115 protein-coding genes and 1 other RNA gene (2 of these 116 only partly in view) are annotated in these 109,757 nt (G+C 63.4%); 70 read left to right on the top strand and 46 right to left on the bottom strand.

All coding sequences use genetic code 11. From position 1 onward, the window contains the following. Both AC2D9V_RS01990 and AC2D9V_RS01985 read left to right on the top strand, forming a co-directional pair. Nucleotides 1-533, top strand: the final stretch of a protein-coding gene (locus AC2D9V_RS01990; protein ID WP_484712358.1) for a polysaccharide pyruvyl transferase family protein. 652 nt of this gene lie to the left of the window's left edge; the window shows 533 of its 1,185 coding nt (coding positions 653-1,185); its start codon lies beyond the left edge, outside the window; the stop codon is at nt 531-533. Nucleotides 534-559: 26 nt separating this feature from the next. Continuing rightward, nucleotides 560-1,474 (top strand): glycosyltransferase family 2 protein, encoded by a 915-nt coding sequence (locus AC2D9V_RS01985; RefSeq protein WP_484712357.1) that lies wholly within the window; start codon nt 560-562, stop codon nt 1,472-1,474. A gap of 36 nt (nt 1,475-1,510) precedes the next feature. On the opposite strand, the gene AC2D9V_RS01980 is transcribed toward AC2D9V_RS01985, so the two are convergent. The 3 genes from AC2D9V_RS01980 to AC2D9V_RS01970 form a co-directional block, all read right to left on the bottom strand. Next, the gene (locus tag AC2D9V_RS01980) at nt 1,511-2,263 is read right to left on the bottom strand and encodes a glycosyltransferase (RefSeq protein ID WP_484712356.1); all 753 of its coding nucleotides are present in this window, start codon (nt 2,261-2,263) and stop codon (nt 1,511-1,513) included. 318 nt (nt 2,264-2,581) lie between these two features. Continuing rightward, nucleotides 2,582-3,370 (bottom strand): glycosyltransferase family 25 protein, encoded by a 789-nt coding sequence (locus AC2D9V_RS01975; protein WP_484712355.1) that lies wholly within the window; start codon nt 3,368-3,370, stop codon nt 2,582-2,584. A gap of 88 nt (nt 3,371-3,458) precedes the next feature. Continuing rightward, nucleotides 3,459-4,904 carry an O-antigen ligase family protein gene (locus AC2D9V_RS01970; RefSeq protein WP_484712354.1) on the bottom strand — a complete coding sequence of 482 codons (1,446 nt, stop codon included), beginning with the start codon at nt 4,902-4,904 and terminating at the stop codon, nt 3,459-3,461. A 275-nt stretch (nt 4,905-5,179) separates the two neighbouring features. Here AC2D9V_RS01970 and AC2D9V_RS01965 point away from each other — a divergent pair, with 275 nt between their 5' ends. After that, on the top strand, nt 5,180-5,578 hold the full coding sequence (locus tag AC2D9V_RS01965) for a TadE/TadG family type IV pilus assembly protein (protein ID WP_484712353.1): 399 nt from the start codon (nt 5,180-5,182) through the stop codon (nt 5,576-5,578). Next, nucleotides 5,575-7,122, top strand: coding sequence for a pilus assembly protein TadG-related protein (locus AC2D9V_RS01960; RefSeq protein ID WP_484712352.1), 1,548 nt, complete (start codon nt 5,575-5,577; stop codon nt 7,120-7,122). Before AC2D9V_RS01965 ends, AC2D9V_RS01960 begins: the two co-directional genes overlap by 4 nt. 65 nt (nt 7,123-7,187) lie before the next feature. Here the strand turns inward: AC2D9V_RS01960 and AC2D9V_RS01955 are convergent, their stop codons facing one another. Continuing rightward, nucleotides 7,188-7,829 (bottom strand): NYN domain-containing protein, encoded by a 642-nt coding sequence (locus AC2D9V_RS01955; protein WP_484712351.1) that lies wholly within the window; start codon nt 7,827-7,829, stop codon nt 7,188-7,190. 61 nt (nt 7,830-7,890) lie between these two features. Beyond that, nucleotides 7,891-8,208, bottom strand: coding sequence for an antibiotic biosynthesis monooxygenase family protein (locus AC2D9V_RS01950; RefSeq protein WP_484712350.1), 318 nt, complete (start codon nt 8,206-8,208; stop codon nt 7,891-7,893). 50 nt (nt 8,209-8,258) lie between these two features. On the opposite strand from AC2D9V_RS01950, the gene AC2D9V_RS01945 reads away from it, so the two are divergent. Continuing rightward, nucleotides 8,259-8,447 carry a hypothetical protein gene (locus AC2D9V_RS01945; RefSeq protein ID WP_484712349.1) on the top strand — a complete coding sequence of 63 codons (189 nt, stop codon included), beginning with the start codon at nt 8,259-8,261 and terminating at the stop codon, nt 8,445-8,447. A 19-nt stretch (nt 8,448-8,466) separates the two neighbouring features. Here the strand turns inward: AC2D9V_RS01945 and AC2D9V_RS01940 are convergent, their stop codons facing one another. The 6 genes from AC2D9V_RS01940 to AC2D9V_RS01915 all read right to left on the bottom strand — a co-directional run bounded on the left by AC2D9V_RS01940 (nt 8,467) and on the right by AC2D9V_RS01915 (nt 14,936). Then, nucleotides 8,467-9,606, bottom strand: coding sequence for a TFIIB-type zinc ribbon-containing protein (locus AC2D9V_RS01940; protein WP_484712348.1), 1,140 nt, complete (start codon nt 9,604-9,606; stop codon nt 8,467-8,469). 6 nt (nt 9,607-9,612) lie between these two features. Then, nucleotides 9,613-10,713, bottom strand: coding sequence for an SPFH domain-containing protein (locus AC2D9V_RS01935; protein WP_484712347.1), 1,101 nt, complete (start codon nt 10,711-10,713; stop codon nt 9,613-9,615). Nucleotides 10,714-10,735: 22 nt separating this feature from the next. Continuing rightward, on the bottom strand, nt 10,736-11,668 hold the full coding sequence (locus tag AC2D9V_RS01930; RefSeq protein ID WP_484712346.1) for a DUF2927 domain-containing protein: 933 nt from the start codon (nt 11,666-11,668) through the stop codon (nt 10,736-10,738). 17 nt (nt 11,669-11,685) lie between these two features. Further along, the gene (locus tag AC2D9V_RS01925; protein ID WP_484712345.1) at nt 11,686-12,852 is read right to left on the bottom strand and encodes a toxic anion resistance protein; all 1,167 of its coding nucleotides are present in this window, start codon (nt 12,850-12,852) and stop codon (nt 11,686-11,688) included. A 20-nt stretch (nt 12,853-12,872) separates the two neighbouring features. Beyond that, the gene (locus AC2D9V_RS01920) at nt 12,873-13,739 is read right to left on the bottom strand and encodes a 5-bromo-4-chloroindolyl phosphate hydrolysis family protein (RefSeq protein ID WP_484712344.1); all 867 of its coding nucleotides are present in this window, start codon (nt 13,737-13,739) and stop codon (nt 12,873-12,875) included. A 192-nt stretch (nt 13,740-13,931) separates the two neighbouring features. After that, the gene (locus AC2D9V_RS01915) at nt 13,932-14,936 is read right to left on the bottom strand and encodes a pseudouridine synthase (protein WP_484712343.1); all 1,005 of its coding nucleotides are present in this window, start codon (nt 14,934-14,936) and stop codon (nt 13,932-13,934) included. Between the two features lie 55 nt (nt 14,937-14,991). Between AC2D9V_RS01915 and AC2D9V_RS01910 the strand changes: the two genes are divergently transcribed. Further along, nucleotides 14,992-15,453, top strand: a complete 462-nt coding sequence (locus AC2D9V_RS01910) for a nucleoside deaminase (protein WP_484712342.1) — start codon at nt 14,992-14,994, stop codon at nt 15,451-15,453. 189 nt (nt 15,454-15,642) lie between these two features. Here AC2D9V_RS01910 and AC2D9V_RS01905 read toward each other — a convergent pair whose 3' ends face one another. Further along, a complete protein-coding gene (locus AC2D9V_RS01905; RefSeq protein ID WP_484712341.1) occupies nt 15,643-16,338 on the bottom strand; it encodes a metal-dependent hydrolase in 696 nt (231 codons plus the stop codon). A 146-nt stretch (nt 16,339-16,484) separates the two neighbouring features. Here AC2D9V_RS01905 and AC2D9V_RS01900 point away from each other — a divergent pair, with 146 nt between their 5' ends. From AC2D9V_RS01900 to AC2D9V_RS01885, 4 genes are all read left to right on the top strand, one after another. Next, nucleotides 16,485-17,114, top strand: a complete 630-nt coding sequence (locus AC2D9V_RS01900; RefSeq protein WP_484712340.1) for an imm11 family protein — start codon at nt 16,485-16,487, stop codon at nt 17,112-17,114. A 214-nt stretch (nt 17,115-17,328) separates the two neighbouring features. Continuing rightward, on the top strand, nt 17,329-17,958 hold the full coding sequence (locus AC2D9V_RS01895) for an imm11 family protein (protein ID WP_484712339.1): 630 nt from the start codon (nt 17,329-17,331) through the stop codon (nt 17,956-17,958). Nucleotides 17,959-18,077: 119 nt separating this feature from the next. Continuing rightward, nucleotides 18,078-18,725, top strand: a complete 648-nt coding sequence (locus AC2D9V_RS01890; RefSeq protein WP_484712338.1) for a ceramidase domain-containing protein — start codon at nt 18,078-18,080, stop codon at nt 18,723-18,725. Between the two features lie 305 nt (nt 18,726-19,030). Then, nucleotides 19,031-19,360, top strand: a complete 330-nt coding sequence (locus AC2D9V_RS01885; RefSeq protein ID WP_484712337.1) for a hypothetical protein — start codon at nt 19,031-19,033, stop codon at nt 19,358-19,360. A gap of 2 nt (nt 19,361-19,362) precedes the next feature. Here AC2D9V_RS01885 and AC2D9V_RS01880 read toward each other — a convergent pair whose 3' ends face one another. Genes AC2D9V_RS01880 through AC2D9V_RS01860 form a run of 5 tightly spaced genes read right to left on the bottom strand, consistent with a single transcriptional unit; the run spans nt 19,363 to nt 26,481 of the window. Next, nucleotides 19,363-22,686, bottom strand: coding sequence for an adenylate/guanylate cyclase domain-containing protein (locus AC2D9V_RS01880; RefSeq protein ID WP_484712336.1), 3,324 nt, complete (start codon nt 22,684-22,686; stop codon nt 19,363-19,365). A 39-nt stretch (nt 22,687-22,725) separates the two neighbouring features. Further along, nucleotides 22,726-23,196: a DUF3237 domain-containing protein gene (locus AC2D9V_RS01875; RefSeq protein WP_484712335.1), complete on the bottom strand. Its 471-nt coding sequence runs from the start codon at nt 23,194-23,196 to the stop codon at nt 22,726-22,728. Nucleotides 23,197-23,222: 26 nt separating this feature from the next. Beyond that, nucleotides 23,223-24,320, bottom strand: coding sequence for a ferritin-like domain-containing protein (locus AC2D9V_RS01870; protein ID WP_484712334.1), 1,098 nt, complete (start codon nt 24,318-24,320; stop codon nt 23,223-23,225). Further along, the gene (locus tag AC2D9V_RS01865; protein ID WP_484712333.1) at nt 24,317-25,915 is read right to left on the bottom strand and encodes a GMC family oxidoreductase; all 1,599 of its coding nucleotides are present in this window, start codon (nt 25,913-25,915) and stop codon (nt 24,317-24,319) included. Before AC2D9V_RS01865 ends, AC2D9V_RS01870 begins: the two co-directional genes overlap by 4 nt. Beyond that, on the bottom strand, nt 25,912-26,481 hold the full coding sequence (locus tag AC2D9V_RS01860; RefSeq protein WP_484712332.1) for a hypothetical protein: 570 nt from the start codon (nt 26,479-26,481) through the stop codon (nt 25,912-25,914). The genes AC2D9V_RS01865 and AC2D9V_RS01860 overlap by 4 nt, the downstream gene beginning before the upstream one ends. 221 nt (nt 26,482-26,702) lie before the next feature. On the opposite strand from AC2D9V_RS01860, the gene AC2D9V_RS01855 reads away from it, so the two are divergent. From AC2D9V_RS01855 to AC2D9V_RS01815, 9 genes are all read left to right on the top strand, one after another. Continuing rightward, entirely contained in the window at nt 26,703-28,712 is a 2,010-nt protein-coding gene (locus tag AC2D9V_RS01855) for a phospholipase D-like domain-containing protein (RefSeq protein ID WP_484712331.1), read from the top strand. A gap of 82 nt (nt 28,713-28,794) precedes the next feature. Then, nucleotides 28,795-29,082: an Asp-tRNA(Asn)/Glu-tRNA(Gln) amidotransferase subunit GatC gene (gene gatC, locus AC2D9V_RS01850; protein ID WP_484712330.1), complete on the top strand. Its 288-nt coding sequence runs from the start codon at nt 28,795-28,797 to the stop codon at nt 29,080-29,082. After that, entirely contained in the window at nt 29,079-30,563 is a 1,485-nt protein-coding gene (gene gatA / locus AC2D9V_RS01845; protein ID WP_484712329.1) for an Asp-tRNA(Asn)/Glu-tRNA(Gln) amidotransferase subunit GatA, read from the top strand. Before gatC ends, gatA begins: the two co-directional genes overlap by 4 nt. Before the next feature lie 30 nt (nt 30,564-30,593). Further along, a complete protein-coding gene (locus tag AC2D9V_RS01840) occupies nt 30,594-31,343 on the top strand; it encodes a hypothetical protein (RefSeq protein ID WP_484712328.1) in 750 nt (249 codons plus the stop codon). Next, a complete protein-coding gene (locus AC2D9V_RS01835) occupies nt 31,340-32,056 on the top strand; it encodes an N-acetylmuramoyl-L-alanine amidase (RefSeq protein WP_484712327.1) in 717 nt (238 codons plus the stop codon). The genes AC2D9V_RS01840 and AC2D9V_RS01835 overlap by 4 nt, the downstream gene beginning before the upstream one ends. Before the next feature lie 11 nt (nt 32,057-32,067). After that, an RNA gene (gene rnpB, locus AC2D9V_RS01830) (RNase P RNA component class A) lies at nt 32,068-32,461 on the top strand. Nucleotides 32,462-32,594: 133 nt separating this feature from the next. Continuing rightward, nucleotides 32,595-33,221 (top strand): EF-hand domain-containing protein, encoded by a 627-nt coding sequence (locus tag AC2D9V_RS01825; protein WP_484712326.1) that lies wholly within the window; start codon nt 32,595-32,597, stop codon nt 33,219-33,221. A gap of 100 nt (nt 33,222-33,321) precedes the next feature. Further along, entirely contained in the window at nt 33,322-33,489 is a 168-nt protein-coding gene (rpmG, locus tag AC2D9V_RS01820) for a 50S ribosomal protein L33 (protein WP_135448918.1), read from the top strand. Nucleotides 33,490-33,572: 83 nt separating this feature from the next. After that, nucleotides 33,573-34,085: a GNAT family N-acetyltransferase gene (locus AC2D9V_RS01815; RefSeq protein WP_484712325.1), complete on the top strand. Its 513-nt coding sequence runs from the start codon at nt 33,573-33,575 to the stop codon at nt 34,083-34,085. A 61-nt stretch (nt 34,086-34,146) separates the two neighbouring features. On the opposite strand, the gene AC2D9V_RS01810 is transcribed toward AC2D9V_RS01815, so the two are convergent. Next, nucleotides 34,147-34,884 carry a Bax inhibitor-1/YccA family protein gene (locus tag AC2D9V_RS01810; protein ID WP_484712324.1) on the bottom strand — a complete coding sequence of 246 codons (738 nt, stop codon included), beginning with the start codon at nt 34,882-34,884 and terminating at the stop codon, nt 34,147-34,149. 131 nt (nt 34,885-35,015) lie between these two features. Next, nucleotides 35,016-35,306 (bottom strand): DUF1127 domain-containing protein, encoded by a 291-nt coding sequence (locus tag AC2D9V_RS01805; protein ID WP_484712323.1) that lies wholly within the window; start codon nt 35,304-35,306, stop codon nt 35,016-35,018. 51 nt (nt 35,307-35,357) lie between these two features. Between AC2D9V_RS01805 and AC2D9V_RS01800 the strand changes: the two genes are divergently transcribed. Next, entirely contained in the window at nt 35,358-36,209 is an 852-nt protein-coding gene (locus tag AC2D9V_RS01800; RefSeq protein WP_484712322.1) for a LysR family transcriptional regulator, read from the top strand. On the opposite strand, the gene AC2D9V_RS01795 is transcribed toward AC2D9V_RS01800, so the two are convergent. Next, complete coding sequence (locus AC2D9V_RS01795; RefSeq protein WP_484713390.1) at nt 36,197-37,180, bottom strand: NADPH:quinone oxidoreductase family protein; 984 nt, start codon at nt 37,178-37,180, stop codon at nt 36,197-36,199. The two genes, AC2D9V_RS01800 and AC2D9V_RS01795, sit on opposite strands and share 13 nt — an antisense overlap. 358 nt (nt 37,181-37,538) lie before the next feature. On the opposite strand from AC2D9V_RS01795, the gene AC2D9V_RS01790 reads away from it, so the two are divergent. The 15 genes from AC2D9V_RS01790 (at nt 37,539) to AC2D9V_RS01720 (ending at nt 49,814) form a co-directional block, all read left to right on the top strand. Continuing rightward, complete coding sequence (locus AC2D9V_RS01790; RefSeq protein WP_484712321.1) at nt 37,539-37,901, top strand: helix-turn-helix domain-containing protein; 363 nt, start codon at nt 37,539-37,541, stop codon at nt 37,899-37,901. A gap of 83 nt (nt 37,902-37,984) precedes the next feature. Next, nucleotides 37,985-38,782 carry a histidinol-phosphatase gene (gene hisN, locus AC2D9V_RS01785; RefSeq protein ID WP_484712320.1) on the top strand — a complete coding sequence of 266 codons (798 nt, stop codon included), beginning with the start codon at nt 37,985-37,987 and terminating at the stop codon, nt 38,780-38,782. Between the two features lie 38 nt (nt 38,783-38,820). Beyond that, entirely contained in the window at nt 38,821-40,167 is a 1,347-nt protein-coding gene (gene aroA / locus AC2D9V_RS01780) for a 3-phosphoshikimate 1-carboxyvinyltransferase (protein ID WP_484712319.1), read from the top strand. A 123-nt stretch (nt 40,168-40,290) separates the two neighbouring features. Then, nucleotides 40,291-40,881 carry a (d)CMP kinase gene (locus AC2D9V_RS01775; RefSeq protein ID WP_484712318.1) on the top strand — a complete coding sequence of 197 codons (591 nt, stop codon included), beginning with the start codon at nt 40,291-40,293 and terminating at the stop codon, nt 40,879-40,881. A gap of 170 nt (nt 40,882-41,051) precedes the next feature. Then, on the top strand, nt 41,052-41,270 hold the full coding sequence (locus AC2D9V_RS01770; protein ID WP_484712317.1) for a hypothetical protein: 219 nt from the start codon (nt 41,052-41,054) through the stop codon (nt 41,268-41,270). An 88-nt stretch (nt 41,271-41,358) separates the two neighbouring features. Next, nucleotides 41,359-42,465, top strand: coding sequence for a DUF6895 family protein (locus tag AC2D9V_RS01765; RefSeq protein WP_484712316.1), 1,107 nt, complete (start codon nt 41,359-41,361; stop codon nt 42,463-42,465). Between the two features lie 93 nt (nt 42,466-42,558). Then, entirely contained in the window at nt 42,559-43,077 is a 519-nt protein-coding gene (locus AC2D9V_RS01760) for a hypothetical protein (protein WP_484712315.1), read from the top strand. 173 nt (nt 43,078-43,250) lie between these two features. Next, the gene (gene rpsA / locus AC2D9V_RS01755; protein WP_484712314.1) at nt 43,251-44,930 is read left to right on the top strand and encodes a 30S ribosomal protein S1; all 1,680 of its coding nucleotides are present in this window, start codon (nt 43,251-43,253) and stop codon (nt 44,928-44,930) included. Nucleotides 44,931-45,102: 172 nt separating this feature from the next. Further along, nucleotides 45,103-45,384 (top strand): integration host factor subunit beta, encoded by a 282-nt coding sequence (ihfB, locus tag AC2D9V_RS01750; RefSeq protein ID WP_484712313.1) that lies wholly within the window; start codon nt 45,103-45,105, stop codon nt 45,382-45,384. A gap of 83 nt (nt 45,385-45,467) precedes the next feature. Further along, the gene (locus AC2D9V_RS01745) at nt 45,468-45,830 is read left to right on the top strand and encodes a LapA family protein (protein ID WP_484712312.1); all 363 of its coding nucleotides are present in this window, start codon (nt 45,468-45,470) and stop codon (nt 45,828-45,830) included. After that, nucleotides 45,830-46,498, top strand: a complete 669-nt coding sequence (locus AC2D9V_RS01740) for a phosphoribosylanthranilate isomerase (RefSeq protein ID WP_484712311.1) — start codon at nt 45,830-45,832, stop codon at nt 46,496-46,498. The genes AC2D9V_RS01745 and AC2D9V_RS01740 overlap by 1 nt, the downstream gene beginning before the upstream one ends. 142 nt (nt 46,499-46,640) lie before the next feature. Further along, complete coding sequence (gene trpB / locus AC2D9V_RS01735; RefSeq protein ID WP_484712310.1) at nt 46,641-47,873, top strand: tryptophan synthase subunit beta; 1,233 nt, start codon at nt 46,641-46,643, stop codon at nt 47,871-47,873. A gap of 265 nt (nt 47,874-48,138) precedes the next feature. Further along, complete coding sequence (locus tag AC2D9V_RS01730; protein WP_484712309.1) at nt 48,139-48,657, top strand: C2 domain-containing protein; 519 nt, start codon at nt 48,139-48,141, stop codon at nt 48,655-48,657. Between the two features lie 89 nt (nt 48,658-48,746). Next, entirely contained in the window at nt 48,747-49,226 is a 480-nt protein-coding gene (locus AC2D9V_RS01725; RefSeq protein WP_484712308.1) for a hypothetical protein, read from the top strand. A gap of 48 nt (nt 49,227-49,274) precedes the next feature. Further along, complete coding sequence (locus AC2D9V_RS01720) at nt 49,275-49,814, top strand: helix-turn-helix transcriptional regulator (RefSeq protein WP_484712307.1); 540 nt, start codon at nt 49,275-49,277, stop codon at nt 49,812-49,814. Between the two features lie 7 nt (nt 49,815-49,821). Here AC2D9V_RS01720 and AC2D9V_RS01715 read toward each other — a convergent pair whose 3' ends face one another. Then, a complete protein-coding gene (locus tag AC2D9V_RS01715; protein WP_484712306.1) occupies nt 49,822-50,193 on the bottom strand; it encodes a DUF2237 family protein in 372 nt (123 codons plus the stop codon). Between the two features lie 72 nt (nt 50,194-50,265). On the opposite strand from AC2D9V_RS01715, the gene AC2D9V_RS01710 reads away from it, so the two are divergent. From AC2D9V_RS01710 to AC2D9V_RS01690, 5 genes are all read left to right on the top strand, one after another. Then, nucleotides 50,266-51,885, top strand: coding sequence for an FAD-dependent oxidoreductase (locus AC2D9V_RS01710; protein WP_484712305.1), 1,620 nt, complete (start codon nt 50,266-50,268; stop codon nt 51,883-51,885). Between the two features lie 196 nt (nt 51,886-52,081). Further along, nucleotides 52,082-55,027, top strand: coding sequence for an isoleucine--tRNA ligase (gene ileS / locus AC2D9V_RS01705; RefSeq protein ID WP_484712304.1), 2,946 nt, complete (start codon nt 52,082-52,084; stop codon nt 55,025-55,027). 1 nt (nt 55,028) lies between these two features. Continuing rightward, entirely contained in the window at nt 55,029-55,484 is a 456-nt protein-coding gene (locus tag AC2D9V_RS01700) for a methylated-DNA--[protein]-cysteine S-methyltransferase (RefSeq protein ID WP_484712303.1), read from the top strand. Further along, nucleotides 55,481-55,708: a DUF3253 domain-containing protein gene (locus AC2D9V_RS01695; RefSeq protein ID WP_484712302.1), complete on the top strand. Its 228-nt coding sequence runs from the start codon at nt 55,481-55,483 to the stop codon at nt 55,706-55,708. The genes AC2D9V_RS01700 and AC2D9V_RS01695 overlap by 4 nt, the downstream gene beginning before the upstream one ends. 133 nt (nt 55,709-55,841) lie before the next feature. Then, nucleotides 55,842-56,678, top strand: coding sequence for an EamA family transporter (locus AC2D9V_RS01690; RefSeq protein ID WP_484712301.1), 837 nt, complete (start codon nt 55,842-55,844; stop codon nt 56,676-56,678). Nucleotides 56,679-56,761: 83 nt separating this feature from the next. Here AC2D9V_RS01690 and AC2D9V_RS01685 read toward each other — a convergent pair whose 3' ends face one another. The 4 genes from AC2D9V_RS01685 to AC2D9V_RS01670 all read right to left on the bottom strand — a co-directional run bounded on the left by AC2D9V_RS01685 (nt 56,762) and on the right by AC2D9V_RS01670 (nt 60,325). Next, the gene (locus AC2D9V_RS01685; protein WP_484712300.1) at nt 56,762-57,466 is read right to left on the bottom strand and encodes a CDP-alcohol phosphatidyltransferase family protein; all 705 of its coding nucleotides are present in this window, start codon (nt 57,464-57,466) and stop codon (nt 56,762-56,764) included. Nucleotides 57,467-57,509: 43 nt separating this feature from the next. Beyond that, a complete protein-coding gene (locus AC2D9V_RS01680; protein WP_484713389.1) occupies nt 57,510-58,433 on the bottom strand; it encodes a tyrosine recombinase XerC in 924 nt (307 codons plus the stop codon). Then, nucleotides 58,430-59,128: a DUF484 family protein gene (locus AC2D9V_RS01675; protein ID WP_484712299.1), complete on the bottom strand. Its 699-nt coding sequence runs from the start codon at nt 59,126-59,128 to the stop codon at nt 58,430-58,432. Before AC2D9V_RS01675 ends, AC2D9V_RS01680 begins: the two co-directional genes overlap by 4 nt. A gap of 132 nt (nt 59,129-59,260) precedes the next feature. Next, the gene (locus tag AC2D9V_RS01670) at nt 59,261-60,325 is read right to left on the bottom strand and encodes a linear amide C-N hydrolase (protein WP_484712298.1); all 1,065 of its coding nucleotides are present in this window, start codon (nt 60,323-60,325) and stop codon (nt 59,261-59,263) included. Nucleotides 60,326-60,426: 101 nt separating this feature from the next. Here AC2D9V_RS01670 and AC2D9V_RS01665 point away from each other — a divergent pair, with 101 nt between their 5' ends. Then, nucleotides 60,427-61,146, top strand: coding sequence for a Crp/Fnr family transcriptional regulator (locus tag AC2D9V_RS01665; protein ID WP_484712297.1), 720 nt, complete (start codon nt 60,427-60,429; stop codon nt 61,144-61,146). A gap of 51 nt (nt 61,147-61,197) precedes the next feature. Here AC2D9V_RS01665 and mdh read toward each other — a convergent pair whose 3' ends face one another. Then, nucleotides 61,198-62,160 (bottom strand): malate dehydrogenase, encoded by a 963-nt coding sequence (gene mdh, locus AC2D9V_RS01660; protein ID WP_484712296.1) that lies wholly within the window; start codon nt 62,158-62,160, stop codon nt 61,198-61,200. Between the two features lie 154 nt (nt 62,161-62,314). Between mdh and AC2D9V_RS01655 the strand changes: the two genes are divergently transcribed. Continuing rightward, nucleotides 62,315-63,064 (top strand): sulfite exporter TauE/SafE family protein, encoded by a 750-nt coding sequence (locus AC2D9V_RS01655; protein ID WP_484712295.1) that lies wholly within the window; start codon nt 62,315-62,317, stop codon nt 63,062-63,064. Nucleotides 63,065-63,188: 124 nt separating this feature from the next. Here the strand turns inward: AC2D9V_RS01655 and AC2D9V_RS01650 are convergent, their stop codons facing one another. The 9 genes from AC2D9V_RS01650 to AC2D9V_RS01610 form a co-directional block, all read right to left on the bottom strand. Then, the gene (locus AC2D9V_RS01650; RefSeq protein ID WP_484712294.1) at nt 63,189-63,497 is read right to left on the bottom strand and encodes a hypothetical protein; all 309 of its coding nucleotides are present in this window, start codon (nt 63,495-63,497) and stop codon (nt 63,189-63,191) included. A gap of 95 nt (nt 63,498-63,592) precedes the next feature. Further along, complete coding sequence (locus AC2D9V_RS01645) at nt 63,593-63,907, bottom strand: ArsR/SmtB family transcription factor (protein ID WP_484712293.1); 315 nt, start codon at nt 63,905-63,907, stop codon at nt 63,593-63,595. A 12-nt stretch (nt 63,908-63,919) separates the two neighbouring features. After that, nucleotides 63,920-64,123: a YgaP family membrane protein gene (locus AC2D9V_RS01640; RefSeq protein WP_484712292.1), complete on the bottom strand. Its 204-nt coding sequence runs from the start codon at nt 64,121-64,123 to the stop codon at nt 63,920-63,922. Between the two features lie 4 nt (nt 64,124-64,127). After that, entirely contained in the window at nt 64,128-65,414 is a 1,287-nt protein-coding gene (locus tag AC2D9V_RS01635; protein ID WP_484712291.1) for an NAD(P)/FAD-dependent oxidoreductase, read from the bottom strand. 18 nt (nt 65,415-65,432) lie between these two features. Next, a complete protein-coding gene (locus AC2D9V_RS01630; RefSeq protein ID WP_484712290.1) occupies nt 65,433-68,648 on the bottom strand; it encodes an efflux RND transporter permease subunit in 3,216 nt (1,071 codons plus the stop codon). Next, entirely contained in the window at nt 68,641-69,642 is a 1,002-nt protein-coding gene (locus AC2D9V_RS01625; protein WP_484712289.1) for an efflux RND transporter periplasmic adaptor subunit, read from the bottom strand. Before AC2D9V_RS01625 ends, AC2D9V_RS01630 begins: the two co-directional genes overlap by 8 nt. A gap of 150 nt (nt 69,643-69,792) precedes the next feature. Further along, complete coding sequence (locus AC2D9V_RS01620) at nt 69,793-70,371, bottom strand: HdeD family acid-resistance protein (protein ID WP_484712288.1); 579 nt, start codon at nt 70,369-70,371, stop codon at nt 69,793-69,795. Nucleotides 70,372-70,413: 42 nt separating this feature from the next. Then, the gene (locus tag AC2D9V_RS01615) at nt 70,414-71,511 is read right to left on the bottom strand and encodes a calcium:cation antiporter (RefSeq protein ID WP_484712287.1); all 1,098 of its coding nucleotides are present in this window, start codon (nt 71,509-71,511) and stop codon (nt 70,414-70,416) included. Between the two features lie 109 nt (nt 71,512-71,620). Next, the gene (locus AC2D9V_RS01610) at nt 71,621-73,084 is read right to left on the bottom strand and encodes a metal-dependent hydrolase family protein (RefSeq protein ID WP_484712286.1); all 1,464 of its coding nucleotides are present in this window, start codon (nt 73,082-73,084) and stop codon (nt 71,621-71,623) included. A gap of 215 nt (nt 73,085-73,299) precedes the next feature. Between AC2D9V_RS01610 and AC2D9V_RS01605 the strand changes: the two genes are divergently transcribed. Beyond that, nucleotides 73,300-74,037: a DUF1194 domain-containing protein gene (locus AC2D9V_RS01605; protein ID WP_484712285.1), complete on the top strand. Its 738-nt coding sequence runs from the start codon at nt 73,300-73,302 to the stop codon at nt 74,035-74,037. A 127-nt stretch (nt 74,038-74,164) separates the two neighbouring features. On the opposite strand, the gene AC2D9V_RS01600 is transcribed toward AC2D9V_RS01605, so the two are convergent. The 3 genes from AC2D9V_RS01600 to AC2D9V_RS01590 all read right to left on the bottom strand — a co-directional run bounded on the left by AC2D9V_RS01600 (nt 74,165) and on the right by AC2D9V_RS01590 (nt 76,808). Next, nucleotides 74,165-75,721 (bottom strand): trimethylamine methyltransferase family protein, encoded by a 1,557-nt coding sequence (locus AC2D9V_RS01600; RefSeq protein ID WP_484712284.1) that lies wholly within the window; start codon nt 75,719-75,721, stop codon nt 74,165-74,167. Nucleotides 75,722-75,826: 105 nt separating this feature from the next. Continuing rightward, entirely contained in the window at nt 75,827-76,519 is a 693-nt protein-coding gene (locus tag AC2D9V_RS01595) for an HAD family hydrolase (RefSeq protein WP_484712283.1), read from the bottom strand. 10 nt (nt 76,520-76,529) lie between these two features. Further along, entirely contained in the window at nt 76,530-76,808 is a 279-nt protein-coding gene (locus tag AC2D9V_RS01590) for a DUF3572 domain-containing protein (RefSeq protein ID WP_484712282.1), read from the bottom strand. A 260-nt stretch (nt 76,809-77,068) separates the two neighbouring features. Between AC2D9V_RS01590 and AC2D9V_RS01585 the strand changes: the two genes are divergently transcribed. Then, the gene (locus AC2D9V_RS01585; RefSeq protein ID WP_484712281.1) at nt 77,069-77,545 is read left to right on the top strand and encodes a hypothetical protein; all 477 of its coding nucleotides are present in this window, start codon (nt 77,069-77,071) and stop codon (nt 77,543-77,545) included. 126 nt (nt 77,546-77,671) lie between these two features. Here AC2D9V_RS01585 and AC2D9V_RS01580 read toward each other — a convergent pair whose 3' ends face one another. Both AC2D9V_RS01580 and AC2D9V_RS01575 read right to left on the bottom strand, forming a co-directional pair. After that, nucleotides 77,672-78,151, bottom strand: coding sequence for a uracil-DNA glycosylase family protein (locus tag AC2D9V_RS01580; RefSeq protein WP_484712280.1), 480 nt, complete (start codon nt 78,149-78,151; stop codon nt 77,672-77,674). A gap of 632 nt (nt 78,152-78,783) precedes the next feature. Next, nucleotides 78,784-79,047 carry a hypothetical protein gene (locus tag AC2D9V_RS01575; protein WP_484712279.1) on the bottom strand — a complete coding sequence of 88 codons (264 nt, stop codon included), beginning with the start codon at nt 79,045-79,047 and terminating at the stop codon, nt 78,784-78,786. 864 nt (nt 79,048-79,911) lie between these two features. On the opposite strand from AC2D9V_RS01575, the gene AC2D9V_RS01570 reads away from it, so the two are divergent. From AC2D9V_RS01570 to AC2D9V_RS01555, 4 genes are all read left to right on the top strand, one after another. Further along, on the top strand, nt 79,912-80,139 hold the full coding sequence (locus AC2D9V_RS01570; protein ID WP_484712278.1) for a hypothetical protein: 228 nt from the start codon (nt 79,912-79,914) through the stop codon (nt 80,137-80,139). 9 nt (nt 80,140-80,148) lie between these two features. Then, on the top strand, nt 80,149-80,754 hold the full coding sequence (locus AC2D9V_RS01565; RefSeq protein WP_484712277.1) for a hypothetical protein: 606 nt from the start codon (nt 80,149-80,151) through the stop codon (nt 80,752-80,754). Then, nucleotides 80,747-82,405: an ATP-binding protein gene (locus AC2D9V_RS01560; protein WP_484712276.1), complete on the top strand. Its 1,659-nt coding sequence runs from the start codon at nt 80,747-80,749 to the stop codon at nt 82,403-82,405. The genes AC2D9V_RS01565 and AC2D9V_RS01560 overlap by 8 nt, the downstream gene beginning before the upstream one ends. 104 nt (nt 82,406-82,509) lie before the next feature. Further along, a complete protein-coding gene (locus tag AC2D9V_RS01555) occupies nt 82,510-84,195 on the top strand; it encodes a sigma factor-like helix-turn-helix DNA-binding protein (protein WP_484712275.1) in 1,686 nt (561 codons plus the stop codon). Between the two features lie 18 nt (nt 84,196-84,213). Here AC2D9V_RS01555 and AC2D9V_RS01550 read toward each other — a convergent pair whose 3' ends face one another. Continuing rightward, nucleotides 84,214-84,516 (bottom strand): hypothetical protein, encoded by a 303-nt coding sequence (locus tag AC2D9V_RS01550; protein WP_484712274.1) that lies wholly within the window; start codon nt 84,514-84,516, stop codon nt 84,214-84,216. A 314-nt stretch (nt 84,517-84,830) separates the two neighbouring features. Here AC2D9V_RS01550 and AC2D9V_RS01545 point away from each other — a divergent pair, with 314 nt between their 5' ends. From AC2D9V_RS01545 to AC2D9V_RS01510, 8 genes are all read left to right on the top strand, one after another. Then, nucleotides 84,831-85,019, top strand: coding sequence for a hypothetical protein (locus AC2D9V_RS01545; protein WP_484712273.1), 189 nt, complete (start codon nt 84,831-84,833; stop codon nt 85,017-85,019). Nucleotides 85,020-85,068: 49 nt separating this feature from the next. Further along, on the top strand, nt 85,069-85,428 hold the full coding sequence (locus AC2D9V_RS01540) for a hypothetical protein (protein ID WP_484712272.1): 360 nt from the start codon (nt 85,069-85,071) through the stop codon (nt 85,426-85,428). An 8-nt stretch (nt 85,429-85,436) separates the two neighbouring features. Continuing rightward, entirely contained in the window at nt 85,437-85,883 is a 447-nt protein-coding gene (locus tag AC2D9V_RS01535) for a hypothetical protein (RefSeq protein ID WP_484712271.1), read from the top strand. A 285-nt stretch (nt 85,884-86,168) separates the two neighbouring features. Next, nucleotides 86,169-88,655, top strand: a complete 2,487-nt coding sequence (locus tag AC2D9V_RS01530) for a hypothetical protein (RefSeq protein WP_484712270.1) — start codon at nt 86,169-86,171, stop codon at nt 88,653-88,655. Nucleotides 88,656-89,588: 933 nt separating this feature from the next. Continuing rightward, entirely contained in the window at nt 89,589-90,314 is a 726-nt protein-coding gene (locus AC2D9V_RS01525; RefSeq protein ID WP_484712269.1) for a hypothetical protein, read from the top strand. 2 nt (nt 90,315-90,316) lie between these two features. Beyond that, nucleotides 90,317-90,613, top strand: coding sequence for a hypothetical protein (locus tag AC2D9V_RS01520; RefSeq protein ID WP_484712268.1), 297 nt, complete (start codon nt 90,317-90,319; stop codon nt 90,611-90,613). Nucleotides 90,614-90,620: 7 nt separating this feature from the next. Next, the gene (locus AC2D9V_RS01515) at nt 90,621-91,247 is read left to right on the top strand and encodes a hypothetical protein (protein WP_484712267.1); all 627 of its coding nucleotides are present in this window, start codon (nt 90,621-90,623) and stop codon (nt 91,245-91,247) included. Beyond that, on the top strand, nt 91,244-91,912 hold the full coding sequence (locus AC2D9V_RS01510; RefSeq protein WP_484712266.1) for a hypothetical protein: 669 nt from the start codon (nt 91,244-91,246) through the stop codon (nt 91,910-91,912). Before AC2D9V_RS01515 ends, AC2D9V_RS01510 begins: the two co-directional genes overlap by 4 nt. Nucleotides 91,913-92,602: 690 nt before the next feature. Here AC2D9V_RS01510 and AC2D9V_RS01505 read toward each other — a convergent pair. Continuing rightward, on the bottom strand, nt 92,603-93,898 hold the full coding sequence (locus tag AC2D9V_RS01505; RefSeq protein WP_484712265.1) for a tyrosine-type recombinase/integrase: 1,296 nt from the start codon (nt 93,896-93,898) through the stop codon (nt 92,603-92,605). Between the two features lie 254 nt (nt 93,899-94,152). Here AC2D9V_RS01505 and AC2D9V_RS01500 point away from each other — a divergent pair, with 254 nt between their 5' ends. The 14 genes from AC2D9V_RS01500 (at nt 94,153) to AC2D9V_RS01435 (ending at nt 105,506) form a co-directional block, all read left to right on the top strand. After that, entirely contained in the window at nt 94,153-95,535 is a 1,383-nt protein-coding gene (locus tag AC2D9V_RS01500) for a diguanylate cyclase (RefSeq protein ID WP_484712264.1), read from the top strand. A 122-nt stretch (nt 95,536-95,657) separates the two neighbouring features. Next, nucleotides 95,658-96,503 carry an HpcH/HpaI aldolase/citrate lyase family protein gene (locus AC2D9V_RS01495; protein ID WP_484712263.1) on the top strand — a complete coding sequence of 282 codons (846 nt, stop codon included), beginning with the start codon at nt 95,658-95,660 and terminating at the stop codon, nt 96,501-96,503. Between the two features lie 36 nt (nt 96,504-96,539). Beyond that, nucleotides 96,540-97,085: an NnrU family protein gene (locus tag AC2D9V_RS01490; RefSeq protein ID WP_484712262.1), complete on the top strand. Its 546-nt coding sequence runs from the start codon at nt 96,540-96,542 to the stop codon at nt 97,083-97,085. 134 nt (nt 97,086-97,219) lie between these two features. Then, nucleotides 97,220-97,423 carry a DUF1737 domain-containing protein gene (locus tag AC2D9V_RS01485; RefSeq protein ID WP_484712261.1) on the top strand — a complete coding sequence of 68 codons (204 nt, stop codon included), beginning with the start codon at nt 97,220-97,222 and terminating at the stop codon, nt 97,421-97,423. Further along, entirely contained in the window at nt 97,420-98,442 is a 1,023-nt protein-coding gene (locus AC2D9V_RS01480; RefSeq protein WP_484712260.1) for a MaoC family dehydratase, read from the top strand. Before AC2D9V_RS01485 ends, AC2D9V_RS01480 begins: the two co-directional genes overlap by 4 nt. A gap of 91 nt (nt 98,443-98,533) precedes the next feature. Then, nucleotides 98,534-99,190: a hypothetical protein gene (locus AC2D9V_RS01475; protein ID WP_484712259.1), complete on the top strand. Its 657-nt coding sequence runs from the start codon at nt 98,534-98,536 to the stop codon at nt 99,188-99,190. A 266-nt stretch (nt 99,191-99,456) separates the two neighbouring features. Further along, nucleotides 99,457-99,843 (top strand): succinate dehydrogenase, cytochrome b556 subunit, encoded by a 387-nt coding sequence (sdhC, locus tag AC2D9V_RS01470; RefSeq protein WP_484712258.1) that lies wholly within the window; start codon nt 99,457-99,459, stop codon nt 99,841-99,843. Nucleotides 99,844-99,850: 7 nt separating this feature from the next. Then, nucleotides 99,851-100,222 (top strand): succinate dehydrogenase, hydrophobic membrane anchor protein, encoded by a 372-nt coding sequence (gene sdhD, locus AC2D9V_RS01465; protein WP_484712257.1) that lies wholly within the window; start codon nt 99,851-99,853, stop codon nt 100,220-100,222. A gap of 10 nt (nt 100,223-100,232) precedes the next feature. Beyond that, complete coding sequence (gene sdhA, locus AC2D9V_RS01460) at nt 100,233-102,035, top strand: succinate dehydrogenase flavoprotein subunit (protein WP_484712256.1); 1,803 nt, start codon at nt 100,233-100,235, stop codon at nt 102,033-102,035. Beyond that, nucleotides 102,035-102,349 carry a hypothetical protein gene (locus AC2D9V_RS01455; RefSeq protein ID WP_484712255.1) on the top strand — a complete coding sequence of 105 codons (315 nt, stop codon included), beginning with the start codon at nt 102,035-102,037 and terminating at the stop codon, nt 102,347-102,349. Before sdhA ends, AC2D9V_RS01455 begins: the two co-directional genes overlap by 1 nt. Before the next feature lie 4 nt (nt 102,350-102,353). Further along, the gene (locus tag AC2D9V_RS01450; protein ID WP_484712254.1) at nt 102,354-102,650 is read left to right on the top strand and encodes a hypothetical protein; all 297 of its coding nucleotides are present in this window, start codon (nt 102,354-102,356) and stop codon (nt 102,648-102,650) included. Beyond that, nucleotides 102,647-103,792 carry a glycosyltransferase 61 family protein gene (locus tag AC2D9V_RS01445; protein ID WP_484712253.1) on the top strand — a complete coding sequence of 382 codons (1,146 nt, stop codon included), beginning with the start codon at nt 102,647-102,649 and terminating at the stop codon, nt 103,790-103,792. The genes AC2D9V_RS01450 and AC2D9V_RS01445 overlap by 4 nt, the downstream gene beginning before the upstream one ends. 12 nt (nt 103,793-103,804) lie before the next feature. Then, the gene (locus AC2D9V_RS01440; RefSeq protein WP_484712252.1) at nt 103,805-104,581 is read left to right on the top strand and encodes a succinate dehydrogenase iron-sulfur subunit; all 777 of its coding nucleotides are present in this window, start codon (nt 103,805-103,807) and stop codon (nt 104,579-104,581) included. A gap of 58 nt (nt 104,582-104,639) precedes the next feature. Beyond that, a complete protein-coding gene (locus AC2D9V_RS01435; RefSeq protein WP_484712251.1) occupies nt 104,640-105,506 on the top strand; it encodes an urea carboxylase-associated family protein in 867 nt (288 codons plus the stop codon). Here AC2D9V_RS01435 and AC2D9V_RS01430 read toward each other — a convergent pair. From AC2D9V_RS01430 to AC2D9V_RS01415, 4 genes are all read right to left on the bottom strand, one after another. Then, nucleotides 105,497-106,480 carry an aldo/keto reductase gene (locus AC2D9V_RS01430; protein WP_484712250.1) on the bottom strand — a complete coding sequence of 328 codons (984 nt, stop codon included), beginning with the start codon at nt 106,478-106,480 and terminating at the stop codon, nt 105,497-105,499. The two genes, AC2D9V_RS01435 and AC2D9V_RS01430, sit on opposite strands and share 10 nt — an antisense overlap. Then, nucleotides 106,477-107,796: an aminotransferase class I/II-fold pyridoxal phosphate-dependent enzyme gene (locus tag AC2D9V_RS01425; protein WP_484712249.1), complete on the bottom strand. Its 1,320-nt coding sequence runs from the start codon at nt 107,794-107,796 to the stop codon at nt 106,477-106,479. The genes AC2D9V_RS01430 and AC2D9V_RS01425 overlap by 4 nt, the downstream gene beginning before the upstream one ends. Beyond that, complete coding sequence (deoD, locus tag AC2D9V_RS01420) at nt 107,793-108,497, bottom strand: purine-nucleoside phosphorylase (RefSeq protein WP_484712248.1); 705 nt, start codon at nt 108,495-108,497, stop codon at nt 107,793-107,795. The genes AC2D9V_RS01425 and deoD overlap by 4 nt, the downstream gene beginning before the upstream one ends. Before the next feature lie 169 nt (nt 108,498-108,666). Then, nucleotides 108,667-109,757, bottom strand: partial view of a protein meaA gene (locus tag AC2D9V_RS01415; RefSeq protein WP_484712247.1) — the 3' portion only. It continues 877 nt past the right edge of the window; 1,091 of the gene's 1,968 nt are visible here — the last part of the coding sequence; its start codon lies beyond the right edge, outside the window; the stop codon is at nt 108,667-108,669.

Here is a 109,757-nt window from a genome sequence, read left to right as displayed (position 1 = left end):
AATTCGGGCTCCAGACGGATTATCCCGCCCTTGTGCGAGATCTCATTCAGCGGTTTCTTGCCCATCCCGCGAACTGCGAAGTGCATCTGGTACCACATGTTATTGTCCATGGTGGTTCACTGGCTGTCGAAGACGATTATCGCGCATCTGCCGCGCTGCAAGCCGAGTTTCCCGCACTGCGACTTGCGCCAGCCTTTGCCTCGCCCTCGGAAGCAAAAAGCTGCATTTCCGGGTTCGACTTCTTCATCGGCGCACGGATGCATGCCTGCATCGCAGCGCTGTCTTCTGGCGTGGCAGTCGTCCCTATGGCCTACAGCCGCAAATTCACCGGTCTGTTCGGCGGACTGGGCTACCCTTACACAGTCGACTGCCAGACCGAAGGCAACGACGTGATTGCCGAAAGGATCATGGCCTCATTCGAAGACCGCGCCCGGCTTTCTGTCGCGGCAAAGGAAGCGACCCGCCGGGGACTGGCAAGACTTGGCATCTATGAAGACGCCCTTAAGCAAGTGATCGCACGGGTACCTCAGTGACCGCGCGGCATGATCTCACCGTGATCATGGTAAGCTACAACACGCGTGACCTCACGCTTGCGGCCCTGCGCACGCTCTATTCCACCACCCGCAAGACCGCGTTCCGGACCGTGGTTCTCGACAATGCGTCGACTGACGGCTCGGCCACGGCAGTCGAAGACGCCTTCCCGCAGGTAGAGCTTATCCGTTCAACAGAGAATCTGGGCTTTGCCCGGGCCAACAATCTTGTGGCACAGTCAGCTTCCACGGAGTGGCTGCTGCTGTTGAACCCAGATACGGAGTGTCACGAGGGTGCGCTCGACAATCTGATGGCGTTTGCCGCATCCCATCCGCAAGCGGGTATCTATGGCGGGCGCACGGTCTTTCCGGATGGAAAGCTGAACATAGCCTCCTGCTGGAACCGGATTTCGCCTTGGAGTGTGTTCTGCAGCGCGTTCGGCCTGACTGCCGCCTTTCCTCGCACGGCTTTGTTCGACCCTGAGGCCATCGGGAGCTGGCAGCGCGATACGGTGCGCGAGGTTGATATCGTTGTGGGGTGCTTCTTCCTTGTCCGCCGCGAAGTCTGGGAACGTCTGGGCGGTTTCGACCTCCGCTACTTCATGTATGGCGAAGAAGCAGACCTCTGCCTGCGCGCGCGCCGTCTGGGGTGCCGCCCGATGATTACGCCCAACGCCCAGATCATGCATCTGGTGGGTGCAGCTTCGACCTCAAGGGCTACAAAAAGGCTACTTGTCACCAAGGCACGCGTCACCCTGATCCGCGACCATTGGACGGCTTGGCAGGTCCCATTCGGGATAGGGATGATGTGGCTTTGGGCAGCGCTGCGTGTGTGCTTTTCGCGGTGTCTCGCCATCCCGGGCGGCAGTAAGGACGTCGAACGTCACGCATACTGGAAGACGATCTGGGACCAGCGCAGGGACTGGCTGGCAGGGTATCAATAGCCGGCAAATACAAGATGCAGCGCAAGCGTCAGCAAGTCATTCAAGCCCCGCAGCGCGCGCCAGTGCCCTCGGATCCGAACCTGGGTCAACAGAACGGGCGAGCCGCGCACCGCTAGAACGCGCAAGCCTGAACTGCACCCTCCACAGCTTCCAGGGCCCCCGCGCCAAAGGAACGATCAACGTCGGCACGGGCAGGATCGAGGCCCATTTCCTGCACATGAAGCGATAGGCTCTGGCATAGGCGCCACCAAGGCCCCTGACCGGCTTGCTGTTGTGAATGACCGGAAGGTCCGCGACATAGGCCCCAAGCCTTGCGGCCCTTGCCGTCAGAACGATATCGCTGCCATAGAGGTGAAATCCGGGCAGGTTCTCGTCGAACCGAAGTCCGCTCGACCGCTTCAGCACGATCAGCAGTTCATCCACGCAGATGACCGGGGCAGGCTCCGCCAGAGGGTCGCCTACCATACGCCCCAACCCGGAAGACCAAGAGCGCCCCACGACGGTGCCATCTGCACCCACACCGATCACGCCAATCACGGCCCAATCCGGATCCTTGCGCTCAAGTGTGTCAATGGCCCGCCAGAATGCGCTTTCCCAATGCTGCGGCAGGTATACGTCCTGATGGGCAAAGACGATGATGTCGGCATCCGTCTCGTCGATGCCGCGGTTGTAGGCCTCGGCTGCCGAGCGACAGCCACGGTACCCGTGGAATGACACGCTGTCGTAGTGCAGGATCGTGGAAGCAAGGAGGTTGCGGGCCAGAGTCGCCTCGTCATTTACGGCGGCCACGACCGCGAGGCTAATTCGGGGCCGGGCGAGGTCTAGTTCCAAGGCACGGCGCCCCGTGATGCCGGGGTCACGTCGACATCCGGAAACGACGGACTTGTGCATCCGGACCGGCGCTGGCCCGCCGTGCGCAGCCCGGTGCAATTGTCGAGGCATGGGTCATCAAACGATATCGCATCGTGGAACATCAAGATCACCTCACTTTTCGACCTTTGTGTTTTCGGAGGAGGGCGAGCGGATGACAAGAGGGTGATCCGCTCAAGTCGCAACTGCACCGTCCGACACAGTTCAACGTCACCATACCAAGCTACGCCGGGTCGGCTAGCCGTGGGGTACATATTGAAAGCGGGTTCCTTGAAAGAGGCCGCGAACCGTCTGCCTGACGGGGAAACGCTTTCGCAACTTGCGTATCCAGGGCTCCTTCGGAACTCCGCTCGCGAAGAACCTTCCGTCGAACCGTTCGGCAAGGGATGTTTCCGCCCAGCCTTTCGACTGATGGGTAGCGCTGTACTGTCCCTGGACGACCGGAGCCGGTACCATCTGATAAACATTCATCCTTTCAAACAAGTCCCGGTAGGTGCTGAACAGGAGGGTGTCGACAGCGTCGGCCGCGTTCTCGGTCTGGCGCAAAAGCCGTTCCGCCGTCGCCCGGCCTACGATGTAGCAGCCGGTCCCCCTATGCGAGGAATGCAATCTGGCTAGCGAACGCTCGCCCGGAGCGGGCAGTTTCTTCATGGAAATGTGGACCAGCATTTCCGCTGTTTCCAGTTTGACGATATCGGCATCGGCCGGAAGCCAATCATCATTCAGGTATGCCGAAATGTTCCGGGCAAGGACGACATCGTCTTCAAAGACCATCCCCCAGCGTTCATCGCTCCTTGCCAGGCGACGCCAGAATTCCCGGTGGCTTTGTAGGCAGCCGTAGGTGCCGGCGCTGATGCGAATGCCCAGTCTTGACATTGGCAACCGCGCCGCCGCCGCTGCAACGTCGGGGTCTTGTCCGTCCACTGCCGGGATGCGTTCAAACGGAATGCCAGCCTTTGCAAACTCTGCCGTCATGTGAGCGAGTCGGTCCGGGCGTCGGTCCAGATTGATGCAATATGCCTTCATGGCCTCTTCAGTCCAAAAACTTCATGAATTTCCCGAGACGATAGCGATAGGACGCGGAGCGGGCAAGGCAGAGCCGCCTGGCACTTGATCACCGATTGCCGTCACGTCCTGTGACATCGCGTCTCGTAGGCCGGACGACAGGCCTTGCCCTTTTTGGCCCCGAGCCTGCAAAGCGAGTATACTGAAGTGCCGCACCGGGCGCCGGCGCCGTGGTCATCTCTGGGCCGCCATCACTCGAAACCGCGTCTGCCGGGATCGAAAGAAGCCAGATTCCGGCCCCAAAAAGAAAGAAGACATACGAAAGCGCGGTCGACCAGACATCGACGGTACAGAGTGTCAGGATCATCCCGACTTGCAGGAACACCCAGGCACGCCGGAATTGCCAGACGATTCCGCCGTCTCCGAAATCGCGCTTCATCGCCGCCCAGACCGCCAGTCCGTATGCAGTTGCAAGCAGCAGGAAACCCGGAATGCCATATCGAACGGTGGTCAGAAGCCAGAAATTGTCCATGCTCGCCGACTTCCAGGACGGGCGCTCCCACTCGTTCATCCCAATTCCGAAGATCGGGTTCTTCCAGACGTTGTTCATGCCCCATTCGAAGATGTGCACCCGCATATAAGCCGTTTCCTTGGACAGGGCGGCATAGCTTAGAAAGACGGTAATCGGTGTGCGGTTGGAAAGCAGGTCGACGATCACGTAGCAGACTGCGATAAGGGCACAGAGTATCACCCAGCGGGCCCGGATCCTTCTAAACCACCATGCCCAGATCATCAGTCCGGCCTGTAGCATCATGGGCAGGATGGCACCGCTGGAGACCGAACAGATCACGCCAACAGCGACCAGGCTACCAAGCAGATAGCGCTGCCAATCCTTTACGATGTCCTTGAATGCCACAATGGCAAGCGAGAAGAGGCTGGCACAGAAAAGCCCGTAATGGATTGGATGCGAGAAGATGACCTGTGACCGTTCAAGTCCAAGGCGGCGGCCCGCCAGAACATTGCTGAAATCGCCCCAGCTGTAGACCACCGGAAGTTTCGCGATCAGCGTTGGGATCATCGCGCGTCCGGTCTGCGTCTCGTAGATCGCGAACGGAAGCGTGAAGATCAGCACGGCAAAAAGGCCGCGACACATTGCGCGGAACTGTTCGGGGGTGCGCACATAGTTTCGGGCCAGGATGTAACTGCCAAAAACCTCCAGCACATAGGATCCGCCAAAGCTGACCGCATACTCTGGAGAATTGATCGACAGCGTCACCACGCTCCAGACCCCGTAAGTCAGCAAGAGGACGTCGGTCGGCAGGATGCGCCCCAGCCGTCCGGTCAGAAGCCGGATGGTCAGAGGGATAATGGTGGCAAGCAACACCACCCGTGTTCCGGTCATGAATACCGGCCCGACATTGAAGTGGATGGGCAGCGCAATCAGCGCAAAAAACAGGGCCACCGCCAGCGACAAACGACCACCACCGAGTCCGGTCGCTGCGGCCCCGGTTGGGGCCGACAATGTCCTGCGGAAGTTTAACTGGGCCGCCGTCATGGGCGCAGTCTACAGGATCGCGGCCGGTCAGGCGAGGGGGCGGCGGGACGAGAGAGCTTTTCGCACGGGGCGTGCACAATGCCTCTTCGGCGATTGCGTGGTCAGGACTTCAGCAGGAAGAACAGGGAAGTCTGACGGTAAACAGTCTTGGTACAAATCCGCCTATTCGGCCTCAATTCCTCCACAATGCCGCCGTCTTGCCTTAGTAGGTCACCCTTGAGGCAGAAGTTGTCATCGTTGCAATGGTGCAACCAGGGGTAGAAGTCGTGTACAGGGTGAGGAAAATCGTCCGCAGCTTCCTTGACGCCGAGGATGGAAACGCCTCGGTCGAGTTCACCGTGCTTCTGCCGGTTTTCATGGGGCTGGTCGTCTTCGCCGCGGACACGGCAACCATCTTCACGCGTCAGTCGAACATGCTGAGCGTTTCCCAGCAGACGGCCCGGATCGTTTCCCGCCACGCGCTTGACGCCGAAGCGGCCGAGGTCTTCGCCTCGGGGCTTCTGCGTCAGGGTGGCTACAGTCCGGACGTGACGGTGGATATCGATTCGGACACGCAGATCGTGACGGTGGTGATCAGCGCGGCCTCTGATGAGATTGCGCCGTTTGGGATCATCAGCCGTGCTCTCGGCAGAGAACTGACGGTCTCCGTATCCCAGGCGCTCGAGCCGACATGAATTCGCCCCGCACGCACGCGATCCGCCGCGCCCTGCGTGACGAGTCCGGCGGAGTCACCCTCCTTGCGCTTTTCTCCCTGCTACTGACGGTGATGTGCGTCGGCTTCGCAATCGATGCTTCGAACCTTTACCGCCACCAGGCCATGCTGCGGGCAGCGTCGGATGCGGCGGCACATGCCGGCGCTACTGCCCTGGCCCGCGGAGCGACGGAACGCGCCGCCAAGGATGCCGCTATGGACGTCCTGGCGCGCAACACTGCGGTCGACCCCGAAAGCCTGCTCGCCAACCCTGAAAAGGATCTGAGCGCGGTCGTGGTGAACCCGGCCGATGGGACCCTGACCAAGCCCGATCCTGACACGCCGGCCAATGCCATTCTGGTCAACGTTCAGCAAAGCGAGGCTGCCCGCAATCCCATCCCCACCCTCTTGCTGGGTCTCTTCGGCTTTGACCACTGGTCCGCAGGTTCGGCCAGCGTTGCAGTCGTCGCCCCGACGCGACGCTGCATGAATGCAAGCGGTCTCTACGCGCAGGGCCCGATCAGGCTTGGCCCGAAAGATGCAGGGGCGCAGCTTGGCGATTCCGTCTGCGTCCACAGCCAGGCGGCGCTTGACCTGCCGGACGCTCGGTCGTCCGATGAGGGAAAACCCTTGGTCAGCCTTCCGTCGCGCGCCGATTGCGCGGGCAAGGCCTGCGCCGCCGCCGCAGAGATGAACCTGATCATGCCCGAGGCTGGAACCCGCATCACCCGGCTGACAGAGGGTTTCACCAAGCCGGACGTAAGGCTAGCCGAAGAACGCGCCTTCTTTGCAAGTCGGCCGATCGCGCGCGATCTCGAACCCTTGCTGGAAGTCGGGGCTGACGCGACCGGCCTTCGCACGGGCAGCGTCGTGCCGCTCTCCCCCTTCCGTTTCCGTCTGTTGCGCGAGGTGCCGTCCGGGCTGGTGTATCAGGTCCTCTGCGGTCAGCCGGATGCCGAGATCGCAGAGGATGGCATAGAAGAGCTCGTGATCGGCGAATGGCCCGAATCCCCGGCGCTGCGCGATGCCGTACTGGTCACGAACTGCCCGATCCGCCTTGCGGATCACGCCCGTATCGAAGGGGCGCTCGTGATCTCGACGGCTGCCGACGGCGGGTTGGCCTATGCAAGCCCCGGCGCCCGGATCGGCGATCCCGCGCGCAACTGCGATGCAAGCCTCCGAAGCGTTATGATGGTCATGGGCGACCTCGAGCTGCCGTTCCATCTCATGGCCTCGAACATCGCTGTGGTGGCGTCAGGCAGCGTCAAGTTGGGAAGGCCTGACGACAGGTTCTCCGGCGTGTCCCGCGGGCTCGCCGTCCATGCCGGTGGAATGATCATCGGCAGCAGCAACACGGTTCTTGCCGCTTGCCCAGGTGCGGAAGATCCGCTCTTGCCGTCGCTGCGCGTCATCAGCCACACGATGCCACCGCTTGACGGCTGGATCACCTCCATCACGCCCGAGGAAGAGGTCGACCTGCCAGGGGTCCGACCCGACCGGCTGTCGATGCAGGACGGACAAAGCTGACATCACCAAGCGAAGCGATTTGTCGAGTTAGCGGGGACAGCACCCGCCAGGCTGTCCCGGCCCGATCACCGATCGGCCACGTCACCGTTTTGGCGCATCCCTTCCAGCCAGACGCCTTCACCTGCAACACTGCCGCGGATCAGAAACCCCGGTTCGGCAACTTCAGGATGCTCTTCAGCCCAGTCCCGGAACCGGTCGTTGGTAACGATCCGCGCGCCGAAGTCGCGCGCCGTGGTCAAAAGCCACGGATCGGGCGGACTGCCCTTCGGGACGACAAGCACCTGGTCGGCGGGAAGTTCAAGGATGCGAGCCAACTCGTCCTTACCCAGGTGCCGCCCGACAAGCTTCCAGCCGACGTTGGCATCAAAGACCACGCCGGGGTCCAGCCCCCTGGCCTTCAGCGCCGCGACGACGCGACGGACCGGCTCGATCTGAGGTGTGTTGTCTTCCCAATGCATCACGTTGGACCCGTCGACCAGGATCCAGTTCCTGTCGCGTTGCGGCTTGAGGCCCTTGTCAGGCGGGTGGCGCTGGTCGGGTGTGTCGACCCTGCGCTCTTGTCCCTGCTTCCGCCACAGGAAGACGAAGACACCCCCGATCAGGATCAGGAAAACAAGCTCGGGAAAACCCACACCTGCCAGTGTCAGCTGCGGCGGGCGAAGCGTCAGCATATCGACGAGCGGCGACGGGGTGACAAGGCCGGACATCCGCAAAGGTTAAGGGGACCGGACCTGCCACGTAAAGTCCCGCTTTTCTGCGCCCGGTCGGTCAGAAGACCGCCGTAACTTCGTACATCACCGGCTCGAAGCCTCGGCACAGGTCGTTTATCGCCCGGTTTCGCGCGCGCATCTCAGGGGTACGGAGCATGGCCTGGTAATCCTCACGCGAACGCCACTGGGAGTAGTTGCAGATCCGCGTACGGGCGTCATTCATGTGCAGCCCTGCGGCCACAAAGCCGGGCTGGTGGCGGATGCAGTCGCGATAGGCGGCTTCCAGCGCCTCGATCAGGTCGAAGGCGGTGGCAGGCGTGGTCTCGAAGGTGGTGATGACGGTTTGCCCTTGGAAATCCTTGACAATCTGCGGCATGTCGGCCTCCCTCTCCTGCACTGATCTTGCCACGGATGGGGAGCAAAGGCATGAAGTTTCTTGACCCGAATGACCCCTTCTTCCGGCATGCCTGGGTGCGCTGGGTCTCGGTTCTCTTGCCGCTCTTCTGGGGAATCATCGAGCTTTTCGTGATGGAGTCGCCCTTTTGGGGCCTTCTCTTCCTCGCGGCGGGCACCTATGCGGGATGGCAGCTCTTCTACGTCCGCGACCGTGACTGAGACCAGCCAAGGCGTGGCCTCAGTCCATCCATGACGGCAGCGCCTCTTCGACGATCTGCGGTTCGGCAAGGTAGACCGCGCCCGTGACCAGTGCCAGCACCAGAAGGACGGCAAAGGCGATCTTCCAGATCGACCAGGGCCGTTCGCCCTGAACCTCTCCGGTCTGGCCATTGACGACGAAACGATAGCTTTTCCCGTTGTACTTGTAGGCCGCCATCCAGACCGGCAGCAGGATGTGCTTGAAGGTCTCGTTCCGCCAATCGGTGTCGATTGCACTGATCCGCTGCTCGTCCCCGCCGATCGCGCGGCGCACGTCGCTGCGGATCACGTCGGCCATCCGCTCCCGCGCCTGGGCGTGGCCGTCGGCAAGCGGCACGGTATATCCTTCGGCCTGAAAGCCGGCCAGGTATTCCGGCGTGTAAGGAACCAGCTTGCCCAGGTCCCAAGGCGTCAACTCGTCTCCCAACCGCCGAGGCAGGCTGTGCGACGCCATGATCAGCACATCGTCGAAATCGCGCGCCACCCGGCCCGACGCGGGATACCAGCGCGTGTGGCGCACCTGTTCCTGCCGCTGTTCGGTCCGGCCATTGACGCGGACGGTCACGGTTCGCGTCTCGTAGTAATACTCGCCGCGCTGGCCGCTGTAGCGGCTGGCGGTGTCGGCATCAAAGGTCCAGAAGGGCGTATAGATCCCGGTCATCGCCCGCCCCTTACGGGCATATTCCAGAAGCGTCCCCGGCGCGAACCAGAGGCTGCCCATCCAGGCGATCATCGCCTTGCGCGCCTCCGCTTCGGTCAGGACAAAGGGCAGCACGGCCTGCGGCTTGATGATGCGATGACTGCCGGTGTCCAGCACCACCGGAGTCGCGCAGAACGGACACTCGGTGGCATGCGTCGCTCCCCGGATCTCGACCTGGGCGCCGCAGTTCGGGCAACTCGTGGTCCGGACCTCCGCCATGTCGCCGGCCGACAGGTCGTCGCGCAGACCGCGGACAAGATCAAGCTCGCGCAACGCCTCCGCACGCGACCACGGGGTATCCGGGACAATGGACTGGACATGCCCGCAATGCGAACAGGTCAGGCTGGTCTGTCCCGGCGCATAGCGCAGCTGCGCGCCGCATTGGGCACAGGGCCAGCGGTGTTCCTGCGGCGCGGACATGGCTCGTCAGGGTCTAGGCGGCGGGGGCGGCACACTGTCCAGCAGGCGGACAAGATCGGTGTCGGCGGCCATCTTCCAGCCGTCCTGACCGGCCGTCCAGACCATGGAGGCCCGGCTCAGCCGCCCTTCGGCCGCCATCCGCGCAAGCTCGGCCTCGCCAAAAGGGCCGGACGTCGCGCCGTTTTCGGCCAGGTGCCACGCCCGCGCGCCGGGGGCCGGAGGAGGGGCCGGGGGCGGCGCTGGCGGAGCCGCAGGTGCAGCCCCCCAGGGTCCGGCGTTCTGCGCCATCGCGGCGCCCATCCCCATCCCCATCCCGGCCCCCATGGCCGCGCCCATCGCCGACCCGGGCTGATCCAGTGCCTCGGCTGCGTTGAACTGCATGTACTTGTTCAGATCGCCCGCCACCCCGATCGAGGTCCGCTTGTCCAGCGCCTTCTCCACTTCCTCTGGCAGGCTGATGTTCTCGATGTAGAACTCGGGGATCGAAAGGCCGTATTCCGCGACCTGCGGCGCAATCGCATTCGCGATGATCTTGCCCAGGTCGCCCAGGTTCGCCGCCATGTCCAGAACCGGGATCCCCGACTTGGCCAGCACCTGCGCGGCCGCCTGCACGATCACGTTGCGGATCTGTCTGCTGATCTCGTCCGAGGTGAACTCGCCGTCCGTCCCGACGATCTCGGTGATGAACTTGCCGGGGTCCGAGACCCGCATCGAATAGGTCCCGAAGGCGCGCAGGCGGACCGGCCCGAATTCCGGGTCGCGCGTCATGATCGGGTTCTGCGTGCCCCATTTCTGGTCGTTGAACCGGGTCGTGTTGACGAAATAGATCTCGGACTTGAACGGCGACTGGAACCCGTGGTCCCAATGCTGCAGCGTGGTCAGGATCGGCAGGTTGTTGGTCTCAAGCATGTAGAGACCGGGGCTGAAGACATCCGCCAGCTGTCCCTCGTGGATGAAGACCGCAGCCTGCCCTTCACGCACCGTAAGCTTGGCGCCATACTTGATCGCCTGACCGCGCCGGTCGAACCGCCACACCATCGTGTCGCGCGTGTCGTCCAGCCAGGAAATGACATCGATGAATTCGCCTTTGAGAAAATCGAAGACCATGGCTACCTCCCTGAGGGTTCGGTCAACTTTCACCGCCCATCAGGCGGCGCGCAAGGGATTCGACGACGGGACGTGCCTCCTCCGGAGACATGCCGGGGCGAAGCTCGGGTGAGTATAGCATCCGCAGCAATAGCTCGTCATGGTCCGTCAGCAACGCGAACTCCTCGTCGTCGTTGAAGATCGATGGCCGCGCCCGTGGCGAATCGTTCGGCAGCCCCAGACCCTGGGTCAGTTCCTCGTGCAGGCAGGACAGACGCAAGAGGTCGGGATGCTCTGACCGGATCACGGCGAAGGCCCGCGTGTAGTCACCCGAGTTGCCGGCAGACAGCGCATAGACCAGGCAATAGGTCGATCTCGGCATGTTGGTGATGCCGGCCACGTCGCTCGGTGACAGGCTCGGCAGGAAGGCCTGGATCTTCGGCCCCAGTGCCTCGCGTTCGTCTTCCGAGACGACATGGATCAGGAAGTTCGGATTGGCATCGTCCAGCCCGATCGGATGACCGGTGATCGCGGACAGTCGCGCCGCAAAGCTGGCGATGCGCGCAAGATCCGTTGCCCGACGATCGGGTGCCACGCTGTCGCCGAAACGTACACCGATCCGAACCGGCCCCTCCCAGCGTCGCAGTCTGCTCGCGGTCTCCTCTCGCACAAAGCCGCCGTCGCCGCGTCGATACTCGTCGAACAGGGCGATTCGCATGAAGTTCTCGGCAAGCATGCGATCGGTGAACGGAATGTTTGTCCCCGGGTCGCTGCGCATCATACCCTGGGAAAGCAGAACCTGCTGGACCTGAGCATAATAGGCCATGGCCGCTGCGCTTTTCGCCGTCGGCGGGGCGGGGGCAACCACTGGCGCAACCACGACGGTCGGTTCGCGCGGGGCAGGAACCTCACAGGCGGCAAGCGCAAGGCAGGCGGCTCCGGCCACCAGCGTCGTCGATTTTCGGGACAGCGCCATTTGGGCAGAGGGTTTCCTCAAGCGCTGGGGGCCGTCTGTCGGGCCTTGGCCGAGGCAAGCGTGTCGCGCAATTCGGCCTCCATCTTCACCAGTTCCGCCTCGGCCGCTGCCCGGCGGGCCTTGCCCTCGTCGGCGATGGCAAGGCTTTCGTTGATCGTGGCGATCAGCGTCTCATTCGCGGATTTCACCGTCTCGATGTCGAAGACGCCCCGCTCCATCTCCTCGCGCACCACCTTGTTTGCCGCCTGCAGATTCTCGGCGTTGGACTTCAGAAGCTCGTTGGTCAGGTCGTTTGCCTCACGCACCGCCGTCGCCGCCTCTTTCGACCGCTGGATGGTCACAGCCTGGGCCAGCTGCGTCTCCCACAGCGGCACCGTGTTGACGAGGGTCGAGTTGATCTTGGTCACAAGGCTCTTGTCGTTCTCCTGCACCAGCCGGATCGAGGGCAGCGACTGCATCGTGACCTGCCGGGTCAAACGCAGATCGTGGATCCTGCGTTCCAGATCGTCCCGCGCCGAGCGCAGGTCGCGCAGTTCCTGCGCTTTCATCACCTGGTCTGCCTCGGGGGCGGCGGCCACTTCGGCCTCCTTGGCGGGGATGGTCGTGCTGTCGGTCTCGGCCAGCTTCGCCTCGCCCGCGGCGATGTAAAGCGCCAGCTCGTTGTAGAAGGTCAGGGTCTTTTCATAAAGGATATCAAGGCTCTTGATGTCCTTCAGCAGCGTATGCTCGTGGCCCAGAAGCTCGCTGGTGATCTTGTCGATCTGGCCCTGCACGTCCTCGTATTTCGCGACGAACTCGGCAAACGGGGCCGCCCGGCCCAGAAGCCGCTCCCACCAGCTCGCCTCGCGGCGCAGGTCCAACTCGTCGGTCGAAAAACCGCGGATCGTGGTGACGATCTTGCGCAGGCTATCGCCTGCCGGGCCCACGTCCTTGTTCTTCACATCCTGCAGCATCGCCTGGCTGATGACCTGCAATTCCGCCTGCGCGCCCGACCCGAACGAGATGATCGACTGTGTGCTGGTCAGGTCCACCTCTGACATCTTCTTGCGGATCGCCTCCGCCTGCGGGGCGGGGGCGGCCTCCAGCGGCACGACCTCGGCCATAGGTTCGGGCAGGATCACGGCGGTGACCTTCTCCACCTCGGTCAGAAGGGCGGCGGCGCTGGACTGGACGGTCTCGGTCATCGGAATTCCCTTTCCTGTGGTCAGGTTTCAAGCTTCAGGCGATCGCGCAGAACCGCAATCTCGACGTCAAGGTCGGTCCGGCTGTTCGTCAGGAACGCGGTCGTCTTCTGGGCGAAGGTCGTCTCAAGGTCGGTCAAGAGCGCCTCATAATCAGCGCGGGCGGCGGCATCGCGGGTCTGGGCATAATGGTCGGCGAACTTTACCGTCGCATCGCGCGCACCCATCAGGTAGACCGAAAGGTACTTGCGCCCGGCTGTCAGGTCGCCCGGGTCGCCCTCGATGGTGCGGAAAAGACCCCGTGCCGTGGCGGCGAACTGGTCCACCCGCCGTTCCAGTCCGCGATCCTTCGCGCGCAGGATGGCGTCCTTCATGGCGGCAAGGTGCTTTTCACCCTCTTCCACCGCCTGCGCCACGCGGTTGACCTGAAAGCTGTCGATGCCTTCCATCCCCTTGTCGGACATGGGGTCCAGCCCGAAGGCGCCCAGATGCAGGGCAGCCCCGAAAACGGCATAAAGTACAGGATAAACAATACCTTGATCGGCGATCACCCCACCGATCGCCAGCGCGGCGCCGGTCAGGACTGCTCCCGCCAGCTTCCGCGGAAAGGCCGGGCGGCGTGCCACCTTGCGGTCATTGTAGGCGGCCTCTGCCTTCAGCCCCTCGCGCGCCAGCCAGGCCGCAAGGATCAGGCATCCCCCGGCCAGAAGACCCAGCAGCATCTCGCGCGGGCCGTCGCCGAAAGCGGGAAACAGGAACAGGAAGGCCGTCAGAAACAGGACCGTCGCACGCCAGCCGCCGCGGGGCTTTGGCTCGGCCAGGATCGGCGGACCCGCCTTCTGCGACCCGCCACCCTGCGGGGAATACTTGCCGCCGAACCTCTCGGCCATCAGGCGCCCCCCGACCAGGCCACATAGGCGACCAGCGCCACTAGCAGGGCAAGCGAAAGGTTCTTCAGTCCCGATCCTGACATGCCCGTTTCCCGTCTTCGGCCAGACGCGCGAACCTTAGCCGATGCCCGCCCGCCATGCCAGCGGAAGCGACGGGGAATCGGCGGCAAATTGGTGTCCGGCGGGTGCCCCTCAACCGCCCCGTGGTCCCTTCGGTCGGGGACCGGGTCTCGGCGCGGACCGGCCCGGGCGGGCAGGGGAGGGGCCCCGGTCGGCCGCAGGTTTGCCTGCCGACCCCCGCGTCGCCTTTTGCCAGGCTTCGGAAAGGCGGCGCTGCCCTTCGCCCGGTTTCAGCGTCACCTTGGGCTTCGCCGCCCCCTCGGCACCGGCCCCCTTCGCCGCGGGTCGCGGCGCGCGGCGCAGGGCTGGCTTCGGGGATGCCTCGTCGCCTTCTCCGCCCAGCCCAAGCTGGTCGCGCAGGATGCGGGGCTTCACTTCCTCGACCTCGCCCGGCTTCAGCTCGTTCAGCCGGAAGGGCCCGTAGGACACCCGGATCAGCCGGTTCACGGTCAGCCCGATATGGGCCATCGCACGGCGGATTTCGCGGTTCTTCCCTTCGCGCAAGCCCACGGTCAGCCAGGCGTTCGCCCCCTGGTGGCGGTCGATCTTCACCTCCATCGGCTGGAACTTCTCGCCATCGATGGTGATGCCTTTCCGCAGGGGCTCGATCTCGGGCTCGGTCGGGTTCCCGTTCACCCGCACCCGGTATTTCCGCAGCCAGCCGGTCGAGGGCAGCTCCAGCCGGCGCTTCAGCTCGCCGTCGTTGGTCAGCAGCAGAAGACCTTCCGAATTCAAGTCCAGCCGCCCCACCGACATCACCCGGGGCATGTCCTCGGGCAGGTGGTCGAAAACCGTGTCCCGGCCCTTCTCGTCCGAGGCCGATGTCACTAGCCCCTCGGGCTTGTAGTAAAGCCAGAGGCGGGGCGGTTCGGGCTGGCCGACCGGCTCTCCCTTGACGGTGATCTTGTCCTTCGGCGTGACATTCAGGGCAGGCGAGGTGATGACCTTCCCGTTGACCGAGACTTCCCCCAGCTCGATCATCCGCTCGGCCTCCCTTCGCGAGGCGACGCCGGCGCGGGAGAGGACCTTGGCGATGCGTTCGCCCTCGGGGGTCTCGGGCTTTTCTTTTCCGGCCATGGGCGTCATCCTTCGGGCCTTGGGTAGGCCGGGCGGGCAGGGTATCGAAGCGGGCATGAAAGAGCAACGCGAAGGGTTCCGGTCCCATATGGCCGCCGCGCTGGAGGAGGCGCGGGCGGCGGCTGCACGGGGGGAGGTGCCGGTGGGCGCGGTGATCGTGCGGGACGGCCTCATCGTCGCGCGGGCGGGGAACCGGACGCGGGAGCTGGCCGACCCCACGGCCCATGCCGAGATGCTGGCGATCCGCGAGGCCTGCCGGCTGGCGGGGTCGGAACGACTGGGGGGCCACGATCTTTACGTCACGCTGGAGCCCTGCCCGATGTGTGCCGCGGCCATTTCGGCGGCGCGGATCGGGCGGCTTTACTATGGGGCCGCGGACCCGAAATCGGGGGGCGTTGCCGTCGGGGCGCGGGTCTTCAGCCACCCCCAGTGCCACCATGTCCCCGAGGTCTACGACGGGATCGGGGCGGGCGAGGCAGAGGCGCTCTTGAAGGCGTTCTTCGCGGACCGGCGGTGAGTGACCACAGTGGTCAAAATTGGAATATCTTTATATATCAATAGTTTGCTTGTGGACGTTTACCATTTGGAAAGGTGTGTCCACAGGCGTTTGCACGCATTTCCCGACGGCTGACCGACCGCCTGCCGCGAACGGGTTTTCTGCGAAAACCCGGAGTTGTCGCAGAAAACTCGTGAGCGGCACGGCAGGTCAGATGCGGATCGGATCCAGCACCTCATGCTCGATCACCTCGATCCCCGGCGGCAGACCCGCACGCAGCACGGATGCATCCTGCGCGAGGATCGGGAAGGTCTTGTAATGGCAGGGGATCACCCAGCGGAAGTTGAACCATTTCCGCGCGGCCCAAGCGGCGCGGTCCATGTCCATCGTGTAATGCCCGCCGCAGGAGAGGATGCCGATGTCGGGCTGGTGATATTCGGCCATCCAAGCCATGTCGGCCATGATGTCGGTGTCGCCCGAGACATAGATCGTGTGGCCTTCGCCCGCGATCATGAAGCCTGCCGCCGAGCCAGCGGGCAAAAGGCCCCTGTCGCCGAAGTCGATGCTGGCGGAATGGACGGCGTTGACCATCGTGACCTTCGCCCCGCCAAGGTTGAGCGTGCCGCCCTTGCCGAAGCCGACCGTCTGGACGCCCTGGCCGTTCAGCCATTCCGAGACCTCGTGGATCGCATGCACCTTGACGCCAAGTTTCCCCGCCAGCCGCGCCGCATCCGAGGCGTGGTCGCCGTGGGCATGGGTCAGAAGGATATGGGTCGCCCCCGCCACCGCCTCATCCTCACGTTCGCCTGGAAACATCGGGTTGCCGGTCAGCCAGGGGTCGACAAGGAGGACGGCGTCCTCGATCTCGATCCGAAAGCCGGAATGGCCAAGCCAGGTGATCTGCATGGGACGCTCCTTCAAACGTGGTCGGGAAGGCGCTACCATCCGGGACTGACGGCAGGATGACAACCCTGCGCTTCCGGATCGGCCGGCGTGGGCGGATGCTCGCCGCCCGGTAGGGTAGGAATGTGGGGTAACAAGAAGGACTGAAGATGGCCGAGGCACTGCCCAAAGTCTGGAACACGAGATTTCCCAGCGATTCAAGAGCATTTGCAGATCTAAACTATCGGCTTTTGAACAACGAGCTTTCAAACCGCGTACTTGTGTCAGACGCATTTCACTATCCCGATGGCAAGCCATTGCCTGCCGGCCTTGTGCCCGTGTGCATCTTTTCGGAGGTATCGGGGGATCCCCTGAAAGCGCGGAATTGGGTGCGGATCACCGACGGATTGTATTTCGTCTCTGAACGGTTCCGTAATGTGCTGGTCAACTTCGATCTTGGCACAACGCAGATCATTGAGGTTCCGCTGGTGGATCGCCAAGGGGCGCAGCAACCGGGGCATTGGTACCTTTTTCACATCAGCGAAACGAAGAGCTGTCTGGTGCCAGAGCAGTCTATTGGCCTGAAGGAAAGGGAGCTTGTTCCCGGCAAGTGGGAAACAGGCTGGTTTGAAGAAGAAGTGCTTGCTGTGCGTGCCGCGTCGTCGAAAGGCGTCGATCTCTGGTTCGACCCTCACCTATCGAAGCGCATCTTCCTGTCTGACCGGCTGAAATCTGCGTTGAAAGCGGCGGGTATCCGTTCATCCGGTATGACAATGCATCGCTGCCGCGTCGTCCCATGAGCCGGCCGCAGCGGGTGCGCCTTTGACCCGAAGTCAGAACGGCCACGCCAGGTGATGTGCATGGGACGCTCCTTCAATCGTGGTCGGGAAGGCGCTACCATCCGGGACTGACGGCCGGATGACAACCCTGCGCTTCCGGATCGGCCGGCGTGGGCGGATGCTCGCCGGTTGGTTGGGCAAGGTGGGGAATGCGGGTTGGCAAGGAGGATTTAAGATGGCCGAGGCACTGCCCAAAGTCTGGAACACAAGATTTCCAAGTGATACAAGAGCGTTTGCCCACCTAGATTATCAGCTCGCAGACAATGTATCACACAACCGGGTGGCTGTGTCTAATGCATTCAACTACCCTGATGGCAAGCGATTGTCAGCCAGTCTTGTGCCCGAGCGCATTTTTTCAAAAGTATCAGGAAATCCCCTGAATAAACGAGATTGGGTATACATTACCGGTGGGCTGTACTTCATTTCTGAACGGTTCCGCAATGTGCTGGTCGACTTCGATCTTGGCACATCCCAGATCATCGAGGTTCCGCTGGTGGATCGTCAAGGCGTGCAGCAACCGGGGCATTGGTACCTTTTTCACATCAGCGAAACGAAGAGCTGTCTGGTGCCAGAGCAGTCAACTGGCATAAAGAAACCTGAATATGGCGGAGCGCAGTGGGTTCCGGACTCGTCGACAGAAGAATTACTTGCTGTAGGTGCAGCATCATCTGATGGGGCAGACCTCTGGATCGACCTGCTAATGGGTAGCCGCATTTTTCTGTCTGATCGGCTGCAATCTGCGCTGAAAGCGGCGGGTATCCGTTCACCCGGAATGACGCTGCATCGCTGCATCGTCGTCCCATGAGCCGGCCGCAGCGGGTGCGACTTTGATCCGAAAGCCGGACTGGCCAAGCCAGGTGATGTGCAGGGGACGCTCCTTCGCACTATCTTCGGAAGGCGTCACCTTTCCCAAGCCAAAGGCGGATGACAATGCTGGACCCGATCGACGCCTATTGTGAGCGGACCTCTGCCGCCTATTGGGCAGAGCCCGTCAATGCGGTGACGAACGCAGCCTTCCTGATCGCCGCGGTCATCATGTGGCGGCGGACGGAAGGGTTGCCGCTGGCCCGGGCGATGTGCGTGGTGCTCGCGGCGATCGGGGTGGGGTCGTATCTTTTCCACACCCATGCCAACGGGTTGACGGCGGCGACGGACGTGGGGCCGATCCTGATCTTCATCCTGCTTTACATCTTCGCGGCCACGCGGGACCTTCTTGGTCTTGGCTGGCGCTGGGCGGCGGGGGCGGTGGTCGCCTTCTTTCCCTATGCCGCGCTGATGGTCCCCGCATTCTCCACCGCGATGCCGTTCCTTGGTTCTTCGGCCGGATATGCGCCGATCCCGGTCCTGATCCTCGGCTATGCCGCGGCCCTCTGGCGGCGGTCACCGGCGACGGCAAAGGGCATGGCGCTGGGGGCGGTGATCCTGATCGTCAGCCTGACCTTCCGGACGCTGGACGAACCCCTGTGCGACCTGACGCCTTTCGGCACGCATTTCCTGTGGCATATCCTGAACGGCCTGATGCTGGGCTGGATGATCGAGGTCTACCGCCGCTATTGCCAAACCGGGACCTGAGGCCATCCGGTTCAGCATGCCGATTAATCCTTTTCGGGCGGAACGGCCTGCCGGCCCGGATGCCGGCACGGTGCCCCTTCAACGCGTTCATCCGGAAGATTGCCGACCGGCTGAGGCGCGGTGAAGGCAGAGAGTCTGGACCCGGTCGGAAGCGGAGAGCAGGCCTCACCTGCGTCCGCAGCTGGTCTGGCGGTATTGATGGCGACGACGGCGCTGCTGTGGCAGAATGGACGGTATCAGACAGCGCGGAATGACGGGTCCGGTTGCAGCGGGCCAATTGCGAAACGGGGAAACGGAGAGGGACCATGATCAAGCCTGGGATCTATCGCTGGAACGGAGCCACGGACGGAATCGACCACCTCTACGAGGTGATCGGCGTGGCACTGGACACCGTTCACAAGGAAGGAGAGGTCCTCGATGCGCAGAAGCATGTGACACAGTTCATGGAAACCGTCGTCTACCGCGCGACCTACAAGATCGACGAACCTTTGCTCATCAGCCAGTTCGGCCCCTTTCCGATGTTCACCCGGACGCTTGAAAGCTTCAACGAGGTGATCGACCTGCCCAACGGCGAGAAGGGTCCGCGGTTCAGCTATGTCGGGCCGGTGCCGGCCGACACCTCCAGTCCGGGCTGAAGTCAGGCGGACGCCAGCTCTTCGGCGAGCCTAGCGCAAAGCGCAAGACCTGCTGCTTCGGCCCTTCGGCCGATCCGTTCCAGTTCGATCTCGGCCGCGGAACTGCGTCCGTTGGCCATGGTGCGGGCAAGGTCAATGTAGAGGGCCGACCAGCCAAGCGGCTCGGGCGCCGTGAAGGCAGTGAGCCGCGCTGCATAGGCCTGAGCCACCGTCCAGTCGCCGGCAAGGAGACTGGCCTCGATCGCATCGCGGTAGAACCACAGGTGATTGTGGCTGACGCAGCCCATTTCCAGAAGCGCCGAACCCCGAGCCAGGGCTTCCTGCCTGACTTCGACGCGCTGCGCAGCAAGGGCCAGCGTGCCAAGCGACCAAGGGCCGGCAAAAGCACGCGCGGCGTCGTTCTCGAGGCTGATCTCGACCGCTTCGCGAGCGAGGCGTTCGGCCTTCTGGGTTTGACCGGCGATGCGGCAGAGCCGGGACTGGAAGCTCAGGCATTCCGGCAGGAAACGCCGGGCCCCCAGCCGCTCAACAAGATGCGAGGCGGCCTCGGCCTCGGCTTCGGCCTCACTCAGTCGCAGCATCTCGATCAGGGCCGGTGCGGCTGCCGTGCGGGCGACCAACTCGGCGCGCGCCTGCCGCGAGACGGTCGAAGCCCGGATCGCCTCGGCGCAGTCGTCTGCAGCGTCCTTGGGCTGGCCGCAGTAGAAGGCGGTGAGGCCACGCAGCGCGAGGTTGGGGTTGGCGAACTGCAGCAGGCTGTTCTGGCGGCACCGGTCGACGCATTCGCTGAAATGGTCATGCGCCGTGGACATGCGACCGCGGGCATACTCGGCGTCACCGAGACCGCTCAGTGCCTTGACCTCAAGCTCGATAGATCCGGCGATTTTCGCCAGCCGCAGCGACTGGCGTTGCTCATCAAGACATGCCTCGACCTGTCCGCGCGGGAAATGCAGGTCGCCGCGCCGTCCGTGGATCTGGGCCAGCGCCTTCATCAGCGCCTGACGCTCGGCGATTGCTTGGGCCAGGTCCAGAAGGGCCATGGCCTGATCGGCCTCGGAGGCGTCCCGCATGCTTTCGACCATTCCGATCAGCGCTTCGCAACGGCCTTCGTCATGCGGGGCGACGTCACGCGCGCGTGCATAGGCCTCGACCGACGCGGCACTCTGGCCGAGCGAGCGCAGGATCTGCCCATGGCAGCTGTGCAGATCGAACAGCATCTGGGCATCCTGCGCTATGCTGATAGCGCGCAGGACATATTCAAGCGCCTGCTGGTTGTGGTGAATTTCCTGCCGGCTGCGGGCAGCTTCGAGATAGACCGCAGGGGCGTCCGGGTCGCCAGCCTTGTCGAGGTGTTCTGCCGCCAGGCCGGTGTCGGTCTTGCGATAGTAGCCGGCGGCGGCCTTGTGCAGCTGCCGCGCGGTCGACCGGACCAGCGAGGAATAGGCCCCGTCCCGGATCAGCGAATGCGAGAAACGGTAGCCGCCACCATCAGGCCGGATCAACTGGCCCTCGATCAACTGGCGCGGGTCGTACTCGGGCATGCCCGAGACATGCCGGAGCGCATCAAGATTGAAGACCTGACCGATTGCAGACGCAGCCTGCAAAGCCGCGCGATCGGGGGCCGAAAGACGATCCATCCGGGAAAGAATCAGACTTTGAATCGTCGCCGGCAGGGCCATGCGGTCCTGTAACTGGATCGAGCGCAGGAGCTGTTCCAGGAACAATGGGTTGCCGTCGGCCCGCGCTACGCATTCCTCGACCATCGGCGAGGGATCGGACATGAGCTGGAGGGCCAGCCGCTGGCTGTCCGAACGGCTGAGCGGTGCGAGGTTGATCTCTACCAGCGGGACACCGTGTAGAAGGCCGCGCCAGGCGCCCTGAATCGGATCATTCTCGATCCGTGTGCTCATCACCATGACGACTGGGGTTTCGGCGATATGCTCCAGGAGGTACAGGAGGTAATCCAGCGTCACCTGGTGAGCCCATTGCAGGTCGTCCACGAAGATCAGCAGCGGCGCACGTCGGCTGGTTCTGACGACAAGGTTTGCGAGCGTTGATTTCTTGCCTTCCCAGCGCGTGCGATAATCCATCGCATCGAAGGCAGCCTTCTGGTCCTCGGGGATCGCTGCACCGACGAATTCATGCAGGAACAGAAGCTGTTCGGGGTCCACAAGGCGATCATCCTGAGCCCGCGTGACCGCCTTGAGACGGTCCTCGCTGCGGCTTTTCTCAGGCAGGCCAAGGAGGCTTCGCACCAGCATGCGTATTGCGTCCTGTCCCTCACCCGCCCCGAAATCGAGAATCTGCGCGCCATGCACCGAAAAACCCTGGCCGGTCGCGACCGCTGCGAATTCCTCGATCAGCCGTGTCTTGCCGACGCCCGCTTCTGCCCGGATCAGAACCGCCTCGCCGCGAAGCTGTTCAACCATCGCCGCGAGGATCGACCGGAACTGCCGGACATGGGAATCGCGGCCGACCATGGGCGTTCGCTGCCATTGCCGCCCAGCAAGATCGCTTTCCGTGACGCGCCAGGCCATAATGGGCTGGCCGTCAGGCTCGTCCGCGGCGACCATGACCTGTTCACAGGCAAGCTTGCCTTCGACCACAATGCGCACTGAATCGGAAATGAGCGTCTGGTTCGCCGGGCAGTTCTCTTGCAGCAGGGCCGCAAGGTTCACCGAGTCTCCGACGACAGTGTACTCTCGGCTGACACCTCCCACTGCACCCGCCAACACCTCGCCCGAGGCGATGCCGACGTGGATCGAGATTGGGGTGCCATCCTTCAGGACGAGTTTCCTTACCGCCGAATGAAGCTCGATGGCCGAACGAACAGCGCGCATCGGATCATCGCCATGTGCAACCGGCGCGCCGAAGAGAGCCATGACAGCATCACCGATATGCTTGTCGACCCGGCCGCCGAAGCTTTCGATCACACTGTCGGCAATCGCGAAATAGTCTTGCAGAAGCGCATGCGCATCCTCGGGGTCCAGCGACTTCGATATCTCGGTGAAGCCACTTATGTCGGCGAACAGGATCGTGACCTGCCGTCGTTCGTTGCGGGCATCCTCGCTGGCGACCGGGGGCAGCGGCGGACGCGAAGGCGCGGCCTCGGTCGCCGGTCGTGGCGGAGGAACTGTCGGCCGCGCCGTCCTGGTTGGATCCGCCGGTTGAACAGCGCCGAGGGCCGCACCGCATCCGCCGCAAAAACGGTCATCGGGATCATTGTTGAACCCGCACTCTCCGCAGGCCACCTCAAGCCCGGCACCGCACGATGCGCAGAACTTGCGCCCCTTGCGGTTCTCGGTCTTGCACTGACCACAGATCATGGTCGCCTCATCCCATGTCCCCCGGCGTTCTTGCCATTGTCAAAGCACCCGATAGACATCGTAGATCGGACCGCTTTTCTCGCGGTGGCACCCGACGCCCACGGCCAGCATGCCGTTAAGCGCGGCATGGCGCGGCGCGTCGGTCTGAAACCTGGGCGTGATCCGGAAATATGCCTCGCCCGGGTCATGGGGCGTGCCGACCGCCCGGGCCGGAGGTGGGGTGCCAGACGGCAAGCGAAGGCTGACCCCGGTGTAGGACATGCGGATCGGGTGGTCGGGATCGTCCTCGGGCAGGATCAGAAGCGTGCAGTCAAGGAGCACCAGCCCTGAAGCCGTTATCGTGCTGAGATCGCCGCCAGCTTGTGAGACCGCGCCCGAAAGGCCGGGCCCCGTCACGGTTCCGCCCGTGATGGGAACGACGACAAGATCGCCGTCGGGCATCTTGGACAGCTTTAGCGGGGGGGTGGTCTCGATGACGATGCGAAACAGGTATTCTGTCGCGAGCGGCATCTGCGGCAGCGGGGGCAAGGCATCCGTCATCGGCTGGCCTCGGGAGGACGGAAGTTCGGGGCATAGGTCCGGCCTGCCGCGTCGCCGGGAATCGGGGTCTGCATCAGCTTGCGCGCCGGTTCCTGCATGGTGAACATCGTTCCGATCGCTGCGACAAGATGCCCCTGATCGCCGGTCGCCCAGAGATCGTGCAACTGCTGAAGAAGCAGGGCGTAGGCGCCGTCGAACTCGGCCAGGAGGGCCGCCACAGCTGGCGGAGCCTTGGCCGGGTCATGGCCGCCGCGAGGAACCTCGGCCACGGGCCAGACCTCGGGCCAGGCGACCGGGTCCCCGGTAAACCCCCAGAGGCCGTTCTCCGGTAGAAGTCCGATCCCCTTGCCCTCATGGATCTCAAGGAAGCGGTAGAAATGCGCCAGTTCCGGCTTGCCGGTGACCTTGTCCATGCCTTGATGCGGGTTCATAGCCGTGCCTTCGCCCTGATGGCGGATCATCGATATCGCGTCCTTGACTTCGGGCAGGCTGCGCACCGCATACCACGACAGTGGCCCAGAGATCTGCCGGTCGGTCGACAGATCGGGCTTCAGCGTCTGAAATGCCGCAAGGATGCAATCATAAAAGGCACCGATCCCTGCCGCGCCATCCTCGGCCGGATCAAGCTCTGCAGCCTGCATCAGTTCGGCGGTTTCCTTTGAGAGGTCGGCCTCGGGCCGCTCGATCGTCATGAAGGCCTTGACCACCTCGCGCGTGAGTCCTGATAGCCCGACCCGAAGCGAGGGGTGGACTCCCCCCGGCAACGGTCCGGGATAGACCGGCGGGAAGTTTGCGCTAAGAAGCGGTGGCGTTCCTCCGATGGCGACCAGCATGTTGCAGGCCAATGCCATGTGCAGCATCTCTTCCTGCACGATGCCGCGGATCGCCAGAGCGACGGGTGTGCTCTGGTCCTTGATCGACCAGAGCGCGGTCAGATAGGGCGGGATAGTCGAGAACTCCAGCTGGATCGCGGTTTCCAGCGCCCGGTGCAGCCAGTCCATCTGCGCCGCGCGGCCAGCCTGCGCGTCGACGGCCCATTCTTCTACCAGGCTCCCGACATGCGGGGTTGACTGATCCATGTGCGTTGCAGTCATGCTACCGTCTCCGCCTTGAGAGACGAGGCGCGTGCCCCGGTGGTCGCCTGCCCGCCGTCAAGATGATCGGCCAGCCGGAAGGCCATGGCGACCAGGGTCAGCGTCGGGTTCACCGCGCCGACCGACGGGAAGACAGCGTTCGAAAGCACGAAGAGATTCTCCATCCCGTGCACGCGCAGATCGCCATCGGTCACACCCTGGTCGGGTGTCGCGGCCATCCGGCAGGTGCCCGATGCGTGATAGCCCGCAGCCCCTTCGATGCTGGTCGTGACCGTGGGGTAGGCGGGCATCGCCGTGAAGAACTTCTTCATCTCATCAAGGCGCTTGTGCGCGTTCTCTTCGAAGCCCCTTGCCCGATTGTAGGTGATCCGCATCGGCGCGCGCATGAAGGCGTCCGGTGCGCCCGGAGCAATCTCTACACGGTTGAAGTAGGATCCGGCTTCTTCGATGAATGCGGACAGGCCCAGCGTTCTTGGTCCCGTGGCCACTGCATCGATCTCAGAGCGGGTCATTCCATTCTGCATCAAACGTTCCCATTTCTGGCCGGGGGTCGTTTCGAATCGGAACATGAAGATCTTGCCCGTCGACTGCCGCGTCTCATCGTCGTATGCGCGTGACATGAGGGTCGGAAAGCCGAACTCGCTGGTCATCTTTTCCGGGTTGGAAAGTGAAACCCCTGTCACCGACAGGAAGGAATGGGAGACGAGATAGCGACCGAGAAGGTCGTAGTTGTTGCCGATGCCGGCAGAATGGCCCGGCCCACGCGAGGCCATCAGGAGCTTGGGCGATTCGTAAGCACCCGCGCAGACAATGACGGTTTCCGCCTCGACCTGACGCAGGGTCATTGTCGTTCGGTCCAGGTATTCAGCACCACTGACCCGTTTTTCGCCGTCCAGCAGAAGGCGCGTGACAGCGGCCCCGGTGCGCAGCTCGAAATTCGGAAACTGGCCCGCCTCGAGCTCCTCGGCGATGTATTGGGCGTTGAACCGGGCGCCGAGCGGGCAGTAGCGACAGGTGCCCGTCGTCATGCACTGGCGGTATCGCGCGAGCGGCATCTTGCCATGCTTCACGCCGAGAGCATCGAATGCGTTGCGGAATTCGACATCGGCCTGCAGGACCGGGTAGGCGGGCATGGGCAGCGGGCGGCTAGGGGGGTGGACCCAAGGGTCATCGCCGCCGACGTACATGAAGTCTTCGGCCTGGCAATAGTAGCTTTCCAGCGTCTCGTAATCGACCAGCCAGTCCCCACCGGTGCCTGTATTCGTCCAAAGGTGGAAGTCCTCGGGTTTCAAGCGAAGGGACCAGCCACCCCAGTGCATCGTCGTGCCACCCAGGGCGGCGATGCGGGTGGCGTGCACCTGCCAGTCCATCGCGGTTGAAGTGGAGCTGGCGGGATCATCGTAAGTGTAGTCGTAAGGCAGCCTGCCCGTGGTGACATAGTCCCACCAAAGCGACCGGTCGCGGGCGGGAATCCGGTCGCCCGCCTCGAGCATGAGGATGTTGGCCGATGGCGTCTTTTCCAAAAGCCGCTTCGCCAAGGCGACAGCCGCCACCCCCGAGCCGACCAGAAGCAGGTCGGTCTGGTCCTTCTTCATGGCGTGCCTCCCGGATGTGGCGGGTCGATGGGACGGGCGATCGCGTTCACCTGGTCATAGCGGGACCCGCCGAGGAAGCCGTTGTAGTTCCAGCCGCCGAATTGCCGGAAGCCCCCGCCGACGATCAGCACGGCGATGAATTCGTCCACGACATAATGCTTGGCATGGAGGAGCGGCGTGTCCAGCTTGGGGGCAGATCCGGGAGCTGCACGGGAAGGCGCAAACAGGAGCTTCTGCAGGGCCGTCGCCGTGTCGGCGGAAGGCTGTGCGGCTTCGAGCTCCTGAACGATGTTCAACGCGTTCTCGTATTCCCCGACATAACTCGTCAGTCCGCTGGCCTTCGTCGGCATTGCCCGCAAGTGAACATGTTCGGCCCAAGTCGAGCGGATATGCGTTGCACTGTGGGCGAACGGGTCATTCGGATCGGCCCGGTCAAGTTGCCAGGTCGTGTAGATGGCGGTTGCGATCTTCCAGAGCCCCTCGAGTTCCGAGGGTTTCAGAAGACGAGGCTGCCAGGCAATCTGGCTGTTGCCGAGGCATGAGCGCTCGTACCAGGGTTTGGTCAAGGCCGTCCTTCCCTTCTCTCTGTGCCACGCGGCACGGGCCCCGGTGAAATCTTTAACTGGGAGGAAGGTAAGGCAATTTCCGGTATTCTGTCGACTCCTGCTTTCCCGGATTGCGCCTTGCCCAATGCCTTTGCCTGCTTTGCGGCAATTGACCAAACAGAAGCATTGACCCTGAGGTTTCCTGCCTGTCATCTTCGGATCATCAATCTGCGCGAGGTCACATGCCTGCCATTGTCAAGGCCACTGCTTTCTCGAACGATCAGGTCGGCTACCTTGCTTGGAAGCTGGATGTCGAGCTTCTGCCCGGCTGCCTTGGCTTTCATATCGTGAGAGAGCTTCTTGATCCGGAGGGCAAGGTCACGAAGGAAGCCCCGCTGACCACCTTCGTCGCCTTCGAAACCCAGAAGAACACGGACTGGCTACCGCAGAATACCAGCGTCTGGCCGGTGCAAAAGCTGAACTGGCGCGACCTTGGCCTGCGGAAGTTCTGCGACGACAACGGTGCCGTACCGATTGGAACGCGGGTGCGCTATCGCATCAGGGCCGTGGGCGACCTTCAGCCCGGCCTTGAACCGGTTCCCGTGGTTATCCAGCAGCATTTCAACCCCAAAAGCAAGGTGCTCGAGGACAATGCCTATCAGGGAACCCCACGCCCGCTGGGCTTTCTGACCGATCCGGCATGGACCAATCCGATCGAGGTCACCGTGCACCACCCGCCCTTCCGGGTTGCGTTCAACAATGGGATCCTCGCTACCCAGTTCATGACCCAGGTCGGCGACGAAGCGAAGGCAGCCGGTGGAAAACTTGATCTGGAGGTTTCGCTACGGGACCCCAACGACAAGTTTCGCCGATACATGGCGGGTAACGTGCTGCACTTGATGCACGATATGTTTGAAACAACCGACAGCGGCCGGTTCAAGATCGCGCTCTATGAGTTGGATGATGACGAATTAGTGCCGCTTCTGGAAAAGCACGCCGCCCGTATTGACCTGATCCTTGCGAATGCCGGCAGCAAGAACAAGAAATCCCCGACGGCTTTCGACGGACGCAACTGCACGGCGCGTGCAAGATTGCAGGCAATTGCGGACTCGTCTGAAAACCAAGCTGCCAAGCCAGACCGCCAGTTTCGGCTTATCAATCGGCTTTTCGATGGTCGCGCGCATATTGGTCATAACAAGTTTGTCGTGCACCTGTCAGACACTGGAGACGCGATGCGTGTCCTGACCGGATCAACCAACTGGACGTGGACTGGCGCCACAGCAGAAACGAACAACTGCATCATTATCGAGGATCCGACCATTGCGAATGGCTTTGCTACCTACTGGCAGTACCTGCTGGAGGATTCGACCTCGCAACCCGTGCAAACCTCTGCCACCTGTGTTCTCGCCAATCAGAAGGATCCCTTGAAGAGGGCGAACCAGAAGCCTGTAAGCAGTACGCTTCCGGACGGGACCACGATCTCGACATGGTTCTCGCCTAACGTGATCGGCAAGAATGCTCCGCCGCCCAAAGCACAGGAGCAAGTCGCGCCTCCCGACATGGCGCAGCTGTTCGAGCTGATTTCGCGGGCGCAGAAGGCGGTGTTCTTCCTCGTCTTTGACCCGTCGAAGGGTGGCGACAATTCGATCGTCACACAGGCGGTCGAGCTTGGTCTGGCCAATCCTGCGTTGACCGTTCTCGGCGCGGTCTCCAGCAGCCAGGCGATGTTCGACAAAAGCGACGACCACCGAAAGGTCAGTGGCGACAAGGCGCAGGACTGGACGCCCTTCATTTTCCAGCAGGACGGCGTCTCGGTCATCTGTGCCACTGCGCTTGCGGACCAGGCGATTGCCGGATCGCTGGGAGATTTCAAGTTCGAAGAGCATCTGACACCCGGTGGCGTGGGAGCCATCATCCATGACAAGGTCATGGTGATTGATCCGATGGACCCGAAAAACTGCGTTGTCGCTTTCGGCAGCCACAACCTTGGCTACAAGGCGTCCTACAGCAACGATGAGAACCTGACGATCGTCACGGGGCATCAGGCGCTTGCCCTGGCCTATACCGCCCATGTCCTCGACGTGTATGACCACTACCGGTTCCGTGCCAAGCAGAACGAGAAGGCACCACCCAAGGGGGAGGTGGGCGGTGCTCCACCGCCGGGCGGGCCGGGTTTCGACGGTTTCCTGAGCCTTTCGCCGGACTGGCAGAAGACGGCGGGCCGACGGCTTTCGGAATACCTGTTGGGCTGATCCCCAGCTGCGGGCGCGCGACGCCCGGCTTGCGGTCGTTGAGGTGCGCAGCTAAACGGGGCGAAACCTGAAAGGGGGGCCCATGGCCATTGACATCGACACCGCGCGCAAGGTGGCAAAGCTTGCGCGGATCCGCGTGGATGAGGCGGATCTGCCGAAGCTGGCCGGGCAGCTTTCGGGCATCCTCGGCTTCATGGAACAGCTGAACGAGGTGGACGTGACCGGGGTAGAGCCGATGGTCAGCGTGACGCCAATGCGGCTGAAGCGGCGGGCGGATGTGGTCACCGACGGGAATATCCAGGGCCAGGTCCTGAAGAACGCGCCCGACGCGCGCGAAGGGTTCTTTGCCGTGCCGAAGGTGGTGGAATGAGCGCGAACCGGTGGACCATCGCGGCGGCGCGGGATGCCCTGCGGAAGGGCGAGATTTCGGCGGTCGACCTGACCATGTCCTGCCTGACGGCGATGGATGCGGGCGATGACCTGAATGCCTTCGTCTGGAAGACGCCGGAGCTTGCCCTTGATCAGGCCCGGGCGGCGGATGCGCGGCTGAAGGCCGGCGATGCCCCGGCGATGTGCGGCATTCCCCTTGGGATCAAGGACCTGTTCTGCACGAAAGGCGTGCCGAGCCAGGCCGCGTCGAACATCCTGAAGGGGTTCCGGCCGGAGTATGAGTCGACCGTCACCGCGCAGCTATTCGATGCGGGCGCGGTCATGCTGGGCAAGCTGAACATGGACGAATTCGCGATGGGTTCGTCGAACGAGACCAGTTGCTACGGCAACGCGGTGAACCCGTGGCGGCGGCAGGGGTCGAACGTGCAGCTGACGCCGGGCGGGTCCTCGGGTGGGTCGGCGGCGGCTGTGGCGGCGGACCTGTGCCTTGCGGCGACGGGGACGGATACCGGCGGGTCGATCCGGCAGCCGGCGGCCTTTACCGGGATCGTCGGGATCAAGCCGACCTATGGCCGCGTCAGCCGCTGGGGGATCGTCGCCTTTGCCTCGAGCCTCGATCAGGCGGGGCCGATGACGAAGACCGTCCGCGATGCGGCGATCATGCTGGGGGCGATGGCGGGGCATGACCCGAAGGATTCCACCTCGGCGGATATCCCGGTGCCGGATTTCGAGGCGGCGCTGACCGGGGACATCCGGGGCAAGGTCATCGGGATCCCGAAGGAATACCGGATGGACGGGATGCCGGGCGAGATCGAGGCGCTCTGGGCGCGCGGGATCGAGATGATGAAGGACGCAGGCGCCGTGGTGCGGGACATCAGCCTGCCCCATACGAAATACGCGCTGCCTGCCTATTACGTCATCGCGCCCGCCGAGGCGTCGTCGAACCTCGCCCGCTATGACGGGGTGCGCTACGGCCACCGGGCGAAGCTCGCCCAGGGCGACGGGATCACCGAGATGTACGAAAAGACCCGCGCCGAAGGCTTTGGGCCCGAGGTGCAGCGCCGGGTGATGGTGGGGACCTATGTGCTGTCCGCCGGGTTCTATGATGCCTATTACAACCGCGCGCGGAAGGTCCGGGCGCTGATCAAGCGCGACTTCGAGACGGTCTTCGATGCCGGGGTCGATGCGATCCTGACGCCGGCGACCCCAAGCGCCGCCTTCGGGCTGGGCGAGATGGCGGATGCCGATCCGGTGCAGATGTATCTCAACGACGTCTTCACGGTGACGGTGAACCTGGCCGGGTTGCCGGGCATCGCGGTCCCCGTCGGTCTTGACGGACAGGGGCTGCCGCTGGGGCTTCAGATGATCGGGCGTCCCTGGGACGAGGCGGGACTTCTGAATCTTGCACAAGTGCTTGAAGCGCGCGCCGGTTTTGTGGCCAAGCCGGAAAAATGGTGGTAAGGGGGCCAAAATCACCCTGTCGAGGCATTGATGAGCCGCTTCTCCCTCTGGTCCGCTGTCGGTGTCGTTTCGGCGGCTTTTGTCGCAGGATGTGCACCGCCGCCGCCGGTTGACACGGGCGCAGGCGTCGGCTTCCAGGACTACAACAGCTATATCCGCGGCAGTGCGCCGCCCCCCCCGCCGACGGGTCCCGTGGTGGTGCCTCCGATCGGTGGCGCCTTCGATCCGGCGGCCGCTGCGGCGGCCATAGACCGCGCCGAAGGTGTGTCGCCGGTGGCCCCCGTGGCTGCGGTCACGCCGGCCCCTCTGCCGCCGACGAGCCTGGACCCGGCCCGTCCGCGTGGAAGCGCCCCGGCCGGAATCCAAGAGGAATCGGGCGAGGTTGCCGGCAATGTCGGTATTTCGGACGAGCAGGATTTCAACGCGGTGGCGGCGCGCGAGACGATCGAAAGCGATGCTGAGCGGATCGCGCGGAACCGGGCCGAATACGTCGTCGTCGAACCGGGTGCCCTGCCGCAGCGGCCGGGCGACACCGGGCCGAATATCGTGGAGTTCGCGCTTGCCACCAACCATGCGCCGGGGGTGCAGCTCTATCGCCGTGGCGGGATCGCGCTGCGGGATCAGGATGCGGCCTGCGCCAAATTTGCCTCTCCGGATCAGGCGCAGCAGGAGTTCCTGGAACGCGGTGGCCCCGAGCGTGACCGTCTGGGTGTCGATCCGGACGGCGACGGCTTTGCCTGTTCCTGGGACCCGCGCCCGTTCCGCACCGCGCTGCAGTGAGCCTGACGCACCCGTCGCCGAACTTCGGGGACCGGCGGGGCAGGCGGGTCGAACTGGTGGTGCTGCATTATACCGTGCTTGATTGCGCCGCGGCGCTCGAGCGGCTGTGTGATCCGGCGGCCGAGGTTTCGGCGCATTACCTGATCGACGAAGACGGAACTCTTCTGACGCTGGTGGACGAAGGCGCGCGGGCCTGGCACGCAGGTGCCGGGTCTTGGGGCGGGAGGGACGACGTCAACTCGCGGTCGATCGGTATCGAACTGGCCAATCCCGGTGACCGGCCCTTTGCCGAACCGCAGATGGCGGCGCTTGAGCAGCTCTTGCGCGGGGTGATGGAGCGTCATGACCTTTCCCCTGCGGCGGTGATCGCGCATAGCGATATGGCCCCGGACCGCAAGGGCGACCCCGGGCCGCGCTTTGACTGGCGGCGGCTGGCCCTGGAGGGGCTGTCGGTCTGGCCCGGGCAGGTGGCGGAGACCCCCCCACCCAATCCCTCCCCCACGCGGGGGGAGGGAAGTGCAGACTCGGATGCGGCGCGTTTCCTGGCCGACCTTGCCGCCTTCGGTTATCCTTCCTGCCCGCCGGAGACGCTTCTGACCGCTTTCCGCCTTCGCTTTCGCCCCTGGGCGTCAGGGCCGCTCGATGCCACCGATTGCCGGCTTGCCGCCGGTTTGCGCCCCTTTGCAGTTGACGGCACGGCCCTCTCCTCCTAACTCGGGGGCGCGCGGAGGGCTGGATGACCGCGGGGCCGCGAGGCTTCGAGGAAAGTCCGGACTCCCGTTGGCAAGGGTGCCGGGTAACGCCCGGCGGGGGCAACCCCAGGGAAAGCGCCACAGAGAAGAGACTTCCTTTGTACGCAAGGGTAAAGGTGAAACGGTGGGGTAAGAGCCCACCGCGGGACGGGCAACCGGACCGGCACGGCAAGCCCCACCCGGAGCAATGCCAAATAGGGGCCTCGCGCGGGGGCCGGTCGGGCAACCGATACCGCCCGCAGGGACGCCAACGCCCGAGAGGCCCGGGTTGGCAGCTTGACCGCCGTGGCAACACGGTTGGCAGAGGAATGGTCATCCATGGGCGAAAGCCCGGGACAGAATCCGGCTTACAGGCTCTCCGCGCATGTTCCCTCGGGGTCGGGCGACCGATCACCTTCCCGTGTTGTTGATCTCCGTCAACGCTGATCCGTCCTGCATGTGCGTTCTTGATCAAGCGGGAAGCGCAGCAAGGCTTTCCGCCTGTACAGGAGGAATGGTCATGAAAGCGTTATCCATCATCGTGCTGCTTGGAATCGGTGCTGCCACGGGCGCGCTCGCCCAGGGACAGCCGGGCTGGGGCGGAGGGCCGGGCCAGGGCTGGTGGCAAGGCTGGGGCTGGGACATGGGTCCGGGCTATGGCATGGGTCAAGGTTACGGCATGGGGCCAGGCTACGGCATGGGTCCGGGCTCGGGCATGATGCAGGGTGGCGGACAAGGCTGGGGCATGGGTCCGGGCGGTGGCGGCCCGGGTGGCGCAGGTCCGGGCGGCATGGGACCTGGGATGATGATGGCCGGCCTTGATGCCGACCAGAGCGGCGATGTTTCGGCCGAAGAGGCCGCCGGCCATGCCGAAGCGATGTTCGCCCTGATGGACGCCAATGCCGACGGCGCCCTGGAAGCGGGTGAATTCGGTGGCGGTCGGATGGGCATGATGAACCCGCGGGGCATGATGCCCGGTATGGAAGACCGCCACGCCGCCCGCTTTGCGGGGAAAGATGGCGATGGTGACGGTAAGGTCACGATGGCCGAATTCCTGGCCGCCGAGAAGGCGCAGTATGAGGCTGCCGACAGCGACCGCGACGGCAAGGTGACGCCTTGGGAAATGCGCGCCGCGATGTGGCAATAAGGCCGCCGATAGCGGTTGACTCTGCCACGAAGACGGATAAAAGGCGGGCTTCAAGAATTCACCGGGGGCCCACGGATTCCCCGATGCAGGAGAGACGACCATGGCGAAGCCCGCCACTATCAAGATCCGCCTGAACTCGACCGCGGGCACCGGCCACTTCTACGTGACCAAGAAGAACGCCCGTACGATGACCGAAAAGATGGTCATCAAGAAGTACGATCCCGTGAAGCGGGAGCATGTCGAATACAAGGAAGGCAAGATCAAGTAACGATCTTCCTTTGTCCGGGTTCGGGGCCGCGCCACAAGCGCGGCCCTTTCCTTTTGCGCCGATCGCCCCAGTTAACGGGGATGATGCCGACACTGTCCTTGCGCAGGGCCTCGCCTGCCGACCTTTCGGCGGTCGATGCGCTGCTGGCGCGCAGCTATCCACGGCTTCTGGCGGCGGACTACCCGCCGTCGACGCTGGTTCTGGCCGTGCCCCGGATCATGCGGGCCCGGCCCGAGCTTCTGGCCTCGGGGACCTATTTCCTTGCGGAGGACCCCGAAGGCAGGGTGCTGGCGGCCGGTGGCTGGACGCGCGGCGGTCCTTCGCCCGGTGCGGCCTTGCCGGATACCGGCCATGTCCGTCACGTCGCGACCGACCCCGATGTTGCGCGGCGCGGGGTGGGTCGGGCGCTGATGACGCGGGTGATCCATGATGCGCGCGGGGCGGGGATGCTGTGGCTGAACTGCCTTTCCACCCGCACGGCGGTGCCGTTCTATACCGCGCTGGGGTTCCGCCCCTTGCACGAGGCCGAGGTCACGCTGGCGCCCGGCATCGTCTTTCCGGTCCTGCGGATGATGGCCGATCTTCGCCTGAGGTAAGGGCGCACCAAAAGAAAAGGGCCGGTCCGAAGACCGGCCCTTTCTGGTTCTGGCTGCCGCCTTATTCCCGGTTGCCCAGGAACTGCAGCAGGAACATGAACATGTTGATGAAGTCGAGATACAGGCTCAGCGCGCCCATGATCGCGGCCTTGCCCAGCCATTCCTGATCCGCCGACATCGCATGCTGGATGTAGGTGTTCTTGATGTTCTGGGTGTCATAGGCGGTCAGACCCGCGAAGATCAGCACGCCAATCACCGAGATCGCGAAGGCGAGCGCGGAGGAGGCGAGGAAGATGTTCACGATCATCGCGACCAGAAGGCCGATCAGACCCATCATCAGGAACGTGCCCATGCCGCTGAGGTCACGCTTGGTGACGTAGCCGTACAGCGACAGGCTGGCGAAGGCGATCGCGGTCACGAAGAAGGTCGTGGCGATCGAAACGCCGGTGAACACCTGGAAGATCCAGGCCATGGAGAGGCCCATCACCGCAGCGAAGGCGTAGAAGAAAAGCTGCGCGGCAGCGGCCGACAGGCGGTTGATCATGGCGCCGAAGGCAAAAGCCATCGCAATGGGGGCGAACATGACGATCCAGCCAAGGATGTTCGGGCTGAGGGTCACGGGGTCGCGGAAGATCGACAGAAGCGCCTCGGAGGTGCCGACCGACCAGGCCACACCACCGGTTACCACCATCGCCACGGACATCAGCCCGTAGACCTTGTTCATATGGGCGCGAAGCCCTTCGTCGATCGCGGCGCGGGCACCAACGCCAACGCTGCGGATCGTATCATATTGAGCCATAGAAGCCTCCGATGTTGTCCCTAAGGGCAACGCCGGGGGGACCGGCGCGACCTCGTGCGTCGAATATTGGGAACCGGACGCCTGAATTCAAGCGCCTTGCCGTCGCAGGCCTGCGCAAAAGTGTAAACCTTTCAATCGCGCCAGTGCAGCGGCGGGTCCCATGGCATGCGGGAGGCCTCGACCTCGGCCTCATGGGGCGTCAGGCCGATGTCGCGCAAGAGGTGCTCATCCAGCCGGCCCAATGCCCGGCGCGACCGGGTGACTTCGGCCATGTCCAGGACATGGCGCAGAAAGCGGGCGGGGCGGATGGCGCCGGACCAAAGCGCCTGAAGGCTGTGGGTGATCATGGCATTTCTCCAATCATCTGGTTTGGTGATGCCGGTCACGTCCAGCATCAGGATGCTTGAAGAATGCCGCATCATGATGCATGATGGAAACGAATGATTGTGACGCCCATCATCAGGATACGTGATATGCCGCGCAACCTTGACCTTGCAGCCCTGCGCTCTTTCGTGACGGTCGCCGAAGTCGGCGGTGTCACGCGGGCGGCGGGCTATCTGAACTTGACGCAGTCGGCGGTGTCGATGCAGATCAAGCGGCTGGAAGAGTCGCTTGGGATGCAGCTTTTCCTTCGGGCCGCGCGCAAGCTTGCGTTGTCGCCAGAGGGCGAGCAGCTTCTGTCCTATGGTCGGCGGATGCTGGCGCTGAACGACGAGGCGCTCTCGCGCTTCTCGGTCGCGGCTTGCTGCGGGCCGATCCGGCTGGGGGTGCCGCATGATGTGGTCTATCCGGCGATCCCGGGACTCCTGCGGCGGATGGCGCAGGCCTACCCGATGGTGCAGGTGAACCTGGTCTCGTCCTTTACCCTGATGCTGAAAGAGGCCTTTGCGCGCGGCGATTTCGACGTGATCCTGACGACCGAGGTCACGCCTGACCCGGGAGCCGAGGTGCTGTCGTCGCGGGCCCTGGTCTGGGTGGGCGCATCCGGCGGCAGCGCCTGGCAGCGGCGGCCCCTGCGGCTGGGGTTCAAGGATACCTGCATTTTCCGGCCCACGGCGCAGGGGGCGCTGGATGTGGCGGGCATCCCCTGGGAGATGGCTACGGGGGGCGAGAGCGAACAGGCGGTCGAAGCGACGGTTGCGGCGGACCTTGCGATCACGGCGCGCATGGCTGGCAGTATCCCTGAAGGAACCGAGGTGATCCAGGGCGACAACCAGTTGCCGGCGCTGGGCGAGATGAAACTGGCATTATACCGCAGCAACCGCCCCTCGGATGAGGCGACCGAACTGCTTCTGTCCGAGCTTCGCTGCGCTTACGGGGCCTGAACCCGGATCACGACCTTGCCGGTCGAGCGGCGGCTGCGCAGGAGCTCCAGCCCTTCGGGCAGGCTTTCGAACGGCAGGACTTGACCGGCGTGGGGCTGCAGCAGGCCGCGCGCCCGCCAGTCCAGAAGCGTCGTCAAGCTGCCCCGGACGCGGGCGGGGGCGAGGCTCTGGTAGGCTCCCAGCCAGAAGCCAATAACCGAAAGGTTGCGAACAAGAAGCTGGTTCGCAGGGATCTGCGGCACCTGCCCGGCGGCAAAGCCGATGGCCAGCAGTCGCCCGTCCGGATTGCAGGCCCGCAACGCCGCGTCAAAGGCCGCGCCGCCGACAACATCGTAGACCACGTCCACCCCGCCTTCAGCCCGCAGCCGGTCCTTCAGCGCGGCGCCTTGCAGCTCCGGGTCCTCGCTGTCGATCAGCACGTCCGCCCCCGCCGCCCTGGCCACCGCCAGACGGTCAGCCCCCCGCGCCGAAGCGATGACCCGGGCGCCAAGGCGCTTTCCGATCTCGACCGCCGTCAGACCGACGCCCCCGGCCGCCCCGGTGACAAACAGCGTTTCGCCGGGTTGCAGGGCCGCCTTCCAGGCCAGCGCCAGATGCGAGGTGGCATAAGCGATCGGAAAGCCTGCGGCCTCCTCGAACGACATCGCATCGGGCAGCGGGGTAAGGTGATGAGCCGGCAGGCACAGCCATTCCGCAAGGGCGCCTGATCCGGGAATGCCAAGAACTCGGGTGCCGGGCGCGGGGCCATTCGTGTCCGGCCCTGAAGACTCGACCGTTCCGGCAAACTCCATCCCCGGAACAAAGGGCAGGGGCGGCTTGACCTGATAGGTGCCGGCCAGCATCAGAAGGTCAGCAAAGTTAAGACCCACCGCGGCAACCCTGACAAGGACCTCGCCTTTTGCGGGAACCGGCCTAGCTTCTTCCGACAGGACCGGCGGGGCCCCCAATGCCGAAATCTTCCACGCACGCATGGTGTTCTCCGCCCCGATGTTTCCGAGTCCTAACATGCGACAGCGCTTCGTCCAGCACTTTGCACGCTCTGGCAACACAAGTTTTATGCAAAACGCTAAGAAACTGAGAAACTCTTTCCAAAATGCAATGCATACTGGAAATCGCCTTTAGGGCGAGTGCCCTGAGTCGAAGTTGCCTGTGAGGCAAAGTAGTTAACAACCGGACCGTGTGTTATACGCTTGTAGAATTGGACCTGTCTTAAAGGTTAGGTTTTCGCACCCCGCAAAACTTTTTTCGTCGAAGCCCCCAGAACGGCAAATCTTGGCACGAAAATTGCTTAGGTATGGGTGTGACGTTCCGTTTCCATTGGAGTGAAGTATGAAGCATCCCGTTGACGCCCATGTCGGCAAGCGCATCCGGCATCGCCGCTGGATGGTGGGCATGACTCAGCAGCAACTGGCCGACAAGGTCGGTATCAAATTCCAGCAGATCCAGAAGTACGAAACGGGCATGAACCGGGTCAGCGCTTCGCGGCTGTGGGATGTGGCCGATGCGCTGGGTGTGTCGATCTCGTTCTTCTTTGAAGGACTTGCCGAGGGCCAGGTTGCCGCGGTCGCTCCGCAGGGCGACATGATGGCTGACAAGGAAGCGCTGGAGCTTGTCCGCTCCTACTATGCGATCCCGGAAGCCCAGCGTCGGCGTCTCTTCGATCTTGCCCGCGTCCTGTCGGACGCTGCCTGATCCCTGCCGCTTGACCTTCGCCCTGCCGGCCATTAGCGCCGGCGGGGCAGGTGACCTTCGCCTGCCTTGCACGAGGTGTGGCGATGCCCGTTTCCCCGACCCTGGCCGATGACCTTGTCGCCACCGCGCATGCGCTGGCTGATGCCGCAAGGGTGGCCACCCTCCAGCATTTTCGCCGAGCCGACCTTGTCGCCGACACCAAGGAGGCCGCGCGCTTTGACCCGGTGACGGCCGCCGACCGGTTGTCCGAGGAACGGATGCGCGCGATCCTGGCCGAGCGCCGGCCAGAGGACGCGATCCTGGGCGAGGAGTTCGGCCCGAAGCCCGGCACCAGCGGCCTGACCTGGGTGCTCGACCCGATCGACGGCACGCGGGGCTATCTTTCCGGCACGCCGACCTGGGGAGTGCTGATCTCGGTCCGCGACGCCGGGGGGCCGATCTATGGCATCATCGACCAGCCGTACATCGGCGAACGGTTCGAAGGGGGCCTTGGCCGCGCGCGGGTCGTGGGACCGATGGGCGAGGCAAGGCTTGCCACCCGCGCAGCGCGTCCCTTGTCCGAGGCGATCCTTTTCTCGACCTTCCCCGAGGTCGGCACGCCAGAGGAAGGTGCCGCCTTCCGCCGGGTCGCCCCCCGAGCAAAGCTCGTCCGCTACGGGACCGACTGCTACGCCTACGCTCTGATTGCGGCGGGGCAGATCGACCTGGTGATCGAGGCTGGCTTGCAGGCCTATGACGTGCAGGCCCCGATCGCCGTGATCGAAGCGGCAGGGGGTGTGGTGACCGACTGGCAGGGCCGCCCGGCCCATGACGGGGGCCGCATCCTTGCTGCCGCGAACCGGGCCATCCATGCCGAGGCGCTGGCGCTTCTCAAGGCGTGACGCTTGCGCTATCAGGCGCGAAACTTGAGGAGACCAAGATGTCCGGCCATGGCGACGCGCAACCGATGAAATCCCGCAAGTCGGGGCCCTTGCGGGGTGTGGCCGAGGTGCCGGGCGACAAGTCGATCAGCCACCGCAGCCTGATCTTCGGCGCGATGGCGGTAGGGGAAACCCGGATATCCGGCCTTCTGGAAGGCCAGGACGTGCTGGACACGGCAAAAGCGATGCGCGCCTTCGGTGCCACAGTGACGCGTCACGGCGAGGGGGCCTGGACCGTGAACGGCGTCGGGGTCGGCGGGTTCCGCGAGCCGGCGGATGTGATCGACTGCGGCAACTCGGGCACCGGGGTGCGGCTGATCATTGGGACGATGGCGACGACCCCGATCACCGCGACTTTCACCGGGGATGCAAGCTTGCGGAAGCGGCCGATGGGGCGGGTGACGGACCCCCTGTCCCTCTTCGGAACCCGCGCCTACGGGCGGCAGGGGGGGCGGCTGCCGATGACGGTGGTTGGGGCCGCGAACCCGGTGCCGGTCAGGTATGCCCTTCCGGTCGCGTCCGCTCAGGTCAAGTCGGCCGTCCTCCTGGCCGGGCTGAACGCGCCGGGCGAGACGGTGGTGATCGAGAAGGAGCCGACGCGCGACCATTCCGAGCGGATGCTGGTGGGCTTCGGGGCGAAACTGCACGTCGAGAAGGGGGCGGAGGGGCATGTCATCACCCTGACCGGCCAGCCGGAGCTGCGGCCGCAGTCGGTCGCCGTGCCGCGCGACCCCTCGAGTGCTGCCTTTCCGGTCTGCGCGGCACTGATCGTCGAGGGGTCGGACATCACCGTTCCTGGCGTCAGCCAGAACCTGACCCGGAACGGGCTGTATCTCACCCTGGTGGAGATGGGGGCCGAGATCGACTTCATGAACCCCCGCGAGGAGGGGGGTGAGCCGGTAGCGGACCTGCGGGTCCGGTTCTCGGGCAACATGAAGGGGATCGAGGTGCCACCCGAGAGGGCACCGTCGATGATCGACGAATACCCCGTCCTGTCGGTGGTCGCGGCCTTCGCGACCGGAAAGACGGTGATGCGGGGGGTGAAGGAGCTGCGGGTCAAGGAAAGCGACCGGATCGACGCGATGGCCCGGGGGCTGGAGGCCTGCGGGGTGAAGGTCGAGGAGGACGAGGATACCCTGATCGTGCACGGGATGGGCGCTGGCGGGGTGCCGGGCGGGGCGACCTGTGCCACCCATATCGACCACCGGATCGCGATGAGCTTTCTTGTCTGCGGGCTGGCTTCGAAAGCCCCCGTTGCGGTCGATGACGGGTCGCCCATCCAGACCTCTTTCCCGGTCTTCGAGGGGCTGATGCGGGGGCTCGGGGCCGAGATCGAGCGGGGGTAGGCGGGAAGTGACCACAGTGGTCAAATTCGGATTACCCAAAGTTATCATATACTTATGCGTGGACGTTAGGGGTTTCTTAACCGGCGGGGAGTCGGGCTGAAGCCCGACCTACGGGGGTTGGACATGATCTTCACGGTGGCGATCGACGGGCCGGCGGCGGCGGGGAAGGGCACCATCGCCCGGGCTGTGGCCGCGCGCTTCGGGTTCCGCCATCTGGATACTGGACTGCTTTACCGCGCGGTGGGGATGAAGGGTGGCGACCCGGTGGCGGCCGCCCGCACCCTTGGCCCCGCTGACCTGGAGCGGGACGGCCTGCGCACGCTGGAGGCGGGGCAGGCGGCAAGCCGGGTTGCGGTGATCCCCGAGGTCCGCGCCGCGCTGGTCGACTTCCAGCGCCGCTTCGCGCGCGCCGAAGGCGGGGCGGTGCTGGACGGGCGCGACATCGGGACGGTGATCTGCCCGGAGGCGGAGGTGAAGCTTTACGTCACCGCCAGCCCCGAGGTCCGCGCGCACCGGCGCTGGCTGGAAGTCGGCGGGGACGAGTCGCGGGTTCTGGCCGAGGTGAAGGAACGCGACGCCCGCGACATGGGGCGGGCAGATGCGCCCTTGCGGGCGGCGGAAGATGCGCTGGTTATCGACACGAGTGAACTCGGGATCGACGAGGCGGTGGCAATGGCCATTGCGGCGGTCACCGGGCGGCTGCCGCGCGGCTGAGTCCCCCCGGCGCGCTTGACGCACCTCTGACGCTTTTTTCGCCCGGCATTGGCGAAACCCTGGCGGGTATTCACGCGGGGAATTGATCGCCTTTTGGTAGAGTGATCAGGTCATCCGGATTTCGGACGACGGATTTCTCAAGCAACCCTTTTCATGACGGAGAGACTGACATGCAACGTGCAAGAGCACTGGGATCGATCCAGGCGGCGGGCATCCTGAACACCAAGCTGACGCTGGCCGAGGTGATGGATGCCGCCTCGAAGATGGAAATCGCCGACGGCATCGGCGCGGGCGAAGAGAACGGCTGGTGGGCCGTTGTCGGGCCGAGCTACGTCGTGGCCGGCGGCGCGGTCGAGCTGGAAGCCCTGTCGAAGGTGCTGCAGCGCTGAACAGCCACGGGACCGGCGCGCGGCTTGCGGCCGGTCCCCTTTCTTTCCCCAGAAAAGCGAGGCGGGGCCACGCGCCCCGGAGAGGCGCATGACATTCACCCTGACCGAGTTCGAACCCCTGCTGGCCGAGTTCGATGGCCATTCCGGCGACCATTCCAAGTGCCTGACCGAACTGGCGATGGCGCTGCATTACCTGCGTCGAGATTATCCCGCGCACCTGTTGGATCAGGATGCGGCGGCGCGGCTGGAGGATGTGATCCATGCCCGGATTCACGAGGAGGGCTGGCTGCGGATGGTGGCCAATGACTTCGTCCTGCACCAATGCGCCACACCTTATGTCTTCCTGCGGCTGGGACCGCGGGCGGCGGAGTTGTATTCGCCGGTGCACGAAGGACTGCTTGACGATCTTGCGGCGGCGGACCGGGTGATGGGCGAACAGACGCCCTACCGGGCGCTGGAGCGGCCCTGGCTTCTGGCGCTGACGGGGCGAGGGAAGCTGCCCGACTGGCGCGGCACGGCGGTGATGCGGGATGCGGTGCGCGCTTATGGGTTCGACCGGGCGATGGCCTATGCTTTCACCCACACGGTCTTTTACGCCAGCGACTTCGGCGCGCGGCCGATGCCCGACCCTGAGGTGCGCGGCGTGGCGCTGATGCTGGCCGCGATGGCGATGGCGCGCAATGACGTCGACCTCTTCTGGGAGTGCTGCATGTGCGCGGTCTGGCAGCCCCTGAACGCATCGGAATGGGCGGGACTGAGCCATTGCATCGCAGAAGTGCGCGACAGGAACCCGGTGCTGTTCGAGGGACGCCTGACCGGCACGGCTTTGCGGCAAGCCTATCACCCGATGCTGGTGCATGACCTTCTGCGCGGGACGGTCCTGGCGCGCTACGGCGTGGATATCCTGACCCATCCCCAAGGAGCGGGTCCGGGCGAGGTGGGGCGGCTGGGCGCCCTCGCCGCGGCGCTGGCTCGGCGGGATGCCGAGGCGATCCGGCGGGCCTATGCGGTCTGCGAGGGCGGCGGCTGGCTGAAGCGCATGGTGGCCGGGCGGCTTGAGACGTTGCAGACGCTGGCGGAACGGAACGTCCTTTTCGCGCGGGAATATGCAGCACTTGGGGTCGGAATGTCGGATGCGGACCTGCATCGTTGCTATGCCCGCCAGATCGGTGAGGTGCGAGCCTCCCTCGCCTGAGCGCATCACTTGCGGGGGTGGCCGGGTTCGGGCAGTCTGGAAACCCTATCCCGGTGGAGTGCGTGGGCCTTGGTTCTGGACGCGATCAGGAAGATGGCTGCAGGGGCCGTGCAGGACCAGATGGCCTCGCTTGGTGCGGCCGTGGCGGCAGGGGTGCTTCTGGCGACGGCCTGGGTGCTGGGGGTGGCGGCGCTGGTGCTGCTGCTGGCTGGTCCGATGGGAATGGTCGGGGCCCTCGCGGTGGTGACGCTGGCGCTTGTGCTCCTTGCGCTGGCCGTCGTCGGGCTGACGCGGCGGCGGAACCGTCTGTCGGCCGAAGCACGGGCCGGGACGCGCGCGCTTTGGACGGCGACGGCGGTGCAGGCGGCGGGAACCTTGCTTCGCCATGGTCCCTTTGGCCGGGGCACTACGCATGCGCCGGCTGAGGTTGCGGGCCTTGGTGGCGCTGCCGGTGAGGGCGGCAAGACGGGGGGTGGTCACCGCTCGGCCCTCCTGATCGGCGGGGGGATCGCGCTGATCCTTCTGGGGATCTTCTACCCCTCCGGCAGCGAGGACAGCGCCGAGGCACATCCGGGGCCAGAGGCTGGACCGGGGCCGGCGGACACCGCCTGACCGCAGGATCGTCTTGCCCTTGCCCCATGACGGCTTTGCCACTATAGAGCGCGCATCCTGAAGCGACATGCCGCCGCCGGTTTTCCGGCCGGTCGGTTTTTTCCATTCGGGGCCAAGACCGGCGGAGCCAACCGCATGGCCAGTGAAAACACGTGAAAAGGAAACTGATCTATATGTGCGCTAAAGCAACCATGGAAGACTTCGAAGCCCTGCTGAAGGAAAGCTTCGAGATCGACACCCCCGAAGAGGGCACTGTCGTAAAGGGCAAGGTCATCGCGATCGAAGCGGGCCAGGCCATCATCGATGTCGGCTACAAGATGGAAGGCCGCATCGACATCAAAGAATTCGCGAACCCCGGCGAGGCCCCGAACATCTCGGTCGGCGATACCGTCGAGGTCTATCTGGACCGCGTGGAAAACGCCCGCGGCGAAGCCCAGATCTCCCGTGAAAAGGCCCGCCGTGAGGAAGCCTGGGACCGTCTGGAAAAAGCCTATGCCGCCGAGCAGCGCGTCGATGGCGCGATCTTCGGTCGGGTCAAGGGCGGCTTCACGGTCGATCTCGGGGGCGCTGTGGCGTTCCTGCCCGGTAGCCAGGTTGACGTCCGCCCGGTGCGTGATGCCGGCCCGCTGATGGGCATGAAGCAGCCGTTCCAGATCCTGAAGATGGACCGTCGCCGCGGCAATATCGTTGTCTCGCGCCGCGCGATCCTGGAAGAAAGCCGTGCGGAACAGCGCGCCGAAGTCATCGGCAACCTGACCGAGGGTCAGACGGTCGACGGCGTGGTCAAGAACATCACCGAATACGGGGCCTTCGTGGACCTGGGCGGTGTGGATGGCCTGCTCCATGTCACCGACATGGCCTGGCGCCGCGTCAACCATCCGTCGGAAATCCTGTCGATCGGCGAGACCGTCAAGGTTCAGGTCATCAAGATCAACAAGGAAACCCACCGCATCTCCTTGGGCATGAAGCAGCTTCAGTCCGACCCGTGGGATGCCGTCGAGAAGATGTATGCGATCGGCACCGTCCACAAGGGCCGCGTCACCAACATCACCGACTACGGCGCCTTCGTGGAGCTGGAAGCGGGCGTCGAGGGCCTGGTTCACGTCAGCGAGATGTCCTGGACCAAGAAGAACGTGCACCCCGGCAAGATCGTGTCGACCAGCCAGGAAGTGGACGTCATGGTGCTGGAAATCGACAGCGCCAAGCGTCGCGTTTCGCTTGGTCTGAAGCAGACCCAGCGCAACCCGTGGGAAGTCTTTGCGGAAACCCACCCGGTCGGTTCGGCCATCGAGGGCGAAGTCAAGAACATCACCGAGTTCGGTCTGTTCGTCGGCCTTGAGAACGACATCGACGGGATGGTCCACCTCTCGGACCTGTCGTGGGACCAGCGTGGCGAGGAAGCGATCCAGAACTACCGCAAGGGCGACACGGTCAAGGCCGCTGTCACCGAGGTGGATGTCGAGAAGGAACGCATCAGCCTGTCGATCAAGGCGCTGGGCGACGACACCTTCACCGATGCGGTGGATGGCGTGAAGCGTGGTGCGGTGATCACCGTGACCGTGACCGCGATCGAAGAGGGCGGGATCGAGGTGGAGTACAACGGCGCCAAGTCGTTCATCCGCCGGTCCGACCTTGCGCGAGACCGTGCCGACCAGCGCCCCGAGCGCTTCCAGGTCGGTGACCACGTCGACGTCCGCGTGACCAACATCGATCCGAAGACCCGCAAGCTGGGCCTGTCGATCAAGGCGCGCGAGATCGCCGAAGAGAAGGAAGCCGTCGAACAGTACGGCTCGTCCGATTCGGGCGCCTCGCTGGGCGACATCCTGGGCGCCGCTCTGAAGGACCGCAGCTGAGTTAGCGTTACCGATGATTGAATGGAAAGGCCCCGCCACACGCGGGGCCTTTTGCATTCAGGCGCCAAGTCCCCGTTTTTGTTTGTCAGCGGCCAAATCCTGTCGTTATAGTCCGGCAGAACAACAGCGTGGCGGTCGCCTGCCAGGGACCGAACCACAGGGGGGACAACGGATGATCCGTTCCGAACTGATCCAGAAAATCGCCGATGAGAATCCGCATCTGACGCAGCGTCATGTCGAGCGGATCGTGAACACGGTCTTCGAGGAAATCGTCGACGCGCTTGCCAAGGGCGACCGGGTGGAGCTGCGCGGCTTTGGGGCGTTCTCGGTGAAATCGCGCGAGGCCCGCGTTGGCCGCAACCCGCGGACGGGCGAGGCGGTGAAGGTCGATGACAAGAAGGTGCCGTTCTTCAAGACCGGCAAGCTTCTGCGCGACCGGCTGAACGGCAAGTGATGGCAGGCACCCGGGGCTGAGCGCGGCTTGCGCCCGCCGGGATTCGCGCCGATATTGAGGGCGACCACTGGGGGCCGACCCGCATGATCCGTTATCTGAGACTGGTGTTCCTGGGCCTGCTTGGTCTGGCGCTTATTGCGGTTGCGGTGGCCAACCGGAATCCTGTGGAAGTGCGGCTGCTGCCGGTCGACCTGGCCGAGCTGACCGGTCTGACCTGGGCGATGGAGCTGCCCCTCTTCCTGGTGATCTTCGCGGCGATCATCGCGGGAATCCTTGTGGGGTTCATCTGGGAATGGTTCCGCGAACACGGCCACCGCGCCACCGCCAGCCAGAAGGCGCGCGAAGTGGCCCGTCTGGAGCGGGAGCTTGCGGTAATGCGGGATGCCAACGCGGTTCCACCGAGGGATGAAGTGCTGGCGCTTCTCGAGCAGCCGAAGGCACGCTGATGCGCGCGGTCCGGGTCAAGATCTGCGGGCTTCGGACCGAAGCCGATGTCGCTGCGGTTGCGGCGGCGGGGGCGGCCTATGCGGGCTTTGTCTTCTTTGCGAAAAGCCCGCGCAACCTTGGGGTGGCCGAGGCGCGGGCGCTGGCGCTGGCGGCGCCCGAGGGCCTGTGCAAGGTGGCGCTGACGGTCGATGCCGATGATGTCACGCTTGACGCCATCGTGGACGCTGTGCCGCTGGACATGCTGCAACTGCACGGCCACGAGACGCCGGACCGCGTGGCCGCGGTCAGGGCGCGCTATGGCCTGCCGGTGATGAAGGCGATGGGCGTGGCGGATGAGGGCGACCTTGCCGGGCTGATCGAGATGAGCCTTGCGGCCGACCAGCTTCTGATCGACGCCAAGCCGCCGAAGGGTGCCGCACTGCCGGGGGGCAATGGGCTGGCCTTCGACTGGCGGCTTCTGGTCGGGCGGAAATGGCTGAAGCCATGGATGCTGGCGGGAGGCTTGACGCCGGAGAACGTGGCCGAGGCGATCCGGCTGACCGGGGCGCGGCAGGTCGACGTCTCGTCTGGCGTCGAAAGCGCGCCGGGGGTGAAGGACGCCGGCCGGATCGCGGCTTTTGTCGAGGCGGCGCAAGGGGTGAAGGCGGGCGTGCCGATCCTGCGGTAAACGAATTTTCTGCGAAAATTCGGGGCTGCCTTTGGCAGCCGGCCTCCGGCGGGGATATTTGAAGACGAAGAATGAAGCTTTGGCTGGGCCTTTTCCCGCCGGGGCAATCGCGTTACATCCGGGGAAACAAGAGGGGTGCACCATGGCCGAGGACGGGTTGAACAGCTTCATGACGGGGCCGGATGAGCAGGGGCGCTTCGGCCTTTTCGGCGGGCGTTTCGTCAGCGAGACGCTGATGCCGCTGATCCTGGAACTGGAAGAGCGCTACAACCACGCCAAGACAGACCCGAGCTTCTGGGCCGAGATGGACGACCTCTGGAAGCATTACGTGGGCCGCCCCTCGCCGCTTTACTTCGCACCGCGGCTGACCGAGCACCTTGGCGGGGCCAAGGTCTATATGAAGCGCGACGAGCTGAACCACACCGGCGCCCACAAGATCAACAACGTGCTGGGCCAGATCATCCTTGCCCGCCGCATGGGCAAGACCCGGATCATCGCCGAGACGGGTGCAGGCCAGCACGGCGTGGCGACGGCCACGGTCTGCGCGAAGTTCGGGTTGAAATGCGTGGTCTACATGGGCGCGCATGACGTGGAGCGGCAGGCGCCGAACGTGTTCCGGATGCGGCTTCTGGGGGCCGAGGTGATCCCGGTCACCTCCGGCCGCGGCACGCTGAAGGACGCGATGAACGATGCGCTGCGGGATTGGGTGACCAACGTGCGCGACACCTTCTACTGCATCGGCACGGTCGCGGGGCCGCACCCTTACCCGGCGATGGTGCGCGACTTCCAGTCGATCATCGGCAAGGAGGTGCGCTGGCAGCTGGCCGAGCAGGAGGGCGAGGGGCGGCTGCCGGACGTCGTGGTCGCGGCGATCGGCGGCGGGTCGAACGCGATGGGCCTCTTCTATCCGTTCCTCGACGACCCTTCGGTGCGGATCATCGGGGTCGAGGCGGGTGGCAAGGGCGTGGACGACCGGATGCAGCATTGCGCATCCCTGACCGGCGGGCGGCCGGGCGTGCTGCACGGGAACCGGACCTACCTGCTGCAGGATGCCGACGGGCAGATCCTCGAGGGCTTCTCGATCTCGGCCGGTCTCGACTATCCGGGAATCGGGCCGGAGCATTCCTGGCTGCATGACGTGGGCCGCGCGGAGTATGTCAGCATCACCGATGCCGAGGCGCTGGAGGCGTTCCAGCTGTGCTGCCGCCTTGAGGGAATCATCCCCGCGCTGGAGCCGAGCCACGCGCTGGCGCATGTGACGAAGATCGCGCCGACATTGCCGAAGGACCAGATCATTGTGATGAACATGTGTGGGCGCGGCGACAAGGACATCTTCACGGTGGCGAGGCACCTTGGCTTCGACATGAAGGTGTGATGATATAAACCATTGATTTGAAATGGTAATGCAGGGCCGGGGCGCAAGCTTCCGGCCCGTTTCACTTCCGCTGCGCGGGCTTTCCGGCGCCCGTAAGCGGGGCATAAACCGCAGTTTAGGCGGATCGCCCTTCGGTTTATCGACGCCGATTAAACCCCGGGCCAATTTCCAACCCAGCCTGACGCCGTGTTTCTGGGGTCATCCCGCAACCGAGATGATGCGCATCCGGACGGGTCGGACAGATGACAGGAACGGAGTACGACAGATGAAACTGAAAACCAGACTGATGATGTTCACCGCCGCCGCAGCCCTTTCCGGGACCATGGCCTTTGCCGCGATCAACCCGCAGACGCTGGCGGACGCCTACATCCGCGAGGGCTACAGCTATGTCGAGGTCAAGGTCGGCCCGACCCAGACGAAGCTTGAGGCCGTGAAGGGTGATCGCAAGGTCGAAGTCATTTATGACAACGCCAGCGGCCAGCCGATCAAGCAGGAATTCGAGGATGCCGATGACGACTACATCGGGCGGACTGGCGTGGAGATCGAGGACTCGCAGCGGGATTTCGTTGGCGGCGATGACGACGACGACGGCGATGACGACGACAGCGATGATGACGACGACGACAGCGATGACGATGATGACGACGACAACTCCGGCAGTGACGACGATGACGACGAAGATGACGACGACGACTCCGGCAATGACGACGATGACGACGATGACAACGACGATAACTCGGGCAGCGACGACGACGACGATGGGGATGACGGCGACGAGGACTGATCGCGCCGCGTAAATGGTTTGGCGGGCCCCGGTATTGCCGGGGCCTGCCGCATGGCACATAGTTGGTGCCGGAAAAGGGGCGGAAGGAAATGAAACGCCGTGACTTCATGTCCGGACTGGTTGCAGCGGCGATCCTGTCCGGGCCCGCGCTGGCCCAGGATTATGTTGCCAGCGTGATTTCACAGCTGGAGCGGATGGGTTTCCGCATTGTCCGCCAGGAACGGACATTGCTTGGCCGTGTCCGTATCGTCGGCATGCGGGGCGACGGTCGGCGCGAGATCATCATCAATCCGAATAGCGGCGAGATTCTCCGCGACCTCTGGTCGCCGACCAGCGGCGGGAGCCGCACCTCCACCATCATCGAGGACAAGTCGGGCAGCAGCAGCTCGGGCTCGGGTAGCGCCGATGATGATGATGACGACGATGACGATGATGGCGATGATGGAGGAAGTGACAACAGCGGAAGCGGTAGCAGCAACAGCGGCGGCGGCGGCGATGATGATGACGACAGCGGCGGCGACGACGACAATGACGGCGGCGGCGACGACGATGACGATGACGATGACTGACGTCGCGCCTCATCACACCGGCTGCGAACCCTGGTGGATGGCCTCACGGTGAGACGCGCCTTCCCGATTGCCCTTGTCCTTCTGGTTCAGGCGCTGTGCGCGACGTTCTTTTCATGGGACATCCTGACCTCGGTCCTCGGCATCGAGACCGAGCCGGTCAGCTGGGAACTGCGCGAGCTGATGGAGATCGGCGCGGCGGTGGGGCTGATGCTGGGCGTGGTCGTCGGGGCCTTCGTGCTGCGCCGGGCGCTTCTTGACCGGAACCGGGCGGAAGAAAAGCTACGCCGCGCGTCGGGGGCGTTCATGGACCTTCTGGAAGAGCGTTTCACCGCCTGGGGCCTGACCCCGTCGGAACGGGACGTGGCCCTCTTTGCGATCAAGGGGATGTCGACGGCCGAGATCGCGACCCTGCGGTCGACCAGCGAAGGCACCGTCAAGGCGCAGACCAACGCGATCTACCGCAAGGCGGGCGTCACCGGGCGGCCCCAGCTTCTGTCCCTGTTCATCGATGACCTGATCGGGGATACCGGCGTGATCCGCCCGCCGATTGACGGGGCGGACGACAAGCCATCGGCCCGGACGGCGTGACGCTGCCCTAGCCGTCCAGCGCCGAGGCCTTCAGGGCGTCGAGGGGCACGACGTCCAGCGTCGCGCGATGCGTGGCGGCAAGGCGTACCTTCGGTGCGGCACCTTCCTGATAGGCCTGAAGGAAGCGGCTGGCGCAGAGGCACCACTGGTCCCCCGGCTTCAGCCCGACAAAGCCGTATTCCGGGCGCGGTGTCGAAAGGTCGTTGCCAAGGTATTTCGACAGGGCCAGGAACTCGGCCGTCATGGTGGCGCAGACCGTGTGCTGCCCGCGGTCCATCGGGCCGGTGTTGCAGCAGCCGTCGCGGAAGAACCCGGTGACCGGATCGTTGGAACAGGGCTCGAGAGGGCCGCCCAGAACGTTGACTGATGGTTCCTTCATCCCTGGCTCCCCTGCTTGCCTTTCGCGGCGGCCTGCCCAACTCTGCACCAAGGATCGCTGAAAGGGCCACCGATGGAAAGCCTTGCCGAAGACCTTGCGACAATGGTGCGCAGGCCGCTGCATGAGGACCATGTCGCCGCCATGCGCCGGATCGGCACCCTGCGCGAGGTGGCGGAGGGCGAGATCTTCCTGCGGACGGGCGACCCGGCCGATATGTTCTTCTTCGTCCTGAAGGGCAGCTTCCAGCTGTGGGACGAGGCGGCGGGCCGTCCCCTGAACGCCAATATCCTGGGCGAGGGCCAGTTCATCGGCGAGATCGCCTTTCTGACCGGGGGGCGGATGCTTTACACGATGCGTGCGGTCAGCCCGGCCGAGGTGCTGGCCGTTCCGCGTGATGCGATGCTGCGGCTGATGGCGGCGGAACCCGAGATGTCGGACATCATCGTCTCGGTCTTTGCCGCCCGGCGGCGCGCGATGCTGGAGCGGACAACGGACGCCATCACCATCGTGGGCCACCCGGACGACCGGCAGGTGCGGCTCGTCGCGGCCTTCTGCGTACGCAACAAGCTGCCGGTGAAGGTGATCGACCCGGCCTCCGAAGCGGCCGGCGACTGGGGCCGGACCTGCAGCTTTGCGCCCGAAGCAGGGCCCAAGGTGATCTTCGGCGCGCGCGAGGTCCTGCGCGACTGCACGCCCCTGGCGATTGCCGAACGGATCGGCATCGCCTTTTCGCCCACCGATGCGACCTTTGACGTGGTGATCGTCGGCGGGGGCCCGGCAGGGGTCTCGGCGGCGGTCTATGCCGGGGCCGAGGGCCTCGGCGCGCTGGTGGTCGAGGATCTGGCGATCGGCGGGCAGGCGGGGGCCTCGAGCCGGATCGAGAATTACATGGGCTTTCCGACCGCGATCACCGGGGCCGACCTCTGTTTCCGGGGCGCGTTGCAGGCGATGAAGTTCGGGACCCGCTTTGCCATTCCCCACCGGGTGAGCGGGATCGACCCCGAGGGCGGCGACTGGTGCCTGACGCTGGACAACGGGGCGCGGGTCCTCGCGCGGTCGGTGATCGTGGCTACCGGGGTGGAATACCGCCGCCTGCCCATCGACCGGCTGGAGCATTTCGAGAAGGCGGGCGTCTACTATGCCGCGACCGAGATCGAGGCGCGCTGGTGCCGCGACGCTGAGGTGGTGGTGATCGGCGGCGGCAACTCGGCCGGGCAGGCGGCGATGTTCCTGTCGCGGAGCACGAAGCATGTGCATGTGCTGGTGCGCGGCAAGGGCCTGGCCGAAAGCATGTCGTCCTACCTGATCGAGCGGCTGGTGCAGACGCCGAACATCACCATCCACTATCGCGCGCAGCTGGTGGCGCTGGAGGGCGAGCGGTCGCTGCAGTCGGTCACCATCCACAGTGCCGAGGACGGGCAGGACTGGGTGATTGACGCCCGCGCCGTGTTCGTGATGGTTGGGGCCGCGCCGAACACCGGCTGGCTGCAGGGGCGGGTGGCGGTGGACGGGCAGGGCTTTGTCCTGACGGGCGAGGCGGCGGGGGCGGGGGCGCGGGGGCGCTATGCGACCTCCTGTCCCGGCATCTATGCGGTGGGCGACGTGCGGGCCGGGTCGGTCAAACGGGTGGCCGCGGGCGTAGGGGAGGGGTCGGTGGTGATTTCCGAGGTGTGGAAGTACCTGAACCCCTGAGCCACTGGCCGTCGGGATGTCCAACGCGCCCCGGGCCATCGGGTTCGGACCCTTTACCGCGCCCGTGCTGCCGCCTATAACGCCCGCCATGGAATACGGGCTGATCTCGCGTCGAATTAGCGGCCCGGCAGGCTGATCCCCAGCCGCCGGGTTCATTGCGCTTGGCCGATCCCCCCCTTTGACCGCGAGTTCTCCCATGCCTTCCGACACGACCGACACGACCGTTCCCGACTACCGCGATACCGTGTTTCTGCCCGAGACCGCCTTTCCGATGCGCGCGGGCCTGCCCCAGCGCGAGCCCGACTGGCTGGCGCGGTGGGAGCGGATCGGCGTCTATGACCGCCTGCGGGAGAATGCCAAGGGGCGGGCGCCCTTCGTGCTGCATGACGGGCCTCCTTACGCCAACGGGCACCTCCACATCGGCCACGCGCTGAACAAGGTGTTGAAGGACATGGTGGTGCGGTCCCAGCAGATGATGGGCCGCGATGCGCGCTATGTGCCGGGGTGGGACTGTCATGGTCTTCCGATCGAGTGGAAGATCGAGGAGCAGTACCGGGCGAAGGGCCTGAACAAGGATGACGTCGATACGGTGGCCTTCCGCCAGGAATGCCGCCGCTTTGCCGAGGGCTGGATCGACGTCCAGCGCGAGGAATTCAAGCGGCTTGGCGTGACGGGGAAGTGGGACCGTCCCTATCTGACGATGGACTACCACGCCGAAGCTGTGATCGCCGACGAGTTCATGACCTTCCTGATGAACGGGACGCTCTACCAGGGCTCCAAACCCGTGATGTGGTCGCCGGTTGAAAAGACCGCGCTGGCGGAAGCCGAGGTGGAGTATCACGACCATACCAGCCACCAGGTCTGGGTGGCGTTTCCGGTGGTCGCTGCGGACAGCTTCGCGGAAACCGGGGCCTGCATCCGGACTGACCTTCTGGCGTCGCGGGTGGTGATCTGGACGACGACACCCTGGACCATCCCGCAGAACCGGGCCGTGGCCTACAATCCCGAGGTGTCCTACGGCCTTTACGAAGTGACGGGCCGCCCGCAGGAAAGCGCGGTGACCATCGGTTTCACTTACCTGATGGCCGACACCCTGGCCGAGCAGGTCTTTGCGGCGGCAAAGCTGGACGGCACAATGTACCGCCGGCTGCGCGGTGTCTCGGCTGACGAATTGCGCGGCCTTGTGCTGGCGCATCCATTCCGCGGTGTGGAAGGTGGCAGTGCGGAGTGGGACTATGACGTTCCGATGCTGCCGGGCGACCATGTGACCGACGATGCCGGGACAGGTTTCGTCCACACCGCCCCCAGCCACGGCGATGACGACTACCAGATGGGCGTGAAGTTCGGCCTGCCGATGACCTGGAACGTCGAGGCGGACGGGTCCTACCGCGCGGACCTTCCCTTGTTCGGCGGGCAGCACATCATCACGCCCGAAGGCAAGGAAGGCCCGGCAAACGTCAGCGTGATCAAGCAGCTGGCCTATTCCGGTGCGCTCTTCGCCAAGGGGAAGTTCAAGCACCAGTATCCGCACTCCTGGCGGTCGAAGGCTCCGGTCATCTTCCGCAACACGCCGCAGTGGTTCGTGGCGATCGACCGGGTGCTGGATGACGGCATGTCGACCTATGGGGACACGATCCGGAGCCGGGCGCTGAACTCGATCAATCAGCTTGTGGAATGGACGCCCGCAACCGGGCGGAACCGTCTTCATTCGATGATCGAGGCGCGGCCGGACTGGGTCCTGTCGCGCCAGCGTGCCTGGGGCGTGCCGCTGACCTGTTTCGTGAAGAAGGGTGCCAGGCCGGATGCGGCAGACTTTCTTCTGAAGAACGCCGAGGTCAACGCAAGGATCAAGGCGGCCTTCGAAGCGGACGGCGCCGATGTATGGTATGTGCAAGGATTCAAGGAAAAGATGCTGTCCGGCATCGTGAATCCGCAGGATTATGAACAGGTCTTCGACGTGCTGGACGTGTGGTTCGATAGTGGCTCCACCCACGCTTTCGTCCTGCGCGACCGCGAGGATGGGTCGGCGGACGGGTTGGCCGACCTTTACCTCGAGGGCACCGACCAGCATCGCGGCTGGTTCCATTCCTCGATGCTGCAGGCCTGCGGCACCAAGGGCCGCGCGCCCTATCGCGGCGTGCTGACCCACGGCTTCACGCTGGACGAGAAGGGCATGAAGATGTCCAAGTCGCTCGGCAATACGGTGGCCCCGCAGGAGGTGATCGGCGAATATGGGGCCGACATCCTGCGGCTTTGGGTGGCGCAGTCGGACTACACGGTCGACCTTCGGATCGGGAAGGAGATCCTGAAAGGCGTCGCCGACAGCTACCGCCGTCTCCGCAACACCATGCGCTACATGCTGGGCGCGCTGGCGGGGTTCTCGGACGCCGAGCGGGTGGAGCCGGCCCGGATGCCGGAGCTTGAACGTTGGGTCCTGCATCGGTTGGCCGAACTCGACGCGGAAGTGCGCGAGGGCTATGCGAAGTATGACTTCCAGGGCGTGTTCCAGAAGCTTTTCACCTTCTGCACCACGGACCTGTCGGCGATCTATTTCGACATCCGAAAGGACGCGCTTTACTGCGATGCGCCCGCGTCCCTGCGCCGCCGCGCCTGCCGGACGGTGATGGACCTTCTGTTCCACCGCCTGACAACTTGGCTTGCACCGGTCCTCGTCTTCACCATGGAGGAAGTCTGGCTGGAGCGGTTCCCGGGCGAGCAGTCGAGCATCCACCTCGTGGACTTCCCGGACACGCCGGAAACCTGGCGCGACGAAGCCTTGGCGGCGAAGTGGAACACGATCCGCGATGCCCGCCGCGTGGTCACCGGCGCGCTCGAGGTGCAGCGGACGGCGAAGGTGATCGGGGCGAGCCTTGAGGCCGCGCCCGAGGTCTTCGTCTCGCCCACCATGGCCGGGCTTCTGGGCAGTGTCGACTTTGCCGAGCTTTGCATCACCTCGGACCTTGCGCTCCGGACCTCGGAGCCGCCAGCGGACGCTTTTGCACTGTCGGATGTTCCGGAGGTGGCGGTTCTGTTCCACCCGGCGCGCGGTCAGAAATGCGAACGCTGCTGGAAGGTCCTGCCGGATGTGGGCACACACAAGCATCCTGGCACCTGTCAACGCTGCAACGACGCGCTGGGGTGACGTGGACCTCACCCTGCACAGACTGAGCGTCACGACGCCCTTCGGGCCCGTGACGCTGGTCGAGGATCAGGGCAGGCTGGTGCGGCTGGAGTGGCGCGAAGACCGCGGTGAGACGTCCCCGCTGCTGACCGAGGCGGCGACGCAGCTCAAGGCCTATTTCGAGCGGCGGCTCACACGCTTTGACCTGCCCTTTGACTGGGGTGAGGGGCTGAACGGCGACGTCCGCCGGGCAATGGCGGCGATCCCCTTTGGCGAGACGCGGACCTACGGCCAGATCGCAAAGGCGGTCGGCGCACCGGCGCAGGCGGTCGGGCAAGCCTGCGGTGCCAACCCGCTGCCGATCCTGATCCCGTGCCACCGGGTTACCGGCACCGACTGGTTCGGTGGCTTTTCCGCGCCGGGCGGGGTGGAGACCAAGGCGGCACTTCTGCGCCACGAAGGGGCGCTGCTGTTGTGAGCGACCGCATCCGGGCTGCGATCCTAGATCTTGCCCTGCGGCGCGGGCGGGGGAAGTCGCTCTGCCCGTCAGAGGTCGCGAAGGTGCTTGCGGACGACTGGCGGCCCTTGATGCCCGAAGTGCGGGCGGTGGCGGCCGCGATGCCGGAGATGATGGCAACACAAGGCGCGGTGGAGGTGGACCCGGTGACCGCACGGGGGCCGATCCGGCTGCGGCTGAGATGAGTTCGCTTGGCATCCGCCCCGGTGGCGACCCGCGCTGATCCTATCGAAACAAGAAGGCTGGACCTATCGCCCGGCTTGCAGGCCTGCGTGCAAAGGCCTAGCCAGTCTGTAACGGTTTCATGACAGGTGCGCTTTGACACTTGGCGTTTTCCTGGCAGTCCTGGGCGCTGCCTTCCTGCATGCGCTGTGGAACGCGCTGATCAAGCTGGGGACGTCGAAGGTCGGCGGGATGGTGATCCTGTCGATCGTCGAGGTGCCGATCGGGCTGGCCGTGGTGCTGCTGACGCCTGCCATCGACCCTGCGGCGATCCCCTGGGTGATCGCGGCGGGCTGCACCCATTTCGCCTACAAGTTCTTCCTGACCTATGCCTATGACCGGGGCGACCTTTCCCGCGTCTACCCGATTGCCCGGGGCGGGGCGCCGATGGTGGTGGCACTGGTCGGCGCGGTGTTCCTGGCTGATGCCGTCAGCGCGCAGGAATACGTGGCAATCGTGGTGCTGGCGGCAGGCATCCTGCTGATGGCACGGGGGGTCTTCACCAGCGGCGAGGACCGGAAGCTTCTGCCCTTTGCGCTGGGCAGCGCGCTCGCGACTGCGACTTATACGCTGATCGACGGGATGGGGGCGCGGGTCTCTGGCTCGCCGGCCGCCTATGTCGCCTGGGTATTTGTGGCCGATGGGACGTTCTTTACCCTCGGGATGCTCGCCCTGAAGGGCCGGGACGTGATCCCGCGGAACTGGCATGCCTGGCGGATGGGGTCGGTCGCCTCGGTCGCAAGCTACGGGGCATATGCAGTATCGATCTGGGCGATGACTCTGGCACCCATCGCGGTGGTGGCGGCACTGCGCGAGACCTCGATCCTGTTTGCCGTGCTGATCGGCTGGCTGGTCTTTGGCGAGAAGATGGGGCGTGACAAGGTGGTGGCGGCGCTGGTGATCGTCGCAGGCGTGATGCTGATGCGGCTTTGACCGGGCGGGCTCGTCGTGCGACTGCGTCTTCTCCTCGCGGGTATTGCCAGCGACGCCTGTCGAAGACGTCGACGAGCGGCACCTCAGCGCACCCGGCGGATGCCTTCTGGGACCATCTGCTGCACGATCCCGGCAAGGCAGAGGTACAGCGAGGCGAGGACCAGAAGCCACTTCGCCACCGGACCTTCGTTGAAGTCCCACCATGCCGCCCAGGCCGCAAGCACGATCCAGGCGACGCAGACCGCCAGCGACAGGGTGTTCCAGCGCTGGGTGCGGGTCGGATGGATGAACTTGAGGTTGGTGAACATGGTGATGGTCAGAAGGGTCACCACAAAAAGGATCACCATCTCGCCCGGCTTCGTCGCGAAGAGGACCAGCACCACCATGTTCCAGCAGGCGGGAAAGCCGGCAAAGCTCTTGTCCTTTGTCTTCATCCGCGTGTCGGCGAAATAGATGACCGAGCCATAGCAGATCACGATGATCGCGAACCAACCGGTCCAGCCGGGCAGAAGGCCGGACTGGAAAAGCGCGAAGGCCGGGATAAAGACATAGGTCAGGTAGTCGACGATCAGGTCCATCAGGACCCCGTCATAGGTGGGCCAGTTCTTGTCGACCTCGTATTTCCGGGCCAGCGGTCCGTCGATCCCGTCGACGATCAGGGCCACGACCAGCCAGAGGAACATCAGGCTCCACTTCTCCTGCACGGCGGCAAGCATGGCAAACATCGCCAGCACCGCGCCGGTGGCGGTGAGGAGGTGGACGGAAAGGGCCTGTAGTCTGGGGCTCATCGGGCCTTGATGGCGGATTACGGGGCGGGGCGCAACAGGTAGGTCAGGCCCGGGGGTGGGCTTTTTCGTAGACCTCCAGCAGGCGGGCCGGGTCGACTGCGGTATAGGCCTGCGTCGTCGAAAGCGAGGCGTGACCGAGAAGTTCCTGGATCGCGCGAAGGTCTCCACCCGCCGAAAGCAGGTGGGTGGCAAAGCTGTGCCGCAAGGCATGGGGTGTTGCGGTCGCCGGAAGTCCCAGCCGAAGGCGGGCGCGTTCCATCGCCGCCTGGATCAGCCGCGGGTTGACCGGCCCGCCGCGCACCCCCCGGAACAGGGGTTCTGCCGGACGCAGGTCATGCGGGCAAAGTGCGACATAGGCCGCGACGGTCTGCGCCGCGACCGGGATGACCGGGACCAGCCGCGTCTTGCCGCCCTTTCCGGTGATCCGCAGGGTTGGGGGCAGGGGATGGTCGGCCCCGGTCAGCGACAGCGCCTCGGAAATGCGAAGACCAAGGCCGTAGAGGAGCGTCAGGATCGCCGTGTCACGGGCGGCGATCCAGTCTTCCCGCGCATCCTCGCCGATCCCGCTCAGGATGGCGGCGGCGCCGACTTCATCAAGGGGGCGGGGCAGCTTGCGGCGGACCTTGGGACCCCGGGTCGCCAGGACCGTGGTCGCATCCGCCCCGCTGCGGTCGGCGGCCCAGGCAGTGAAACCCTTGACGGCCGACAGCGCCCGTGCCAGCGACCGGGCCGAAAGCCCGCGCGCGCGTTCGCTTGCCATCCAGGCGCGAAGGTCGGATTGCGAGGCGGCCGCAACCTGCGCCAGGCCCCCGGTCTCGCCATGGTGGCGGGCCAGAAAGCCAAGGTAGCCCGCCACATCGCGGCGGTAGGCCTCGACCGTATTCGGGGCGGCGCCCTGCAAGGCGGCCAGCTGGGAAAGCCACTCGCGCAGCGCCGCGCCAAGGGCGGGCGCAAGGAAGGGGTTCAGGCCAGCCACCGCCGCATCATCCGCTCGAAGACCCCGGCGAAGAAGGCCAGAAGGTCGGTGCCGTGCAGCGACTTGAACATGTGCGGATCTTCCGAGCCGAAGACGAGCATGGCCGGCATCCGGCCCTTGCCGAAATCAAGCCGCATCACCGCTTCAGACCGGATGTCCCCGGCCCGCGAGCCGTAGACTGTGGCAGCGAGGGCAGTGGTCGCGCGCAGGACGACGGGGCGCGAGGCAACGCTGCGGCCATTGGTCATGTAGCTGGTGACCATGCCCCTCGGCCCGACCTGAAGCACATCGCCCAGGCGGCGGACGGCGGGATCGTTCTCGCCGTCCGCCTGCACCGTCTCCAGAACCAGCCGCACCACGTCGACCCGCAGGGTCCGGGCCACGTCGCTGCCAAGGAGTATCAGGAACTCCTCGAAGCTCGTGGGGTCCAGAAGCTGCAGGATTGCGCGGTGGACCTGGTTCGTCCCGGCAAGGTTCTCATAGGCTGCGGCGATGACCGAGCGGTGGGTATCCTCCAGCCGGTCCAGCCGGTTCTCAAGCCGCTGCATCGCGATGCCGCGCAAATCGACGATGTTCGCCCCCATCGCGCGTTCGTTCGCAGCCACAAGGGCGTTCATGACGTCGCGGTCTTCCAGAAGCCGTTCCGGCTTGGCCAGGATCAGCTCACGCAGTTCTGGTTCGATCATGAAAGCACTCGTCCCACAGTTTTTGGTCGCGATTTCCTGCCACTATAGGACAATGCTCATGCACTTGGCGACAGATTTCGCCCCGATGCCAACGTGCCGGTGCGCCAATGCAACAGGGCGAGCTGACGCACCTTACTCGTGCGGCACGTCGGGGGACATGAACTTGAACAGTTCCATCGGCTGAAAGTTCGCGGTCTGATCGCCGGCAAGGTCGGGGTTGCCGTCCATCGTCAGCCGGCGGGGCCCGGAACCTTCGCTGAAGTCGAGCTTGGCAAAGTTCGCCCAGATGATGCTGGGGCTGTTGGTGTCCTGGTAGTAGTAGACCTTGTTCTTCTGGTCGGCGACCGTCAGCCACAGCGTGTCGGCGATGTTGGGCTGGCCGGGCAGCTTCACCCCGATCGGCACAGAGACGTTCCGCATCACGCTGAAGACGGTGGCCACCGCGCGGCGCGGGTCGGCGGTCTGCGTCGCCTCGTTGATGTAGTAGGAGGCGCGGACAAAGCGGTCGGCGGCGCGGTTGGTGCCGGGCAGCATCAGCGACCCGCCGATGGATTTCCAGTAGGCATTGAGCGCGATCTGTTCCGAGAAGGGCGGGGCGTTGGTCATCACCTGGTATTCGCGTCCATGATGGATGGAAAGCTTGCCGTCGAGATATTCGAAGATCGCGGAATCGCCCGAGGCGTCCGAGATCGAGAGGTGCACGGTCCCGGGCTCTCCGGTCGGGGCCTGGATGGCGACGATGCGGAATTCCTCTTTCCGCAGGTCCTCGACCGCCTCGGCCACGGTGGCGTAGTTGTCGAGGACATATTGCACCCAGGCCGAGTTCGGCAGGGTCGGGCGCGTGTCCCCGGCGGTTTCGGGTGGATAGACGGACTGCGGCAGGTACAGAAGGTTCGCGACCAGCCCGGCCTCGTTCATCCCGTCGGCAGCGGCCCCTTCGTAGATCGTGGTGACGACGCTGCCGTATTTGGAGGTCCAGGACATCGGGGTCTTGGTGTTCGACTCCCGCGTTAGCCCGCGCGGGTAAAGCCACATGTTGGTGTCCATGTCCGAGATGAACCAGTCCATCGTCCGGCCGGTGACGGTCTGGCCTTCAAGGCCGAAGTAGACCGCGCGCGAACAAGCCTCCGCGACGGAGCCGGCGGTTAAAGCCAGGGCGAGGGCAGCGCTTGTGCCAAGGGCAAGGGTCCGTTTCATGGGCATCCTCCGTTTGGTGGTCGTGCACATTCTGGCTTACCCGGCGGGCCGAATGTTGCGGGAAGCACCATTTCCGGGGCGTTTTGGTGTATCAGGGGCGCATGAGCCAACCAAAGCAGCGCCGCCCTCCTCCCACCGATCTGCAGGCCGTCTTCGCGGCCCGTGGCTGGCTGTCCGAACATCCCGCGGCCTTCCAGTCGCTCATGCTCGGCGAAGGGGTGCCGTTCGACGTGGAGGCCGGCACCTACGTGTATCGCCGGGATGACGAGTCGAACGGACTCTATGGCATCGTCTCGGGTGCAATCGGGGTGGAAGGGGGGCACCGGCGGCAGACGCCGCTTCTGGGTCATGTGTTCCGCCGGGGCGAGTGGTTCGGGATCAAGGCCGTGCTGCACGGCGGCCCGCGCGAGCTAAGCTATCGTGCGCTTGAGCCGTCGAGGCTTCTGTTCATCGCCCGGACGCGGATGGTCCCCCTGATGCAGGCCGGTCCCGAGACGGCGGTGCGGGTCGGTCAACTGGCCGAGATCGGCAACCGGCTTGGGTCCTGGATCGCGCGCGATCTTCTGACCCCGGATGCAGGGCGCAGGCTGGCCTCGGTCCTCTACCGGGTCATGGGGGCCGGAGAGGTCACGGCGGAGGAGCCAGAAGGGTTCCGGCTGACGCACCAGCAACTGGGGGAAATGGCAAACCTGTCGCGCCACCATGTCGGGCGAAAGCTCGCGGAATTCGAGGCGGCGGGCTGGATCGCCTGCGGCTACAACAGGATCCGGCTTCTGGACCCCGAAGGGCTGGCCGGGTTCGCCTACGGAGATGAAGGATAGGGCGTAAGGGCGGCCCAGGAATCTTCGTCGAAAATTCCTGGGCTTTCGCGGTCAGGCGAGAGAGGGGTCGATGCCCTTGCAGGCGGCGACGAGGCCTTTCACGGCGTCGATCGACTTCTCCAGCATGGCCTTCTCGGCGGCGTCGAGTTTCACCTCGACCACACGCTCCACCCCGCCCGCGCCGATGATGACCGGGACGCCGACATAGATGCCGTCAAGCCCGTACTGGCCCTTCACATGGGCGGCGCAGGGCAGAAGGCGCTTCTGGTCCTTGAGGTAGGCCTCGGCCATTTCCACCGCCGATGCGGCGGGGGCGTAGAAGGCCGAGCCGGTCTTCAGAAGACCCACGATCTCGGCCCCGCCGTCGCGGGTGCGCTGGACGATGGCGTCAAGCTTTTCCTGCGTGGTCCAGCCCATCGCCACGAGGTCGGGCAGCGGGATGCCACCGACGGTGGAATAACGGACCGAGGGCACCATCGTGTCGCCGTGGCCGCCAAGCACGAAGGCGGTTACGTCCTTCATCGAGACGTTGAATTCGACCGACAGGAAGTGGCGGAAGCGGGCCGAGTCGAGGACGCCGGCCATGCCGACGACCTTGTGGTGCGGCAGGCCCGAGAATTCGCGCAGCGCCCAGACCATCGCGTCCAAGGGGTTGGTGATGCAGATCACGAAGGCGTTCGGGGCATGGGCCTTGATGCCTTCGCCGACCGCCTTCATCACCTTGAGGTTGATCCCCAGAAGGTCATCGCGGCTCATCCCCGGTTTCCGGGGCACACCGGCGGTGACGATGCAGACATCGGCCCCTTCAAGATCGGCATAGCTGTTGGTGCCGGTGAGCGACGCGTCGAAGCCTTCGACCGGGCCGGACTGCGCGATATCCAGCGACTTCCCCTGGGGCGTTCCCTCGGCGATGTCGAACAGGATCACGTCGCCGAGTTCCTTCAGCGCGATCAGATGGGCGAGCGTGCCGCCGATCTGGCCGGCACCGATGAGGGCGATCTTGGGTCGGGCCATGGGACTTCCTCCGAAGGTGATTTCGCGCTTGGGGTAGCGGCTTCGGGCGAGTCTGTCCAGCACCGGAATGCATTTCAGTATACAATTGTATGCGGAATTTTGCCGCTTTCGGGGGGCCGCGAAGCGCGGTAGCGGTAACGGTCTGGAGGACGGGATGGCAGATGTCTGGTTCTGGGTCGCGGCGCTGGTTGCGGCGGGGCTGGTGGGGATGGGAAAGGGCGGTGTTCCGGTCGTCGGCATGCTTGGAGTGCCAGTGATGGCGCTGGTCATAAATCCGGTGATGGCGGCGGGGCTGTTGTTGCCGGTTTATGTGGTGTCAGACGTTTTCGGGCTTTACGCCTATCGCCATGCCTTCGACCGGCGGGTGCTGGCCATTCTTCTGCCCGGCGCGGTGGTCGGGATCGGCGTCGGCTGGGCCACGGCGACGGTGGTGCCCGAGGCGGCGGTGACGCTGCTTGTGGGCCTGATAGGGGTGGTCTTCGCTGCGAACCTGATCCTGCGGAAGCCCGTGGTCGCTGAACCGCAAGAGCCACGCGTGGCACCGGGCCTCTTCTGGGGGGCGATCACGGGGTTCACCAGTTTCGTCAGCCACGCGGGCGCGCCGCCCTATCAGGTCTACACGCTGCCATTGGGGATGCAGAAGGCGGTCTTCGCCGGGACCTCGACCATCGCCTTTGCCGTCATCAACGCGGTGAAGCTAGTGCCCTACTACGCACTAGGGCAGTTGAACCTGGGCAACCTGAAGGTGGCAGCGGTCCTTGCGATCCCGGCGGCGCTGGCGGTCTTTGCCGGGGTGCGGCTGGTTCGCTGGCTGCCCGAGAAGCTCTTTTTCCAGCTGGTGACCTGGGCGCTTCTGGTGATCTCGCTCAAGCTGATCTGGGACGGGGCGCGCGGCCTCGCCTGACCCGGAACCTGCGGGACCTGCTTTTCTGGCGCGCTTACCCCGGAAGGCCTCATCGCTCCCTCCGGTCGGTCTTCGCGGGACGGTCAGCGAAGACCGACCGCAGGGGAGGTATGAGCTTCCCCGGTCAGATCCGGCTTCCTGCTGGAAGCTCTTCAGTCACCGCCTCATAGCCTGCACCAGAGGCCATCAGGCACATGCGACCATCCGGCAAGGTCATGGTGATCGTCCAGGTGCCGGTTGCGTCCGAAGCAAAAAGCTCCATCACCGCGGCCTCACCGGCAAGGCCAAGGGCGCGGCGGGTTTCGCCGTAGCGGTCTGCAAGAAGGGCGGTGACGATCTCGCGGCTGTCGCATTGCGGGTTCGCATGCGCGATCTGGGTGGCAAGGATCACCCCGCCGAAGCCAAGCGAAAGAGCGAAAAGCGAACGATGCATGCGGTGGCCTTTCCATGCGTGGGAACCACGGAAAGGCTGCCGGGAACAGGCTTTGATGCTGTTAATGGTGCGCGCGGAACTGCCGCGCGCCAGACCTAGTGTTTCGGGCAGAAGGTGTCGCGCACGGCCGTGACGATCGCGTCAACCTCGCTCCGGGCAAGCCGGTAGATCACGCTCTTGCCTTCGCGGCGGGTCGCGACGATCCCTTCGGCGCGCAGACGCATCAGCTGCTGCGAGACGTTGACGGGGCTCGTTCCCAGCCCCTCGGCCAGTTGCGTGACGTTCTTCTCGCCGTCCACGAGCAGGCACAGGATTTGCAGCCGCCCCTCATGCGACAAGGATTTCAACAGCGCCACGGCACGCGCGGCCTGTTCCATCGTTCCTCCGAATCCCTGCAGGATCTCTGCCATGTCTTTTCCATCCTATTCGAAGGCACAGCCCTTCTTCACGCCCATCGCCCGGAACACCATCGCCGCCGGGCAGACGCCGGTGAAGGACGACTGGATCAGGTTCAGGCCGATGAAGACGGTGAACCAGACGAACAAGGGGGATACATAGGCCGTCAGCACGACGCTGAGAAGGACCATGGCCCCGGCGAACCGCAGAACTGCTGCATCAAGTGACATTTCTTCAACCTTTCGTGGTTTCCTTGAGTTTGTCGATGCCCAGCACCTTGAGTGCGAGGCTTTCGTAGAAGGGCTCGGACGTTCCCTTCCGCAGCTTGCGGATGAAGTATTTCTCGAACCCGGCTTTCGCGAGGTGGACCCATTTGCCGCTGGACGACCAGTTGACGTTCCGTGGCGGGATCTGGGGTTGGGCGACAAAGGCGATGCCCCCGTCGCCGAAGTCGGCAAGGCAGACCGCGTTCCAGGTGCCGATCTGGTCCGGCGCTTTTCCGCGGACAAGGTTGCCGATGTTGTGGGCGGTGGCGGTGACCATGCTTTCGATCATGAAGCCGGTCTTCGGCACCCCGCAGGGAACGGGCGTCGGCCCCATGGGCGGGATCGCCACGCAGACGCCGACCGCGAAGATATTGGGGTATTTCGGGCTTTGCTGGTGCTTGTCGACGATGGTGAAGCCGCGTGGATTGCTCAGTCCCTCGATACCGGCGACCGGTTTGATGCCGCGGAAGGCGGGCAGCATCATCGAAAAGGCGAAGGGCAGGTCCCTTTCCGCCTTCACGGACCCATCGTCGGCGATTTCCTCGACGAACATGTGGCCATCTTCCACCTTCTTGATGCGGGTCGAGGTCATCCACTTGATATGCTTGTCGCGCATCTGGCTTTCGAGAAGCCCCTTGGTGTCGCCGACCCCGTCCAGGCCAAGGTGGCCGATATAGGGTTCGGGCGTGACGAAGGTCATCGGCACCCGGTCGCGCACCTTGGCGCGACGGAGGGCGGTTTCGAGGATGAACAGGAACTCATAGGCCGGGCCAAAGCAGCTCGCCCCCTGCGCGGCCCCGATGATCACCGGCCCGGGGTTCGCGACCAGCTTTTCGAATACCCCTTTCGCCGCTTCGGCATGGTCGATATGGCAGATCGACTGGGTGAACCCGCCATGCGGCCCCAGCCCCTCGATCTCGTCGAAGGCCAGCTCCGGCCCCGTGGCGATGACCAGGTAGTCATAGCTGACCGACTGCCCGTCGACGAGTTCGATCCGGTTTTCCGCCGGGTGCAGGCGCTCGGCCGCGACCGGGATGAAGCCGATCTTCTTCTTCGCCATTGTCGGCGCAAGGTCCACCGTGATGTCCTCACGGTCCCTCCAGCCGACGGCGATCCAGGGGTTCGAGGGCACGAAGTGATACTTCGGGTCCTTGGTGACGACGGTCACCTTGTCTTCGGGACGCAACTGGTCCTTCAATTCGTAGGCCATGATGGCGCCGCCAAGTCCGGCCCCGAGTACGACGACATGCGCCATTTCAGTCTCCTCTTCTGATCAGGCTGTGGGTTCCGCCCCGGTGCGGAAGACGCGGTAGATCGCCGGGATGACAAGGACGGTCAGCAGGGTCGACGTGAGCAGACCGAACAGCAGGGAAATCGCGAGGCCCTGGAAGATCGGGTCGGCCAGGATGACCACCGCGCCGATCATGGCGGCGATGGCAGTCAGGAGGATCGGCTTGAACCGGATCGCCCCGGCCTCGATCAGGAGGTCCACCGTCACCGGCCCCTGCCCGTGGCGGATGAAGTCGACGAGCAGGATCGAGTTGCGTACGATGATCCCCGCAAGCGCGATGAAGCCGATCATCGAGGTCGCGCTGAACGGCGCCCCGAACAGCCAATGCCCGAACATGATCCCCAGGAAGGTCAGTGGGATCGGCGTCAGGATCACCAGCGGCAGCTTGAATGACCCGAACTGCGCCACGACCAGGATGTAGATACCCAGAAGTGCGATCCCGAATGCCGCCCCCATGTCGCGGAAGGTGATGAAGGTCACTTCCCACTCGCCGTCCCAGAGAAGGGTGACCTTCCCCTCGTCCTCGGGTTGCCCATGCAGCGCGATCTCGGGCTTCATCCCTTCGGGCCAGTCCATCGCCTCGATCCGCTCGGCCACGGCCAGCATCCCGTAGAGGGGCGCCTCGAAATCGCCGGCAAGCTCGGCCGAGACCATCTCGGCGTCGCGGCCGTTGCGGCGGAAGATCGGGAAACTCGAGGTCTCCTCGCTTACCCGGACCACGTCGCCCAGTTCCACCACCCCCCGCGCGCCGGGAAGCGCGTTCGCCGGAATGGGCGTCGTCAGGAAGCGTTCGTCCATCACCCGGTCGGCTTTGTCGCGTTCCACCACCAACGGGATCGGCAAACGCCCCTCGCCCCGGTGCGAATAGCCCACGGTCTGTCCGCCGTTCAGAAGGGCCAGCGTGTCAAACACGTCCTGCTCCTGCACCGCGTAGAACTCGAGATCGTCGGTCGAGATCGTCGCCCGCAGCCGCCGAGCTTCCTGTCCAAAGCTGTCATCCACGTCGACGATGAAGGGCACCGCCTCGAAGGCCTCGCGGATCAGCCGGGCCACCTCGCGCCGGGTCTCGGCATCCGGCCCGTAGACCTCGGCCAGAAGGGTGGCGATCACCGGCGGCCCGGGCGGGGGTTCCACGACCTTCAGGCTTGTCCCTTCCGGCACGTTCAGCGCCTTCAGCCGTTCGCGCAGGTCCAGCGCGATGTCATGGCTTGCCCGGTCGCGGTCGGTCTTGGGCGTCAGGTTGACCGCCACCTCGCCCAGCTGCGGCTCGGACCGCAGATAGTAGTGGCGCACGAGGCCGTTGAAGTTGAAGGGCGCGGGCGTGCCGGCATGGGTCTGGACGCTGGTCACCTCGGGCAGGCCAAGGGCCACGTCGGCCACATCGCGCGCCACGCGGTCCGTCGCCTCGACGGATGCGCCTTCCGGCAGGTCGATGACGACCGAAAGCTCGGACTTGTTGTCGAAGGGCAGAAGCTTGACCGTCACGTCCTTGGTGTAAAGTGCTGCCAGCGACCCGAAGGACAGCGCCGCCGTCACCAGAAGAAAGCCCAGGCTGCGGGCGCGGGTCTTCAGGATCGGCCGCGCGGCGGCCGTATAGGTCCGGCCCAGCCAGCCGCCATGATGGCCGCCGTGGATGTCGTCATGCGCGTGTTCGTGCATGTCGGCCCGGCCCGCGATCTTGACCATCAGCCAGGGCGTGATGATGACCGCGACGAAGAAGGAAAAGATCATCGCCGCGCTGGCATTGGCCGGGATCGGCGACATGTAGGGCCCCATCAGCCCGCTCACGAACAGCATCGGCAGAAGGGCCGCCACCACGGTCAGCGTGGCCACGATGGTGGGGTTCCCAACCTCGGCCACCGCCTCGATCGCGGCCTGGATCCGGGGTTTCCGGCGGTCCATGCCCCAGTGGCGGTCGATGTTCTCGATCACCACAATGGCATCGTCGACCAGAATCCCGATCGAGAAGATCAGTGCGAACAGCGAGACCCGGTTCAGCGTGTAGCCCATCACCCAGGCGGCAAAGAGCGTCAGCAGGATCGTCACCGGGATCACGATGGCCACGACGACCGACTCGCGCCAGCCGATGGCGAAAAGGACGAGGAGGACGATCGAGACGGTGGCGAGGCCAAGGTGGAAGAGAAGCTCGTTCGCCTTCTCGTTCGCCGTCTCGCCATAGTCCCGGGTCACCGTCAGCGTCACCCCGTCGGGGATCAGCTTTGCCTCCAGCGCGTGGACGCGGTGCAGCACCTCTTCGGCCACGACAACCGCGTTGGCCCCGGCGCGCTTGGCAATGGCCAGCGTGACCGCAGGGCCGCCTACGGTGCGCCCATCCTCTCCCCGCGTCAGGCTTGCGACGATGGTCTGGCGGGTGTTCGGAACATAAGAGACCTGCGCCACGTCGGCGACATAGACCGGCCGCCCGTCGCGCGTGGTGATCAGCAGGTTCGCCACTTCGGCGGGCGCGGTCAGCGTCTCGCCCGCCACAAGGTCCACCATCTGGCCCTGATCGCGCAGCTTTCCGGTGTTCAGCGTGCGGTTGGCCTGCGCGACCTTGCCGGCCAGCTGTTGCAGCGTCACACCATAAAGCGCCAGGCGGTCCGGATCAGGCGCGATCCGGATCGCGTCCTGCGCGTCGCCGACAAGGTAGGTCAGGCCGACGTCGTCGGTCTTCGCGACCTCGGTCTGCAAGGTCCGGGCGATGCGGGTCAGGTCGTTGGCGTCCAGTGTGTCCGAGGACAGCGTCAGCGTCAGGATCGCCACGTCGTCGATACCCCGGCCTACGATCAGTGGTTCCGGAATACCCACCGGGATACGGTCAAGGTTCGCGCGCACCTTGTCATGCACCCGCAGGATCGCATCCTCGGCCCGCGTCCCCACCTCGAAGCGCGCGGTGACCATCGCGGCATCGTCGCGGGTCGAGGAATAGACATGCTCGACGTTGTTGATGCCCTTGACGATGACCTCCAGGGGTTCGGTCACCAGCTTCACAGCGTCTTCGGCCTTCAGGCCCTGCGCCTGCACATGGATGTCAACCAGAGGGACCGAGATCTGCGGCTCTTCTTCGCGCGGCAGGCTGACCAGCGCGACAAGGCCCGCAGCAAGGGCTGCGAGGATGAAAAGGGGTGTAAGGGCCGAGTTGATGAAGGCCTTGGTCAGGCCCCCGGCAAGGCCAAGCGGGTGCTTGCGGTCAGTCATGGCTCGCCTCGGCCCCAAGTTCGGCGGCGGGCAGGACGACATCGCCGGCATTCAGGCCGGTCAGGACTTCGACCATCGCGGTGCCGTCCTGCAGGTGTGACGCGCCCGGCACGATGCTGCGCAGGGCCACGCCCTCGCCGGTCCGCACGCCAACGAAGTCAAGGCCGGCGCGGGTCACGATGCTGTCCGCCGGAACCAGAAGCGCCTGGCGCTCGCCCACCGGCAGGCTGACCAGCATCCGGGCCCCGACATGGCGGTCAGGCAGGCCCTCGATCTCGACATCCGCCACCACGCGCCCGCCCTCGATCAGCGGGTAGACCCGGGCAAGGCGCCCTTCGCGATCGCCGTCCGATCCGGCAATGCGGATGGTGTCGCCTTCGTCCAGCGCAGCGGCGTGGCGTTCCGGCACCGCGATCCGCAGGAAGGTCCCGCCACCGCCGATGACCGCAACCACCTCACCCGGCATCACCACGGCCCCTTTGGTGACCGGCACATCCAGGACGCGGCCTGCCACCGGGGCCAGGACGACGCCTTCCTTCCCTTGCTGACGGATCACGCCTGCCTCGGCATCCAGGGAGGCGATCTGGCCTTTCAGCACGTCGACCCCGGTCCGCAACGCCTCGATCCTCTGGGCGGTGATGACACCGTTGGTCAGAAGGTCCTCGCCGCGCGCCAGATCGGCCTCGGCGCTGGCAAGCTGCGCCGTCAGCGCCTCGCGCCGGGCAGACAGCGCCTGCAGTTGCAGATCAAGCTTGTCATCGGTGATCCGCGCCAGGTCCTGTCCGGCGGTGACCATGTCACCCTCGGCTACCAGCAACTCCACCAGGGTGCCCCCCAGCCGCGCCCGCGCGGGGATGCGGTCCTTCGCCTCGACCGTGCCATAGACCGCTTTCCATTCGGTGACCGGGGCAGGGGTGACCGTCACGGGCTCTGATCCGACGGGAAGGGCCAGGCCAAGGCTGGCGGTCACGAGGGCGGGAAGTAGGCGACGCATGCGACTCAAGGCTCCGTTAAACAGGAAAACATATATAAAGCTATAAAGCTGTAATATACAAGAGCCAATCCGCCGCACGAGGGTGGCGGGGTGAAAAGCAAAAGGCCCCCCGGTTTCCCGGGGGGCCCTTCACGCAGTGAAGGTTTTGGGTCAGGCTGTCTTCTTCGAGGTCCAGACCAGCCCCGCCAGCGCCATCCCCTCGGTGATCAGGTTCACGCCCAAGAGAAGCCCGATCAGCCAGCCCGCCGTCACCGGCATGCTGTTCCACAGGATCACCGCCAGCACGATCGCCAGCACCCCGCTCGCCAGAACCCAGAACCAGCCCGCCATCGGCCGGATCGTCAGCGCGAAGACGATCTTCGCGATGCCCTCGACCATGAAGAACACGATCAGCAGGATCGAGATCACCAGCATCGTCTCGACCGTGTTGCGCAGCATCAGGTAGCCCACCACCACCGCCAGCCCGGAAGAGATCAGCGCCAGCCAGAACGAAGGATGGTTCCGCGCGCTCAGCAGGCTGAGGCCCTGGATGATCCCGCTCGCGATCAGGATCCAGCCCAGGAACCGCACGAAGGCGGCCGAGGCGAAGACCGGAAACAGGATGGCCACGGCCCCGCCGACGACCATCAGCACAGCCTGGACAAGGTAGAGCATCCGGTGGCGGCCCACGGCCTCGCGCATGGCCTGGTTGTAGATCGCGGCGGCAGAGGCAAGATCGATGTTGGACATTGTGGTTCCCTCGTTCTGGTTACTGGTTTGGCCCGAAGGCGTTTACGGCACGGCAGAAAGGACAAGAAAGACGCTGAAGATTACCAGATGCACGGCACCCTGCAGGATGGTCGTGCGCCCCGTCGCCAGCGTCAGCGAACTGGTGAACAGCGTCAGGATCAGAAGCGTCATCCCTTCCGCATTCAGGCCAAGGACCAGCGGCCGGTCAAGGACCAGCGCGGCCACCGCCACGAAGGGGATCGTCAGCCCGATCGTCGCCAGCGCCGACCCCAGCGCCGCGTTCAGGCTGCTCTGCAACCGGTTCGCATTGGCAAAGCGCAGGGCGGTTACGCCTTCGGGCAGAAGGATCAGCATCGCGATCACCACGCCGACGAAGGCAATGGGAAGCCCCGCCCCCAGCACCGCGCTTTCCACCGCCGGCGTCAGCGCCTTGGCCAGCAGGATCACGCCCACAAGGTTGGCCAAAAGCAGGACCGTGCAGGCCAAAGTCTGTTGGTTGTCCGGCACCGGATGGGGATGTCCGGGCGTGTCGTCATGCAGGAAATACTGCCGGTGCCGGGCGGTCTGCACGAAGAGGAACACGCCGTACAGCACCAGCGACACCACGCCGACAAAGGCCTGCTGGACCGGCGCGTAATAGGGCCCCTCGCGCGTCAGAGTAAAGTTCGGCAGGATCAGCGAGATCGTCGCCATCACCGCAATCACGCTCAGGATCGCTGCAGCGCCATCGGTGCGGAAGCCCTGCTCGTGATGCCTGATCCCGCCCACGACAAGGCAAAGCCCGACGATCCCGTTCAGCACGATCATCACTGCGGCAAAGACGGTGTCGCGCGCCACCGCGTCGGCCCCGTCCGTGCCGGCGGCCATCACCGACAGGATGACCGCGACCTCCATCACCGTGATCGCCAGCGCCAGAAGGATCGACCCGAAGGGCTCGCCCACCCGCGCGGCCAGCTGGTCGGCATGATGCACGGCGGCAAAGACGCTGAACCCTATCAGCGCGGTCGAGGCGATCAGGACCAGCCCTGACTCCTTCGGCAGGATCCCGGAATACTTCAGCGACAGGATAACCGCGACCAGCAGAGGAGCGGCCCAGGTCCAGCGGGGCACGAAGACGTGCGCTTTGCCTGCCTCTGCCATCCGCGTCCTTCCCAGCCGCATCTCACCCGTGCGTTAGGGAAACCCTAGCTGAACTAGGCCACGGCGTAAATCACGGGCAGGACAGCAAAAGAACAGGACCTCCGCCCCGTCAGGCGGCAAGCGTGTTCTTGTAGACCGTCCCAGCCTTCATGATGACGCGGAAGTTGGTGTCGGGGTCAGCGACCAGATCAAGGTCCTCGGTCGGGTCCCCCTCGCACAGGATCATGTCGGCATGCGCGCCCTTCCGGATGACCCCCAGCGTGCCGGGGTAGGGGTTCCTCGGCCCCGACATGCCCAGGATGAACGCGTTCTGCGAGGTGGCCTGCACCAGCGCCTGCGCGGGCGTGTACCAGCGACGGATGTAAGACAGGTTCTCGCCCTGCCGCTCGGTCAGTTTTGCGTCGAACAGGATGTCGCTGCCCCAGCCGGTCGGCACGCCGTGCTTCACCGCCAGGGAATAGGCCGTGTCGGTCCCGACCCAAAGCTGCTGTTTCTTGGAAACCTGCAGGGGTGCGACGTTGGTCAGGTCCTCCAGTTCCTCGACAAAGGGCTGCAGGCTCCACACCGCGCCCTTGTCGGCCATCATCATCACCGTGTCCTCGTCGGTCAGCTGGCCATGTTCAATGGACTTTACCCCCGCAGCGAGGCAGCGCTGGATGCCCTTCGGCGTATAGACATGCGCCATCACATAGGTGCCCCAATCGGCAGCAGCGAGGACGGCCGCCTCCATCTCTTCGGGCAGGAACTGCAGCACGTCGAGCGGGTCGTAGTTGCTGGAAACGCCACCCCCGGCGACGATCTTGATCTGGCTCGCCCCCTGCATCAGCTGCTCGCGCGTCGCCTGCAAGACCGCGTCCCGCCCGTCGGCCACCCGCGCCGCGCCCACCATCTCGGCCCGCTGCAAATCGCCGCCGACCCGCGGAAGCTCCCAGATCATGCGGAAGTCGCCGTGGCCCGAGGTCTGCGAGATCATCGCGCCTGATGGATAGATCCTTGGCCCGACGACGCTGCCGCTGTCGATCGCCCGCTTCAGCGCAAAGGCCGGACCGCCCGCATCGCGCACCGTGGTAAAGCCGCGCATGAGGGTCCGTTCGGCTTGCGCGGCGGCGGCAAAATGGACGTCACCCACATCCGCGGTCATCATCACCGCGACCGGCAGGCTCGCCAGCATCGTGTGCCAGTGCGCGTCGATCAGCCCCGGCATCAGCGTGCGCCCGCCGCCGTCGATCACGGTCGCCCCGTCGGGGGCCGACAACGCCCCGTCGGCGACATCGAGGATCATGCCGTCACCGACAAGGACCGAAACCCCCTCGCGCGTGTTCAGCGCCAGCCCGTCGAAAAGGCGCACGTTGGTGAATAGGGTGGTCGTCGCCGGATCGGCGGACTGCGCCCTTGCAGGGGAATAGGCTGCGATGCCCAGCATCGCGACCGATGCGGTCGTGCCGGCCATGAAACCACGCCGGGAAAGGTCGCCGTTGATCTTCCGCGTGATCGCGCGGACCTCGGTCGCACAGCAGGCACAGCCCGGACGGGCTATGATGTGCTGGCAGCGGTTAATGTCTGTGGTTATCATCGCGGCGTTCCTTTCCCGGGAATGAACGGACGCATCGTCGACCCCAGCCGACCGCGCGGGCCTGAAGGAAAGGAGACCACCTTTGCCCCCGGCGGTCAAAGCAATCCTCGCGGCCGACCTGCCGCCGATTGCCGCATCCGTGCACCTTGCAGTTTCCGGCGGTGCGTGGTGCGGGGTGCGATTGTCCTGCGGGCGAAGCGTTCTAGCTCTGGAAAATGAGGAGTATCCTTGCGATCCCGCTTGTCGTGCTGCCGCCCCTCGCCGCCTCCGCGCAGGCGCAGGAGGTGGACCTTGAACTTGTGCTCCTCGCCGATGCCTCCGGCTCGATCACCCAGTCCGAGATCGATTTCCAGCGCCAGGGCTATGCCGCCGCGATCACCCATCCCGATGTGCTGGCGGCGATCCGGTCGAACCTTACCGGGTCGATTGCGGTCACCTATGTCGAATGGGCGGCCAATCAGGTGGTGATCGTCGACTGGACGGTGATCGACGGCGAAGCCACGGCGGAGGCCTTCGCTCTGGCATTGCTGGAACCGCCACGCCTTGCGATCGGTAGGAACGCCATCGGCGATGCGCTTCTCGAAGGCCAGCGCCTGCTTGACGAAAACCGCATTACCGGCCTGCGCCGTGTGATCGACTTCTCCGGCGACAGCCTTGGCAATTTCAGCGGGGCAGGGATCGCCGAGGCGCGCGCCTCGGTCCTTGCCGCCGGGATCACGATCAACGGCCTGCCGATCCTTGATGGGGGCGATGGCGACGCGCTGGACGAAATCTATCGCGACCAGCTGATCGGTGGCCCGGGCGCCTTCGTCATCGCCACCGAGCGCACCGACAGATTTGTCGAGGCGGTCCGGCGCAAGCTGATCCTTGAAATCGCCGGTGATCTGCCCGCGCCCGGCGAAGGGCTGACCGGCGTCGAAACGGTGGTTGCGGACACCTTTCCAAAACCTTAACGGAATCTGGAATATATAATTTTTACAAAGACTTGCTAGATTTGACCACCGTGGTCAAAGCGTGGTCATGGGCGCCTGGACCCTCCCGACGAGAAGGCGAAGCCGCACGAGGAGGCTCCGCACCCCCTCAGAAATCGGTCGGAGCGCCGCCTTCCTGCTTCCGCTTCGCGACGAACCGGCGCAGCTCTTCCTGGTGGTCGCCGTTCATCTCTGGCGCCTCGAACTCGGCCAGGATCTGCTTGTAGATTCGGTGCGCCCGTTCCGGGGTCCAGACCGACCCGTCCAGCTGCCAGGCCTCATAGTTCCGCCAGTCGCTGACGAAGGGGGCATAGAAGGCGTTCTGATAGCGCTCCTGCGTATGCTGGACCCCGAAATAGTGCCCGCCCGCCCCGACCTCCTTGATCGCGTCGAAGGCCAGGTCCTCGTCCCGGGTGGCGAAGGTCGCCTCCTCGAAATAGCGCTGGATCATCTGCAGGACCTCGCAGTCCATGATGAACTTTTCAGGTGAGGCGATCAGCCCGCCCTCCAGCCAGCCGGCGGCATGGTAGACCATGTTGGTCCGGCTCTGCACCGCGGACCAGAGGGAGTTCGACGTCTCCCACATCGCCTGCCCGTCGGGAATGTTCGCCGCACAGACGCCCGAGGCCCGCATCGGGACGCCGTAGAACCGCACAAGCTGCCCCGTCATCTGCGTCGCCCGCATGTATTCCGGCGTACCGAAAGCCGGCGCGCCCGACTTCATGTCAACGTTCGAGGTGAAGGTCCCGATCGCCACCGGACAGCCCGGCGCGATGTATTGGAGGAGGGCGACCGCCGCCAAAGCCTCGGCGATCGAAAGGGCGACCGCGCCGGACATGGTGACGGGGGCCATGGCACCGGCAAGGGTGAAGGGCGTGACCACCACCGGCTGCCCCCGCTTGGCCAGCCGCATCGCGCCGTCAAGCATGGGGAAGTCGTGCTTCAGCGGGCTGACCGAGTTGATGTTGGTATACATCCGCGGCTTCGCCCGGAACTCGTCCTCCGTCAGCCCGCCCGCGATGCGGACCATCTCCATCACATCCTCGACCCGCTCGGCCCCGAGGGAATAGGCATGGACGACCTTGTCGGTGAGGGTCAGCTTTTCATAAAGGCAGTCAAGGTGGCGGACCGAGGGGTGGATGTCGATCGGCTCGACCGGATAGCCCCCGGCGACGTGGATGCAGTTGAAATACTGCGTCAGCTTCATGAATTCCTTGAACGTCTCGAAGTCGCCCGACCGCTTGCCGCGTTCGAGGTCCCAGGCGTTGGGGGGCGAGGAGACGTTGACGAAAACCATATGGTTGCCGCCCATCACGATCTCGCGCGCCGGGTTGCGGGGGGTGATGGTGAAGGTCGAGGGCGCGCTGCCCACCATCTCCATCACGAAGTCCTCGTCCATCCGGACATTGGTGCCGTTCACCCGGCATCCGGCCTTCTTCAGGTGCTCCGCCGCGTCCGGATTCAGGAACTCGATCCCGATCTCCGAAAGTATCCGCATCGCCGTCTTGTGGATGCGCTGCACGCCCTCGGGCTCGAGGGGTTCGGTCGGGCGGTCCGGGTTGACCGGGATCCGCCAGGGCATCTGGTCGATCACGGCGCTTCCGGCGCGGACCTGCATCCCCGCCCGCCCACCGGCGCGCTTCCTGCGGACTGGCTCGTCGGTCATCCTGGTTCTCCGTTGTCCTTGGACCGCGAAGATGACGGATAGTGGCGCGGATGCTCACTCTGTCCGCGACGCGATTGCGTCGTTTTCACGCGGCAGGGTGGCCGGTCAGGCGGAAATCCGGTCCAGCCAGGACGGAATCGCGCCGATGTCGGGAAGCACCACGTCGGCCAGCGGGGCAAGGTCGTCAGGGCGCGCGATACCGGTCAGGACGGCGACGGTGCGCATTCCGGCGGCGCGTCCGGCCTGGAGATCGTGCCGGCTGTCGCCGACCATCGCCACCCGGTTCGGGTCAAGCCCGCAGGCTGCGGCAAAGGCAAGGCACATGCCCGGTCCCGGCTTTGCGCCATGGCCGGAATCGTAGCCGGCGATGAAGTCGAAGCAGTCGGTGATGCCATGTACCGCAAGATGCTGCCGCGCCGGAGCCTCGGAATCGTTGGTGGCAACCCCGAGCCGCAGACCACGGCCCCGCAGCGCCTGCAGGAGGGGCCGCAGGGGAACGGCTTCGGCCATCGGCGCGCTGCCGGCGGTTTCGTCGATCCGGTCGGTCAGGTCGGCGACCGAAATGCCGCCCAGATGCGGGGCGAGGGCCGCTGCGATATCGGCGGCAGTGGCGGCGATGACGGGACTGTTCGGGGCGAATGTCCGGTTTACCGCGTCAAAGCCGATCGCCCGCCCCAGCTGTTGGGCATGGGCCGCGTCATCGGCGATTTCGGCCAGGAACCCGGCGGCCCAGCCGCCCCAACTGATGCGGAAGTCGAAGAGGGTACCGTCCTTGTCGAAAAGCAGGGCGTCGATCATGCGGCGGCTCTCAGGTCCAGTGCAGGGTATCGCCGCCCGGCAGCACGGCGCGGGCGGCAAGCGGAGACGTGTAGGGCAGGCCATGGGCGTCGCAAAAGGCGATCACGGCCTGATCATCGGAAAGCAGGTGGTCAAGGACCGCGGCCAGCGTCTGGGGGTCGTCGGCACGGGCGCGCAAACCACTTGGATCGATGCCGCTGTTGGCCATCAGCGCGGCCAGACGGTCATCGTCGGACACGATCCAAGCCAAGGCCTGGAGGGCGATGATCTGGGCGGAGTCGGTTTGCACCCGGGCGGTTCCAAAAGGCCGCGCTGATCGCGACGAAATGAAGATGAGAGGGAAATCGGAAAGGATTTCTTTCCAAGGTTGTCACTCGTAACACACTGTTATCGGAAGGTAATCGCACTCTAGCTTACTGCAAAACTCAGGAGAAGTAAGCAAGGGTTTGTCACCAACTTTCGTGAGCTTTACCCTACTCCTAGCCGCCCTCACAGCACAAGGAGTCCACAGTGCAGACAGCGACCGCCTACGTCCCTGGCCGATCCGTCATGGACAATCTGTCCACAGTCAACCTTCTCCCCACCACGTCCAACGGTCGGAATTCCGTTCGCCCAAGTCTGGACGACCATTTGCATTCAAGCGCCAAGATGGTCATCGAAGGCGGACGCCTCAGATCCTTATGGTGCGCTGTTCTGCGAGAAACTGTCCGCCATGCCGTTGCGGGGAACGACGTCGACATCCGCTTCCTCACCAAACCCTCCAAAGATCTTGCCACTCTACTGTCGTTGGCCGGCATTCACCCGGACACCTACTATGCACGGATCATGCCCAACATGGGCGCACTGTTCGATGCCATCCTTGAGATCAAGAAGGACTCGGGCCTCAGGAAGCGGTTCAATATTCCCCGGAACCCAGCTTCGAGTGTGATGTTCAGCGCCGCCCGCAAATTGCTGCGGGAACGTGGCGTGGCTGTCTCGGATGCCGGAGTGGAGATAGCCTTCGGGTCCATGGAAGACGCCGCCTGAGGAGCCGCTGTTGAGGCCTCCTGCCGCCCGCGCCCCGGCCCTACCGGCCTAGCGTCTGAACCCTCTGCAGGGTCCGCCAGCCGCTCCGCAGGTATCCCATCGGGCTCCACCGGGCGGCTATTTGGATTACGAGCGAAATGCCGACTGAAACACCTCTCTCGCCTCATCGATTGCTAGCCTGCGCCCATCGCGGAAGAAGTTCGCCAGTCCGCGTATCGACGGATGTGGTGCGTATCGAACGATGATCGACGGCGGAAGGTCGAGGAACTCCTCGCTGCGTTGAGCTGCCTTGCCAGCCAGTACGACGACCCGAACGCCCGACGCCAGTATCTGGGCACGATTGTAAGCTGCGCCTTCGCGGAGCTGGTCACGGGTCAGCTTACCATTGATCCACGGTATGGCATTGAGCGGCAGAACTTCGGCAATCGTCAGGCCAGCAGCTTCGATTGCAGCTTTGCAGGTTCGGGCGCTGGGATCAGGATTTAGCACGCCGACTTCGTTCGTGACTGCGGCACCTGATCCAGCGGTGTGCTGCCCCCAGGGATCTTGCAACATGTAGGCGAGGCGAAACGGGCCAGAGTGGTATGCCGCGAGCTTCGGGATCATGCGCGTGCTAGACATCGATGCCCCAAATCACGAGTGAGACAACCAAGTAGGCAATCACGAACCAGACTAGAAACTGCTTCATCTTTCAGCTCTGCGTTCGAGATTACACATCAAAGTTCTCCGAAACCCACCAGTATCCTTGATGTTTCTTCCGCTCGGGCGGCAGACGGTCGATCTCCCGCCCGCGCCCCGGCCCTACGCCTGTGAGTAAAGAGCCTCCTTGGGCCTCCGCCAGCCGTTCCTGCTAGGTGTCTTGGACTTCCGCCTAGCCCGAGCCGTAGGCACCTGGCAACTCGTGAAGTGTGATCTTGAAAACGAGTCCCGACTGTAGTCCAACAGCGCACTCGTTGAGCTTGTGCCACTCGGCGGTGGATTGGATTATGACAGTCCACCTCTGACGACCGGCATCCCATTTCAGCGTCGGCGCAACCTCGGGAATTTCTTGATAAAGAAGGTGGGCGAGTTCGACGGCCGCAGCGGCATTTTCGATCCGGAATGAAGCCAGAAGGCGCAGGTCCAGTCCCCGCCCTCAGTTTAGCCGCCCAGCTCATTGGAAGTAAAGGGCTGGGCGGTCGTGGGCCGACGGGACTGTCCAAGAGGAATTCGTTCCCTCTTGGATTAACCGGTGAGTTTCAGCTTTCTGTTCCAATGTGAAGGATCTTGGGTGGGTGCTCACCCCACTTAACGCTTGTAATCCCCTGAATATGAGAATGATCTTCCGACATTCTAGGACTCTTGAGAAGATCAATCAACGCGTGTGCAAAATTCTTGGGGACTGCGATTGTGAAATCTTCAATGTCAACCTCCCAAGCGCCATTCGTGAAATCTGCATGGCAGTGCAGATAGAAGTGGAATAGGGCGGCTGGCGCGGTTTGGTCTTTGGCTTTGGTGGCCATAGTGGTCTCCGTTGGTTGAACGCTGGAGATCACGAGAGTCCAAGAGCGATCAAGAAAACGAAGAGCCTGTGGTCGATGGCTGACTTTGGGGGAAGCCAGGGATGTCAGAGCTCTCGATTTTCTTGAGATAAGCTCTGAGACAATCGTCCCCAGCGGGCGTCGGGTACTCTGAGTCGGGGGGTGACTGCAAGAGTGACGTGGCGTCAATGGTCCAAGGACCAAAATCGTCCTTTATTGGCGGACCTACAAGGACGTTCAAAATTCCGCCGTAGGGCTAGGTAGCCGGTCCCCCTTCCGAGGCCTCTGCACGGACCTAGATTTAACGTCCGATTACATCGGGTTAGCGGTTGGTGGGCCTCATGTGGCGTCTTGGACAGGAAGTCCGTCGACACCTTCCTCCCGACAATCGCCTCATCGTTCATATGCAGCTCGCCGAGTTCGCGGCCTGCGCGGCTAAAGGCCCAGAAGTCGGCGGCGGTCGTAATCGGGAGCTACGGGACGAGCGTTCGGCGGACCTACAAGGAGGCTCGGACCCTCGCCGGGTAACCCCGGCCAGCCCCCGGTAGGAATCGATTTCCTACGTCCGCAAGCGCGGGCGATGTGCAGAGGCAGCAACCTCACCGACCAAAAACTAGCGGTTAGACTGTGCGATGATCGAAGCTCAACCCTAAAGGCCAGACTGATACTTGCTACACTTCTTGCGCAAAGGCTCTCCTCCAGCACTCCCACAGCTCTCCCGAAACCCATCAAAAAAGCACGACAAATATTCGTCCGCATATACAGAGAAAATTTGGAGAATTCTCTGTTGACTCTATGCAGAGAAAATCTCACACTCCTGAGCGAAAACTGGAAGGATTCTGCGCGATGGCCGATAGTGAAAGACACGAAAAATTTCGTAGGCTTGCAGAGAGCCGCACGAACAAGGCTCTTGAGGCGATAGGGCGGATATCCAACCTATCCAATCGTTCCCTCTATGAGTGGGAGGAAGAGGAAGTTAGAAGTATCATCAAGGCGCTCAGGGCAGAGGTCAGCGAAGTGGAAGGGCGCTTTGCTTCCCCTCGCTCGAAGTCGGGACAGAAATTCAAACTGTAGAGAGGCGGCATGGCAAAAAAAGCCACGGACGCTGCCAACGAAGCAGCGCGACTATCGAACACGCAGGTTGCCGTACTTGCCGCGCATCTAGCTGGTGCTTCCAGGGGGCCTGCCGACACAGAAGATATTGCAGTCAAGGCATCCGAGCTGGCGCCTGGCCGGTTCAGTTGGCGTAAGTATCCGGCGCAGATCAACATCGAAACAATTCGAAAGCGACTCTGGGATGCCGCATCCGAAAAGATGGGGCGGCTCTTAACAGGGTCTGAGCGAGATGGCTGGTTGCTCACTGAGGCGGGATTGAAGTTCTGCCAAGAACATTCGGAAGAGTTTGGACGAAACTCTGAAGAAACAGTCCGCATGTCACAGAAAGAGCAATCGTGGGCAACGCGAGAGCGCGTGCGTATGCAAACTGAAACGGCCTTTCGGAAGTGGCAGGATGGGAACGCCAACGATATTCAAGCCGTCGAAGCTGAGAGGTTCTTTCGTATAGACGATTACATCGTTGGCGATTTGCGGCGCTCCCGTGTGAAGCGGGCAAGAGATGTTTTTGCTGCCGACCATGTAATGTCACAGGCAATCGAGGATATTGCAAAAAAGGTGCGAGACCGTGAATAACAAGCCCGCCACTCTCAAGGTAAGATCGCACATTGGTAGAGACTTGCTTCAAAGTGCTGCCCTCTTTAAACATGAATGGCAGGTGGCGTGGGAGTATGTTTCCAACGGCCTTCAGTATGTCGATGCCAACGTGACACCCGTGGTGACTGTGAACATCGACCAAAGCCAAAAGCGAATGATCATCAAGGATAACGGAAGGGGTATGAACCTTGCTGACCTTGGGAATTACTTCACGATGCACGGTGAAAACATTGATGCCAAGGCTGGTCGACCTGGGCGTGGAATGTTTGGAACTGGAAAGTCAGCTGCTTTTGGCATAGCCAACATACTGCGGGTGACGACCGTAAAGGATGGTAAGCGGTCAAGAGTTGAGTTGCACAGAGCAGACATTGAGCGACCAGAGGCGGCTGAGACGGTTCCAATCAGACTTATAGAGCAAGAGGTCGCCACCCACGAGCCGAATGGCACCGTCGTTGAAGTCGGGGACATTAATCTAAGAAACATCGACACCAACGCAATAACACGCGAGATCGAAAAACACATCGCATTCTGGAAGGGCGTCACCGTTTTTGTTGGTACGCATCAGTGCGAATACGTGGAACCGTCGGTTCGAATCCAGAGAGAGTTCAAGGCATCTGAGTCACCGTTCGCCAAGCAACTGGGTGACGTGACCTTGCGGATAGGTGTTTCTAAAGCACCGCTTGCAAAGGAACAGCAAGGAATCGCCGTAACCTCTAACGGAGTCCTGCACGAGTCGACCTTGGCTGGTCAGGAAAAACGCCAGTTTACGAACTACATCTTGGGGAACATTGATGTGCCGGCACTGGCACACGACAAGTCACCAATACCTCCTTTTGACATGTCCCGCTCTGGACATTTGAACCAGAAGAACGAATTGGTGCGAGCCATTATTTCGTTCGTTGGTATGAAACTAGAATTGGTTTTGCAGGAACTGGAAGAAGAAGAGCGCCTTCGGAAACAAAAGGAAGAGACCAAGCGGCTCCAGAAAGAGGCCGATGCAATTGCTGATATCATCAACAAGGATTTTCAGCAGTGGAAGGTTCAAATCCAGAATGTTCTCGCGCACACAGCGGGAGCGAAAGACTACAAGCCATCAATCATAGCAGATGAGGAGGACTATGATACCCTTGCCGGTAAGGGGGACCACCCTGCTATCAAGTTATCAGAAGATGGTGCTCCATCAGATATCCATAATGATAGCTCGAAGCCACCCAATCCTGATCCTACTCCGGACCATTCCGCTTCCACTTATGACGACGACAGCGAGGGTAAAGAGAAAGCAGGAAAGCGTAAGTTGGATTCTATCAAGAAGTCCCGAGGGGGTGGCTTCAGTGTTGAGTTCAAGGAAATGGGAGAGTTCGAACCCCGCGCAAAATACGAGTCGTCTAGCCGTAGCATTCTGGTCAATGTCGAGCATCCGCAGCTTGCTGCTGCCCTGAAGGTTGGCGGTATTGAGGATGTAGCATTCCGTCGACTAGCCTACGAAGTAGCATTTGCTGAGTACTCAATCGCGCTCTCGGTCGAAATGGCTAATGATGGACATTTCATGGATCCGCAGGACGCGATCACAGCTGTTCGAGAGGGCATGAACCGTATGGCCTTGTTGGCTGCTGGCACCCTGTACTCTTGAAGCGGAGACAGCGAACATTGTTCGACGTGCCTTGGTCGGGTGGCAATGAAGTTCTATTGGCAACGCTTGCTGAGGTTGGCATGCCGAACCGGCTTGTCACATCCATGAAGAATGATGGAGTCGTTCTTTTAGGTAGCTTTGTGCAGCTGTCCCCTGACGATGTTCTTCACAAGCCGGGACTGGGATGGAAGTCTTACAGGGACGCTAGTGCTGTGCTCAAAATGCTGGGCCTCTCGTTTGACATGAAGTTAAGCGGTTGGGAGGATGAGCTCGCGTCAGTAGCCCGCAAAGCCATGGGTCGCCGGGTGCACAAGCGGGTCTTCGAACTGTGTCCGACCACTTGGCGCGATCACGACACTCTCGAAAGCGAATTGTCGGCCCTGCTAAATGAAGTCGAGGATGAGCGAAACGCAGAGATGCTCGCTGTGCTTTATGGCTTTAACGCATCGGGACCAAAGACTCTTGAATTCACTGGACAAAGGTATGGCCTGACACGTGAGCGAGTTCGGCAGATATCCTCCAGGGCACAGAAGGCGCTAAGTGGGATTTGGCGCCCTTTGCCGTGTTTGGAGAGGGCGAAAGGTCTTCTTAACTCGGATCTTGGGCCAGTTTTCACAAATGAGGATTTTTTCTGCGTTGCGCAGAGGTCTGGACTTTCCGAGATCAGTTTTCATGTTGAAGGAGTCCTTAGCGCATTGGAGCTTGTTGGTGAACGTCACTCGATAGCTAAGGTCCGTATTGGGAATCTAGATCTGTTCGGTACACGGGATGAAATCGTTGTTCCCAAAAAACTTCTTTTAGCACTACGAAAGGAGACTTCTTCAAACGGCTGTACAAGCATTCAACGTCTTGCACTCATCATAGGACTTGATCTTGATGATGTAGAGAGAGTGCGAATCTTGCTGAACTTGTTTCCGGAGGTCGAATGGTTGGACAAAGACTCAATGTGGCTTTTGTCTAAGCGGTCGACACGAAATCGACTGGCGAACATTGCAGCAAAGGTTCTTTCTGTGGCGCCAAAGGTGGAAGTTCATGAGTTGCGCGCTGCGCTACGACGTCATGTTAGGGTCAACTTCGTTCCCCCGGTAGTGGCCCTTGGTTGCCTTCTCCAGCACTATGGTATTGCAAACATCTCTAGCGGGTTTGCGATTGCAGTGGAGAGTTCTGAGCCGACTGAGCTTGGCGCAAATGATCAAGGCTTGGTGTCTGCTTTTCTGGCGCTCGGAAGTCCCTTGACTAGGGAGCAACTAGAGGACTATTGCATCGACAAACTAGGAATGAATATCAATAGTTTCTATGTCTATTTGAGTTACTCGCCGTTTATCACCAAACTCGCTACGGGTGTGTTTGCGTTAGTTGGTCAAGACGTTACTCCTGGTGCGATCAGGCAGCTTAAGGAGAGTATCAAAGATAGTCGTTTTGACGACTCATTTGGGTGGTCTAAGGCTGGGACACTTTGGTGGCATTTTCAAGTAGATAGGCCGTCTGCTAAGGCTGGTACACGTTCAGTTCCGACCTTTGTCTTTAATTTGACATCGGGTGATTGGACAGTGCGAACTGTCGATGGATTAAGTGTCGGTGTAGCAAGGATTGAGAATGGATTTATGGCTGGTTTTCGGGTTGCCTTCCTTGCATTGGGTGTTTCCAACAAGGACTTTCTTCAGCTCGATTTTGATATTGCAAAGCAGAATGTCTTTGTGCGAATTGTAGGAGACGAGCCTGAGGAGTTCACTCGCATCGTGGATACAGACGAGTTTGACGATGAGTCAATTGTCGAAGACGAGCTTTGAAACTCCCTAGATCGGTTGTCAATCGACCCAGGTTCCAGACCTGGCGAGATACATCAGTCGGGCTTCTTCCGCCCTGGCCTCGTCCTCTGTGAAGAACCATCGCTTGTCCTTCTGGTTTTCCGCACTCGGGATGACCCGGAAGTTGCTCGGAATGTGCAGGCCACAGATTGCCACTAGACCGGGGCGGGTCGGCTTGCCCCAGTAGGGGACGATGTGATCGACGTCATGCGGGATGCCGGTTTCGGCCTCGCGTTGCCGAGCCAGTGACCGCATCTCTTCGTAGGCTGCATTCCCACCAAGAAGGATCTCTATCGGGAGCATTCCTTTCCGTGGCCTCGGGTTCGCTTTGCACTCGGGACAGTTCTTGGCGCCGTTGAACGACGACCGAGAGAAGTATCCGTCGCATCCTCTGCAATGTCGTAGGTCTGATCTCAGGTTCATCGTTGGCCTCGCGCACTGCTGACGTCGCCGGTCATTTGATAATTCCCCGGACTGCCGTGGGGCAAGTTCGCTTGGCTGGCGACGCTATTCGCTTGCTCGAGCTAGATTCACGCGGAGCGCGATTATATTGAAACTTTTCAGAGCCTTAGCTCGCGCCTATACTTGCGGTAGGCGAAGGCTAACAGGAGCAGGATATGGTCGCGAAGGTTGTGGACTACGGCGAGCCGAAGAAAAAGGTGCTGGTCGCGCTGCCCGTGGAGCAGATAGCCGCCATCAAGTCGTCTATCCATGGGACGGAATTGACCTTCGTAGGGTTCATCCGGGGAGCGCTGGATCGGGAACTCGACCGCCATCAGAAGCTCGCCGATCGAAGGAAGAAGTAGCGAACAGTGTCCGCCGGTGGTCGGCCATCGCGCGACGAAGGAGGAAATGATGGCAAGCAACGTGATCAACATCGTGCCGCAACTTCGAGAGCGAAAATCGACAAGCGATCTTCTCGATCTACTCACCGAAATGCGGATCGAGATATCGCACCGGATGCACGCCATGGACCTTCAGATCATGGCGCTCGACGAGGAAACCGCAGAGCTTCGAAACGATGCTTGGCTCGAGGGTTCTGATCCGAGGGAAGACGCGAAGTATCGTGCTGCCCGAAAAGAACTCCGGAAGTTGGAGGCCGACCACAAGCGTCACCTGGCCATGTGGCGCGAGACTATGGAGCTCGAGAGGCTCCTGAACAGGGAACTCAAGATTGGTGATCCGAGGGAATGGCCTCCCCAGTCCGAAGAATGAAACTGCGAATGGAGAACGAAATGAGAAAGTGGTTGCGGGTGAACTCAGGTGACTTGGTAAATCTGGACAAGCTCGTTCGGATCAACGTCGATCAGCAAACAGGCGTTTGCATCGGATATACGGAGGGGGGTCAGAGATTTGATCTTGGTGTTCAAGGGGACATCTTCTCTCTGACCCTGACGTTGTTGCCGGTCGGAGGACAAGGATACTTCGGGTTGGCCTACTCATTTGCCGACGAGGAATTTATCGTCAAGAGTCCTTTGATCGGAATTCTCGTAGATATTGAGGATGTCGAAAATCAGCGAATTGGAGTGGCCGAAGATGGTCGGTATCAGGAGATACTCCGACCCGACGGGAAGGTCACGGACAAGTGGGGGACAGAGTGGGACTCGTATGAAGACTGGCTTGCAGACAGTCGGTCTCGCCACTCCAAGAAGAGAATGACAGTAGTTTGACAGTATCTCGACAGTTGCCCACGAGGCCAGAGTATCGGATTTTCGTGAGGCCTAGCGGATCAGGCCGAACACGGTTAGTGTAGGTCTATAGCCGGGGCCGAGTCCCTGGCGGTTCGTTGGACGAACCTACCTCAAAGCTCAATCAATAAAAGACGAAACGGCGAAGGGAATGAACCCTCCGCCGACCCGACTCGCAATCTAGTATGGGTTGGTCGCCCTTACAACTAGATATAGCGGGTAGTGTCGGTCAGGACAAGTCCCTTCGCTCCTTTGAGGGGCTGGGACTTGACGTTTGACGAAAATCCAGAACAGAGCGCGAAGTCCGAACTCCGAGAGTCTCTCGCGAACATAGAGAGGCGGAAGCTTCTTCGCAGCATTCACTGGAAACCGCATTCCTCAGACTGGCAGATCAAGCTGCGCCAAACACTGGATGTTTCCTCCGAACTGGAGCGGGCGAAGCTCGCCTACAGCACTCTGAAAACGGTCTTGTCGGATTATGGGTTCATTCCGAGTGAGGTCGTGGAATATATCCAAGAGGCAGCTCGTGATTGGGACGAACTCTTTGTTCAAGCACAGTATGTCGGCGAGCATGTCCACGATTTTATTCCGTCGTTGCCTCCGAAAGGACAGAGCCTTTCGGATCAGGTCCGACGTCGAAAGAGGAACCGCTTCGGTCTTTCCGTCGGGCAGCGAGTTCAACATCCGGAACTCTCCGGCAAAAGTGAACTCCGTGCTCAGCTGTATGAGGAAGTCAGTCGCGCCCTCCAGACGCCGAGTGCCAGACACCTGATCCGTGTCACCCAGGGCAGCGGAAAGACGACGGCTGCGTGTTCTGCTATCGCTGACCTCTGGAGAGCGTCGGTGACCTCACATCGTGTTCTGTCCGGCAAACCCTTCGCTGGATACTTCAGCTTTCATGTGCCGACGCGCCGTCTTCAAGACGAAATAGTCCAAGAGTTCCGGTCGAAACATCCAGACGTTCCGGTTCTTTCCGTCCACGGAATGGATCAGCCGGTGATCGTCGGCCAGCCCGACAAGATGTGCCACCGAACTGAAGACGACCTCTTCAAGCTGATCGTGGCCAAGGGACTCTCGGTTCGCAAACTCCTGTGCCCGGAGTGTCCCTTCCGTCGAGAGTGCGAGTATTGGAGGCGGCTTGACCAGCTGGTGCTTGCGGACAAATCGGACAAGGCGAGCGCGCCTCTGTCGAGCGGAGTCTTGATCCTCACCCATACTCACCTCTTCGACAGTCCGCTTGAGTCACTTGGACCAAGGATCGTTGGTTCGGTGATCGACGAAGATATCCGAGACGAGGTCGTCAAGGTGTCGAGCCTCAAGCAGTTTGAACAGGTTCTCCGTGCGCCCATGCCGGCCGAGGCTCACGCAATGCTGACTGCGATCTTCGACAAGATAAAGGCGGGTGAGCACCCACGGTCGCTTGGATACACGGCGAAAAAACTCAAGGATATGGTGAAGCTCTGTGACGAAGAAACCGAGTTTGACCTCGGCGGACTGACGGAAGAACAGAAAATCTCCAAGCTCCAAGAGTTTGAGCACTCTTGGACTCCATCACAGATATTCCGGCTTCTGGCCGACGAACTGAGTTTTCCAAGAGTTCTTCCGCATTGCATCCACAAGAACCCGAACAATCCAGCTGAGTTCATCATTCGCTATCGGAGAGAAGTGCGGACTCTCGCTCACAAGCGGCCCGTGGTGTTCTTGGACGGCACCGCTCCGGTCGACATCCTGAAAATGTTCTTCGAAAACCTCACGGTCTTTGAGGCCCAATTGGAACGACATGTTGAATACAACATCGTATCCGGGTTTCCAACGACTATGGCTTCCACTACAAAGCTCCCGTCGAAAAGACTCCGCATTCTAAAGGCCATACGAGAAATGTTGGCCGGGCCTCTTCTGGATCAGAAGGTGGTGTTCTTCACATACAAGGATGTGGAGGAGTATTGCGCACCGCGGTGCTCCGACTTCCCGAATGCGGAGTTCGCTCACTTCGGTGCGATCAGGGGACTGAACGAGTTCTCGGATTATGATGTGGCTGTGATCATGGGTCGAACCGGACTCAACGACGAATTCACGAACAATATCGTTGCGGCGATCACGCAGAAAATGAAGACACACGACTACACGATAAAGCCTGCGTGGGAACTCACGAGCGTTCCACATCTTGTTCAAGAGGGAATGCCGCCGATAGTCACTGACATCTACCTTCCGACGGACGAGCTGAGCCGAAAAATCTACGAGGGTGTCGTCTACTCTGAACTTGCTCAGGCGGCGGAACGCATACGGACGGTGAATGCGAGAGAGCGTCCAAAGAAGATTTTCCAGATCGGCCTGTATCCAATCGAAGGTCTGCCTCTGAGAGGGATCATTCCATGGCACGACTGGATCAGCGTCAAGGGGAACAGGAACGGTCCGTCCGGCCGGGTGAAGACGTGGATACAGGATTTTGGCGGGACGCTGATCGCGGACTACGAGTTGATGGTGGCTTCCGGAAGGTGGGAAACGGCGAAGGCCGCAAGGAGGGATGTGGAGAGTTTTCTGCTAGACCAAGATCGGCTGAGGCTTACCGGGTTTGGGGAGCCGACACACGACGGTCGGTTGAAGATCGCTGGACGGAAGGGAAAGGGCATCCGCGTGGTCGTCTTCAACGGAGTCTATGGGGCGGAGTCCGAGATTGCGGAGCTCTACGGGAAGGACTGGAAGCTTGACCTGCGACCTTGGGCTGACGTGACCAACGACTCCGAAAGTCGGTAAAGGGGTGGTAAAGGCCCTCAATGGTATAAGAATATAGGGAGGAGGTTGAAACCCTATTACCATTGAGGGCCTTTACCCATACCCGCCCAGGGTAGTGTAGGGAAGGTGTCTTACCTCTGGAGGTTATATCCGGGAGTGGGATCATCTTTGGACGATGCTCCTGAAGATTGGCGCTTGCTGGCCTTCACAGGCCACCGCCCGCGCCGCCTATACCCGGCCACCCTCCGACGCGCTGGCAGGCCCTCCTCACGCTCACCACGGGCCTCCCTCGGGTTGGGCGTAGCCTCCGGCGCGCGCGCCGGACGGTGACTCGTCCTTGGACCACCAAGGCTGACTCACCCACTCACTCCCACCACTCGTCGGGCAACATCGTCACTCGTGATCTTCACTCGGGATGTTCGCATCACACACGCCCACGAAAATCCTGGGGCGTCACGAGGGGCCACGGCGAGGCCGGGGGGGGGCTGAGTTTTAAAATCGCGTTGGGGGCGTCAAACCAGCGCGGGGGCGGCCGAAAAACGTTTCGCGGCTCCGTCAACAGCTCTCTTTTCACCGGAGTCCAGAGGCCCTTATAATGACCTCAGAGGAGTCCTAAAATGGCCAAATACCAGCGATCATTGAAGCACCACGTTCCGGAAAGTTCCCAATCGCTGATGTCTGAACAGCGAAAAGGGAATGCTTCAACCCAGGCCAGAACGAGCAGCGGAAAGTTCGCCAGTGGTCGTGTTGCCGTCTCCATTCAGCCTCCCAAAGTCGCCGAAAATCCCTCAATTCCCGATAGTCCCCCAGTCATTCCCGGGAGAGACCCGCGAGACCTCTTGTTCCGTCCGAAGTTCTGAAAATTCAGGACTTTTCAAGGACTTTACGCCTTTACACCTGGGCGGTAGCTTACCCTTAGTCAAGCGCCCTACGTGGGTTCTTCGGGAGGTTCACATGCTGATCAAACGCCTAAATCCTGCGTATTTCTCGATCAGCTCAACTCCCATCACTGTTTCACGAAAATCTCTGTCACTCATTGGCTACGCCGCAGTCAGCGAGATTTTGCGAATTGCCAAATCCGTTGCTGACGCTCCGGACGATGTTTCAGCTCTTGATTTGGTCGAGAAGGCCCACGTCATTCTGGACGACTTCAAGTCCGCTATCGCATCCGTCGAAAAGACAATGACTGACCTTCGGGAAGTTTCGTCCATTTTGACTGACGGAACAGTCCTTGGACAGGGACCTCTACAGTCGACCGCCGAAATGGCAAAGTCCCTCATGGACGCGATCAAGCAAGCCTCTCCCGATGCCGAATTCGATCTGGACGAGGTGCTGGCCTCGGTAAATCAGGCCGCTGACGACCTCTTCAACGACATCGAGAAAGCCAAATCTCGGCTTTCGAAAATCGACGATGCGTGTCGGAAAGCAGCCGGGAACTGCGTGATTCGAAAGGATGTCAAGCCGTTCGTCGTCCTTTCGCGCTACGAGCTCCCGCACTCTTGGACTCTGGACAAGAGTGTTTCTCTGTCTGATCAAAACTCAATCCGGGCTCAGTGTCTCGAACATCATAACCGCGAAAATCAAGCCGCCCGGTCGAAGTCCCGAGATAGCAAGGCGTTCCAGCTTTCCCAGAGAAAGGCCGAACTTGAGCGCGAATTCCAGTCGGTGTGGGAGAGCTGATCATGTCCAGTGAGAAGACACCATCAGGCAACCCGGTTCCCAAGGCACTCCTTCAAGCACTAGGTGAGGCCCTCCGTGAGCAGTCTCAACAGCAGAAGTCGGCTCTCGACAGTCTGGCCACGTCCGTCGACCAGCGGATCGCCAAACTCGACGAAAACCTGATCCTGAAGAGTGCGGCCATGGGCATCTGTCTGGCAAACCTTCAGGCGATCAAGACTTTTGCGGACAACATACTGCTACGTCGGGCACGCACTCTTGGAGGAACCGCGCCTGACTGGGTGGAGAGGGCGCTGGAGTGAGCACCTGATGTCGTCTTCACCCACCACTTCTACACAAGCTCTGATGGTCGCACGAGACATCGCCAGACACGAACTGCTACATACGATCTCGTGTGGAGTGGCCGTAGAGCTCCTCGCACCGGGAAGCGATGTCTACGATCAAGCTCTGGTGTATGTGGATGTGAAGACACAAGAGGGTGAGTTTGCCTGCCACCTTCCGAGCGAGCTTCTTGCAAAACGGGCTGCGCCATTGTGGGCACTCGGGCCGTTGGGCGCCGAGGAACCTGCCACACTGTTGAAGTCTGCTCGGGCGGGCAACTTCGACGACTACGAACGTCACGGAATTCTTTCGAAGGCCGATGTTGCACTCGCCGCAAAGTGGGACGGCGATGCCTTTGCGCCGCTGATCGTCGTACTGGCGGTCTCCCATATCGTGAAGGATCTTGGACTGAGGCGTGTTGGTAAGCTGGCTGATGTTCTCCGGAAGGCAAGCAACCTTCCCGATCCACTTCCGCTCAAGCATTACATACCGCAAGCCATTGCGCGTGATGCCATCCGGCAAGCGAAAGCCACTCTTGGGAAGGCCCTCGATCCTGGCCCGATGGGCGATCAGATTCCTTCACACCTCATTCGACATCGGAGACCGACACAGTGAGCACCGACACCGAACTTGAAGCTCTAGACCTCCTTATCCACGAGATTGGTCATTGTGTTGCCTATGCGCAGGATGGCGCTGCTGTCGTCACGATCCAGAGGAAGTTTGACTCTCGTGGACTACTCGCGGTCACCAATGGCTACACCATCTCCAGTGCCGGTTTCGCTTTCATCGATCCGACCGCCGAAATACTAGTCGCCGGATCAGCTTTCACGATTTCGAACACCCTCCAGTTTCTCAAGTTCTCTGACTCTCAAATTCTGAAGATTGCTCCCGCTGCGGTCCAGCTTTGCGAAAATCTTGGCATTGCTGAAGAGGATGCGTTGGAGCTCGAGAAGCTCGGCGGCAAGAATTCTCAGGAGGCGATCAGGGCCTCAATTCTGTACACCATGATTGGTATGCGGCACAGGGAAGAGCTCAGTTCTCACGCTAAGGAGCTCCTTCCACAATTTCTTGCCGGACTACAGATCAGACTGATCGGACAGAAGCTGCGGGACGCCTATCTCGTCGACACGCTTCCTCGGGATATTCTCCCCATCTATTTGCGGACCATGCAAGACGATCCCAGTATCGAGAAGATCGCAGAGGTGCTGGCCGAGCATCCGCGCCTTGTCGGCCCCGCGCCGCAAATGATCGTCGCACCCGAGAACTTCACGATCAACTGAGGGAGGTCACATGGGAAAATCTCCATCCCCAAAAGAAGCTCAGGACGCGGCTTCAGTCAGTTTCTTTGGGAAACAGGACTGGCTCCCTCCATGGTTGAGCCCTCCTGTCGACGATGCCAAGCCTGCGGAACCCGTCTTGGACATCGATCAAGACGATAAACGAATTGGACGGGCCTGATCAGTGACAAGATCCACCAACACGCGCCATTCAGATCGTGTTACCAATGCCGGTGGACAACAGGACATGCTTCTCAACGCAGGTGCCAATTCCACGTCGACGTGGAAAGACCTCTCCGACGCCCAAGTGCGTGAGAGGCTTGCCTATGCTCAGGACTGCGGGCTGACTGCACTCGCATCCTCCCTGACCCGCGAGATCATTCGCCGGAAAATCTGAGCAGCGCTGCAGCCGTCAAACCCGGCCCGCTACCCGTTTACCCTTCACGAACAGTCCTACAGGTCCGGTTTTTCCGGTCGCAGGCCGACTAAACACGTCCAAAACCGTCCGAAAATGAGCTTCTGACCCGTTGCGGAAAATCAACCGCGCGCGCCGAAGCGGTAGTCCTGAGTAGTTCGTTGTGGAATTGGAGTCAGCGCGCGCGCGCTGACTCCCTCGAACTGGTTGAACACGAAATTCGGAAAAGGTGACGGCGCGCGCGCGCCGTCATACATTGATCGCCAGACTGCTCACGACTACCGCTGCGGAAAATCACCGGTGATCGCCAGGATTCGATCTTCGACCAACTGCATCCCCGCGCGGATGTCCTCGACTCCGATCACCGTGTAGTGGGCTTCCGTGACCCCGACCATCGCGTGACCGAGCACCTTCCGTCGCACGATCTCTTGGACTCCCGGCGTCATAGCTGCGAACGAGCTCCATGCGCGTCTCAGGTCATGCCACGACACATGCGGCCCTCCGTCACGGGCAACCCGCGCCATAGGCACCTGAAAGTTCGAGACGGCCCTCTTGGACGGCCGCAGCTCGTTGTCCCCGCCGACAAAGAACACAAGGCCATCATTTTTCAGATTCCGGTTCCTTCGTTGCACCATATCGCCGAACGCACGAGCCTGCTTCATGAGCTCCCACACATACCTCGTGAACGGGATTGTCCGTGACTTTCCATTCTTGGACCGCTCGCCCGGGATGGTCCATGCGCCTTCCCGCATGTCTACTTCCGACCATACCATGCCCGCGATCTCTCCACGTCTGGCACCCGTAAGGATCGCCAGTCGCATCATGACGCTCCACGGGTATTCCTCAGGATGCTTCGTGACTGCCGCCCACCACGCGGGAAGCTCCTCGGCCGTCACGACCCTCGACCGAACGCCGCTCGCCACACGGATTTTCTGACGCTGGGCACCCTCAACAGGCGACTTCTCGAGAAGCTCCAGATCGACGGCGAACCGGAACATGGCACGCAGCATGTCGAGGGTCGTATTGGCCGTCGCCGCCGACTTCTCCTTTGTCAGACCTTGGTAGAGGTTCACGAAGTCCAGAGGCCGTAGGTCGGTGATCTTCTTCCCAGCCAGCCCGCTGACGTAGTTCTTCATGATCTTCCGGTAGAGCGCCACCGATGCGGGTCGGAGCTTCGTTCCGCGCACCCGAATGTATTCCTCGAACAGTCCGGAAGTCGTGAGCTGGCCGTCGACCGACGAGGCCGCCGCCGCCGCTTGACGGGCGGCTTCAATCGGGTCGCGGCCTTCTCGGAATTCGGTCGCCCATAGCCTCGCCTTGGACATGAGCGAAGCATCGTCGATCCCGAACTCTGCGATCTGCACTCGCCGCGACTTTCCTCGGAGCTTTCCTTGGAAGAACCATCCCCTCCGCCCGGTGGGATAGACGTTCAGGCTGAGGCCAGGGAGGCCCGGATGGTAGTGCAACACCAGCGCATCTCGGGCAGGTAAATCAGCACATTTGTCCATGTCGATCTGACCGCGGCCCGGACCACGCGTTATCAGAGGGACGACGTTTTCGGGGAGCTTGGGCATTGATTGAGTCACCATTGAGTAAGCCGGAGCCGGAAAAGTAAGCACTCGTTATCAAATCGGCGTCACAACGACCGAGTTTGCTTAACGAACCTACAGTAAACTTAGCCGTCGGCACCCTAGAAGTAAAGCGATTACAGGCTCTTAGGAGTTCTCTCGGATGCTTACTGAGGCCGGAATTACGACGGGACTGTTAGGGATTTCTTAACCAACTCGGTAACACACTCGTCCGAAGTGGGAAAGGACGGCTCTGCCAGATGAACGGGCGCATCCTGATCGTCGATGATATCGCTACCAACCGTATCCTCTACCGGTCCCGGCTGGCGGCGGCGTTCTATGAACCGATCCTCGCGGAGTCGGGGGTCGCATGTCTTGAGATGGCAGCCTCGCACCAACCTGACCTGATCCTTCTGGACCTGCAGCTTCCCGACCTGCCGGGAAACGAGGTGCTGCGTCGCCTGCGGGCCGATCCGGCAACGCGGGACATCCCGGTAATCGTGCTGACCGCCGCGACCGACAATGCCGTGCGGCTTGCAGCCCTTGCCGCAGGCGCGGATGAGGTGATCGGCAAGCCGGCGGCGGATGCGGTGCTTCTGGCACGGATGCGCAACCTCCTTCGTGCCAAGGCTGGGCTCGACTTCCCGGTGGGTGAGGCGCTTGCCCCCGGCTTTGCCGAGCCGGCGCAGGCTTTCGAGCGGAAGGCGACCGTCGCCGTGGTGGCCGGCCAGCGCGACAGCGGCCGCCAGTTGCAGGCCGACCTTGCCGATGCGCTGGGCGCGCATCTTCTGCTTCTTTCGCGCCCGCAGGCGCTGGCCGAGGCGACCCTGGCCGAAACGGACCCAAGCGCCGTTCCCGATGTCTTCATCCTGCAGGATGATGGCACTGACAGCACAAGCACGCTGCGCTTTCTTTCGGAGTTGAAAAGCCACACGGCCACCCGTTATTCGGCGGTCTGCGTTCTGCGCCGGTTCGGCGAAGGCGATGATGCCGCCATGGTCTTTGATCTTGGGGCGGATGATGTCGTCGGGGCCGAGGTGACGACCGCCGAACTGGCGCTTCGGACCCGTGGGCTGATCCGCCGCAAACAGCGGGGCGACCAGAAGCGCGCCCGGATCGAGGACGGACTGCGCCTGGCGATGATCGACCCGCTGACCGGGCTGCACAACCGCCGCTACGCGATGCCCCAGCTTGCCGCCATCGCCGCAAGGGCTGCGGAAGAGGGAAGGCCGTTCGCGGTGATGATCGTCGATCTCGACCGCTTCAAGCTGGTGAACGACCGGCACGGCCACGGGGCTGGCGATCAGGTACTGGTCGAGGTCTCGCGCCGCCTGACCGCCAACCTGCGCACCGGCGATCTTCTGGCCCGGATCGGAGGCGAGGAGTTCCTTGTGGCCCTGCCTGATGCCGGCATGGCGTTGGCCCGCACCGTCGCAGAACGCCTGTGCCGGTCGATCGAGGAGCGGCCGATCCGGCTTGCCTCGGGCGCCCTGCTGACGGTCACCGTCTCGATTGGGGTGGCGGTGTCGGATGGGACGCGCCTGAACTCATCAGACGCGGTGATCGAGGCTGCGGACCTTGCGCTTCTGGATTCGAAGGGATCGGGGCGGAACCAGGTGACGTTCCGCCTGAGTGCGGCCTAGCCCGCAATTCGCCGGGGTTGGCACGGATTTGGCTCCGGAATGCTGCGGCGCAGAAAGAAAGCCCTTGCCGTTTGTGACGAAATCATGCTTTCAAGCGCAAGAATATTGCGCGGAGGTGAGTCGTGTTGCGTCCTGTCCGGTCGGTCCTCTACATCCCCGCCTCGAAGGAGCGCGCGCTGGAAAAAGCGCGTGAGCTGCAGGCGGATGCGATCATCTTCGACCTTGAGGATGCCGTGGCCCCCGAAGAGAAGGCCCGGGCCCGGACGCTTCTGGCCGCCGAACTTGCGTCAGCGGACTTTGGCCCGCGCCTACGGATCGTGCGGGTGAACGGGCTTGAGACGCCCTGGGGGGCCGCGGACCTCCTGGCCTTCGCCAATCATCCCGGCATGGATGCGGTGCTGGTGCCGAAGGTGAACGGGACCGAGGATCTCGAAGCCGTGGCGCCCAGGGTGGCCAAGCCGATCTGGGCGATGATGGAAACCGCGCGCGGCTGCCTGAACGCCGCAGCCATCGCGGCTCACCCACGCTTGCAGGGGATGGTCATGGGGACGAACGACCTTGCGCGCGAGCTTGGGGCCCGGCCGCGGGCCGACCGGCTGCCGCTGATGGCGGCGCTTGGCACCTGCCTTCTGGCGGCGCGCGCCGAAGGCAAGCTGATCGTGGACGGTGTCTTCAACGCCTTCCGCGACGAAGAGGGACTGAAGGCCGAATGCGAGCAGGGCCGGGACATGGGCTTTGACGGCAAGACGCTGGTCCACCCCGCGCAGATCGCCGTGGCGAACGCGGTCTTCGCGCCCAGCGACGAAGACCTGACGCTCGCCCGGCGGCAGATCGCCGCCTATGCCGAGGCGCGCGACCGTGGCGAGGGGGTGGCGGTCGTCGACGGACGCATCGTCGAGAACCTGCATGTCGCGACCGCGGAGGCACTGATCGCGAAGGCCGAGGCGATTGCGGCGCTTGCCGATTGAGGGCAGGGTGGCGCGCGACGCATCGGGGGGACGGGCATGACGCTGATCATTCTGGGACTGCTTCTGTGGTGGGGCGCCCATCTTTTCAAACGGCTCGCGCCGGCGCGCCGGGCGGCGATGGGCGACGCCGGCAAGGGGCTTGTGGCGGTCGGCGTCCTGGCCGGGATGGTGCTGATGGTGATCGGCTACCGGGGCGTCGAACACATCGACCTCTGGTATCCGCCAGCCTTCCTGACCCATGTGAACAACCTTCTGATGCTGCTCGCGATCTATCTTTACGCGGCAAGCGGGATGAAGACGCGGATCACGCGGGTGATCCGGCACCCGCAGCTGACGGCGGTGAAGACCTGGGCCGTGGCGCATCTTCTGGTGAACGGGGACCTTGCAAGCGTCATTCTCTTCGGCGGGCTTCTGGCCTGGGCGGTGCTCGAGGTGATCCTGATCAACCGGGCCGAGCCGCGCCCGGCGCTGAACCCGCCCGCCCCGGCCGGGAAAGAGATCGGCGCGGTCCTTGGCGCGGTGCTGGTCACGGCGGCGATCGGCTGGGTGCATAACTGGCTGGGGGTCTGGCCCTATGGCTGAGGTCGGACGGGGGGGGTCACACCCCCCAGCCCATTGGTTTCTCGAACAAATGGCGAAACCAAAGGTCTACCCCCGTGGGATACTTGGGCAGAAAGGATGACAATTTTAGTAGAATTGTCAGAGGTTTGCGGAAGATGAAGCTCTATCGGTTCCTCAGCGCGGATGACACGTCGGCCTTCTGTCACAAGGTGACGGCGGCCCTGAACAAGGGGTGGGAGCTTCACGGCAGCCCGACCTATGCCTTCGATGCGGCCAATGGCGTCATGCGCTGCGGGCAGGCGGTGGTGAAGGAGGCTCCGGGCGATTATCACCCCGACCTGAAGCTGGGCGAGCTATGAAGACCAATCCGGGCCGTTTCTTCGAGGATTACCGGCTGGGCGAGGTGATCGTCCATGCCGTGCCGCGCACGGTCGGCGCGGGCGAGCGGGCGCTTTATCACGCGCTTTACCCTGCGCGGGGGGCGGTTCATTCCTCGGACGAATTTGCACGGTCGGTGGGCTTGGCCGCCAGCCCGATGGACGATCTGATCGCCTTCCACACCGTCTTCGGCAAGACGGTGCCGGACATCAGCCTGAATGCGGTGGCGAACCTTGGGTATGCCGAGGGGCGCTGGCTGCGCCCAGTCTGGCCGGGGGATACCTTGCGGTCGGTCTCCGAGGTGATCGGGCTGAAGGAAACCTCCAGCGGTGCGACCGGGGTGGTCTGGGTGCGCACCAAGGGGATGAACCAGCGGGATGAGGTCGTCCTCGACTACGTGCGCTGGGTGATGGTGCGCAAGCGCCGCCGCGAGGTGGTGGTCGAGACGCATGTCCCGAAGCTTGCCGCCGCCGTTAGCCCAGAACAGCTTGTCGTTCCCGACGGCCTCGATTTCACCCGCTACGACTTTGCCCTTGCCGGTGAACCCCATCGCTGGGGCGATTATGCCGTGGGCGAGGTGATCGACCATGTCGATGCGGTGACCATCGAGGAAGCCGAGCACATGCTGGCGACCCGCCTCTGGCAGAACACCTCGAAGGTCCATTTCGACGTCAGCCAGCGCGAAGACGGGCGCCGCCTGATCTATGGCGGGCATGTCATCAGCCTTGGCCGGGCGCTCAGCTTCAACGGTCTGGCCAATGCCCAGTTCATCGCCGGCCTGAACGCCGGCGCGCATGTGAACCCCTGCTTTGCCGGCGATACGGTGCGCGCCTGGTCCGAAGTGCTGGACCGGGCCGAGACCACGGCACCCGGTGTCGGCGCGCTGCGCCTGCGCCTGGTGGTGACGCGGGGGAAGGCTGGTGCGTTGCGCGATGCCGAGGGGAAATACCTGACTGATGTGCTGCTGGATCTCGATTACTGGGCATTCCTGCCACGCTAGACACTATTTCTGGTGCCAGCTGAGCATTGACCGTTCAGTCAGTCGGAATTCCGTGCCATGATTCGTCAAACGAACCATGGAGGCACTTCACATGCGGACACTCGTGACAGCGATGGCACTGGCCCTTGCATCCGGGACGGCACAGGGTCAGGAGCCCATCGTGTACGGCGGAGCGGCGATCGAGTTTACCTACGACGAGTTCGGTTCCGACTCCGGCACGACGTCCTATTTGTCGGGCTACAGCGAGGTTGACATCGGCGGGCTCTACATCGGCCTCTGGGGCCAGCTTGCCAGCGACGATGTGCTGGACGAGGTCGACCTCTACTTCGGCTACCGCAACGAACTGGCTTCAGGTGTCGCCTACAACGCCTATTACACCCGCTACTACTATCCCAACGACGGTTATGACGGCGGCGGCGAATTCGGTCTGGAGGTCGATGTTCCGCTCAACGACCAGTTCGCGGTGGGAACCGAGGTCTACTACTCCCCGGCCTTCGAAGGGGCGGAATCGCTCTGGTCCGGCTACGTCGGCGCGGCCTTCCTTGCCACGGATTCGCTGGAGATTTCCGGGCTTTACGGCTCATACGAAGTGGATGGGGCCGGCAGCGAGGAAGAATGGGAGCTTGGTGCGACCTATTTCCTCGGCGAGGAGACCTCGGTCGATTTCCGCTACTATGACGGCACCGAATACGAAAACAGCTATCTTGGCCTGTCGCTGGCCTGGGATACGACCATCTTCGGCGGCTGATTGCCTTCACTTCCCAAGAGGGCCGGCGGCCAGCCCGGCCTTTTTCGTTTGGCTGCATCAGCGCGAGCGTGCCCATGTTTTTGTGATCACGCCCCGAAAATTTGCGATCACAAATCTGAAAAACTTGGGCAGATAGCGGAAACATCTCGCGTATGCGGCATCGTCGCGCGTGACATGCGCGAAATCCGCGTTATTCAGGGGCAGGATAGCAACGACCGGCAGCGGCCCGATCCGGGACCCTCCGGCAAGCAAGCGCGAGGACAGCCATGGCAGACATGAAGCGGGCCGAGCGGCCCCTGTCGCCGCACCTGCAGATCTACCGGCCGCAGATGACCTCGATCTCCTCGATCCTCACGCGGATCACCGGCAACGGGCTGATCGTGGCGGTGGCGCTGGCGGTCTGGTGGCTTCTGGCGGCGGCAACGTCAGAGGCCTATTTCGCCGTGGCCGACGCGGTGGTGACCAGCTGGTTCGGCGATCTTGTCTTCACCCTCGCCGCCTGGGCGGTCTGGTACCATTTCCTCGCGGGCCTCCGGCACCTTTACTATGACGCGGGCAAGGGGATGGACATTCCCACGGCGGAAAAGCTGGGCTGGGCCTGCATCATCGGGTCGGTCGTCCTGACCGTGATCACCGTTCTTCTGGTTCAGTGAGGGTTCCATGCGCTATCTGACCGCCCGCAAGCGTGCCGAGGGCCGTGGCGCCGCCGGAACCGGGACCGAGCATCACTGGTCGATGACCGTCTCGGCGGTCGGCTTGGCGATCCTTGTCCCGATCTGGCTTTACATCTTCGGCAAGGCGCTGGGCCAGCCGCGCGAGGCGGTGCTTGAGACCTTCGCCAACCCCTTTGCCGCCATCGTCACGGCGCTGGTACTGGTGGTGGGGATGCGCCATTTCGCAATGGGTGCCACGACGATGATCGAGGACTATGCCCAGGGCACCACGCGCAAGGCCCTGATCATCGGCGCCGTGGCGCTGGCTTGGGCAATCGCGGCCACGGGCCTTTTCGCTCTGGCCCGGATCGCACTTTGAAGGACGCATGATGCAAGCCTACGCTTACGAGACGCATGATTACGATGTGGTTGTGGTCGGGGCCGGCGGTGCCGGTCTGCGCGCCACACTGGGCATGGCCGAACAGGGCCTGCGCACCGCCTGCGTGACCAAGGTCTTCCCGACCCGCAGCCATACCGTCGCGGCCCAGGGCGGGATCGCGGCCAGCCTTGGCAACATGGGGCCGGACAGCTGGCAGTGGCACATGTATGACACCGTGAAGGGGTCGGACTGGCTGGGCGACACCGACGCGATGGAATACCTTGCGCGCGAGGCGCCGAAGGCAGTCTACGAGCTGGAACATTACGGCGTGCCGTTCAGCCGGACGGAAGAGGGCAAGATCTACCAGCGCCCCTTCGGTGGCCACACGACCGAGTTCGGCGAGGGCCCGCCGGTGCAGCGCACCTGTGCCGCCGCCGACCGCACCGGGCACGCAATCCTGCATACGCTCTATGGGCAAAGCCTGAAGAACAATGCGGAATTCTACATTGAATACTTCGCGCTGGACCTGATCATCACCGATGGTGCCTGCACCGGCGTGGTGGCCTGGAAGCTCGACGACGGCTCGATCCATGTCTTCAACGCCAAGATGGTGGTGCTGGCCACGGGTGGCTATGGCCGCGCCTATTTCAGCGCGACCTCGGCCCATACCTGCACCGGCGACGGCGGCGGGATGGTGGCCCGCGCGGGCCTGCCGCTGCAGGACATGGAGTTCGTGCAGTTCCACCCGACCGGCATCTACGGTTCGGGCTGTCTGATCACCGAAGGCGCACGGGGTGAGGGCGGGTATCTGACCAATGCCAATGGCGAGCGGTTCATGGAGCGCTATGCGCCCCACTACAAGGACCTCGCGCCGCGCGACTATGTCAGCCGCTGCATGACGCTGGAAATCCGCGAAGGCCGGGGCGTGGGCGCGCAAGGCGACCATATCCACCTGAACCTTTCCCACCTGCCGAAAGAGACGCTGGAACTGCGGCTGCCAGGGATCAGCGAGTCCGCGCGCATTTTCGCCGGCGTGGACCTGACGAAGGAACCGATCCCGGTCCTGCCGACTGTGCATTACAACATGGGTGGCATTCCGACGAACTACTGGGGCGAGGTTCTGAACCCCACGGCTGGGGACCCGGACGCGGTCTTCCCGGGCCTTATGGCGGTGGGTGAGGCGGGCTGCGCCTCGGTCCATGGGGCGAACCGGCTGGGGTCGAACAGCCTGATCGACCTTGTGGTCTTCGGTCGCGCCGCCGCGATCCGCGCCGGGCAAGTCGTGGACCGCGACGCGAGCGTCCCCGCAACCAACAAGGGTGAGGTCGACAAGGCCCTGTCCCGCTTCGACGCCTTCCGCCACGCCAAGGGCAACGTGCCGACGGCAGCCCTGCGCCTGGAGATGCAGAAGACGATGCAGGCCGACGCCGCCGTCTTCCGGGCCGAGGAAACCCTGGCCCAGGGCGAGAAGAAGATGACCGCGATCGCCGGCAAGATGGACGACCTTTCCGTCACCGACCGCAGCCTGATCTGGAACAGCGACCTGATGGAGACGCTGGAGCTTGCGAACCTCATGCCGAACGCGCTGGCCACGATCTACGGCGCGCATGCCCGGACCGAAAGCCGCGGGGCGCACGCGCATGAGGACCACCCGCAGCGCGACGATGCCAACTGGCGCAAGCACAGCCTGGCATGGATTGACGGCGCGAAGGTCAGGCTGGACTATCGTCCGGTTCGCACCGAACCCCTCACGACCGAGGCACAGGGCGGCATCCCGCTTAAGAAGATCGCCCCTGCGGAAAGGAAGTTCTGATGCGCGCCGCCCTTGTCCTTGCCTCAGCCCTTCTGGTCGCGGCCTGCGATCCGGCCGAGGTCGCGGACAGGGCGCTGAAACGTACGGTCCAGACAGTGGTCTTTCCGGTCGTCAACGTTGACATGCCCGCCGGACCAGCGCAGTCCGCCACCGATTGCATATTGAATGAGGCAACGTCGGAAGAACTGCGGCTGCTCGCCCGGGACGTGGGGGTCGTTGCCGGAAGCTCGACGAAGGCCACCATCCGGTCCATCGCCCTGCGTCCCGGCGCACAGGCCTGTTTCGCCGCCAGCGGCGTGCCGCCGATCCGGTAAGGCGATGCGGCGGGCCGTCACCCCTCTTCTTCTCGCGCTTGCGGCCTGCGGTCCGATCCCGCTGCCCCAGGCCGAAAGGCAATGCGTGGAACGCGCCCGCCTTGCCCAGCAACCGCGCGGCGAAGTGGGCTTCGGCGTCGGGACGGGCGGGCGGCGAAGCACGGAATTCTCGGTCGAGGTGACCAGCGATTTCCTGACCGGCAGGGATCCCGCTGTCGTCTATGAGACCTGCGTGCGGCAAAAGGCAGGGCAGGCACCGTCGCGCCCGCTTTTCTCGCATCCGGACTGGACCGGCCGATGACCGGCTTGGCCCCCATGCAGCTTTTCCATGATGTTCCGGTCGTTCCCGTCAGACGCGTCCAGCGCCTGAAGGGAGAGGGCGGTCCGATCTGGCCGGATTTCGACACCCAGTTCGAGGCGCGCCACTGCCGGGGCGGTCTGGCCTGCGACGTCAGGCCCGAACGCCCAGACCGCTTGCGCCCGCTGGCCGAGCCCGTTGTCTGGGGCGGGTTTCTGATCCATCACTTCGGGCATCTGGTCAGCGAGCATATCACCCGCCTGCCGCAGTCCCTGCGTGACCGCCCGGATGATCTTTACCTCTTCACCGGCATGCCGGGTGCGCGCACCGAGACCCTGCCTGGCTTCGTCTGGGATGTGCTGGACTGGCATGGCCTGCGGCGCGACCGGCTTCGCCTTGTTGACGAGCCGCTGCTTGCCGAGGAGCTTCGGGTTGCTGCCCAGGGCGAGACGCTCGGCGGTCCGACCCCGACCGACGAATTCCTCGAGCTTCTTGCAGCAATGGCGGACCGGAACGGCCTGGTGCCGGAACGGAACCGGTTCGTCTACATCAGCCGCGTGGGATTTGTCGCGCAAGGCAAGGGTGGACATGCCGGCGAAAGCTACCTTGCGGGCCTTCTGGAAAAGCTCGGTGTCCGGGTCATCGAGCCCGGAGGGCTGCCGGTCCGCCGCCAGATGGAAATCTACGCCGGGGCCGAGGTGCTGATCTTCGCCGAAGGCTCGGCGCTGCATGGGCGCTGTCTTCTGGGGTTCATCGACCAGCAGATCCACGTTTTGCCGCGCCGACCGTTCCGCAAGACGGCACGGGTGCAACTGGGGGCCCGGTGCCGTCAGCTTGTCTACCACCCGGTTCTGGCCGGTCGCCTTGGCACCCGGACCGAACGTCGCGGCAACCGTAACGACCTTGACGTCGGCCTTTACGATCCCGAAGTCCTCTTTGCCGTCTTCGCGGGGATGGGGATCGACCTCAGGCCGCACTGGGACCCCGACGCCTATCGTGCCGCCGTTCAGGCCGACCTCGCGGCCTGGATGGCCCGGGTGCGAACCTCGCCCGACCAGACAGCCGAGAACATGGACGTTCTTGCCGACCTTGACCTTTTGCCGACCGCGCCGCTTTCGGCCGCCCAGCCTGTTTGCCAGACCTGAAAGGACAGACCGATGGTCCAGTTCACCTTGCCGAAGAACTCGAAGATCCGCACCGGAAAGACCTGGCCGAAGCCGGACGGCAAGAATGTTCGCAAGTTCCAGATCTATCGCTGGAACCCCGATGACGGCGAGAACCCGCGCGTCGACACCTATTTCGTCGACATGGACACCTGTGGCCCGATGGTCCTTGACGCGCTGATCAAGATCAAGACCGAGATCGACCCGACGCTGACCTTCCGCCGCTCGTGCCGTGAAGGCATCTGCGGGTCCTGCGCGATGAACATCGACGGGATCAACACGCTGGCCTGTATCTACGGCCTGGATGAGGTGAAGGGCGACGTCCGCATCTACCCCTTGCCGCACATGCCGGTGATCAAGGACCTGATCCCTGACCTTACGCTCTTCTACGCCCAGCATGCCAGCATCATGCCGTGGCTGGAGACCAAGACGAACACCCCGGGCAAGGAGTGGCGCCAGTCGATCGAGGACCGCAAGAAACTGGACGGCCTTTATGAATGCGTGATGTGCGCGTCCTGCTCCACCGCCTGCCCGAGCTACTGGTGGAACTCGGATCGGTTCCTTGGTCCGGCGGCGCTGCTGCATGCCTACCGCTGGATCATCGACAGCCGTGACGAGGCGACGGGTGAGCGGCTGGATGCGCTGGAGGACCCCTTCAAGCTGTACCGCTGCCACACGATCATGAACTGCGCCAAGACCTGCCCAAAGGGGCTGAACCCGGCGAAGGCGATTGCCGAGATCAAGAAGATGATGGTCGAACGCGTGGTGTGACTCCAGCAGGCTTTCGGCAGGCTTGCCGTCCGGGCATTTTCGGGCAAGCCTGCCGTGCATGAAACCTGACCATCCCGATCACCCCGCGCCGCCCGATGCTGCCGCCCGGAAGGGCGTGGCCCCCGTCATCTGCTACCCGGTCGAAGGGTTGCCACGCCCCGACCTTGCCGCCTATCGCACGGCCCGGGCATGCTGGACGATGGTGTCGGAAACTCTGGTGCCCCCGCGTGAGGCGCGGTGTTTCGAGGTGCCGGCGGGCCACTTCTTTCGCATCGTCAGCGTCGAGGGGCCGCAGGTTGGTGACCTGAATCTCTTTTCCGCGAAGGACTTGGGGGAGAGGTTCTTCTCCGGCAAGACCCGGGCGCTGCATGGAACGCATCTTTCTGCGGGCGACCGGATGTGGTCCTGCCTGCCTTATCTGCGCCCGATGGCCACGATCACCGAGGACACGCTGGACTGGTACGGTTTCGATGCCTTCGGCGGGGCGGTGCATGACGTGATCGGTACGCGCTGCGACCCCTATACCCATGCGCTTCTCTCGGGCGGGGACCAGTACCACCACTGCTGCCATTCCAACCTGACGCGGGCGGTGGCGGCCCATGCGGGCCTGCCTCTCCACGCGGCAGAGCTGCATGTGCATGACGTGCTGAACGTCTTCATGTGCACCGGGTTTACCCGGGACACGGGCCAGTATTTCATGAAGGCGTCGCCCGTCCGGCCCGGGGATTACCTTGAATTCATGGCAGAAATCGACCTGATCGGCGCACTGTCGGCCTGCCCGGGCGGGGATTGTTCAGCCGAGCATTCCTCGGACACGGCGGCCTGCCATCCGCTTCTGGTGCAGGTCTTCCGCCCAAAGGCTCCGCCCGCAGGCTGGGCACCGCCGGGACCGAACCCCTATGACCGAAGCCACGGTCAGGAATAGCGTTCGACCGTTGCCGCCTGCGCGTCGTCGTAGCGGTCGCCCCAGGTCCAGCCGACGGGGAGAAGGCGGTCGATCTCTTCCCGGTCATGGTCGTCAAGGTCGATCTCTGGGGCCTGAAGCCAGGCGCACAGGTGATCGGCCGTGCGGGTGCCGGGGATTGGAATGATGTGCGGCCCGCGGTCGAGAAGCCATGCAAGGGCCAGGGCGGACGGGGTGACCCTGCGGCTCATGGCGAAGGCGTGGAAGGCCTGAAGCCGTTCCCGGTTGTGAGGCCAGTTCTCCGCGTGGAACCGCGGAATGCGGGTGCGGAATTCCCCCGCCGCGAAGGTCGTCGGGTCTGCCATCGGGGTCCCGAACACGCCCCGCGCAAGGGGCGAGAACGGGACGAAGGCCACGCCCAGCCGCGCGCAAAGCTGGATCAGGCCAAGTTCGGGCTGCCGTGTCCACAGCGAGTACTCATTCTGCACCGCCATCACGGGATGCACCGCATGGGCGCGTTCGACCGTGTAGGGCGCCACTTCGGAGAGGCCGTAGCCCAGGATTTTCCCTTCCTGAACAAAACGTTGCATGGTTCCGGCCAGGTCTTCGGCGGGGATCTGCGGATCGTGGCGATGGGCGTAGAAAAGGGTGACGTGGTCTAAGCCGAGACGTTTCAGCGACCCCTCCAACTCGGCCCGCAGATGCTCGGGCCGGTTGTCGATCCGGCGGGTGGGATCGTCGGTAAAGGCCGCCTTTGTCGCGATGTGGGGCCGGTGCTTCCGGGTCCGCAGCCATTCGCCCATCACCGTTTCGCTGACGCCCTTGCCGTAGATGTTGGCGGTGTCGAGAAAGGTGATCCCGGCGTCCCATGCGGCGTCGAGGGTGCGGAGCGAGTCGGCCTCGGTCGTCGGGCCGAAGATGCCACCGAAGGAGAGGCAGCCCAGTCCAAGGGCCGAGACCATCGGTCCGTTCCGGCCAAGTCCACGCGTCTTCATGGCGTCACGTAGTGCAGGCCCTGAAACCGGGCGCGCAGGGCGCGGGTCCGGGGGGCCACGGTTTCGGGCGCGTTCGACCGCAGCCCCTCGGCGATCAGCGCCGCGAGGGCAGGAGCGTCCGCAGGTGTCACACCGCGGCGCACAAGCTCGGGCGTCCCGATCCGCAGGCCGTTCATATCGCCCGGCACTTCGGGCAGCGGCAGGCCAATGCCGCAGGCGAGGAATCCGGCCTTGCGCAGGGTCTTGGAGGCAGCTTGCCCGCCGCCGAAGGCCGCCGCCTCGATCGCGAACTGGTGCGAGGTGGTCACGCCCCGGTCGGCGGCAAAGACTGGCAGGCCAAGGTTAAGAAGTTCCTGGGCCAACGCCCGGGCAAGGTCGACCATCGCCTTCGCATAGGCCGCCGCGTGATCGCGCCAATCGAGGAGGGTGTAGGCCAGCGCCGCCGATTTCGCCGCGTCGAAGTTCGCGGTCAGGCCGGGAAAGGCGATGGCGTCGAGCCGTTCGGCGATGGCGGCGTCGTTGGTGACGATCAGCCCGCCGGCCGGGCCGCCGAGGGACTTGTAGGTCGACATCGTCATCAGATGCGCGCCCTCGGCCAGGGGACTGGCCCATACCCCGCCCGCGATGATCCCGCATTGGTGGGCCGCGTCGAAGAGGACCTTGGCCCCGACCTGATCGGCGATCTTCCTGACCTCGGCCACGGGGTGCGGGAAGAGGTTGAGGCTGCCGCCGACGGTGATGATCTTCGGCCGGACGGCATGGGCGAGGTCACGAAGGGCTGCAAGATCAAGGGTATAGCCATCGGCGTCGATGGGGGCGGGATGGGTGGTCAGCCCGTAAAGCCCTGCGCAGCCAGCGGCGTGGTGGGTGACATGGCCGCCGATCGTAGCGGGGGGCGCAATGATGCTGTCGCCGGGCTTGGCCAGTGCCATGAAGCCGTAAAGGTTCGCCAATGCGCCAGAACCGACACGGATCTCGGCATATCGCGCCCCGAAGACCTCGGCCGCAAGCTCGGCGCAGATGACCTCGATCTCCTCGATCGCTTCGAGCCCCGTCTCGTACTTGTCGCCGGGGTAGCCGAGCGAGGGGCGCGAGCCGATGCCGGACGCCAGCGCCGCCTCGGCCCGGGGGTTCATCACATTGGTCGCGGGGTTGAGGTTGAAGCAGTCCTGGTCGTGGATTTCGCGATTGCGTTCAATGAGTTGGTCCAACCGCGCCGCGACGGCGGAGGAGGGCTGCGCGACCCTTTCCGCAAGGGTCTGGATGTAGGTTTCACAGGCTTTCGGAACCCAGGGACGGGGGGCGAGGTGGGTCATGCGAAGGCCGCCTCCAGCGCGATTTCGATCATTGCGCCGAAGCTGCGCTCGCGCTGGTCTGAGGGCAGGGCTTCGCCGGTGGCGATGTGGTCGGACACGGTGAGGACCGCCAGCGCCCGCGCGCCGTGGCGGGCGGCGACCATGTAAAGCTCGGCCGCCTCCATCTCCACGCCAAGGCAGCCGTGGCGGGTCAGTTCCTTCCATAGGTCGGGGCGTTCGTCATAGAAAGTGTCGGAGGAATAGATGCCGCCGACGTGGACGGGCGTGCCCTTGGCCGTGGCGGCGGCGTAAGCCTTTGAGAGAAGGCCGAAATCGGCGCAGGGCGCGAAGTTCAACTCGCGGAAGATCGCGCGCGAAGGTGAGCCGAGGGTGGAACAAGTCTGCGCCAGGATCACATCGCGGACCTTCACATGTTCAGGCAGCGCCCCTGTGGAACCGACGCGGATCAGCGTCCTGGCGCCGTAGTCGCGGATGAGTTCGTTGGCGTAGATCGAGAGCGAGGGCATCCCCATGCCGGACCCGTGGATCGTGACGCGGTGGCCGTTCCAGGTGCCGGTGTAGCCGAGCATCCCGCGCACCTCGTTCACCAGGACGGCGTCCTTTAGGAAGGTCTGCGCGGCCCAGCGGGCGCGGTAGGGATCGCCCGGCAACAGGACGGTTTCGGCGATGTCGCCGGGCTTGGCACCGATGTGGACGGTCATTCTTCCCCCAGTTCCGCAAATCAGGGTTAACGCCTTGGATCTGCGATGTTTTCCGCGTCTTCTTACTGTCTTGCCCGCGTCTTCCTTTGGTGAAGACGTGCGGCCACTTCACCGTCCATTAAGGCGGCGCGCAGCGGGGATCGCAAGGGGGCTTGGAGCCTGGGCTTGGCTATTCCGCAGCAACAGGAGCGGGGTCGGCCAGCGCCACGAGGTCCAACATGATCCGGTTCAGCTGGAAGTCCTTGGGGGTATAGACCTGCGCGACGCCCATCGCCTTCAGGGTCAGCGCATCCTCATCCGGGATGATGCCACCGACGACGAGGGGCTGGGCCAGGCCTTCCTTGCGCATGAGGTCGATCGTTTCGCGGATCAGGGCGACGTGGCTGCCGGACAGGATGGAAAGGCCGATGACATCAGGCTGTTTCTCGACCGCGGCAGTGACGATCTCCTGTGGGGTGAGGCGGATGCCGTCGTAGGTGATCTCCATCCCGCAGTCGCGGGCGCGGGCGGCGATCTGCTCGGCGCCGTTGGAGTGGCCGTCGAGACCAGGCTTGCCAAGAAGGAGGCGCAGGGGGTGGCCGAGTTTCGCGGCGACTGCGGCCACGGCGTCGCGAACCGGCTCCAGCCCCTCGGTGCGGTTGGAGGGGTTCTGCGACACTCCGGTCGGGGCACGGTATTCGCCGTAAAGCGACCGCATCGCGCCGCCCCATTCGCCGGTGGTGACCCCGGCTTTCGCACAGAGGATCGAGGCGGGCATGATGTTTTCGCCCGATTGGGCGGCCTGGCGGAGTGCGGCGAGGGCTTCGGCGACCTTCCCGGGATCGCGGCTTTCGCGCCACTGGGCGAGCCGGGTGCATTGGTCAGCCTCGGCCTTCGGGTCGGCGGTCATGATCGCCCCTTCACCGGTGGCAAGGGGGGAGGGTTCGGTCGTGGTGAAGCGGTTCACGCCGACGACGGTGGTGGCACCGGATTCGATCCGCGCGAGGCGTTCGGCATTCGCCTCGACCAGACGGCCCTTCATGTAGGCGATGGCCGCGACGGCGCCGCCCATCGCGTCGATGTGGGCGAGTTCTTCCAGGGCTCCGGCCTTCAGGCTTTCGACCTTGCGGTCGATAGCGGGGTTTCCGTCGAAAAGGTCTTCATATTCAAGAAGATCGGTCTCATAGGCGAGGATCTGCTGCATCCTGAGCGACCATTGCTGGTCGAAGGGGCGGGGGAGGCCGAGCGCCTCGTTCCAGGCGGGAAGCTGGACGGCGCGGG

It is taken from the genome of Tabrizicola sp. T46 (genome assembly GCF_057219895.1).
Note: the sequence above shows the minus strand (reverse complement) of the source record. Positions and strands in the feature narration are given on the sequence as shown.

What these genes read in the sequence shown, in the direction of transcription:
- AC2D9V_RS01925 (WP_484712345.1), bottom strand. Translation starts at nt 12,852, where the DNA reads ATGACCGAGACCGTCCAGTCCAGCGCCGCCGCCCTTCTGACCGAGGTG.
- AC2D9V_RS01770 (WP_484712317.1), top strand. Translation starts at nt 41,052, where the DNA reads ATGCAACGTGCAAGAGCACTGGGATCGATCCAGGCGGCGGGCATCCTG.
- AC2D9V_RS01480 (WP_484712260.1), top strand. Translation starts at nt 97,420, where the DNA reads ATGAAGACCAATCCGGGCCGTTTCTTCGAGGATTACCGGCTGGGCGAG.
- AC2D9V_RS01600 (WP_484712284.1), bottom strand. Translation starts at nt 75,721, where the DNA reads ATGACCGACGAGCCAGTCCGCAGGAAGCGCGCCGGTGGGCGGGCGGGG.
- AC2D9V_RS01610 (WP_484712286.1), bottom strand. Translation starts at nt 73,084, where the DNA reads ATGATAACCACAGACATTAACCGCTGCCAGCACATCATAGCCCGTCCG.
- AC2D9V_RS01485 (WP_484712261.1), top strand. Translation starts at nt 97,220, where the DNA reads ATGAAGCTCTATCGGTTCCTCAGCGCGGATGACACGTCGGCCTTCTGT.
- AC2D9V_RS01870 (WP_484712334.1), bottom strand. Translation starts at nt 24,320, where the DNA reads ATGACTGCAACGCACATGGATCAGTCAACCCCGCATGTCGGGAGCCTG.
- AC2D9V_RS01650 (WP_484712294.1), bottom strand. Translation starts at nt 63,497, where the DNA reads ATGCATCGTTCGCTTTTCGCTCTTTCGCTTGGCTTCGGCGGGGTGATC.
- AC2D9V_RS01760 (WP_484712315.1), top strand. Translation starts at nt 42,559, where the DNA reads ATGGCTGCAGGGGCCGTGCAGGACCAGATGGCCTCGCTTGGTGCGGCC.
- AC2D9V_RS01855 (WP_484712331.1), top strand. Translation starts at nt 26,703, where the DNA reads ATGCCTGCCATTGTCAAGGCCACTGCTTTCTCGAACGATCAGGTCGGC.
- AC2D9V_RS01565 (WP_484712277.1), top strand. Translation starts at nt 80,149, where the DNA reads ATGGCAAAAAAAGCCACGGACGCTGCCAACGAAGCAGCGCGACTATCG.
- AC2D9V_RS01810 (WP_484712324.1), bottom strand. Translation starts at nt 34,884, where the DNA reads ATGGCTCAATATGATACGATCCGCAGCGTTGGCGTTGGTGCCCGCGCC.
- sdhA (WP_484712256.1), top strand. Translation starts at nt 100,233, where the DNA reads ATGCAAGCCTACGCTTACGAGACGCATGATTACGATGTGGTTGTGGTC.
- AC2D9V_RS01920 (WP_484712344.1), bottom strand. Translation starts at nt 13,739, where the DNA reads ATGGCCGAGAGGTTCGGCGGCAAGTATTCCCCGCAGGGTGGCGGGTCG.
- AC2D9V_RS01815 (WP_484712325.1), top strand. Translation starts at nt 33,573, where the DNA reads ATGCCGACACTGTCCTTGCGCAGGGCCTCGCCTGCCGACCTTTCGGCG.
- sdhD (WP_484712257.1), top strand. Translation starts at nt 99,851, where the DNA reads ATGCGCTATCTGACCGCCCGCAAGCGTGCCGAGGGCCGTGGCGCCGCC.
- AC2D9V_RS01595 (WP_484712283.1), bottom strand. Translation starts at nt 76,519, where the DNA reads ATGATCGACGCCCTGCTTTTCGACAAGGACGGTACCCTCTTCGACTTC.
- AC2D9V_RS01505 (WP_484712265.1), bottom strand. Translation starts at nt 93,898, where the DNA reads ATGCCCAAGCTCCCCGAAAACGTCGTCCCTCTGATAACGCGTGGTCCG.
- hisN (WP_484712320.1), top strand. Translation starts at nt 37,985, where the DNA reads ATGCCCGTTTCCCCGACCCTGGCCGATGACCTTGTCGCCACCGCGCAT.
- AC2D9V_RS01740 (WP_484712311.1), top strand. Translation starts at nt 45,830, where the DNA reads ATGCGCGCGGTCCGGGTCAAGATCTGCGGGCTTCGGACCGAAGCCGAT.
- AC2D9V_RS01940 (WP_484712348.1), bottom strand. Translation starts at nt 9,606, where the DNA reads ATGTCCGCGCCGCAGGAACACCGCTGGCCCTGTGCCCAATGCGGCGCG.
- AC2D9V_RS01945 (WP_484712349.1), top strand. Translation starts at nt 8,259, where the DNA reads ATGAAGTTTCTTGACCCGAATGACCCCTTCTTCCGGCATGCCTGGGTG.
- AC2D9V_RS01475 (WP_484712259.1), top strand. Translation starts at nt 98,534, where the DNA reads ATGCGGACACTCGTGACAGCGATGGCACTGGCCCTTGCATCCGGGACG.
- AC2D9V_RS01490 (WP_484712262.1), top strand. Translation starts at nt 96,540, where the DNA reads ATGACGCTGATCATTCTGGGACTGCTTCTGTGGTGGGGCGCCCATCTT.
- AC2D9V_RS01550 (WP_484712274.1), bottom strand. Translation starts at nt 84,516, where the DNA reads ATGCTCCCGATAGAGATCCTTCTTGGTGGGAATGCAGCCTACGAAGAG.
- AC2D9V_RS01745 (WP_484712312.1), top strand. Translation starts at nt 45,468, where the DNA reads ATGATCCGTTATCTGAGACTGGTGTTCCTGGGCCTGCTTGGTCTGGCG.
- AC2D9V_RS01685 (WP_484712300.1), bottom strand. Translation starts at nt 57,466, where the DNA reads ATGAGCCCCAGACTACAGGCCCTTTCCGTCCACCTCCTCACCGCCACC.
- AC2D9V_RS01885 (WP_484712337.1), top strand. Translation starts at nt 19,031, where the DNA reads ATGATCAAGCCTGGGATCTATCGCTGGAACGGAGCCACGGACGGAATC.
- AC2D9V_RS01520 (WP_484712268.1), top strand. Translation starts at nt 90,317, where the DNA reads ATGTCCAGTGAGAAGACACCATCAGGCAACCCGGTTCCCAAGGCACTC.
- AC2D9V_RS01710 (WP_484712305.1), top strand. Translation starts at nt 50,266, where the DNA reads ATGGAAAGCCTTGCCGAAGACCTTGCGACAATGGTGCGCAGGCCGCTG.
- AC2D9V_RS01425 (WP_484712249.1), bottom strand. Translation starts at nt 107,796, where the DNA reads ATGACCCACCTCGCCCCCCGTCCCTGGGTTCCGAAAGCCTGTGAAACC.
- aroA (WP_484712319.1), top strand. Translation starts at nt 38,821, where the DNA reads ATGTCCGGCCATGGCGACGCGCAACCGATGAAATCCCGCAAGTCGGGG.
- AC2D9V_RS01675 (WP_484712299.1), bottom strand. Translation starts at nt 59,128, where the DNA reads ATGATCGAACCAGAACTGCGTGAGCTGATCCTGGCCAAGCCGGAACGG.
- AC2D9V_RS01585 (WP_484712281.1), top strand. Translation starts at nt 77,069, where the DNA reads ATGGACAATCTGTCCACAGTCAACCTTCTCCCCACCACGTCCAACGGT.
- AC2D9V_RS01580 (WP_484712280.1), bottom strand. Translation starts at nt 78,151, where the DNA reads ATGATCCCGAAGCTCGCGGCATACCACTCTGGCCCGTTTCGCCTCGCC.
- AC2D9V_RS01605 (WP_484712285.1), top strand. Translation starts at nt 73,300, where the DNA reads ATGAGGAGTATCCTTGCGATCCCGCTTGTCGTGCTGCCGCCCCTCGCC.
- AC2D9V_RS01725 (WP_484712308.1), top strand. Translation starts at nt 48,747, where the DNA reads ATGAAACGCCGTGACTTCATGTCCGGACTGGTTGCAGCGGCGATCCTG.
- AC2D9V_RS01440 (WP_484712252.1), top strand. Translation starts at nt 103,805, where the DNA reads ATGGTCCAGTTCACCTTGCCGAAGAACTCGAAGATCCGCACCGGAAAG.
- AC2D9V_RS01545 (WP_484712273.1), top strand. Translation starts at nt 84,831, where the DNA reads ATGGTCGCGAAGGTTGTGGACTACGGCGAGCCGAAGAAAAAGGTGCTG.
- AC2D9V_RS01535 (WP_484712271.1), top strand. Translation starts at nt 85,437, where the DNA reads ATGGAGAACGAAATGAGAAAGTGGTTGCGGGTGAACTCAGGTGACTTG.
- AC2D9V_RS01430 (WP_484712250.1), bottom strand. Translation starts at nt 106,480, where the DNA reads ATGAAGACGCGTGGACTTGGCCGGAACGGACCGATGGTCTCGGCCCTT.
- AC2D9V_RS01635 (WP_484712291.1), bottom strand. Translation starts at nt 65,414, where the DNA reads ATGGCGCATGTCGTCGTACTCGGGGCCGGACTTGGCGGCGCCATCATG.
- AC2D9V_RS01975 (WP_484712355.1), bottom strand. Translation starts at nt 3,370, where the DNA reads ATGAAGGCATATTGCATCAATCTGGACCGACGCCCGGACCGACTCGCT.
- AC2D9V_RS01910 (WP_484712342.1), top strand. Translation starts at nt 14,992, where the DNA reads ATGAAAGAGCAACGCGAAGGGTTCCGGTCCCATATGGCCGCCGCGCTG.
- AC2D9V_RS01805 (WP_484712323.1), bottom strand. Translation starts at nt 35,306, where the DNA reads ATGATGCGGCATTCTTCAAGCATCCTGATGCTGGACGTGACCGGCATC.
- trpB (WP_484712310.1), top strand. Translation starts at nt 46,641, where the DNA reads ATGGCCGAGGACGGGTTGAACAGCTTCATGACGGGGCCGGATGAGCAG.
- AC2D9V_RS01960 (WP_484712352.1), top strand. Translation starts at nt 5,575, where the DNA reads ATGAATTCGCCCCGCACGCACGCGATCCGCCGCGCCCTGCGTGACGAG.
- AC2D9V_RS01955 (WP_484712351.1), bottom strand. Translation starts at nt 7,829, where the DNA reads ATGTCCGGCCTTGTCACCCCGTCGCCGCTCGTCGATATGCTGACGCTT.
- AC2D9V_RS01575 (WP_484712279.1), bottom strand. Translation starts at nt 79,047, where the DNA reads ATGGCCACCAAAGCCAAAGACCAAACCGCGCCAGCCGCCCTATTCCAC.
- AC2D9V_RS01645 (WP_484712293.1), bottom strand. Translation starts at nt 63,907, where the DNA reads ATGGCAGAGATCCTGCAGGGATTCGGAGGAACGATGGAACAGGCCGCG.
- AC2D9V_RS01730 (WP_484712309.1), top strand. Translation starts at nt 48,139, where the DNA reads ATGAAACTGAAAACCAGACTGATGATGTTCACCGCCGCCGCAGCCCTT.
- AC2D9V_RS01500 (WP_484712264.1), top strand. Translation starts at nt 94,153, where the DNA reads ATGAACGGGCGCATCCTGATCGTCGATGATATCGCTACCAACCGTATC.
- ileS (WP_484712304.1), top strand. Translation starts at nt 52,082, where the DNA reads ATGCCTTCCGACACGACCGACACGACCGTTCCCGACTACCGCGATACC.
- AC2D9V_RS01570 (WP_484712278.1), top strand. Translation starts at nt 79,912, where the DNA reads ATGGCCGATAGTGAAAGACACGAAAAATTTCGTAGGCTTGCAGAGAGC.
- AC2D9V_RS01875 (WP_484712335.1), bottom strand. Translation starts at nt 23,196, where the DNA reads ATGCCGCTCGCGACAGAATACCTGTTTCGCATCGTCATCGAGACCACC.
- sdhC (WP_484712258.1), top strand. Translation starts at nt 99,457, where the DNA reads ATGGCAGACATGAAGCGGGCCGAGCGGCCCCTGTCGCCGCACCTGCAG.
- AC2D9V_RS01540 (WP_484712272.1), top strand. Translation starts at nt 85,069, where the DNA reads ATGGCAAGCAACGTGATCAACATCGTGCCGCAACTTCGAGAGCGAAAA.
- rpsA (WP_484712314.1), top strand. Translation starts at nt 43,251, where the DNA reads ATGTGCGCTAAAGCAACCATGGAAGACTTCGAAGCCCTGCTGAAGGAA.
- AC2D9V_RS01950 (WP_484712350.1), bottom strand. Translation starts at nt 8,208, where the DNA reads ATGCCGCAGATTGTCAAGGATTTCCAAGGGCAAACCGTCATCACCACC.
- rpmG (WP_135448918.1), top strand. Translation starts at nt 33,322, where the DNA reads ATGGCGAAGCCCGCCACTATCAAGATCCGCCTGAACTCGACCGCGGGC.
- gatC (WP_484712330.1), top strand. Translation starts at nt 28,795, where the DNA reads ATGGCCATTGACATCGACACCGCGCGCAAGGTGGCAAAGCTTGCGCGG.
- gatA (WP_484712329.1), top strand. Translation starts at nt 29,079, where the DNA reads ATGAGCGCGAACCGGTGGACCATCGCGGCGGCGCGGGATGCCCTGCGG.
- AC2D9V_RS01895 (WP_484712339.1), top strand. Translation starts at nt 17,329, where the DNA reads ATGGCCGAGGCACTGCCCAAAGTCTGGAACACAAGATTTCCAAGTGAT.
- AC2D9V_RS01445 (WP_484712253.1), top strand. Translation starts at nt 102,647, where the DNA reads ATGACCGGCTTGGCCCCCATGCAGCTTTTCCATGATGTTCCGGTCGTT.
- AC2D9V_RS01825 (WP_484712326.1), top strand. Translation starts at nt 32,595, where the DNA reads ATGAAAGCGTTATCCATCATCGTGCTGCTTGGAATCGGTGCTGCCACG.
- AC2D9V_RS01905 (WP_484712341.1), bottom strand. Translation starts at nt 16,338, where the DNA reads ATGCAGATCACCTGGCTTGGCCATTCCGGCTTTCGGATCGAGATCGAG.
- AC2D9V_RS01880 (WP_484712336.1), bottom strand. Translation starts at nt 22,686, where the DNA reads ATGATCTGTGGTCAGTGCAAGACCGAGAACCGCAAGGGGCGCAAGTTC.
- AC2D9V_RS01970 (WP_484712354.1), bottom strand. Translation starts at nt 4,904, where the DNA reads ATGACGGCGGCCCAGTTAAACTTCCGCAGGACATTGTCGGCCCCAACC.
- AC2D9V_RS01555 (WP_484712275.1), top strand. Translation starts at nt 82,510, where the DNA reads ATGAAGAATGATGGAGTCGTTCTTTTAGGTAGCTTTGTGCAGCTGTCC.
- AC2D9V_RS01890 (WP_484712338.1), top strand. Translation starts at nt 18,078, where the DNA reads ATGACAATGCTGGACCCGATCGACGCCTATTGTGAGCGGACCTCTGCC.
- AC2D9V_RS01900 (WP_484712340.1), top strand. Translation starts at nt 16,485, where the DNA reads ATGGCCGAGGCACTGCCCAAAGTCTGGAACACGAGATTTCCCAGCGAT.
- AC2D9V_RS01515 (WP_484712267.1), top strand. Translation starts at nt 90,621, where the DNA reads ATGTCGTCTTCACCCACCACTTCTACACAAGCTCTGATGGTCGCACGA.
- AC2D9V_RS01665 (WP_484712297.1), top strand. Translation starts at nt 60,427, where the DNA reads ATGAGCCAACCAAAGCAGCGCCGCCCTCCTCCCACCGATCTGCAGGCC.
- AC2D9V_RS01715 (WP_484712306.1), bottom strand. Translation starts at nt 50,193, where the DNA reads ATGAAGGAACCATCAGTCAACGTTCTGGGCGGCCCTCTCGAGCCCTGT.
- AC2D9V_RS01765 (WP_484712316.1), top strand. Translation starts at nt 41,359, where the DNA reads ATGACATTCACCCTGACCGAGTTCGAACCCCTGCTGGCCGAGTTCGAT.
- AC2D9V_RS01795 (WP_484713390.1), bottom strand. Translation starts at nt 37,180, where the DNA reads ATGCGTGCGTGGAAGATTTCGGCATTGGGGGCCCCGCCGGTCCTGTCG.
- AC2D9V_RS01840 (WP_484712328.1), top strand. Translation starts at nt 30,594, where the DNA reads ATGAGCCGCTTCTCCCTCTGGTCCGCTGTCGGTGTCGTTTCGGCGGCT.
- AC2D9V_RS01930 (WP_484712346.1), bottom strand. Translation starts at nt 11,668, where the DNA reads ATGGCGCTGTCCCGAAAATCGACGACGCTGGTGGCCGGAGCCGCCTGC.
- AC2D9V_RS01435 (WP_484712251.1), top strand. Translation starts at nt 104,640, where the DNA reads ATGAAACCTGACCATCCCGATCACCCCGCGCCGCCCGATGCTGCCGCC.
- AC2D9V_RS01790 (WP_484712321.1), top strand. Translation starts at nt 37,539, where the DNA reads ATGAAGCATCCCGTTGACGCCCATGTCGGCAAGCGCATCCGGCATCGC.
- AC2D9V_RS01450 (WP_484712254.1), top strand. Translation starts at nt 102,354, where the DNA reads ATGCGGCGGGCCGTCACCCCTCTTCTTCTCGCGCTTGCGGCCTGCGGT.
- AC2D9V_RS01615 (WP_484712287.1), bottom strand. Translation starts at nt 71,511, where the DNA reads ATGGCAGAGGCAGGCAAAGCGCACGTCTTCGTGCCCCGCTGGACCTGG.
- AC2D9V_RS01985 (WP_484712357.1), top strand. Translation starts at nt 560, where the DNA reads ATGGTAAGCTACAACACGCGTGACCTCACGCTTGCGGCCCTGCGCACG.
- AC2D9V_RS01625 (WP_484712289.1), bottom strand. Translation starts at nt 69,642, where the DNA reads ATGCGTCGCCTACTTCCCGCCCTCGTGACCGCCAGCCTTGGCCTGGCC.
- AC2D9V_RS01640 (WP_484712292.1), bottom strand. Translation starts at nt 64,123, where the DNA reads ATGTCACTTGATGCAGCAGTTCTGCGGTTCGCCGGGGCCATGGTCCTT.
- ihfB (WP_484712313.1), top strand. Translation starts at nt 45,103, where the DNA reads ATGATCCGTTCCGAACTGATCCAGAAAATCGCCGATGAGAATCCGCAT.
- AC2D9V_RS01800 (WP_484712322.1), top strand. Translation starts at nt 35,358, where the DNA reads ATGCCGCGCAACCTTGACCTTGCAGCCCTGCGCTCTTTCGTGACGGTC.
- AC2D9V_RS01915 (WP_484712343.1), bottom strand. Translation starts at nt 14,936, where the DNA reads ATGGCCGGAAAAGAAAAGCCCGAGACCCCCGAGGGCGAACGCATCGCC.
- AC2D9V_RS01525 (WP_484712269.1), top strand. Translation starts at nt 89,589, where the DNA reads ATGCTGATCAAACGCCTAAATCCTGCGTATTTCTCGATCAGCTCAACT.
- AC2D9V_RS01935 (WP_484712347.1), bottom strand. Translation starts at nt 10,713, where the DNA reads ATGGTCTTCGATTTTCTCAAAGGCGAATTCATCGATGTCATTTCCTGG.
- AC2D9V_RS01630 (WP_484712290.1), bottom strand. Translation starts at nt 68,648, where the DNA reads ATGACTGACCGCAAGCACCCGCTTGGCCTTGCCGGGGGCCTGACCAAG.
- mdh (WP_484712296.1), bottom strand. Translation starts at nt 62,160, where the DNA reads ATGGCCCGACCCAAGATCGCCCTCATCGGTGCCGGCCAGATCGGCGGC.
- AC2D9V_RS01775 (WP_484712318.1), top strand. Translation starts at nt 40,291, where the DNA reads ATGATCTTCACGGTGGCGATCGACGGGCCGGCGGCGGCGGGGAAGGGC.
- AC2D9V_RS01620 (WP_484712288.1), bottom strand. Translation starts at nt 70,371, where the DNA reads ATGTCCAACATCGATCTTGCCTCTGCCGCCGCGATCTACAACCAGGCC.
- deoD (WP_484712248.1), bottom strand. Translation starts at nt 108,497, where the DNA reads ATGACCGTCCACATCGGTGCCAAGCCCGGCGACATCGCCGAAACCGTC.
- AC2D9V_RS01455 (WP_484712255.1), top strand. Translation starts at nt 102,035, where the DNA reads ATGCGCGCCGCCCTTGTCCTTGCCTCAGCCCTTCTGGTCGCGGCCTGC.
- AC2D9V_RS01670 (WP_484712298.1), bottom strand. Translation starts at nt 60,325, where the DNA reads ATGAAACGGACCCTTGCCCTTGGCACAAGCGCTGCCCTCGCCCTGGCT.
- AC2D9V_RS01865 (WP_484712333.1), bottom strand. Translation starts at nt 25,915, where the DNA reads ATGAAGAAGGACCAGACCGACCTGCTTCTGGTCGGCTCGGGGGTGGCG.
- AC2D9V_RS01655 (WP_484712295.1), top strand. Translation starts at nt 62,315, where the DNA reads ATGGCAGATGTCTGGTTCTGGGTCGCGGCGCTGGTTGCGGCGGGGCTG.